77 protein-coding genes, 3 tRNA genes, 3 rRNA genes and 6 pseudogenes (2 of these 89 cut by a window edge) are annotated in these 115343 nt (G+C 59.5%); 45 read left to right on the forward strand and 44 right to left on the reverse strand.

What is annotated here, in order from left to right; all coding sequences use genetic code 11:
* Positions 1–79 carry the 3' portion of an aminoacyl-tRNA hydrolase gene (pth, locus tag ABDX87_RS09965; RefSeq protein WP_074753530.1) on the forward strand. The gene continues 506 nt to the left of window position 1, outside the view, so only the last 79 of its 585 coding nucleotides appear in the window; the start codon falls outside the window, past its left edge; the stop codon is at positions 77–79.
* Between the two features lie 21 nt (positions 80–100).
* On the forward strand, positions 101–1201 hold the full coding sequence (ychF, locus tag ABDX87_RS09970; RefSeq protein ID WP_346832714.1) for a redox-regulated ATPase YchF: 1101 nt from the start codon (positions 101–103) through the stop codon (positions 1199–1201).
* A 1425-nt stretch (positions 1202–2626) separates the two neighbouring features.
* Here the strand turns inward: ychF and ABDX87_RS09975 are convergent.
* Positions 2627–3331 (reverse strand): glutathione S-transferase family protein, encoded by a 705-nt coding sequence (locus tag ABDX87_RS09975; RefSeq protein WP_346832715.1) that lies wholly within the window; start codon positions 3329–3331, stop codon positions 2627–2629.
* 152 nt (positions 3332–3483) lie between these two features.
* On the opposite strand from ABDX87_RS09975, the gene ABDX87_RS09980 reads away from it, so the two are divergent.
* On the forward strand, positions 3484–4125 hold the full coding sequence (locus ABDX87_RS09980; protein WP_346832716.1) for a TetR/AcrR family transcriptional regulator: 642 nt from the start codon (positions 3484–3486) through the stop codon (positions 4123–4125).
* A complete protein-coding gene (locus ABDX87_RS09985; RefSeq protein WP_346832717.1) occupies positions 4122–4832 on the forward strand; it encodes a glutathione binding-like protein in 711 nt (236 codons plus the stop codon). The genes ABDX87_RS09980 and ABDX87_RS09985 overlap by 4 nt, the downstream gene beginning before the upstream one ends.
* Positions 4833–4897: 65 nt before the next feature.
* Here ABDX87_RS09985 and ABDX87_RS09990 read toward each other — a convergent pair whose 3' ends face one another.
* On the reverse strand, positions 4898–5554 hold the full coding sequence (locus tag ABDX87_RS09990) for a class I SAM-dependent methyltransferase (protein ID WP_346832718.1): 657 nt from the start codon (positions 5552–5554) through the stop codon (positions 4898–4900).
* Positions 5555–5671: 117 nt separating this feature from the next.
* A complete protein-coding gene (locus tag ABDX87_RS09995) occupies positions 5672–7729 on the reverse strand; it encodes a methyl-accepting chemotaxis protein (RefSeq protein WP_346832719.1) in 2058 nt (685 codons plus the stop codon).
* A 454-nt stretch (positions 7730–8183) separates the two neighbouring features.
* Here ABDX87_RS09995 and ABDX87_RS10000 point away from each other — a divergent pair.
* From ABDX87_RS10000 to ABDX87_RS10015, 4 genes are all read left to right on the forward strand, one after another.
* Positions 8184–8260 (forward strand) — tRNA-Met (locus tag ABDX87_RS10000).
* Between the two features lie 136 nt (positions 8261–8396).
* Positions 8397–8744, forward strand: coding sequence for a bacteriocin (locus ABDX87_RS10005; RefSeq protein WP_346832720.1), 348 nt, complete (start codon positions 8397–8399; stop codon positions 8742–8744).
* Between the two features lie 71 nt (positions 8745–8815).
* Positions 8816–9520 carry a hypothetical protein gene (locus ABDX87_RS10010; protein ID WP_346832721.1) on the forward strand — a complete coding sequence of 235 codons (705 nt, stop codon included), beginning with the start codon at positions 8816–8818 and terminating at the stop codon, positions 9518–9520.
* 349 nt (positions 9521–9869) lie between these two features.
* Entirely contained in the window at positions 9870–11450 is a 1581-nt protein-coding gene (locus ABDX87_RS10015; RefSeq protein WP_346832722.1) for an aldehyde dehydrogenase (NADP(+)), read from the forward strand.
* 132 nt (positions 11451–11582) lie between these two features.
* Here ABDX87_RS10015 and ABDX87_RS10020 read toward each other — a convergent pair whose 3' ends face one another.
* Positions 11583–12191, reverse strand: coding sequence for a flavin reductase family protein (locus ABDX87_RS10020; protein ID WP_346832723.1), 609 nt, complete (start codon positions 12189–12191; stop codon positions 11583–11585).
* A 318-nt stretch (positions 12192–12509) separates the two neighbouring features.
* Here ABDX87_RS10020 and aztA point away from each other — a divergent pair, with 318 nt between their 5' ends.
* Genes aztA through ABDX87_RS10035 form a run of 3 tightly spaced genes read left to right on the forward strand, consistent with a single transcriptional unit; the run spans position 12510 to position 15042 of the window.
* Positions 12510–13262: a zinc ABC transporter ATP-binding protein AztA gene (gene aztA, locus ABDX87_RS10025; protein ID WP_346832724.1), complete on the forward strand. Its 753-nt coding sequence runs from the start codon at positions 12510–12512 to the stop codon at positions 13260–13262.
* Positions 13259–14128, forward strand: a complete 870-nt coding sequence (locus ABDX87_RS10030) for a metal ABC transporter permease (RefSeq protein ID WP_074759293.1) — start codon at positions 13259–13261, stop codon at positions 14126–14128. The genes aztA and ABDX87_RS10030 overlap by 4 nt, the downstream gene beginning before the upstream one ends.
* Positions 14129–14154: 26 nt before the next feature.
* On the forward strand, positions 14155–15042 hold the full coding sequence (locus ABDX87_RS10035; protein ID WP_346832725.1) for a metal ABC transporter substrate-binding protein: 888 nt from the start codon (positions 14155–14157) through the stop codon (positions 15040–15042).
* Between the two features lie 175 nt (positions 15043–15217).
* Here the strand turns inward: ABDX87_RS10035 and mdeB are convergent, their stop codons facing one another.
* Positions 15218–17923: an alpha-ketoglutarate dehydrogenase gene (gene mdeB, locus ABDX87_RS10040; RefSeq protein WP_346832726.1), complete on the reverse strand. Its 2706-nt coding sequence runs from the start codon at positions 17921–17923 to the stop codon at positions 15218–15220.
* A 122-nt stretch (positions 17924–18045) separates the two neighbouring features.
* On the opposite strand from mdeB, the gene ABDX87_RS10045 reads away from it, so the two are divergent.
* Both ABDX87_RS10045 and ABDX87_RS10050 read left to right on the forward strand, forming a co-directional pair.
* The gene (locus ABDX87_RS10045) at positions 18046–18507 is read left to right on the forward strand and encodes an Lrp/AsnC family transcriptional regulator (RefSeq protein ID WP_346832727.1); all 462 of its coding nucleotides are present in this window, start codon (positions 18046–18048) and stop codon (positions 18505–18507) included.
* Positions 18508–18589: 82 nt separating this feature from the next.
* The gene (locus ABDX87_RS10050) at positions 18590–19240 is read left to right on the forward strand and encodes an HD domain-containing protein (RefSeq protein ID WP_346832728.1); all 651 of its coding nucleotides are present in this window, start codon (positions 18590–18592) and stop codon (positions 19238–19240) included.
* A gap of 29 nt (positions 19241–19269) precedes the next feature.
* On the opposite strand, the gene ABDX87_RS10055 is transcribed toward ABDX87_RS10050, so the two are convergent.
* Both ABDX87_RS10055 and ABDX87_RS10060 read right to left on the reverse strand, forming a co-directional pair.
* Positions 19270–19551: a BrnA antitoxin family protein gene (locus ABDX87_RS10055; RefSeq protein WP_346832729.1), complete on the reverse strand. Its 282-nt coding sequence runs from the start codon at positions 19549–19551 to the stop codon at positions 19270–19272.
* Positions 19511–19783 (reverse strand): BrnT family toxin, encoded by a 273-nt coding sequence (locus ABDX87_RS10060; protein ID WP_346832730.1) that lies wholly within the window; start codon positions 19781–19783, stop codon positions 19511–19513. The genes ABDX87_RS10055 and ABDX87_RS10060 overlap by 41 nt, the downstream gene beginning before the upstream one ends.
* 220 nt (positions 19784–20003) lie before the next feature.
* Here ABDX87_RS10060 and ABDX87_RS29180 point away from each other — a divergent pair.
* From ABDX87_RS29180 to ABDX87_RS10070, 3 genes and pseudogenes are all read left to right on the forward strand, one after another.
* Positions 20004–20786: pseudogene (locus ABDX87_RS29180) on the forward strand (MCP four helix bundle domain-containing protein); the annotation flags it as partial.
* Positions 20787–21104: 318 nt separating this feature from the next.
* Positions 21105–21692: pseudogene (locus tag ABDX87_RS29185) on the forward strand (methyl-accepting chemotaxis protein); the annotation flags it as partial.
* Between the two features lie 94 nt (positions 21693–21786).
* Positions 21787–22959: a hypothetical protein gene (locus ABDX87_RS10070; RefSeq protein WP_346832731.1), complete on the forward strand. Its 1173-nt coding sequence runs from the start codon at positions 21787–21789 to the stop codon at positions 22957–22959.
* A gap of 106 nt (positions 22960–23065) precedes the next feature.
* Here the strand turns inward: ABDX87_RS10070 and can are convergent, their stop codons facing one another.
* Positions 23066–23707, reverse strand: coding sequence for a carbonate dehydratase (gene can / locus ABDX87_RS10075; protein WP_346832732.1), 642 nt, complete (start codon positions 23705–23707; stop codon positions 23066–23068).
* A 149-nt stretch (positions 23708–23856) separates the two neighbouring features.
* On the opposite strand from can, the gene ABDX87_RS10080 reads away from it, so the two are divergent.
* Entirely contained in the window at positions 23857–24270 is a 414-nt protein-coding gene (locus tag ABDX87_RS10080) for a serine kinase/phosphatase (protein WP_346832733.1), read from the forward strand.
* A gap of 141 nt (positions 24271–24411) precedes the next feature.
* On the opposite strand, the gene rimI is transcribed toward ABDX87_RS10080, so the two are convergent.
* The 3 genes and pseudogenes from rimI to ABDX87_RS29190 form a co-directional block, all read right to left on the reverse strand.
* Positions 24412–24864, reverse strand: coding sequence for a ribosomal protein S18-alanine N-acetyltransferase (rimI, locus tag ABDX87_RS10085; RefSeq protein WP_074759276.1), 453 nt, complete (start codon positions 24862–24864; stop codon positions 24412–24414).
* A pseudogene (locus tag ABDX87_RS10090) lies at positions 24857–25468 on the reverse strand (energy transducer TonB); the annotation flags it as partial. The gene rimI and the pseudogene ABDX87_RS10090, both read right to left, overlap by 8 nt.
* A gap of 84 nt (positions 25469–25552) precedes the next feature.
* Positions 25553–25672, reverse strand: a pseudogene (locus ABDX87_RS29190) (energy transducer TonB); the annotation flags it as partial.
* A 144-nt stretch (positions 25673–25816) separates the two neighbouring features.
* Between ABDX87_RS29190 and mksB the strand changes: the two are divergent.
* Genes mksB through mksF form a run of 3 tightly spaced genes read left to right on the forward strand, consistent with a single transcriptional unit; the run spans position 25817 to position 30622 of the window.
* Positions 25817–27094 carry an Mks condensin complex protein MksB gene (gene mksB, locus ABDX87_RS10095; RefSeq protein WP_346832735.1) on the forward strand — a complete coding sequence of 426 codons (1278 nt, stop codon included), beginning with the start codon at positions 25817–25819 and terminating at the stop codon, positions 27092–27094.
* The gene (mksE, locus tag ABDX87_RS10100) at positions 27084–27791 is read left to right on the forward strand and encodes an Mks condensin complex protein MksE (protein WP_092406596.1); all 708 of its coding nucleotides are present in this window, start codon (positions 27084–27086) and stop codon (positions 27789–27791) included. The genes mksB and mksE overlap by 11 nt, the downstream gene beginning before the upstream one ends.
* Positions 27788–30622 carry an Mks condensin complex protein MksF gene (gene mksF, locus ABDX87_RS10105; RefSeq protein ID WP_346832736.1) on the forward strand — a complete coding sequence of 945 codons (2835 nt, stop codon included), beginning with the start codon at positions 27788–27790 and terminating at the stop codon, positions 30620–30622. The genes mksE and mksF overlap by 4 nt, the downstream gene beginning before the upstream one ends.
* Positions 30623–30900: 278 nt before the next feature.
* Here mksF and rrf read toward each other — a convergent pair.
* The 11 genes from rrf to ABDX87_RS10160 all read right to left on the reverse strand — a co-directional run bounded on the left by rrf (position 30901) and on the right by ABDX87_RS10160 (position 42580).
* Positions 30901–31016, reverse strand: a 5S ribosomal RNA gene (gene rrf, locus ABDX87_RS10110).
* A 151-nt stretch (positions 31017–31167) separates the two neighbouring features.
* Positions 31168–34060 (reverse strand): 23S ribosomal RNA (locus ABDX87_RS10115).
* 248 nt (positions 34061–34308) lie between these two features.
* A tRNA-Ala gene (locus tag ABDX87_RS10120) sits at positions 34309–34384 on the reverse strand.
* Between the two features lie 26 nt (positions 34385–34410).
* Positions 34411–34487: transfer RNA gene (locus tag ABDX87_RS10125), tRNA-Ile, on the reverse strand.
* A gap of 64 nt (positions 34488–34551) precedes the next feature.
* Positions 34552–36088 (reverse strand): 16S ribosomal RNA (locus ABDX87_RS10130).
* The 16S, 23S and 5S rRNA genes sit together here with 2 tRNA genes alongside, the layout of an rRNA operon.
* A 503-nt stretch (positions 36089–36591) precedes the next feature.
* The gene (msrQ, locus tag ABDX87_RS10135) at positions 36592–37212 is read right to left on the reverse strand and encodes a protein-methionine-sulfoxide reductase heme-binding subunit MsrQ (RefSeq protein ID WP_346832737.1); all 621 of its coding nucleotides are present in this window, start codon (positions 37210–37212) and stop codon (positions 36592–36594) included.
* Positions 37212–38225 (reverse strand): protein-methionine-sulfoxide reductase catalytic subunit MsrP, encoded by a 1014-nt coding sequence (gene msrP, locus ABDX87_RS10140; protein ID WP_346832738.1) that lies wholly within the window; start codon positions 38223–38225, stop codon positions 37212–37214. Before msrP ends, msrQ begins: the two co-directional genes overlap by 1 nt.
* Positions 38226–38296: 71 nt before the next feature.
* Positions 38297–39145, reverse strand: a complete 849-nt coding sequence (gene pssA, locus ABDX87_RS10145) for a CDP-diacylglycerol--serine O-phosphatidyltransferase (protein WP_346832739.1) — start codon at positions 39143–39145, stop codon at positions 38297–38299.
* Between the two features lie 153 nt (positions 39146–39298).
* Positions 39299–40315, reverse strand: coding sequence for a ketol-acid reductoisomerase (gene ilvC, locus ABDX87_RS10150; protein WP_346832740.1), 1017 nt, complete (start codon positions 40313–40315; stop codon positions 39299–39301).
* A 47-nt stretch (positions 40316–40362) separates the two neighbouring features.
* Positions 40363–40854, reverse strand: a complete 492-nt coding sequence (gene ilvN, locus ABDX87_RS10155; protein ID WP_062385123.1) for an acetolactate synthase small subunit — start codon at positions 40852–40854, stop codon at positions 40363–40365.
* A gap of 1 nt (position 40855) precedes the next feature.
* Positions 40856–42580, reverse strand: coding sequence for an acetolactate synthase 3 large subunit (locus ABDX87_RS10160; protein ID WP_346832741.1), 1725 nt, complete (start codon positions 42578–42580; stop codon positions 40856–40858).
* A 411-nt stretch (positions 42581–42991) separates the two neighbouring features.
* On the opposite strand from ABDX87_RS10160, the gene ABDX87_RS10165 reads away from it, so the two are divergent.
* Positions 42992–43420 (forward strand): DUF4124 domain-containing protein, encoded by a 429-nt coding sequence (locus ABDX87_RS10165; RefSeq protein ID WP_346832742.1) that lies wholly within the window; start codon positions 42992–42994, stop codon positions 43418–43420.
* Between the two features lie 3 nt (positions 43421–43423).
* Here ABDX87_RS10165 and ABDX87_RS10170 read toward each other — a convergent pair whose 3' ends face one another.
* The 3 genes from ABDX87_RS10170 to mrcB are packed head-to-tail and all read right to left on the reverse strand — an operon-like array spanning position 43424 to position 46842.
* Entirely contained in the window at positions 43424–43753 is a 330-nt protein-coding gene (locus ABDX87_RS10170) for a YqcC family protein (protein WP_346832743.1), read from the reverse strand.
* Positions 43746–44504: a tetratricopeptide repeat protein gene (locus ABDX87_RS10175; RefSeq protein ID WP_346832744.1), complete on the reverse strand. Its 759-nt coding sequence runs from the start codon at positions 44502–44504 to the stop codon at positions 43746–43748. Before ABDX87_RS10175 ends, ABDX87_RS10170 begins: the two co-directional genes overlap by 8 nt.
* Before the next feature lie 16 nt (positions 44505–44520).
* Positions 44521–46842, reverse strand: a complete 2322-nt coding sequence (gene mrcB / locus ABDX87_RS10180) for a penicillin-binding protein 1B (RefSeq protein ID WP_346832745.1) — start codon at positions 46840–46842, stop codon at positions 44521–44523.
* 134 nt (positions 46843–46976) lie between these two features.
* Here mrcB and ABDX87_RS10185 point away from each other — a divergent pair, with 134 nt between their 5' ends.
* The 3 genes from ABDX87_RS10185 to ABDX87_RS10195 all read left to right on the forward strand — a co-directional run bounded on the left by ABDX87_RS10185 (position 46977) and on the right by ABDX87_RS10195 (position 49509).
* Positions 46977–48512, forward strand: a complete 1536-nt coding sequence (locus ABDX87_RS10185) for a bifunctional aminoglycoside phosphotransferase/ATP-binding protein (RefSeq protein WP_346832746.1) — start codon at positions 46977–46979, stop codon at positions 48510–48512.
* Between the two features lie 100 nt (positions 48513–48612).
* Positions 48613–48957 carry a pentapeptide repeat-containing protein gene (locus ABDX87_RS10190; protein WP_346832748.1) on the forward strand — a complete coding sequence of 115 codons (345 nt, stop codon included), beginning with the start codon at positions 48613–48615 and terminating at the stop codon, positions 48955–48957.
* 249 nt (positions 48958–49206) lie between these two features.
* On the forward strand, positions 49207–49509 hold the full coding sequence (locus ABDX87_RS10195) for a TfoX/Sxy family protein (protein ID WP_346832749.1): 303 nt from the start codon (positions 49207–49209) through the stop codon (positions 49507–49509).
* Positions 49510–49687: 178 nt separating this feature from the next.
* On the opposite strand, the gene deoC is transcribed toward ABDX87_RS10195, so the two are convergent.
* The 5 genes from deoC to ABDX87_RS10220 all read right to left on the reverse strand — a co-directional run bounded on the left by deoC (position 49688) and on the right by ABDX87_RS10220 (position 54228).
* The gene (gene deoC, locus ABDX87_RS10200; RefSeq protein ID WP_346832750.1) at positions 49688–50449 is read right to left on the reverse strand and encodes a deoxyribose-phosphate aldolase; all 762 of its coding nucleotides are present in this window, start codon (positions 50447–50449) and stop codon (positions 49688–49690) included.
* Between the two features lie 146 nt (positions 50450–50595).
* Positions 50596–51468 (reverse strand): ChaN family lipoprotein, encoded by an 873-nt coding sequence (locus ABDX87_RS10205; protein ID WP_346833482.1) that lies wholly within the window; start codon positions 51466–51468, stop codon positions 50596–50598.
* Between the two features lie 59 nt (positions 51469–51527).
* The gene (locus ABDX87_RS10210; RefSeq protein ID WP_346832752.1) at positions 51528–52295 is read right to left on the reverse strand and encodes a heme ABC transporter ATP-binding protein; all 768 of its coding nucleotides are present in this window, start codon (positions 52293–52295) and stop codon (positions 51528–51530) included.
* The gene (locus ABDX87_RS10215; RefSeq protein WP_346833483.1) at positions 52295–53278 is read right to left on the reverse strand and encodes a FecCD family ABC transporter permease; all 984 of its coding nucleotides are present in this window, start codon (positions 53276–53278) and stop codon (positions 52295–52297) included. The genes ABDX87_RS10210 and ABDX87_RS10215 overlap by 1 nt, the downstream gene beginning before the upstream one ends.
* Positions 53279–53328: 50 nt before the next feature.
* Positions 53329–54228, reverse strand: a complete 900-nt coding sequence (locus ABDX87_RS10220; protein WP_346832753.1) for a heme/hemin ABC transporter substrate-binding protein — start codon at positions 54226–54228, stop codon at positions 53329–53331.
* Positions 54229–54398: 170 nt separating this feature from the next.
* Here ABDX87_RS10220 and ABDX87_RS10225 point away from each other — a divergent pair, with 170 nt between their 5' ends.
* Positions 54399–54728 carry a Rieske (2Fe-2S) protein gene (locus tag ABDX87_RS10225; RefSeq protein WP_346833484.1) on the forward strand — a complete coding sequence of 110 codons (330 nt, stop codon included), beginning with the start codon at positions 54399–54401 and terminating at the stop codon, positions 54726–54728.
* Here the strand turns inward: ABDX87_RS10225 and sfsA are convergent.
* Positions 54706–55449 carry a DNA/RNA nuclease SfsA gene (sfsA, locus tag ABDX87_RS10230; protein ID WP_346832754.1) on the reverse strand — a complete coding sequence of 248 codons (744 nt, stop codon included), beginning with the start codon at positions 55447–55449 and terminating at the stop codon, positions 54706–54708. The genes ABDX87_RS10225 and sfsA overlap by 23 nt on opposite strands.
* The gene (locus tag ABDX87_RS10235) at positions 55449–56621 is read right to left on the reverse strand and encodes a pyridoxal phosphate-dependent aminotransferase (RefSeq protein WP_346832755.1); all 1173 of its coding nucleotides are present in this window, start codon (positions 56619–56621) and stop codon (positions 55449–55451) included. Before ABDX87_RS10235 ends, sfsA begins: the two co-directional genes overlap by 1 nt.
* Positions 56622–56966: 345 nt before the next feature.
* On the opposite strand from ABDX87_RS10235, the gene dksA reads away from it, so the two are divergent.
* The 13 genes from dksA (at position 56967) to ABDX87_RS10300 (ending at position 74327) form a co-directional block, all read left to right on the forward strand.
* On the forward strand, positions 56967–57413 hold the full coding sequence (gene dksA / locus ABDX87_RS10240; protein WP_346832756.1) for an RNA polymerase-binding protein DksA: 447 nt from the start codon (positions 56967–56969) through the stop codon (positions 57411–57413).
* Between the two features lie 90 nt (positions 57414–57503).
* Positions 57504–58391, forward strand: a complete 888-nt coding sequence (gene gluQRS / locus ABDX87_RS10245; RefSeq protein WP_346832757.1) for a tRNA glutamyl-Q(34) synthetase GluQRS — start codon at positions 57504–57506, stop codon at positions 58389–58391.
* Positions 58392–58519: 128 nt separating this feature from the next.
* Positions 58520–58696 (forward strand): hypothetical protein, encoded by a 177-nt coding sequence (locus ABDX87_RS10250; RefSeq protein WP_002552060.1) that lies wholly within the window; start codon positions 58520–58522, stop codon positions 58694–58696.
* On the forward strand, positions 58680–61634 hold the full coding sequence (locus ABDX87_RS10255) for a sensor histidine kinase (RefSeq protein ID WP_346832759.1): 2955 nt from the start codon (positions 58680–58682) through the stop codon (positions 61632–61634). Before ABDX87_RS10250 ends, ABDX87_RS10255 begins: the two co-directional genes overlap by 17 nt.
* A gap of 22 nt (positions 61635–61656) precedes the next feature.
* The gene (locus tag ABDX87_RS10260; RefSeq protein WP_346832760.1) at positions 61657–63096 is read left to right on the forward strand and encodes a sigma-54-dependent transcriptional regulator; all 1440 of its coding nucleotides are present in this window, start codon (positions 61657–61659) and stop codon (positions 63094–63096) included.
* 766 nt (positions 63097–63862) lie between these two features.
* A complete protein-coding gene (locus ABDX87_RS10265; RefSeq protein ID WP_346832761.1) occupies positions 63863–65257 on the forward strand; it encodes a polynucleotide adenylyltransferase PcnB in 1395 nt (464 codons plus the stop codon).
* Between the two features lie 5 nt (positions 65258–65262).
* Positions 65263–65736 carry a 2-amino-4-hydroxy-6-hydroxymethyldihydropteridine diphosphokinase gene (folK, locus tag ABDX87_RS10270; RefSeq protein WP_346832762.1) on the forward strand — a complete coding sequence of 158 codons (474 nt, stop codon included), beginning with the start codon at positions 65263–65265 and terminating at the stop codon, positions 65734–65736.
* 361 nt (positions 65737–66097) lie between these two features.
* Positions 66098–66898, forward strand: coding sequence for a 3-methyl-2-oxobutanoate hydroxymethyltransferase (gene panB / locus ABDX87_RS10275; protein WP_346832763.1), 801 nt, complete (start codon positions 66098–66100; stop codon positions 66896–66898).
* Positions 66895–67746: a pantoate--beta-alanine ligase gene (gene panC, locus ABDX87_RS10280; protein WP_346832764.1), complete on the forward strand. Its 852-nt coding sequence runs from the start codon at positions 66895–66897 to the stop codon at positions 67744–67746. Before panB ends, panC begins: the two co-directional genes overlap by 4 nt.
* A gap of 283 nt (positions 67747–68029) precedes the next feature.
* A complete protein-coding gene (gene pgi / locus ABDX87_RS10285; RefSeq protein ID WP_346832765.1) occupies positions 68030–69694 on the forward strand; it encodes a glucose-6-phosphate isomerase in 1665 nt (554 codons plus the stop codon).
* A 273-nt stretch (positions 69695–69967) separates the two neighbouring features.
* On the forward strand, positions 69968–71905 hold the full coding sequence (gene acs, locus ABDX87_RS10290; protein WP_346832766.1) for an acetate--CoA ligase: 1938 nt from the start codon (positions 69968–69970) through the stop codon (positions 71903–71905).
* A gap of 9 nt (positions 71906–71914) precedes the next feature.
* Entirely contained in the window at positions 71915–72784 is an 870-nt protein-coding gene (locus ABDX87_RS10295) for an oxygenase MpaB family protein (RefSeq protein ID WP_346832767.1), read from the forward strand.
* 364 nt (positions 72785–73148) lie between these two features.
* Positions 73149–74327, forward strand: coding sequence for an acetyl-CoA C-acetyltransferase (locus ABDX87_RS10300; RefSeq protein WP_346832768.1), 1179 nt, complete (start codon positions 73149–73151; stop codon positions 74325–74327).
* Between the two features lie 333 nt (positions 74328–74660).
* Here ABDX87_RS10300 and mgtA read toward each other — a convergent pair whose 3' ends face one another.
* Entirely contained in the window at positions 74661–77402 is a 2742-nt protein-coding gene (gene mgtA / locus ABDX87_RS10305) for a magnesium-translocating P-type ATPase (protein ID WP_346833485.1), read from the reverse strand.
* A gap of 720 nt (positions 77403–78122) precedes the next feature.
* On the opposite strand from mgtA, the gene ABDX87_RS10310 reads away from it, so the two are divergent.
* The 3 genes from ABDX87_RS10310 to ABDX87_RS10320 all read left to right on the forward strand — a co-directional run bounded on the left by ABDX87_RS10310 (position 78123) and on the right by ABDX87_RS10320 (position 82533).
* Positions 78123–79139 carry a class I SAM-dependent rRNA methyltransferase gene (locus ABDX87_RS10310; RefSeq protein WP_346832770.1) on the forward strand — a complete coding sequence of 339 codons (1017 nt, stop codon included), beginning with the start codon at positions 78123–78125 and terminating at the stop codon, positions 79137–79139.
* A gap of 112 nt (positions 79140–79251) precedes the next feature.
* Complete coding sequence (locus tag ABDX87_RS10315) at positions 79252–82209, forward strand: DUF748 domain-containing protein (RefSeq protein ID WP_346832771.1); 2958 nt, start codon at positions 79252–79254, stop codon at positions 82207–82209.
* Positions 82210–82245: 36 nt separating this feature from the next.
* Positions 82246–82533: a DUF2845 domain-containing protein gene (locus ABDX87_RS10320; RefSeq protein ID WP_346833486.1), complete on the forward strand. Its 288-nt coding sequence runs from the start codon at positions 82246–82248 to the stop codon at positions 82531–82533.
* Positions 82534–82684: 151 nt separating this feature from the next.
* Here ABDX87_RS10320 and ABDX87_RS29195 read toward each other — a convergent pair.
* The 5 genes and pseudogenes from ABDX87_RS29195 to ABDX87_RS10340 all read right to left on the reverse strand — a co-directional run.
* Positions 82685–83200: pseudogene (locus tag ABDX87_RS29195) on the reverse strand (methyl-accepting chemotaxis protein); the annotation flags it as partial.
* Positions 83201–83590: 390 nt separating this feature from the next.
* Positions 83591–84364: pseudogene (locus tag ABDX87_RS29200) on the reverse strand (cache domain-containing protein); the annotation flags it as partial.
* 391 nt (positions 84365–84755) lie between these two features.
* The gene (locus ABDX87_RS10330; RefSeq protein WP_346832773.1) at positions 84756–86129 is read right to left on the reverse strand and encodes an HlyD family type I secretion periplasmic adaptor subunit; all 1374 of its coding nucleotides are present in this window, start codon (positions 86127–86129) and stop codon (positions 84756–84758) included.
* Positions 86119–88272: a type I secretion system permease/ATPase gene (locus tag ABDX87_RS10335; protein ID WP_346832774.1), complete on the reverse strand. Its 2154-nt coding sequence runs from the start codon at positions 88270–88272 to the stop codon at positions 86119–86121. Before ABDX87_RS10335 ends, ABDX87_RS10330 begins: the two co-directional genes overlap by 11 nt.
* Before the next feature lie 64 nt (positions 88273–88336).
* Positions 88337–89686 carry a TolC family outer membrane protein gene (locus ABDX87_RS10340; protein ID WP_346832775.1) on the reverse strand — a complete coding sequence of 450 codons (1350 nt, stop codon included), beginning with the start codon at positions 89684–89686 and terminating at the stop codon, positions 88337–88339.
* Positions 89687–90087: 401 nt separating this feature from the next.
* Between ABDX87_RS10340 and ABDX87_RS10345 the strand changes: the two genes are divergently transcribed.
* Positions 90088–105777 (forward strand): retention module-containing protein, encoded by a 15690-nt coding sequence (locus ABDX87_RS10345; RefSeq protein ID WP_346832777.1) that lies wholly within the window; start codon positions 90088–90090, stop codon positions 105775–105777.
* Positions 105778–105860: 83 nt separating this feature from the next.
* Entirely contained in the window at positions 105861–106199 is a 339-nt protein-coding gene (locus tag ABDX87_RS10350; RefSeq protein ID WP_346832778.1) for a tryptophan synthase subunit beta, read from the forward strand.
* Positions 106200–107041: 842 nt separating this feature from the next.
* On the opposite strand, the gene lapD is transcribed toward ABDX87_RS10350, so the two are convergent.
* Entirely contained in the window at positions 107042–108988 is a 1947-nt protein-coding gene (gene lapD, locus ABDX87_RS10355) for a cyclic di-GMP receptor LapD (protein WP_346832779.1), read from the reverse strand.
* A gap of 8 nt (positions 108989–108996) precedes the next feature.
* Positions 108997–109692, reverse strand: a complete 696-nt coding sequence (gene lapG, locus ABDX87_RS10360) for a cysteine protease LapG (RefSeq protein ID WP_431061225.1) — start codon at positions 109690–109692, stop codon at positions 108997–108999.
* Between the two features lie 233 nt (positions 109693–109925).
* Here lapG and rfbC point away from each other — a divergent pair, with 233 nt between their 5' ends.
* On the forward strand, positions 109926–110471 hold the full coding sequence (gene rfbC, locus ABDX87_RS10365; protein WP_346832781.1) for a dTDP-4-dehydrorhamnose 3,5-epimerase: 546 nt from the start codon (positions 109926–109928) through the stop codon (positions 110469–110471).
* A gap of 64 nt (positions 110472–110535) precedes the next feature.
* Here the strand turns inward: rfbC and rfbA are convergent, their stop codons facing one another.
* From rfbA to rfbB, 3 genes are read right to left on the reverse strand one after another with little or no spacing between them, the layout of a single operon-like run.
* Positions 110536–111429 carry a glucose-1-phosphate thymidylyltransferase RfbA gene (gene rfbA, locus ABDX87_RS10370; protein ID WP_346832782.1) on the reverse strand — a complete coding sequence of 298 codons (894 nt, stop codon included), beginning with the start codon at positions 111427–111429 and terminating at the stop codon, positions 110536–110538.
* Complete coding sequence (rfbD, locus tag ABDX87_RS10375) at positions 111426–112331, reverse strand: dTDP-4-dehydrorhamnose reductase (RefSeq protein ID WP_346832783.1); 906 nt, start codon at positions 112329–112331, stop codon at positions 111426–111428. The genes rfbA and rfbD overlap by 4 nt, the downstream gene beginning before the upstream one ends.
* Complete coding sequence (gene rfbB / locus ABDX87_RS10380) at positions 112328–113404, reverse strand: dTDP-glucose 4,6-dehydratase (RefSeq protein WP_346832784.1); 1077 nt, start codon at positions 113402–113404, stop codon at positions 112328–112330. Before rfbB ends, rfbD begins: the two co-directional genes overlap by 4 nt.
* A gap of 304 nt (positions 113405–113708) precedes the next feature.
* Here rfbB and ABDX87_RS10385 point away from each other — a divergent pair, with 304 nt between their 5' ends.
* Positions 113709–114869, forward strand: a complete 1161-nt coding sequence (locus ABDX87_RS10385; RefSeq protein WP_346832785.1) for a glycosyltransferase family 4 protein — start codon at positions 113709–113711, stop codon at positions 114867–114869.
* Positions 114870–114883: 14 nt separating this feature from the next.
* On the opposite strand, the gene ABDX87_RS10390 is transcribed toward ABDX87_RS10385, so the two are convergent.
* Positions 114884–115343, reverse strand: partial view of a TolC family outer membrane protein gene (locus ABDX87_RS10390; RefSeq protein ID WP_346832786.1) — the 3' portion only. Its footprint extends 932 nt past the window's final position; the window shows 460 of its 1392 coding nt (coding positions 933–1392); its start codon lies off the right edge, out of view; its stop codon occupies positions 114884–114886.

Here is a 115343-nt window from a genome sequence, read left to right on the forward strand (position 1 = left end):
TGCCCTCGGCGTGCTGCCGGATGTACTCGCTGGCGACTTCGCCAAGGCGATGCGCGTCCTGCACAGCCAGAAGGCCTGACATCACTCGAGGGGAAACACCATGGGATTCAACTGCGGCATCGTCGGCCTGCCCAACGTCGGCAAGTCCACCCTGTTCAACGCCCTGACCAAATCCGGTATCGCGGCGGAGAACTTTCCCTTCTGCACCATCGAACCGAACAGTGGCATCGTGCCGATGCCCGACCCTCGCCTCCAGGCGCTGGCCGACATCGTCAACCCGAAACGCATCCTGCCGACCACGATGGAGTTCGTTGACATCGCGGGCCTGGTTGCCGGCGCATCCAAAGGTGAAGGCCTGGGCAACAAGTTCCTGGCCAACATCCGCGAAACCGACGCCATCGCTCACGTGGTCCGCTGCTTCGAAGACGAGAACGTGATTCACGTCTCCAACAGCGTCGACCCGAAACGCGACATCGAGATCATCGACCTCGAGCTGATCTTCGCCGACCTCGACAGCTGCGAAAAACAGCTGCAGAAAGTGACGCGTAACGCCAAGGGCGGCGACAAGGACGCAGTGGTCCAGAAAGGCCTGCTGGAAAAACTCATCGCTCACTTCACCGAAGGCAAGCCTGCGCGCAGCCTGATGAAGACCATGGGCGCTGACGAGAAAGCCGTGATCAAAGGCTTTCACTTGCTGACCACCAAGCCGGTCATGTACATCGCCAACGTCGCTGAAGACGGTTTCGAGAACAACCCGCACCTGGACGTGGTTCGCGCAATCGCCGAAGAAGAAGGCGCCATGCTGGTGCCGGTCTGCAACAAGATCGAAGCCGAGATCGCCGAACTCGACGACGGCGAAGAGAAAGACATGTTCCTTGAAGCCCTAGGCCTCGAAGAGCCGGGCCTGAACCGCGTGATCCGCGCCGGTTACGAAATGCTTCACCTGCAGACCTACTTCACCGCCGGCGTCGAAGAAGTCCGCGCCTGGACCGTCCGCGTCGGTGCCACCGCACCTCAAGCCGCAGGCGTGATCCACACCGACTTCGAAAAAGGCTTCATCCGCGCCGAGTGCATCGCGTACAACGACTTCATTCAGTACAAGGGCGAAGCCGGTGCGAAAGAAGCAGGTAAATGGCGCCTGGAAGGTAAGGACTACATCGTCAAAGACGGCGACGTACTGCACTTCCGCTTCAACGTGTAATCCGAGGCGTCGTCGGGTTTTCCAGACAGCGCCTCGTGAAAAGCCCCTCCTCGGGTAATGCTGCTCACTTAAGCGGGTAGCATTACGATCCAGCGGACACCGGGCTATTGATATCTTCACCGCCTGGGCTGCTAAAGCTTTGGGCGGTGATCCAGAAACATCCCGCCTACCCCCGCCCTCAGCTCTGAAAGCCTCCTTCCGGTTACGGAAATGGATTGGCTGTCGCTATCACAAAACGCGTCTGCAACCCTCGACTTCAGGAGATGGCTTGCTGACGAATGCAGTGCTTCATTCAACATGGATGCAAATGAAAGACCGCAGCTGACGAATGCAGTGTTTCGTTCAATATGGATGCAACCGAAAGACCGCATTCGCGGCCGTCGTAACCTCCGACTGCTCCTACACGGGATTTCATCTGTCCTGCAGAATTGCATCGGGGCTAACGGCAAACCCACGATCGTTCATCACTGACCGCCCACAAAACGTGTCTGCAACCCGGACCTGTGGGAGTTAGCTTGCTGGCGAATGCAGTGTTTCATTCAACATGGATGCAACCGAAAGACCGCAGCTGACGAATGCAGTGTGATCCAATTGAAAGACCGCATTCGCGGCCGCCGTAACCTCCGACTGCTCCTACACGGGATTTCATCTGTCCTGCAGAATTGCAGCGGGGCTACCGGTAAACCCACATTGATTGTTCATCACTGACCGGTCACAAAACGTGTCTGCAACCCGGACCTGTGGGAGTTAGCTTGCTGACGAATGCAGTGTTTCATTCAACATGGATGCAACTGAAAAACCGCATTCGCGGCCGCCGTAACCTCCGACTGCTCCTACACGGGATTTCATCTGTCCTGCAGAATTGCAGCGGGGCTACCGGTAAACCCACATTGATTGTTCATCACTGACCGGTCACAAAACGTGTCTGCAACCCGGACCTGTGGGAGTTAGCTTGCTGACGAATGCAGTGTTTCGTTCAATATGGATGCAACCGAAAGACCGCATTCGCGGCCGTCGTAACCTCCGACTGCTCCTACACGGGATTTCATCTGTCCTGCAGAATTGCATCGGGGATAACGGCAAACCCACATTGTTTGTTCATCACTGACCGCCCACAAAACGTGGCTGCAACCCGCACCTGTGGGAGTTAGCTTGCTGACGAATGCAGTGTGTCGTTCGACATGGATGCAACTGAAAGACCGCATTCGCGGCCGTCGTAACCTCCGACTGCTCCTACACGGGATTTCATCTGTCCTGCAGAATTGCATCAGGGCTAACGGCAAACACACATTGATTGTGCCCACGTTCTGCGTGGTGACAATCATCAGAAGCGTCGTCTGGCTCTCTAGATAACGCATGTTAAAAAGCCCCGCTTCGGGGGCTTTTTATTGGGCGATCGCTTTTCAACCCGCGATCAGAAACCCATCAATCCGCCTTCGGATAATTCGAGGGAAACAACGCGCGCTTCGCCTGTTCATCCATGTCCTTCTTGAACGCGTGATCCTTGCCTACGTCTTTTGCGCGAGAAGCCGCTGGACGGGCGTTTACGTTCTGGAACCAGCGCTTGAGGTTTGGGTAGTCCGCCAGCGCGTCCTCGGCGCCTTTCATCACGCGAGGTGCGCGGATCAGCCAACCCCAGGTGGAAATGTCGGCGAGGGTGTATTCGTTTCCGACGATGTAGTCGCGCCCCGCCAGGTGCTGGTCAAGGACCTCATAGTGGCGCTCGATTTCGCGGCGATAGCGGTTCACCGCGTAATCGTTGCCTTCTGGCGCGGCGTATTGGAAATGCACCGCCTGCCCCGAAAAGGGCCCGAGACCCGAAGCAATGAAGAATAGCCAAGAGAGCAGTTCAGGCTTGTCTTCGGCCGCGCCCATGAACTGGCCGGTTTTCTCACCCAGGTACAGCAGGATGGCGCTGGAGTCGAACACCCGAACTTCCTTTCCACCAGGTCCTTCGGTGTCGACGATCGCTGGCACTTTCCCGTTGGGGTTGATCGCGCGGAACGCTGGCAAGTGCTGCTCGCCCTTGCTGGTGTCCACCGGGACCAATTCGTAGTCCAGGCCAGACTCTTCGAGAAACAGCGCGACCTTGGCCGGATTGGGTGTCGGGTGGAAGTAGAAACGGATCATGGCGTTCATCTCTTGTGGGTTGAGTCGTGATCGAAATGCTGAAAGCGCACAGCGTCCGAAAAGCACGGTTGCGTTTTAGAACGAATGATCTAGATTAGGCGAACTGTGGAACACGGCGCAACGGCAAGATGGGCGCCGAAGGGAAAATGACGATGGCAAGACCAAGAGAATTCGACGAAGCGAATGTGCTCGACGCCGCGATCCAGTGCTTCTGGAAGAAGGGTTTCGAGGCGACGTCCATGCGCGACCTCATCGATTGCATGGGGATCACCGGTGCCAGCCTGTACAACGCTTTTGGCGACAAGCGCGCTCTGTACTGCAAGGCACTGGCGCACTATCTGGAAAGCAGTTTTGGCGAGCGTGTCATGCGCCTTGAGAGCACCTTGGCGCCGCGTCAGGCCATCGAGATGTTTTTCGTGGAGATCATTGACCGCTCAATGAACGACACTCAACGCCGAGGCTGCATGATGGTGAATTCGGCGCTTGAAGCGGCGCCGCACGACCCGGATGCGCAAGCGATCGTGGATGACTTCCTCGCGCGGGCCGAGCACTTTTTTCTGCGCTGCGTAGAGGCCGGTCAATGTGACGGCACGATTTCCTGCTCACAACCTGCCGAAGACCTCTCACGTTTGCTGCTTGGCGTGCTGCTGGGCATTCGCGTACTCGCCCGCGCCAAACCGCAACGCGCCTTGCTGGAGAGCGTACTGCGCCCCGCACTCGCGCTGCTGGAGTGTGGCGGGCATCAAGGTAACTCCGCCCCCATTCACCCTCTCAGTGTGGAATCGCAACGATGATCGAGCTCTATTACTGGCCCACGCCCAATGGTCACAAGATCACCTTGTTTCTGGAAGAGGCCGGCCTGGACTATCGGATTCACCCTGTAGATATCAGCGCTGGCGACCAGTTTCAGCCCGCATTTCTGGCCTTCTCGCCGAACAACCGTATGCCCGCGATTATCGACACAGCGCCCGCCGACGGTGGAGAACCGATCACAGTTTTCGAGTCCGGCGCGATTCTGTTGTACCTGGCGGAAAAGACCGGCCAGTTTCTGCCCTCCGATGTGCGCGGCAAGAACACGGTGACCGAATGGCTGATGTGGCAAATGGGCGGACTTGGCCCGATGGCGGGTCAGAATCATCACTTTGGCGTGTACGCGCCGGAGAAAATCCCGTACGCGATCAACCGCTACGTGAACGAAACCAATCGCCTGTACGGCGTGCTGGACCGCAGGTTGCAAGGCCGTACTTTCGTCGCCGGAGAAGACTACTCGGTCGCTGATATGGCGATCTATCCCTGGGTTTACCCATGGCAGCGCCAGCAGCAAAACCTGGATGACTTTCCGAATCTGAAGCGCTGGTTCCATGCAGTACAAGCGCGCCCGGCGACGATTCGCGCCTACGCCAAGGGCGAAGCACTGTCACAGAACCGTGCGACGGTCACGGAGGAAGGCAAGAAAATACTGTTTGGCCAGACGTCAGCAAGCGGGCCAAAAAAAGGCTGAACACAGCCATGCCACTGTCAGCGCTCCTCCGCCAAAACGGCGAGCGCTGACAGATCGTATCGACGTCAGATGATCGGCTGAGCCGCGCGGAAAAGCAGCACGCGCCCTTCCCGCTTGAGCGTCACGTCCCGGAAATGCTGACGCAGATGCCCTTCGAAACCGAGCTGGGTGTCCTGACGATTTCCGAAGATGCCCTTCTTGTTGTAGACGTCCATCAGCTTGCGCCCAAAGCCGTTGTGACCCGCCTCGTCACCCAGAATCGTCGCCCCGAACAGTACGCCGCCCGGTTGCAGATTGTGCTTGAGGTTGCCGAAGATCGCCGCCTTGGCGTCCAGCGGACCTGGCAGACAGTGCAGCAGATAGAACAGTGAAATCGAATCGAAACGCTCGCCACCCGGAATAGGCGTCATGACATCGTGCTGGAGGGTGCGGGTGTTGGGCCGGGCGATTCTGCGCCTGGCCGCTTCAAGACTGCTGGGGTTGAGGTCAAGCAAGGTGACCTGAGTGTCCGCAGGCAACTGCGCTTTGGCCAGGTAGTAACCCGTGCCCACGCCGATATCCAGATGCCGGGCGCGAACGTTCGCGCGAAAGAACGGCAGAAGAACCTCATCGGTGGGGCAACGCCACGCATAGCGATTGGAAATGCCCAAGACCCACGCGTCATACAGGGCCAGCGTCAAAGGGGAATAAACCGCCGCACCCGCGGCACTGCTTTCGGTCATGGGAGACGCCTTGGAGACAAGAGAAACGGACGGAGAAGACGACGCCCGTTATACGTCGTCCCTCTTTCGGGTTTCAAGTCATTCCAAGGTATGAGCGCCGCCTCGCGACCTTGCGGTTCAGCCCAGCTGAAATCTCGACGTGTTATCGCTCAACGCCCGGCTGCCTCTGCTCAGCGTATCGGCCGCGTGGTTCACCGCCCGTGCGCCATCGAGCAACCGCCCCGCCGCCTGATCCACTTGCTGGATATTGCCGCTGACTTCGTCCGCTGTGGCGGCTTGCTCCTCCACCGCTGTGGCGATCTGCGCCAGCGTGTCCGTGACGATCTGCACGGCGCTGGCGATCTCCCCCAGACGTTCGCCAAGGCCGGTGACCGACTGTGCATCGGTGACCGCCTGACCACAGGCAGCTTCCATCAGCGTGACGGCCTGGCTCACGGTGGCGCGCAGGCTGTCGACCGTACCGGCGATCTGCGCGGTGGACGCCTGCGTGCGTTGCGACAGGCTGCGCACTTCATCGGCCACCACAGCAAACCCTCGTCCCTGCTCGCCCGCGCGTGCCGCTTCGATGGCGGCATTGAGCGCCAGCAGGTTGGTCTGCTCGGCGATGCCACGAATGGTGTCGACCACCGACTGAATCTGTTGCCCTTGCTCGCTGACTTTGCCCAGCGCGTTGGCCGTGTCGGTCAATCGTTGATTGAGCTGCTGGATACTGGCCGTGGTGCGCTGACTGTCCCGGCTGCTCTCTTCGGCAATCTGGCGCGTGTGCTGGGCGCTGCCGGACGCTTCTTCGCAGCTCTTCGCAACGCCAAGAGAGGTCGCCGCCAACTGGGTGGCGGCCGCTGCTATCTGACTGATCTGCTGCTGTTGATCTTCAACTTCATTGAGCGTGCTGCCGGACTGCGAATTGAGCGTCAGGACGGCTGAGCCGAGCTGCTGGGTTTCATGGTTGACCCCCAGCAGGCTGGTGCGCAATTGCACGACCGCAACGTTGAGGGCAGTGCTGATCGCCGCGAGCTCATCGCGGCCTTCCACCGCCACCTGGACACACAGATTGCCGTCACGCAGCGACTCGGCCAGCGTCGTGATGCCTTTGGCGCTGCGGTGAATCGAAGCCTGCAGGCACATGAAGAGGTAAAGCGCGGCCAGGGCCAGAATGCTGAACGTCGCGGCCACCGGGACAAACTGTTTGATCGCGCTGTCATGGTAGTAATCCAGGCGACTGTCCAGCGACGTGAGCGATTGATTGCGCAGCGCAGCCAATGCGTCAAGCATGCTGTCGACGCTGCGCTCGAACGCTGCCGTGTCCAGTTTGATCGCGCCGCCGAACACGCCCTCATCCAGGACTTTCAGCTCACCATCCAAGCGCTGAAGGCTGTCGTTGTAGCGGCCCGTCCAGATTTCCATGCCGGGGTACGACTTGGCTTGCAACGACGCGGCGGCTTTGACCAATTGATCGCGAGCATCGCCAATACGGCTGCGCAGGTCGCGCATCTGCAGACGACTCTGAAGGCTGAACTGACCTGACGCTACCGAGGACTGTCCCACGCTCGCCATACGCCCTACACGCTCGATCAGATCCGGCGCCTGCTGTGTGGAAACCTGCATCAGCAGATAGGTCTCGAGCCAGGGGTCAAGAATCAGCCCGGTGTCCATGGCGATCTGTTCGCGCAGGCTTTGCAAGGCGGTCAGCGCCGAGGTGAAACGGTCGTAGCCATCCGGCCACCAGCCAACGGTGCGCAACGCCTCGGAATCCATGCCTTTGACAGTGGCTTGAAGCGCCTGGAAACGCGCCATGATGTCGGCACTGGCGTTTTGCGCCTTGAGCTCATCGCCAAGCGCCGAAAGGGTCTGACCCAGTACCGGGTTGGCAGCGTCCAGCGCAGCCATGGCTGCCTTCGCCGCAGGCGTAGGATCGTGAAGAATGTCTGCCGCCTTCCAGCGAGCTGCGCGGTTGCGTTGGGCGGTCAGCTGGGCATCCAGCGCATCCAGCGCCAGCAACTGACGAACCCCGGACTGCTCATCGGAAATCACCGCCAGTTTGCTGCGGTAATCCTGTCCGATCATCCACAGGCTACCGGCCAGCGGCAGGATGAACAGGAAGAACAGCACCTGAAACTTGCGTGCAAATCCAAAACGTCCGAGCAGGCGGATTCCTGGCGACAGAAGACTTTGCATGTCCGACTACTCCTCACGGACAACCCGCCACCGCGACTCGTGACCACGGCAGATGTTGCCTCACATTGTTACCGGCAAAATGCCATGTCTTTGTTTTAAAAACGACAACCGCCCGTCTCCTGTGTCGAAAACGCGTGCAGTCATTATCGGATTGGCGAAGCAGGGCGCGACAGAACAAGCACCGCAGAGCGCACATACGGCAGGCTCAAGCAAGAAACGGACCGATAGCATGAAGCCATCTAAACGGGCACATGAACGAAGACGGTGCAGAGCGGGTGCACACAAGTGGGGCAAAACCACTCAGCACGCCCGGGAAAATTGTCACCTCGGTGACGGGCATCACCTTTTTGTCGGGGATTTCAGAGGGAAAATCCTAACCAATTGATCACACGCATAAATTTTTTATCGAGACGCTTGACACATCCTCGATCTGAGCGAATAATGCGCGCCACTTGGCTACATAGCTCAGTTGGTTAGAGCATAGCATTCATAATGCTGGGGTCCGGGGTTCAAGTCCCTGTGTAGCCACCAAGTACCTCAACAAAGCCCGCCTCGTGCGGGCTTTGTTGTTTCTGGCGTTCCGGTTATCGAAGCACTGACTGGCCGGGCGACCCGCTTCATCAACGACATCACTTCATAGCGCTGTCCCTTTTCTGAGGTCGAGTTCATGCGATTCACACTTCCTGCACTGGTTCTGGGTCTTCTGGTTTCTCAAGGCGCAATGGCGGGCAGCGGCACTAACGCCGCATTGGGTGGCGGCCTGGGCGGCGCGCTGGGTAACGTCGTCGGTCAACAAATGGGCGGCAGCAATGGCGCAGCTATCGGTGCCGGCCTGGCGGGCGCTGCCGGTGGTGCGGTTGCCGCCAAAAAAGGCCACAAGACTCGCGCAGCCGTAGGCGGCGGACTGGGCGGCGCAGCGGGCTCGGTGATCGGCAACAAGCTGGGCGGCAGCACGGGCAGCACCATCGGCGCGGGCCTGGGTGGCGCTGCGGGTGGTGCTCTGGGCGGTAAATAAATTACCCTCCGTCGCGAAGCGCCAGCGTGCGTTTCGCGATCAAACCCCGTTAATGAAGTAATGGATGTTCAATGTCTGATTCCCATACCGACGTAGCAGCGCCTGCGCTTTCTTCCAAGCAGGCCTACGAAGACGCCATCAATCTTTCGCAGCATGTGCCCCAGGCAAAAACCATCAGCGAAATGGTCCTCGATGCCTTCCAGAGCGCCAAAGAAAGCGATCAGATTCGTGAGCTTCGCGTTGCGATCCGTCAGGCCCATGACCGCTTCGACGATGACCAGGCCTACGAGCTGATGGGGCAACTCAAGCAGCTCAAGGATGCAGAAGCCGCCGACATGGCCGCGCTGGAAGACCTCAGTACGAAATTCCCGATCAGCCGGATTCTGTCCAGCTACAAGGACGACCCCAGCTTCCAGGAGCTGGTCTACAGCCTGGCGCTGAAGGTCCTGAACCAGACGCATCAGGCAGTCAGCAACCCGAGCGGCGGCAAGAGCAAAGCCGCACGTGTGAAGAAAGAAGCCGAGGTGTTCGTCATCAGCAAGGACGGCACCAGCGTCACCCTGCCCTTGCGCACCCCGCGCTCGAAAGCCAACGTCGACCGTGCAGCCTTCGAATTCCTCGGTTTCACCTTCGTGGGTGAAGGCGACGACGCCGAACTGCAAAGCGAAGTCTTTACCGACAAAGACGGCAACGAACAGCCTGCTACCCGTAAAAACATCGTCAGCGCGATCCAGCAGCAAATTGCGTTCGAAGGCTACAGCGCGGTTCAGCAGTAACGACCGACTGCATCTCTGTAGCCTGGTGGCTTGCCGGCGCTGGCGTGATCAAAACTGCCAAAACCGGCAAGTCAGGTGACTTCAGGGCACTCGCCCCTGTCCCGCGAGCACTTCGGCTATGCAGGGATTGATGTACGTCGCGCAATCCCTGATGTTCATCGAACGCGAATATTCTCTTCAACAATCGCGCAATAGGCTAATGTTTATGGCCTTTGTTACCGGTCACATGACTGGCCCTGAAACAGCACTGATCTGCTACAACAGGGCCATCGTCTTTGCGCTGAGTCAGCTACGCGTGCCACAGCGACAGGTCATACCCAGGCTCGTCTTGAATAAGAGGTGTTGAACAATGCAGATTCTTGGTGAAACGATCATCGGTCAACGTGCGGTTCGTGGTCAGGGAGGCGAGGTGTTCGCCCTCGCCGCCGCCACGGGAGAAGAACTGTCACCTACGTTTGGCACCAGCACGCCGGACGATGTGAACGCCGCGTGTGAACTGGCTGAAGCGTCGTTCGATCCCTACCGCCAACTGAGTGATGAACAACGGGCGACCTTCCTCGAAGCCATCGCCCAAGGTCTGCTGGACCTTGGCGATACGCTGACCGAGCGCGTTCACCTTGAAAGCGGCCTGCCAAAACCGCGCCTTGAAGGCGAACGGATGCGTACCGTCAACCAGCTCAAGCTGTTCGCCAGCCTGCTGCGAGACGGTCGTTGGCACGGTGCGGTGGTCGACACCGCTATGCCCGACCGCCAGCCACTGCCGCGCGCCGACCTGCGTCTGCGTCGCATCGGCCTGGGGCCGGTCGCCGTGTTTGGCGCCAGCAACTTTCCCCTGGCGTTTTCGGTGGCGGGCGGCGACACGGCTTCCGCGCTGGCTGCAGGTTGTCCGGTCATCGTCAAGGCGCACCCTGCGCACTTGGGCACTAGCGAACTGGTCGCTCGCGTCATTCAGAAAGCTGCACGGGATACCGGCATGCCCGAAGGTGTGTTTTCCATGCTGATCGACAAGGACATCTCCGTTGGCCAGGCCCTCGTCAGCCATCCGCTGATTTCAGCCGTCGGCTTCACGGGCTCACGCCGTGGCGGTCTTGCGCTGGTCGCGGCCGCTCAAGCGCGTCCGGTGCCGATTCCGGTCTATGCGGAGATGAGCAGCATCAACCCGGTGTTCCTACTGCCGGCCGCGCTGTCTGCGCGTGGCGAAAGCATCGCCAAGGGCTTCGTCGAATCGCTGATCCTGGGCGCGGGTCAGTTCTGCACCAACCCTGGCATCCTGCTGGCGCTGGAAAGCGATGCGCTGGAGACGTTCGTGTCCGCCGCTGCGACCGCTTTGGCTGACAAGACACCGACCACCATGCTGACGCCGAACATTCATGGCGCCTACTGCAATGGCCTCAACAACCTGCACAAGGCATCGGGTGTGACACTGGTGGCAGAAGGTCGCGAACCTGAGGGTTCATTCCAGGCGCGTCCCGCGTTTTTCCGCACCGACTCAGCGACCTTCCTCGCCAATCCAGCCCTGGAAGACGAAAACTTCGGGCCGAGCGCACTGCTGATCGTCTGCAAGGACACGGCCGACCTGCAAAAAGTGGCCGCGAAGTTCGACGGGCAACTGACCGTCACTCTGCATTTCGACGACGGCGATCAGACGATCGCTCAAGCGTTGATGCCGACACTGGAGCGCAAGGCCGGGCGAATTCTGTTCAATGACTTCCCGACGGGCGTCGAAGTGAGCTATTCGATGGTTCACGGCGGCCCGTTCCCGGCGACCTCCGACAGTCGCAGCACCTCAGTCGGCGCCACTGCCATTGACCGCTTCCTGCGGCCTGTCTGCTATCAAAGCGTTCCAGACTCGCTGCTGCCGCCAGCCCTTCAGCACGGCAACCCGTTGAAGACTTGGCGTCTGGTGAACGGTCAGTTGGTCAAAGACTGACCGACCTGCTGAACGGCCACTCACTGTAGCTCCCGTCGGGCACAGTGTTTACCTGTAGGCGTGGGCGTGCTCGCGTCTACAGGTGAATCAATTCACACAAATCGCCTCTTTGCCGGCATCCCGATGGGTTAATCAGTCGTCAACCCGCTCCAGAACCTTGCCGACAACCTCATCACCAATCACCAAGAAATGCCCGCCCGCCACGTGATGCAGCGTGCGCAATTCATCATGCCCCTCGAAATGCCAGTGCCCGTCGGAGAACACACGCTCGTCCGCCCAGGCCGCCACCACCTCGCCGATGAACAGGTCGTACTGAGCCTGGTTGTGCGGCTCCGGCATCAACCGGCACTCCAGCCACGCCGCGCAGCCTTCCAGCAGCGGAGCCTCGACGATCTCCCCGGTAAAGGTCTGCAGACCGTACGCCTTGAACTTGTCGAGGTCCTTTTCCCGAGAGATTTCCAGCCCCGACGTCGAGCCGACCGTTTCGACGACATCGAGTTGACTGATCGTTGGCACGTTAATCACGAAGGTCCCCGAGCCCTCCACCAGTTGCCGGGTCCATACCGACTTATCCATCACCACCGTGACTTTGGGTGGCTGAAAATCCAGCGGCATCGCCCACGCTGCCGCCATGATGTTGCGCTGGCCGTCATGCGCCGCGCTCACGAGAACGGTCGGACCGTGATTGAGCAAGCGATAGCATTTGGCGAGAGGGACAGAACGGCAATGAGCGGCGGTCATGGGGATGATCCTGAAGGGAGGGAATGAAACTGGACAGGAAATTACAGGTTTTGTCGCGATGGGAAAACGTCACCTCGCCCACATTCGCAAACTGTCGCATTCCTGAATCGCTCCAAAATACCCCTTTCCACTCGCCTGAAAATAGTGATGTAATACTATAACAAAACATTTCAGGCCTTTATCCGTGAAATCTGCTCCTCGACTTTCCCCGAATATCGCGACGTCCGCGCTCGCTCAGTCCGCAGGCAAGCGCGTGCTGATTTCACTGATCTTGCTTGCGCTGTTGTGGATCGGCATTGCGTGGGCGGTGGCGATTCCATGAGTGCGGCGATCGATCTGCACGACCTCACGGTCACGTACGAACGCCGTCCGGCGGTGCATCACGTCAGCGGGCGATTCGCTGCAGGTAGCCTCACGGCGATTGTCGGGCCCAACGGTGCGGGCAAGTCGACCTTGATCAAGGCGATTGCGGGCACCTTGAAACCTGCCATGGGACGCGTGGACCGTGGCAGTCTGGCGACTCGACACATCGGCTATCTGCCACAGGCCGCCGAGATTGATCGCAGCTTTCCGTTGAGCGTGGCGGACACCGTGATGATGGGCGCCTGGCGCAGCATCGGTGCGTTTCGTGGCGCCTCGCGCAAGCATGCCGAACAGGCACAGGAAGCGTTGAAAGCGGTCGGCCTGGAAGGCTTCGAAGAGCGCAGCATCAGCTCGTTGTCATCGGGGCAATTTCAACGGGTGTTGTTCGCCCGACTGTTGTTGCAGGACGCGTCGGTGATCCTGCTGGATGAGCCCTTTACGGCCATCGACGCCCGCACCACGCGCGACCTGCTCAAGCTGATCAGCACCTGGCACGGTCAAGGCCGTACCGTGATCGCGGTGCTTCACGACATTGAACAAGTCCGCCAGCATTTCCCCAGCACGTTGCTGCTGGCCCGCGAAACCATCGCGTGGGGCAACACCGCTGACATCCTCCATGCCGACAATTTGCGTCGCGCCAAGAACATGGCCGAGCACTGGAATCCTGACGCGCAAGTGTGTGCAGCCGATCAGGAGGAAATGCTGTGACGCTCTATAGCCTGCTGATTCAGCCCTTCGTCGATTTCGGTTTCATGCGCCGGGCGTTGGTGGCCTGTCTGGCACTGGGTATTGGCTCAGGTCCCGTCGGCGTTCTGTTGATGCTTCGGCGCATGAGTCTGGTGGGCGATGCCATGAGCCATGCGGTTCTGCCCGGCGCAGCGGTGGGCTTCCTGTTCGCCGGGTTGTCGCTGCCGGCGATGGGTTTTGGCGGATTGATTGCCGGGCTTGCCGTCGCGCTGTTGTCTGGCCTGGTGAGTCGTTTCACCACCCTGCGCGAGGACGCCAGTTTCGCCAGTTTCTACCTGACGTCGCTTGCAGCCGGCGTGTTGATCGTCTCGCTTCACGGTTCCAACGTGGACCTGCTGCACGTGCTGTTCGGCACCATTCTGGCCATCGATGATCAGGCCATCTTCATGGTCGGCGCCATTGCTTCGTTCACGCTGATCCTGCTCGCACTGATCTACCGCCCACTGATCCTGGAATGCTTCGATCCCGGTTTTCTGCGGGCAGTCGGCGGTCGCGGATCGCTGTATCACGTGCTGTTTCTGCTGCTCGTGGTGCTTAATCTCGTGGCGGGCTTCCAGGCACTTGGCACGCTGATGGCCGTCGGCATGATGATGCTGCCGGCGACCGTTGCGCGTTTCTGGTCGAGTTCGCTGACCGGCATGATCGTGATTTCCACCGTCGTCGCAACGCTGTCGGGCTTTATCGGCCTGATCGTTTCCTACCACGCCAGCGTGGCGTCGGGTCCTGCCATCGTCCTGACCGCCAGCGCCTTCTACTTGTTCTCACTGTTCTTTGGACGCAGCGGTTTTCTGCGCCGTCTGTTCCCGAGGGTTCACCTGTCCGGCTGATCGTTCTCTCATCGCAAGGAAATCACATGAAACGTTTGACGCTTCTGACCGCCGCACTGGCGTTGTCGGGCCTGGCTGACTTCGCCCAGGCAAAAAACCTGGAAACCGTCGCATCCTTCACGGTCATCGCCGACATGGTGCACAACGTGGGCGGCGATCACGTCCACGTCACCTCGCTGATCGGGCCCAATGGCGATCCACACGTCTATGAACCGACGCCCAACGACGCGCAGGCACTGAAGAAAGCTGACGTTGTGTTTGTCAGCGGTCTGCACCTGGAAGGCTGGCTGGATCGACTGATCACGGCGTCCGGGTACAAGGGCGAGCCGGTGGTGCTGTCCAACGGCATCATGACCCGCAGCATGGAAGAAGACGGCGAGAAGATCACCGACCCACATGCCTGGAACAGCGCAGTAAACGGCATCGTGTACGTCAGAAATATCATCAAGGCACTGCAGAAAGCCGACCCGGACAATGCGGCTGACTACAAGGCAAATGGCGACAAGTACATCGCGCAATTGCAGGACATGGACGCCTATGCGCGCGCGCAGATTAGCGCGATCCCGGTCGCGCAACGCAAGGTGCTGACCTCTCACGATGCCTTTGGCTATTTCGGTGATGCCTATGGCGTGACCTTCCTGTCGCCGCTGGGTTTTTCGACGGAAACCGAAGCGTCAGCCGCTGATGTCGGCAAGTTGATCACCCAGATCAAGCAGGAGCATGTCAGCGCTTACTTCTTCGAGAACTCCGGCGACCCGCGCCTGGTGCAGCAGATCGCCAAGGCCAGCGGCGCGCACCCGGGCGGTGAACTGTATGTGGAGTCGTTGTCACCCGCCGACGGTCCGGCTGCCACCTACGTGAAGATGTTTCGCTACAACGTGGACAAGATGACGGCGGCGATGAGAGGCCAGTAATGACCGGGATGATCGGTGCATCACTGAACCGAAATGATCATCCCTGTCTGTCACGGCGCAATCTTTGACGGTGGGAGCGAATTCATTCGCGAGGCGGCGGCGCAGCCGATAAAGCTGTGTCGGCCGAACTATGTTTCGCGAATGAATTCGCTCCCACAGGTTGTTCCGCGCAAAGTCAGCACGTCCAGGACGCTTCGCTGTCAGCCTCAATCCCATATTTCTCGATCACTTGAGCGGCGACATCCGCCGCCAATGTCCCCTCCTCCACCAACGCGGTCACCGCCGCGAGGACAATGTGATACCGGTCGACTTCGAAGAAACCCCGCAGCCGCGCACGGGTGTCGCTGCGGCCAAAACCATCGGTGCCCAATACCGTGTAATCACTCGTTACGTAAGACCCGATCAATTGCGGCAGCGCTCGCACATAGTCAGAAGCGGCAATCACAGGCGCGCCTTTGGGCAGACACTCGTCCAGATGGCTGACGCGCTTTTCGTCACGGGGATGCAGCCGGTTCCAGCGCTCGACGTCACGTGACGCTCGCGCCAGCTCGGTAAAGCTGGTGACGCTCCAGATTTCGCTGTCGATCTGCCACTCCTGCGCCAGCAATTCAGCGGCTGCAATCACCTCACGCAGAATCGTACCCGAGCCCATCAAGCGCACCTTGCCTCTGGCGTCGGCGGCCATCTGGTCACCGAAACGGTACATGCCGCGAATGATCGACGACTCAACCCCCTCCACAAGTGAAGGCTGAGCGTAGTTTTCGTTCATCAGCGTGACGTAGTAGAACTCATCGACATCGTGCTCCAGCATCTGGCGCATGCCGTGATCGAGGATGACCGCAAACTCGCTGGCGAACGCAGGGTCATAGGCACGGCAATTCGGCACGGTGGACGCCATCAGGTGACTGGAGCCGTCCTGATGCTGCAAGCCCTCACCGCCCAGCGTGGTTCGCCCTGCCGTGGCGCCCAGCAAGAATCCACGCGCGCGCTGATCGGCCGCGGCCCAGATCAGGTCGCCGACACGCTGAAAGCCGAACATCGAGTAGTAGATATAAAACGGCAGCATGCGCAGGCCATGCGCGGAGTAACTGGTGGCCGCCGCCACCCACGAACTGATCGCCCCGGCCTCACTGATGCCCTCTTCCAGAATCTGGCCGTTGGTGGCCTCGCGATAACTCAAAATCGACCCGATGTCCTCGGGTTCGTAACGCTGGCCGACGCTGGAATAAATCCCGATCTGCTTGAACAGATTCGCCATGCCGAATGTGCGCGCCTCGTCCGCCACGATGGGCACCACACGCGGGCCAAGCTGTTTGTCCTTGAGCAGGTTGCCGAGCATCCGCACGAAGGCCATGGTGGTCGACATCTCCTTGCCGTCCGCCTGGGTAGCGAAGCTGGCCCAAGATTCCCGCGCCGGCACTGCGAGGCCGGACGCGACGCTGCTGCGGCTTGGCATCGACCCGCCCAAGGCCTGACGACGCTGTTGCAGGTAACGCATTTCTGCGCTGTGGGCCTCGGGCTTGAGGAAGCTCAACTGCTCGGTCTGATCGTCGCTCAACGGCAAATTAAAGCGGTTGCGGAAGTTGATCAGCGCCTCGCGATCCAGTTTTTTCTGCTGGTGCGTCGTCATCTTGCCTTGTCCGGCTTCACCCATGCCGAAACCCTTTTTGGTCTGCGCAAGGATCACGGTAGGACGGCCTTTGTGCCGAGTGGCCGCGTCATACGCCGCAAAGATTTTCACCAAATCATGGCCGCCACGCTTGAGCCGATCGATCTGCTGATCAGTCAAGCCTTCGGCCAGTGCGCGCAGTGCCTCGTTCTGACCGAAGAAATGCTCGCGGTTGTACCCACCGTCCTTGGCCGCGAAGGTCTGGAACTGACCGTCAACGGTCTGCGACAGCGCGCGAACCAGCGACCCGTCGTGATCACGGGCAAACAAGGCGTCCCAGTCAGAACCCCAGACCAGCTTGATCACGTTCCAGCCCGCCCCGCTGAATAACGCCTCCAGCTCGTCAATGATCCGACCGTTGCCCCGCACCGGCCCGTCCAGGCGTTGCAGGTTGCAGTTGACCACCCACGTCAGATTGTCGAGCCCTTCACGGGCTGCCAGCGTCAGCGCCGACATGCTTTCCGGCTCATCCATCTCACCGTCGCCGAACACGCCCCAGACATGCCGGGTCGAGGTGTCCTGCAATCCGCGGTGCTGCAGATAGCGCATGAACCGCGCCTGATAAATCGAGCTGATGGGGCCAATGCCCATGGAGCCGGTCGGGAACTGCCAGAAGTCGGACATCAACCAAGGGTGTGGATAACTTGAGAGCCCGCGAGCACCCGACTTGAGTGCCCCGATCTCCTGCCGGTAATGCGCCAGATCCTCTTCACTCAAGCGCCCTTCGAGAAACGCCCGCGCATAGATACCCGGCGCCGAATGCGGCTGATAAAACACCAGATCGCCGCCATGGTGGTCGCCCTTGGCACGGAAGAAATGGTTGAAGCCCACTTCGAACAAATCCGCAGCGCTGGCGTAGCTGGCGATGTGTCCGCCCAGTTCGCCGTAAGCCTGGTTGGCGCGCACGACCATGGCCAGAGCGTTCCAGCGCATCAACGACGCCAGACGCTCCTCAATGGCCAGGTCCCCCGGAAACGCCGGTTGCTGAGCCACGCCAATCGTATTGATGTACGGCGTCCCAAGCGCAGGTTGCCAGCCGATTCTCGGATCACGCGCCAATTGCGCCAACCTGTCGAGAATCTCACGCGCGCGCTCAGCGCCGGCGTTATCCACAAGCGACATTAGCGCTTCCTGCCACTCGGTCATTTCCAACTGATCGTGATGGCTTCGCGCGGCCACGGCCGCGGGAACACTGGAATCGAAATGGCTCATAGACACCTCCGGTTAAGTACGGAAAAGTCTATGCTTCGGCGTGCAGATTTAATGACCGATCTACACGATCTTCGCCCCGTCTAACGGCATAAAACGCTCCAAAAAAGGCAGATTGAAGCACGATGAACTTCGACAGCATTGACCTGAAAATCCTCCGCGAGCTGCAACGAGACAGCAGTCTTTCGAACGTTGAGCTCGCCAAGCGCGTGCACCTTTCACCTTCACCGTGCCTGGCACGCGTCAAAGCGCTAGAAGTCTCCGGCTGCATTCGCGAATACGTAGCGCTGCTGGCGCCCGAACACCTCGGGCTGCGGCTGAACGTGTTCATTTCCATCAGCCTGAAGGAACAAAGCCGCGAAGCGCTGCAGAATTTCGAGCGACGGGTGTGCGAGTGCGAAGAAGTGATGGAGTGCTACCTGATGACCGGCGACGCCGACTATCTGCTGCGCGTGGTGATGGCGGACATGCAGGCGCTTGAACATTTCATCATCGAACGCCTGTCACCGATGCCGGAAGTGGAGAAGATCCGCTCCAGCCTTTCGCTTAAACAGGTGCGCTACAAGACTGCGCTGCCGTTGCGTTGACGAACCCAGGACGGGGATGATAGGTCAATGCTTGTATGCTGGCGCACCCGATAGCAGCCAGCATTGATGAAAAGGAACCTCGATGACCGCTCTCTCCTTCGCGCCGTTTCAAGACCTCGCAGACAAACTGATCCCCCACACCGTAGCCGAAAAAGTCGATGGCTCCCACGACGTCTCGCACCTGCACCGGGTCTGGAGCAACGTCTGCGCGATTCGCGACAAGGAAGGCGGTGATCATCAAGTGCTGCTGGCCGCAACCCTGCTGCATGACTGCGTCGCTGTGGAGAAGAACTCGCCTTTCCGCTCCAGTGCGTCACGCCTTGCGGCAGCAAAAGCCGCCGAATTGCTCGCGCAGATGGGCTGGGACGAAGAACGCACGCAAGCGGTCGCCCACGCTATTGAGTGCCACAGCTTTTCGGCGAATATCACGCCCAACTCTCTGGAGGCCAGAATCCTTCAGGACGCCGACCGTCTTGATGCGATCGGCATGGTCGGTGTCGCCCGGTTGTTCTATGTTTCCGGCCGCATGGGCAGCCAGCTCTACGACGCCCACGACCCACAGGCACGGCATCGCGAACTGGACGACAAGCGTTTCGCCGCCGATCACTTCAAGACCAAGATCTTCACCTTGGCTCAGGGCTTTCAGACGGCTACGGGCAAGCAGATGGCGCAAGTAAGGCATGAACGCGCACAGCGGTTTTTGGAAGAGTTCATGAGTGAGATAGGTGCCTGAGCTGCGACCTCACCCAGATGCGATATCGCTTACAGCGGTATCTCTGAAGGTTCATGCGTCTTCAGCCAGTCCAGCAGTGCAGCGTTCATTCGCGTTTGCCAGCCCGGGCCGGAGGCTTTGAATTGCTGAACCACTTCGTGCTCAAGGCGAATCGTGATGCGCTCCCGTACAACTGAAGACTTTGGCCGCCCTCGTTTGACCCGTTGTTCACCCTGATACTCGTCCGCTTGTTCAAAAAACGCGTCTGAAAGTTCGGGAGCGTCGTCCGAATCAACCCAGACGGAGCCGATAGAGGTTTTGTTCACGCTCATTGGCTTTCCTCATAGAAATAATGCGGCGAGCCGCGCCACGCGGTGTCCAGACCAAAACGACGAGACGCTCCATTAGCATCCCGACGGTGATAAAGCGGCGCTCACCATAGTCATGCCGCACATCCTCTGCCGTCAGATGCCTACCCACAAACACAGCATTTGCATCGGCAAAATCAAGACCACGCTCGAGCAGTGTTTTGTCGCGCTTTACGGTGTCGAAGATTATCTGCATCGAATTATTGTATGTACAGAAAATAATCGAACAACCCTATGAACACAGGTTCAGAAAGATCCTACAAACTTAGCTTAAAAGCCCTGAATAGAGCCGCGCGAGATTCCCTGACGCACCGTTCATCGGATCGCCCTCAAAACACAACAAATCTGAAACATTTCTTATTCGATGTCACAAAGACATCACGGAACGTCTCTATAACCGAGTCTCCGGGTATTCGATGGGATTGGTTGCTGTGAAAAGGTTTTTCCGTGGTTTAGTCCGTCCTTCTTCCAGGCCTGCTTTTCTGCGGCGCTTTCGGATTGCTCAGCGGTTGGTGCTGTGTTTTAGCGTGACGGCCCTGTTGCTGGTGGCGCTGGGTGTGTTTTGTCTGCTGCAGATGCAAAACATCCGGGACCAGGGTGAGGCGGTGGAAAGCGGTTCGCTGCCGAGTATTGCCATGGCGGATGCCATTGCCATCGACCTGATCAAGCTGCGCGGGGAAAGTGCGCGTCTGATCGCCAATGCTGATGATCCTGGCGCGGTGGTGACCAGCAAGATCAACATCGAGCAGTTGAAGAACGAGGTCGAGAAAAGCTTCAGCGATTACCTGGCCCATGCCACGGACAGCACCGAACGCGATTCCATCAAGGCACTGCAAGAGGCTTACGCGGCGTTCATGCCAGGGTTGCATGACGAGACAGCCTTGATCGAGCAGCGCAAGCTCGATGATGCGCGCATGCTGCTCAACACCACCTTGAGCATGCAGGGTGACTTGATGGACATGCAGGTTCAGTTGCTCCGTGAACTGAACAAGCAAAGCGCCGCCGCAGCCGTCGATGCAGGCGGCGCGCGTTTTCATCAGACCCGCATCATCGCGGTCAGCGCCATCGTTGTCGCGTTGGTGCTGACGCTGCTGCTGGCCTGGCGCCTGAGCGTGAGCATCATCCGCCCTCTGCGCCAATCTCTGCAGATCGCCAGCACCATTGCCGAAGGCGACCTGAGTCCGCAGCCGATTCCGGAAGGCAAGGACGAAACCGCGCAGCTGTTGAAGATGCTCGGCCAGATGCGCAGCAACCTTCATGGCACCATCGACCAGATTTACGCCGCCGCCAACCAGCTGAGTCAGTCGGTGCAGGAAATGGGCGCGATCGCCGACGCGAGCGCAAAAAACCTGCAACTGCAAAACGATGAAATCGAACAGGCGGCCGTGGCGGTCAACCAGATGAGCCAAGCGGCCGTAGAGGTCGCCGATAACGCCAGCAACACGTCGAACGAGTCCAAGGCCTCGAACGAAGCCGCCGCCGAAGGACGCTTGCGCCTGACAGGCACGATCGACTCGATCAAGGAGCTGACCGACAACGTCCTCGATTCTTCGCATCAGGCCGATGGCCTCGCCGAGCGCACCTTGAGCATCAGCAAGATCCTCGAAGTCATTCGCGCCATCGCCAATCAGACCAACCTCCTGGCACTGAACGCAGCGATCGAAGCTGCACGAGCGGGTGAAGCGGGTCGCGGCTTCGCCGTCGTGGCTGACGAGGTACGGTCACTGGCCCAACGCACCAGCGCCTCGACCACCGAGATCGAAAGCCTGATCAATGATGTTCAAAAAAGCACCCAAGAGACCGCCGAAAGCCTGCGCGTAACAGCATCCCAAGCCGGCCAGACGCTTGAGCAGGCGGCGGCCACCAGTCAGGCGTTAACGGTGATCATCAGCTCGACCTCGACCATCAGTGATCGCAACGTCCTGATCGCCAGTGCCGCCGAGCAGCAGGCAGCGGTCGCCAACGAAGTGGATCGCAACCTGAGCAGCATTCGTGATCTGTCGACCCAATCGGCATCGAGCGCCCAGCAAACGACCGTGGCCAGCAATGCCTTGGCCATGCTCGCCACCGACCTGAATACGATGGTGCAAAAGTTCGTGCTGTGACTCCGGGCAAAAATCCATTTCCAGTCATGCTCATGTGTTTCATTATTGAAACACCACCCGCGCACAACAAGACGGGTGCCGACGCCACAAGGACATGAGCATGACCGGAAAAGCCGCACTGGGTATCGCCATCGCCGCACTCACCTTCAGTCTCGCCGCGCAGGCAGACGTCAACGTGACGCTGGGGAGTAAGGAACGTGTCACCCGCTTATTCGCTTACCCCAATAACTGTAACGTCATCTGTTTCCGGAACTGGACGCTGGAGCAGACGGTCGAGCATTACCTGACTCAGAGCGTTCAGCGCGACGGTTATCCACAGGCCAAAGTAACGGTGCGTGAGGATAACAACCTGGTACAGGCAGACATCAGCGGCGTTCCCGACGGCTACGACAAGCCGCTGACAGCTCTGCTGGACTCCGGCGACCTTGCTTACACCGGGGCGACCAAACTCAATGCCGACGGCAAGTTTGCCTACAACTGGTACCTGTTCCTGCCACTGGGCATGGCGCTGGAGAACCGCAAGACCATCGAATTGCTGCACTTCCCGCCGGATTATTCGCTGACCCAGGCCCAGGACTATTTGCGCTCAGCCACGACTGACCGGTGGGCGGAACTGCTGACCGACAACGGCATTCCTGCCGATCAGACACCTGCGTTTCAAACCATCATCGACATCGCACCGATCGCCGCGCCCGCCAACGCTGGCAGCGACCTTGAAGGTGTTTACGGCTATTTCCAGGACTACCAGACCAGCATGGTCAAGCAGATGAGCCAGAAAGCTGCTGGCGCATCGCTGCCCATGGTTGCGTTTGGTGCACCCGTGCGTAACTGGATCAAGCAGCAGTACGGCGCGACCGTCGGGGTACTTGGGCTGGCGACCATCAGCCCGACACCCGGACAAACTGTCTCGGTTCTGGGCTCGAATCACCCGAGTTATATCTGGTATGCCGCGGACAAGAGTAACTATGGAGGCGACGAAACCAAGGCCGATGATGCTGGCTTGAAGGTGATGGGTCAGGATTTGAGTGCTGCGTGCTGGCAGGCTGGAATGGGCCAGAATCCGGGCACCGACTCGGCGGCGCTGTTGAAGCAATGCACAACCCGCTGGCAAGTCACCGACAAGGTCGAAACGTGCAAGCTGTTCTTCACCTCGATTCGCAAGATGACGGCAGATCAAGCGGCGGCGAAATGCCGTACTGGCAAAGTATCGCGGCAAATCAAGCAGCTGCAAAAGCCACTGCCGCAGATGAACCAAACGAAACGGTGACCCTTGGGAACGCGCCTGCCCGCGAGGACAACCTCTCGCGGGCGGGCGCGCTCCTTCATTTCGAGGAGGGTTGCATTCACGCCAGGTTTACACCCGGCCCGACCCATCACTCACCCAACGGACGCAACCGATACTGCGGCGGCAACTGTTCGAAACCGCTGATCGTCACGTCCAGGCTCTTCCAGCGACCATCCTTGATGCCATAGATGCAACCATGGATCGACAGTTTCTGCCCGCGATGCCAAGCGTTCTGCACAATGCTGGTGTGGCCGACGTTGGCCACTTGCTGAATCACGTTCAGCTCGCACAGGCGGTCGACTTGCTCTTCCTCGGTCGGCAGCTTGCTCAACAGTTCGCGGTTCTCGTAGTACAGATCACGAATCGTCCTCAGCCAGCCGTCGATCAGCCCGAACTGGCGATCCTGCATCGACGCGCGCACGCCGCCACAGCCGTAATGGCCGGTGACCAGAATATGTTTGACCTTAAGCACATCGACCGCGTACTGGATCACCGACAGGCAGTTCAGGTCAGTGTGCAGCACGACGTTGGCGACGTTACGGTGGACGAACAGATCGCCCGGCAGCATGCCCACGATTTCATTGGCGGGGACACGAGCGTCCGAACAACCGATCCAGAGGAATTCAGGCGTCTGCTGGCGGGCCAGCTTGGCGAAGAACTCTGGGTCTTCTTCCTTGATGGCAGCCGCCCAACGTTCGTTGTTGTCGATCAAGTCTTGTAGTTCGTTCATGCGTTGATGCCTCGGAAATGATGCTCAGCTATGACTGGGGCTCGGCGCTTCAGGTCACGCCGTTTTGCCACTACCGGTCAAGAACCGGAGGGAATCTTCACCGTGCGCTCCGGTCCACCCATTAAGACCGCACACAACGAGGATTTGCCATGAACGATTCACGCCGACCTTACGGTGCCACCCAGCCCGAACCGATCGATGACAACGAAGACCGCATGGGCTCGATGGAGGAGCTCAACTTCAACGACAGTAACGAACCCAGCGGACGTATTGGTGACATGATCCCCGAGGACGAGCTGGAAACCTATATTCCCGACGAACGTGTCCGGGAAGCAGGTATGACAGGCGCTTCGACCGACGATCACAATCCCACCGACGATGACATGAGCCCGGAAACCCTGATCGGGGAAGACGGCGCGCGTTCTCCACGGGAGAGAGGTGAAGGCGGACCGGCGGACTTTGATCTGAGTATCGTCGACGAAGACGAAATCGGCGCCGGTGGTGGCCTGGACGAAGAGGAAATGGCAATCCTGGATCCGCTGGATGGCAAACCGGGCGTGTGATGTTCAATCTAAAGGTATGACAACGTTTGTACCTGTGGGAGCGAATTCATTCGCGATACGTTCACGCATCCGATGCATCTCTATCGGATACACGAATTTTCGCGAACGAATTCGATTCCACAGTGTTGGTGCCAGGCGAAATCAGTCAACCAACGTACACGCCATGACCAATGCATCTTCACGCCCGCCAACCGCTGGATAATAGTCGCGGCGTCGCCCCACTTCGTTGAAGCCATAACGCTCATACAGCCGATAGGCCGACTGGTTACTGGCACGCAGTTCCAGAAAACACTCACGACCATTGAGTTCGTAGGCGCGCTTCATCAACTTGTCCAGCAACAGCAACCCCAGGCCACGGCCCTGGCTTTCAGGCTTGACGGTGATGTTGAGCAGATGAGCTTCGTCGATGATGACATTGATCACGCCATGGCCGACTTGCTGATTGCCTTCGAACATCAGCCAGATTTCGTAGGATTTGAGCCCATCGAGGAAGATGCCGCGCGTCCAGGGGTGGCTGAACGCTGCGTATTCAATCTTTAATACCGCATCCAGATCGGCTTCGGTCATGCGGCGAAACGTTACGGCATCACTCATTTACACTCTTCCAACGCCCCATCAGCTTACGCATGGCGCGCCAAACGTCGGCCTTGCGCTGAGGCTCGTCCATCAACAGTTCCAGACCCGGCAGCGCCCAGGCCGAACCCAGGCCTTCCACCTGGAATTCTAAATTGTAGGATTCGGCGTCAGCCTCACCGGCAAATCGTACCGCCGGCAGTCCGATCAACCACAAGCAAGTGCAAGGTTCTTCTTCGGTGCGGGCAGAGAGAAATCCCTGAACGAAGTCGCGTGCGGCTTCCGGCCCTTGATCCATTTGCCCGCGCACCAACAGCGGCCAACGCACCGGTTCACCGATGATCTGCGGACTGTCCGGCAGCCCGGCGGCGCGCAACATGTCCTTGAGCAGAAGGTAAGAAGGGTCGCGACTCTGGAAAGGCTCGCCGGTTGCCAGTTCGACCAGCAGCAGGCAATTGCCGGCGCGCAGCAATTGCAGCGCGAAGCGTGGCGGCGGCACGACAGGCGCCTTCACCACGGCTGGAGTAGCGTCTTCGTCTTTATCAGCCTTGGCAACGGTCGGCTTAACGGCGGCGGAAGGCCGGGGCACCTCGATTTTCGGCCGCTCGACCGAACGCGCAGCGGGCGCCGGGGTGCTGACAGCCGGCATCTGGCTTGTCTGCGAAACACCCGCCGAACGCACATCCTCAACGGCGTCGTCTTCGAATACCGGCAACGGCGCAAGCAGCTCCGGACGCGAAGGGGCGGCAAAGGGCAGTTCGGTGCGCGGCAACCAACTGACCACCTGCATGGCGGTCAGATAAGCGCGGCGGCGAGGCTCGTTGAGCAAGGGACAGCCACCTGTGGATAAAGTCAGGAGGAGGATTCTACAGACCTTCGACGAATCACGCCGCAGTTGATCGACTGAGGGTGAAAACCATCGGCTGCGATGCAGTACAATCGCCGCTTTTATTTGCCAACCAGCGGCCATCCGATGATCGAACCTAAGCGCGTCCTGCGCGCCCTTGCCGAACACTGGGCGCTTCTTGAGCCACTGTGCGAGCATTTCGACCAAGGCACCCTGAGCCTGAGCGAACTGCGTCTGCAACTGGCCGCCCAGCAACTGGAAAGTACGCCACAGGACATCACCAACCTGCTGGATGTGTGGATTCGCCTCGACATTCTGGTTCCCGTGGCCAAGAGCCCGAACCGTTTCGAGCTGAACGCGCAGATCCATGACTTTCTGTCGTATCTGCGCCGCGAGCACCGCTTGGGCCTGTGCCTGGAGATCGAAGCCTATTTGCGCCATCTGGAGCGATTGGCCGGTTATATCCAAGAGGCCTTTGAAGCGCGGGATGCCAACGACCTTGCCCGGCAACTGCGCCTGCTCGACATGCGCGTGCGCGATGTCCTGAAAAAGCTGGCGAACGACGAACAGGCGTTGGTCGCAGTGGCCGAGCGCGCCAAAACCAGCGACCGGCAGATTCCCCTGCGTCAGCGTTATGCAGAAGTCCTTGCGACATGGGACGAATATGTCGAACCGATGATTCAGCTGGTAAACGCCGACGGCGCATTCGAACAAGGCGTACGCAAGGTAGAGAACGTACTGCTGCGCATGCTCACCGATCAACAGCGACTCGGCCATCTGGTTGACGACGACATGCTGTTGCGCACCCACGCGCGCATCCTCGAAATGCAGACCAGCGCCCAACTGACCCTGCGTCACGCGCGTGAACTGCTGCTGCCGCTGCGTGAGGAAGCCCGTCGTCACAACGCCGTGACTCGGGGTGCCGCCCTTGCACTGTCGGCCATTCGCCGCAAAGGCATCGACGCGGTTCCGCAGGCGGCCATGGCCATGTTTACGCGCCCGCAGAGTACCTTCCTCGGCAGTGCCAATCAGGTCGAAGCCTACGTCTACGCCTTGGCGCGCTTTGAAGCCAAACCGGCACGCTTCCCCAAGGCCAGCGTCACCCGCAAAGGCGAACCGCCCCGTGCGCCGCGCACGGTCAAGGAAATGGTCGAGCGGTGCGAAGAAGCCCTGCCGATGCCGGACCTGATGGTCTGGCTGCTGGAGCAGGAGCCGACCGGCGCAACCGACGAATTGCTGTATTGGTTCTCGCGCCTGTCGCGGGAAAAACGCTTCAAGCGCGAGCGCCTCGAACGCCGCGAATACTTGACCCAGGAGCACCGCGTCAGCCTGCGCTCCTTCGCCCTGCTCTCGAGCAAAGACGCAACCCCAGAGAATTCCGAGGGCACCGCCCATGCATCTTGATCTATCCGAAATGTCCCAGCTCGCGCCGATCTTCCGCGAGCTGTTCAAGGGTTACCACATCAGCCGCCGCGACCCGGAGCTGTACGCCCAATTATCGAACGCCCAGGACCAGTACCGCACGCTGTTCAAGGCCCTCGGTTTCGAACTGGTCTGCGACACCCGCGGCTTCTATTATTTCGTCCCCGATCTGGCCGCCGCACAAGTCAACAAGACTGCGCAGCGCCTGGCGCTCTTCACCTTCATTCTCGTCGAGCACCTGGCTGACCAGGGCCGCGACCCTGTCGCCGTGCTGGACGGTGGCAGCCTGGGCCGCGATGAACTCCCGTCGCTGCTGGAGAAGTACCGCGACCTGTTTCTTCAGGCCGAGGTGCAGACCCAGGAAGAGCTGGAAGAGAAAATCATGCGCCGCATGACGCAGCTCGGCTTCGCTTCCGAAGAGGTGGGCATCTATCGCTTCCTGCCACCGATGCACCGCTTCCTTGATGTCTGCCTGTCGGTCCAGCAGGACCGGGATCTGGCCGCCAGTCTGCACAGCGATCTGCCCTTGCCGACGCCGGTGTTGATCGACGATGACAGCGACGAAAAACTGCTGCAGACCGACGATCCGCTGGATCTGGCCGAGTTTGAGGAAACCGAAGAATCCGAAGAGCAGGCCCTTGCCCGCGCGATCGCCGAAGAACAGGAGCTTGATGTATGAGCCAGGAACGCTACGGCATCCGCCGCTTTGCCCTGCTGAACACGGCCGGTTACAGCCTCGGGCTGTTTCCGCTGGAACACCCGCTGTCGGTCTATGGCGCGAACAACCTCGGTAAGAGTGCCTCGATCAACGCGCTGCAATTCCCGATTCTGGCACGCATGTCGGACATGAGCTTCGGCAAATACAGCCTTGATCAGTCGCGCCGCTTTTACTTCGCGACAGACACCAGCTACATCCTGGTCGAAGTCGCGCTGCCTCACGGCCCCCACGTGATCGGCGTGGTCGGTCGCGGCCCGGGCGGCGGTTTCGGTCACCAGTTCTTTGCCTATGCCGGCAAACTGGATCTGGCCCATTACCAGAAGAACGACACCTGCCTGCGCCAGAAAGAACTGTTCACCAACCTGGAAAGCCAAGGCCTGAAAGCCTACGAGCTTAAGCCTGATGAGCTGCGTCGCTTGCTGGTGGGCGGTCACACGTCGATCCCGCTGGACCTGACGCTGATCCCGCTGCGCTCGACCAGTGAGCAGAGCCTGAAGACATTCCGCGCACTGTTCATCAACTTGCTGCACATGCGGGAAATCACCGCAGCCAAACTCAAGCAGCTGTTCCTCGATGCGTTCGAACACAGCCTGCGCTCCGGCAGCGTCGACTACATTGCCGCGTGCGAAGAAGCCTTCCGCGATGTCCGTCGCATGGAGCAGGACTACAACGCTCTGGTTCTGGCAGGTCCGCTGGTTGAAGCGCTGGCCAACGGCGTGAAACAACGCGACATCTTGCGCGGCAAGCTGCATCGCCTCTCGCCACTGCTCGATTCGTTGCTCGGCACCTGGCAGGACTACTCCAACGCACGCAAGGAAGAGCTGGTCATTCAGGCCGAGCACTATCGCGGCGAGCAAGACGCGCTGCAAAACGATCAGCGTGGCGGCACTCAGGAACTGATGCGCCTGGAGCGTGAGATCAGCAACATCCAGCGCTGGATCGGCGAACTGGCTGTGCTGAAGAATCGTTTCGCGCTGGTCGACGACGTCAAAACGCTTGAACAGCAGTTGCTGGCTGCCAAAGACGCGCATGATGAACTGGCAGGTGCACTGGCTCAGTCTCGTCAGTTCAGTGCGGAAGATCTGGATGAGCGCCTGCGCGATCTGGAAAAACGCCTGAAGTCGGTGAAGCAGCAACTCGATCACGCTGACAACAACAGCTATGCCCGTCTTCGCGAAGAGTTTTCCCAACCCGATGTCGAACGCCTGATGCGCCTGTTCAACAGCGCACTGTTCAGCCTGCCGTTGGGTGAGCAAGGCATTGCGCTGGACGACGGCGAAGCGTGGGTCAAATCTCTGGAAGCGATTCTCGACGGCTTCAAAGGCGAGCGTTTCGAAGTGCCGGGGCTGTCGATCAACCTTTCGCACATCGAACCGCCCGCCTTGCAGGCACTGGCTGACCGCGCGGCCTTGCGCGATCAGAAAGAACGCCTGGAGAAAGAGCTCAAACAGCTGAAAACCCAGCAAGCGGTGGCGGCTGACCGCGCTGCGAGCAAGACTCAGACTGAAGCGCTGTATCAACAGGTGCTGGACGCTCAGAAGGCGCTGGAAGATTTCCGCCGTACCCAGACGTTGACGGCCGAGGAAGGCGAGAAGCTGGAGCAACTGGCGCAGATGGAAGCCGCGCAAGACGAACTCAAACGTTCCAGCGATGCTTTCACCGAGCGCGTCCAACAACTGTCGGCCAAGCTGCAATTGGTCGGCCGTCAGATTGGTGATCTCGAATCCAAACAACGCACGCTGGACGACGCCTTGCGTCGCCGTCAGCTATTGCCCACAGATCTGCCATTCGGCACTCCGTTCATGGAGCCCGTGGACGACTCGCTGGATAACTTGCTGCCATTGCTCAATGACTATCAGGACAGCTGGCAAGGTCTGCTGCGCTGCGACGGTCAGATTGAAGCGCTGTACGCGCAGGTACGCCTGAAAGGCGTCGCCAAGTTCGACAGCGAAGACGACATGGAGCGACGCCTGCAATTGTTGATCAACGCCTATGCGCACCGCACCGATGAAGCCCTGACGCTGGGCAAGGCTCGGCGTGCAGCCGTCACCGACATTGCACGTACGCTGCGGAACATCCGCAGTGACTATGACAGCCTTGAACACCAACTGGCATTGTTCAACCGCGAGATCAACCGTCGTCAGGTCTCCAACCTCGAAAGCTTCCGCATCGTGCTCGCGCCGAACAAAGAAGCGCTCAAGCACATCGATCAGATCATCCACAGCGCCGGTCAGTACGAAGAAGGCGAAACGCTGTCGGTGTTCGACCTGAGTCAGAGCGCAGAACAGGACAACAAGAACGAAGAGGCCAAGGAATACCTGGCGCGTCTCGTGGCCGCGAACCATAACCAACTGGGCCTGAAAGACCTGTTCGAGTTGGCGTTCGAAATCACCAAGGTGAACAGCCAGCCGGTTATCCACACCGACATCGACGGTGCGGCGTCCAACGGCACGACCATGACCATCAAGGCGCTAACCAACATGTACTTGTTGCTGCACTTGATGGACCGCGATCAGGCTGGTCGCGTTCGGCTGCCTTACTATCTGGATGAAGCGGCTGACATTGACGAAAGAAACCAGGCGGCGCTGCTGGAGACAAGCCTGCAATTGGGCTTCGTGCCAATCCTGGCGAGCGTGAAGCCTCAGGTGTCGGCACACGTAGCGATCGACCTTGAAGGCGGCAGTGGCCCTGCCGGGATCTACATCGATGAGGCGGACTGGAAGTACATTCGTCGTCGTGACGAAGTGACAACCGTCAAAGCCGTTGAAGTGGCTGAAGAAGCGGCGGAATAAGCTGAACTGAGTTGGACAGAAAGCCCCGCAGAGATGCGGGGCTTTTTTGTGGGTGTGTTTCAGCGATCAAGGGTGTTGCGTAAGGAGGCTTGAACATCTGGGAGCCGTTATCGCAAATGGGCTGATTACGCTTTGAGATGCGGGGACGAGGATCCAGAGCGTTGTGCACGCTTTGGTCGGAGTGAGCTAGCTCAGGATGAAACCGTAAGGGCTTCAAGCTTTTTCACGCGCAAAAACAAAACCCCATCTGCATTCGCAGATGGGGTTTTGGAATTTAATCTTGACGATGACCTACTCTCACATGGGGAAACCCCACACTACCATCGGCGATGCATCGTTTCACTGCTGAGTTCGGGATGGGATCAGGTGGTTCCAACGCTCTATGGTCGTCAAGAAATTCGTGTACTGACTCGTGACCGTATGGCCTCGCTTCAGCAAATCGGGTATGTGATCAGGTCTTGCCTGTCTTGCAAACTTTCGGTGCGTGTCGTCTTCACAGTCACCGCAATCTGTGCTCATCGAGTCGCAGATTGCTTGGGTGTTATATGGTCAAGCCTCACGGGCAATTAGTATTGGTTAGCTCAACGCCTCACAGCGCTTACACACCCAACCTATCAACGTCGTAGTCTTCGACGGCCCTTCAGGGAACTCAAGGTTCCAGTGAGATCTCATCTTGAGGCAAGTTTCCCGCTTAGATGCTTTCAGCGGTTATCTTTTCCGAACATAGCTACCCGGCAATGCCACTGGCGTGACAACCGGAACACCAGAGGTTCGTCCACTCCGGTCCTCTCGTACTAGGAGCAGCCCCTCTCAAATCTCAAACGTCCACGGCAGATAGGGACCGAACTGTCTCACGACGTTCTAAACCCAGCTCGCGTACCACTTTAAATGGCGAACAGCCATACCCTTGGGACCGGCTTCAGCCCCAGGATGTGATGAGCCGACATCGAGGTGCCAAACACCGCCGTCGATATGAACTCTTGGGCGGTATCAGCCTGTTATCCCCGGAGTACCTTTTATCCGTTGAGCGATGGCCCTTCCATACAGAACCACCGGATCACTAAGACCTACTTTCGTACCTGCTCGACGTGTCTGTCTCGCAGTCAAGCGCGCTTTTGCCTTTATACTCTACGACCGATTTCCGACCGGTCTGAGCGCACCTTCGTACTCCTCCGTTACTCTTTAGGAGGAGACCGCCCCAGTCAAACTACCCACCATACACTGTCCTCGATCCGGATAACGGACCTGAGTTAGAACCTCAAAGTTGCCAGGGTGGTATTTCAAGGATGGCTCCACGCGAACTGGCGTCCACGCTTCAAAGCCTCCCACCTATCCTACACAAGCAAATTCAAAGTCCAGTGCAAAGCTATAGTAAAGGTTCACGGGGTCTTTCCGTCTAGCCGCGGATACACTGCATCTTCACAGCGATTTCAATTTCACTGAGTCTCGGGTGGAGACAGCGCCGCCATCGTTACGCCATTCGTGCAGGTCGGAACTTACCCGACAAGGAATTTCGCTACCTTAGGACCGTTATAGTTACGGCCGCCGTTTACCGGGGCTTCGATCAAGAGCTTCGCGTTAGCTAACCCCATCAATTAACCTTCCGGCACCGGGCAGGCGTCACACCCTATACGTCCACTTTCGTGTTTGCAGAGTGCTGTGTTTTTAATAAACAGTCGCAGCGGCCTGGTATCTTCGACCGGCATGAGCTTACGGAGCAAGTCCTTCACCCTCACCGGCGCACCTTCTCCCGAAGTTACGGTGCCATTTTGCCTAGTTCCTTCACCCGAGTTCTCTCAAGCGCCTTGGTATTCTCTACCCAACCACCTGTGTCGGTTTGGGGTACGGTTCCTGGTTACCTGAAGCTTAGAAGCTTTTCTTGGAAGCATGGCATCAACCACTTCGTGTTCCAAAGAACACTCGTCATCAGCTCTCGGCCTTAAGATCCCGGATTTACCTAAGATCTCAGCCTACCACCTTAAACCTGGACAACCAACGCCAGGCTGGCCTAGCCTTCTCCGTCCCTCCATCGCAATAACCAGAAGTACAGGAATATTAACCTGTTTTCCATCGACTACGCTTTTCAGCCTCGCCTTAGGGACCGACTAACCCTGCGTCGATTAACGTTGCGCAGGAAACCTTGGTCTTTCGGCGTGGGTGTTTTTCACACCCATTGTCGTTACTCATGTCAGCATTCGCACTTCTGATACCTCCAGCAAGCTTCTCAACTCACCTTCACAGGCTTACAGAACGCTCCTCTACCGCATCATCAAAAGATGATACCCGTAGCTTCGGTGCATGGTTTGAGCCCCGTTACATCTTCCGCGCAGGCCGACTCGACTAGTGAGCTATTACGCTTTCTTTAAAGGGTGGCTGCTTCTAAGCCAACCTCCTAGCTGTCTAAGCCTTCCCACATCGTTTCCCACTTAACCATGACTTTGGGACCTTAGCTGACGGTCTGGGTTGTTTCCCTTTTCACGACGGACGTTAGCACCCGCCGTGTGTCTCCCATGCTCGGCACTTGTAGGTATTCGGAGTTTGCATCGGTTTGGTAAGTCGGGATGACCCCCTAGCCGAAACAGTGCTCTACCCCCTACAGTGATACATGAGGCGCTACCTAAATAGCTTTCGAGGAGAACCAGCTATCTCCGAGCTTGATTAGCCTTTCACTCCGATCCACAGGTCATCCGCTAACTTTTCAACGGTAGTCGGTTCGGTCCTCCAGTCAGTGTTACCTAACCTTCAACCTGCCCATGGATAGATCGCCCGGTTTCGGGTCTATTCCCAGCGACTAGACGCCCTATTAAGACTCGCTTTCGCTACGCCTCCCCTATTCGGTTAAGCTCGCCACTGAAAATAAGTCGCTGACCCATTATACAAAAGGTACGCAGTCACCCAACAAAGTGGGCTCCCACTGCTTGTACGCATACGGTTTCAGGATCTATTTCACTCCGCTCTCCGCGGTTCTTTTCGCCTTTCCCTCACGGTACTGGTTCACTATCGGTCAGTCAGTAGTATTTAGCCTTGGAGGATGGTCCCCCCATGTTCAGACAAGGTTTCTCGTGCCCCGTCCTACTCGATTTCATTGACAAGAGATTTTCGCGTACAGGGCTATCACCCACTATGGCCGCACTTTCCAGAGCGTTCCGCTAATCTCAAATCAACTTAAGGGCTGGTCCCCGTTCGCTCGCCACTACTAAGGGAATCTCGGTTGATTTCTTTTCCTCAGGGTACTTAGATGTTTCAGTTCCCCTGGTTCGCCTCTTACGCCTATGTATTCAGCGTAAGATAACTGTCTTATGACAGCTGGGTTCCCCCATTCAGACATCTCCGGATCACAGTCTGTTTGCCGACTCCCCGAAGCTTTTCGCAGGCTACCACGTCTTTCATCGCCTCTGACTGCCAAGGCATCCACCGTATGCGCTTCTTCACTTGACCATATAACCCCAAGCAATCTGGTTATACTGTGAAGACGACATTCGCCGAAAGTTTGCATTCACAAACTTTACCTTAGCCTGAATGAACACCAGTGAAAGTGCCATCCAGTCTATCTTTCTATCACATACCCAAATTTTTAAAGAACGATTCTGACAAAGATCAGAAATCAACATTCAGCCTTCAATCGAAGGAAATGCTCATTTCTAAGCTTTAGCGGACAACTGTCTGTACCCAACTACTACGGTAAATGGTGGAGCCAAGCGGGATCGAACCGCTGACCTCCTGCGTGCAAGGCAGGCGCTCTCCCAGCTGAGCTATGGCCCCGTATCGCTACAGGGTGCACCGGTAATTGGTGGGTCTGGGCAGATTCGAACTGCCGACCTCACCCTTATCAGGGGTGCGCTCTAACCAACTGAGCTACAGACCCAATCGTCTTCTTCAATGAATCAAGCAATTCGTGTGGGAACTTGCGAAGAAGCTGAGTCTTCGATTAAGGAGGTGATCCAGCCGCAGGTTCCCCTACGGCTACCTTGTTACGACTTCACCCCAGTCATGAATCACACCGTGGTAACCGTCCCCCCGAAGGTTAGACTAGCTACTTCTGGTGCAACCCACTCCCATGGTGTGACGGGCGGTGTGTACAAGGCCCGGGAACGTATTCACCGCGACATTCTGATTCGCGATTACTAGCGATTCCGACTTCACGCAGTCGAGTTGCAGACTGCGATCCGGACTACGATCGGTTTTGTGGGATTAGCTCCACCTCGCGGCTTGGCAACCCTCTGTACCGACCATTGTAGCACGTGTGTAGCCCAGGCCGTAAGGGCCATGATGACTTGACGTCATCCCCACCTTCCTCCGGTTTGTCACCGGCAGTCTCCTTAGAGTGCCCACCATAACGTGCTGGTAACTAAGGACAAGGGTTGCGCTCGTTACGGGACTTAACCCAACATCTCACGACACGAGCTGACGACAGCCATGCAGCACCTGTCTCAATGTTCCCGAAGGCACCAATCCATCTCTGGAAAGTTCATTGGATGTCAAGGCCTGGTAAGGTTCTTCGCGTTGCTTCGAATTAAACCACATGCTCCACCGCTTGTGCGGGCCCCCGTCAATTCATTTGAGTTTTAACCTTGCGGCCGTACTCCCCAGGCGGTCAACTTAATGCGTTAGCTGCGCCACTAAGAGTTCAAGACTCCCAACGGCTAGTTGACATCGTTTACGGCGTGGACTACCAGGGTATCTAATCCTGTTTGCTCCCCACGCTTTCGCACCTCAGTGTCAGTATGAGCCCAGGTGGTCGCCTTCGCCACTGGTGTTCCTTCCTATATCTACGCATTTCACCGCTACACAGGAAATTCCACCACCCTCTGCCCTACTCTAGCTTGCCAGTTTTGGATGCAGTTCCCAGGTTGAGCCCGGGGATTTCACATCCAACTTAACAAACCACCTACGCGCGCTTTACGCCCAGTAATTCCGATTAACGCTTGCACCCTCTGTATTACCGCGGCTGCTGGCACAGAGTTAGCCGGTGCTTATTCTGTCGGTAACGTCAAAACACTAACGTATTAGGTTAATGCCCTTCCTCCCAACTTAAAGTGCTTTACAATCCGAAGACCTTCTTCACACACGCGGCATGGCTGGATCAGGCTTTCGCCCATTGTCCAATATTCCCCACTGCTGCCTCCCGTAGGAGTCTGGACCGTGTCTCAGTTCCAGTGTGACTGATCATCCTCTCAGACCAGTTACGGATCGTCGCCTTGGTGAGCCATTACCTCACCAACTAGCTAATCCGACCTAGGCTCATCTGATAGCGTGAGGTCCGAAGATCCCCCACTTTCTCCCGTAGGACGTATGCGGTATTAGCGTCCCTTTCGAGACGTTGTCCCCCACTACCAGGCAGATTCCTAGGCATTACTCACCCGTCCGCCGCTGAATCAGGGAGCAAGCTCCCTTCATCCGCTCGACTTGCATGTGTTAGGCCTGCCGCCAGCGTTCAATCTGAGCCATGATCAAACTCTTCAGTTCAATACTGCAATCGGGTTTTGAGAAAACCCTATAAACTTGGCTCAGCAATCGTTGGTTAAACCATGATTTCTCGTGGAGTAACATGCGATGCTGATAATCAGTTGACTTCAGTCTTACAGCGCAAGCACCCACACGAATTGCTTGATTCAGTTGTTAAAGAGCGGTTGGTTAAGAGCTTTTCGTCTCAACCGAGGCGCGCATTCTACAGCGTCCTCTGTATCTGTCAAGCGGTTATTTTCAGAAGTTTTCAAAGTTTCCTTTGCAACTTCAACCACTTGCGCTTCGTTCGACTTGGCGTCTCACGTCAGCGGGAGGCGAATTCTACAGCGTTACAATCTGCTGTCAACTCCCTTTTTCACCGCTGTCGATTCAAGCATCTGAACCGAAGCCCTTCCTCGCTGCTTACTTCGTCCAACTCGTTGATTCTCAAGGAGTTTTCCGTTTCGTCTGCGCCGGAAGTGGGGCGAATTATAGAGACATTCAGAGGGGCGTCAAGCACTTATTTAAACTTTTGTTACAGCAGCTGCTCTTCTCCCCGTCCGACGCGGGATTCGCCGAGCAATTGCAGGGATTCTAAGTATCAACAGGAAAGCGCCAATGCCGGCATATATAGCCCACTCTTTTAGATCTGCCCTAACGATCCACAACATATGCAGCAATCCCAGCCCGAGGACGGCGTAGCTGAGCCGATGGAGTTTCTTCCACCGCGCACCCAAACGACGCTGGCTGTAACGATTGGACGTTAACGCCAGCGCCAGCAAACAGAGGAAACCCAGGCTCCCGACAATAATGTAAGGCCGCTTGACCAGCTCGACGCCGAGCTGCGCCCAGTCGAATCCCAGGATAAAGAACCCATACGCCAGCATGTGCACCACCACACAGGCAAAACACCACAGCCCCAACTGGCGGCGAACCGCGACCCAGCCCGGCCACCCACTCACTCGCTGCAAAGGCGTCATCGCCAAGGTGATCAACAGCAGCACGAGCGTGCCCAAGCCAAAACGATCCACCAGCACCTTTCCGGGATCGGGTCCCAAATCGAGAAGCCACGCCTGACGGAGCCACACGACAGGCGGGATGCAGATGGCAATGAAGACAGACAGACGCCAGAACGGATAACGCATCAATAGTTTTTCCGAAGATCCAAGCCTGTATAGAGAGAAGCCACCTGCTCGCCATATCCGTTGAACATTTCTGTCTGCCGAATATTGGGACTGAACAGCCCACTGGGAAGACGCCGCTCGTGGGCTTGCGTCCAGCGCGGGTGATCGACGGTAGGGTTTACATTGGCATAGAAGCCGTACTCATTCGCCGCGATGCTTTGCCACGTGGTTTTCGGCTGCTCGCTCACCAGGCTGATGCGCACAATCGATTTCACACTCTTGAAGCCGTATTTCCATGGAACGACCAAGCGCAACGGTGCACCGTTCTGGTTTGGCAGCTCACGTCCGTACATGCCCACCGCCAGAATCGCCAGTGGATTCATCGCTTCGTCCAGTCGCAGCCCTTCCACATAAGGCCAGTCGATCAACGCAAAACCGGATCGCTGACCCGGCATCGTCTTCGGGTCTTGCAGCGTTTCGAAGCGAATGTATTTTGCATTCGCCGTCGGCTCGACTTGCTTGAGCAGGGCGGAAATCGGAAAGCCCATCCAGGGGATTACCATCGACCAGGCCTCGACACAACGCAATCGGTAGATGCGCTCTTCCAATTGATAAGGCTTCATGAAGTCTTCAAGCGCATAGCGCCCAGGTTTGCCCACTTCCCCGTCGATCACCACACTCCAAGGCTCGGTCTTGAGTGAACCGGCGTTTTGCGCAGGGTCGCCCTTATCGGTGCCGAACTCGTAGAAGTTGTTGTAGTGGGTCGCGTCCTTGAACGGGGTAATGGCCTCGCCCTTGACCGTCATGGCCTGCCACTGGGTGGTTGAGAGCTTGTCTTTGAACCAGCTCGGGGCGGCACCCGGCTCGACATCGGCGTATTGCGACGCATCGCTGGCCACGGACCAGCGCGGCAACGCACCGACAGCAAGCCCGGCAAGCGAGCTTCCCAGCAGAGAGCGGCGAGAGAGATAGAAGGATTCTGGTGTGACATCCGACTCTTTGCAGTCAGAGGCCAAAGGGGATTTGATCAGCATGATGACTCCGCAGCGATGGAGAACTGAAGCATCTATAGCTGCGGAGTATGCGGGAAAGGAGGCGGTTCGAACTACTTGTGCCGACGCAAGCGCAACAGATACTGAATCGGACCGGATGCTGCGTAACCAAGGAAAATCAGCAGCAGAATGCGTGGCGGATCGCTGAATACGACAGCAAAGACCAACACCACTGCCAGAATCGCAACGAAAGGCACACGCCCTTTCAGATCCAACTCCTTGAAGCTGTTGTACTTGATGTTACTGACCATCAGCATGCCCGCCGCCGCGACCAGCAGAGCGACCAGAAAAGACAGTTTGGAGCCCTGGATGCCGTAGTCGCTGAATGCCCACACGGTTCCGGCCACGACGCCCGCTGCAGCCGGACTGGCCAGGCCAATGAAATAGCGCTTGTCGGCTTTGCCCACTTGCGTATTGAAACGCGCAAGGCGCAGTGCGGCGCCTGCGACATAGATAAAGGCGACCATCCAGCCGACTTTGCCCATGTCACCCAACGCCCAGCCGAATGCCAGCAGCGCCGGCGCCACACCGAAGGCAACCATGTCGGACAGCGAGTCGTACTCGGCGCCGAACGCACTTTGGGTATTGGTCATGCGCGCGACGCGACCATCCAGCCCGTCGAGGACCATGGCCACGAATATGGCGATGGCCGAAAACGCGAAGTATTTGCTCGCCCCCGCCAGATCACCCGCACTCATCGCGCTTTGAGCACTCATCGCGCTGATGATAGCGTAGAAACCCGCGAACAGGTTCGCCGTGGTAAAGAGGTTCGGCAGCAGATAAATGCCGCGATGTCTGACCTTGCGGCCTTCGGCGTCGTGACCCTCTTCTATATGTTCATCGATCGGTAGCAGGCTTTCGGCGTCAGAGGCCTTGTTCGGCTCTTCGGGACGTTCGCTCATGGACAATACCTTGCAGCTATGAAATTTCGACAGATGCTTGCGGCGACGTCGCGCCGGCAAACGATGCAGCTTTATACCAGATGAGCCCCCATAACGAAAAAACGCGACCCAGAGGTCGCGTTCTTCGTTAACCGGAACCCGATTTATACAATCTTAGTTCTTGGTCTGGTCCACGATTTTGTTCTTCGCGATCCAAGGCATCATCGAGCGCAGTTGCTCGCCGATGATTTCGATGCCGTGAGCCTTGTTGTTACGGCGCTTGGCGGTCATCGATGCGTAGTTGCTTGCGCCTTCAGCGATGAACATCTTCGCGTATTCGCCGTCCTGGATGCGCTTCAGAGCATTGCGCATGGCCTGACGGGATTCAGCGTTGATGACCTCAGGACCGGTCACGTACTCGCCGTATTCGGCGTTGTTGGAGATCGAGTAGTTCATGTTGGCGATACCGCCTTCGTACATGAGGTCAACGATAAGCTTCAGTTCGTGCAGGCACTCGAAGTAAGCCATTTCTGGCGCGTAGCCCGCTTCAACCAGGGTTTCGAAACCGGCTTTGACCAGCTCGACGGTACCGCCGCACAGTACGGCTTGTTCGCCGAACAGGTCAGTTTCGGTTTCGTCTTTGAACGTGGTTTCGATGATGCCGGTACGGCCGCCGCCAACGCCCGAGGCGTAGGACAGAGCAACGTTTTTGGCATTGCCGGAAGCGTCCTGGTAAACAGCGATCAGGTCAGGGATGCCGCCGCCTTTGACGAATTCGGTACGCACGGTGTGACCTGGCGCTTTTGGCGCGATCATGATCACGTCCAGGTCGGCACGTGGAACGACCTGGTTGTAGTGGATAGCGAAACCGTGGGAGAAGGCCAGGGTGGCGCCTTTCTTGATGTTCGGCTCGATTTCGTTCTTGTACAGCTGGGACTGGAATTCGTCCGGGGTCAGGATCATGACCAGGTCAGCAGCGGCAACGGCGGAAGCAACGTCAGTCACTTTCAGGCCGTGGGCTTCAGCCTTGGCGACAGTAGCCGAACCTTTACGCAGACCAACAGTGACATCAACGCCGGAGTCTTTCAGGTTGCACGCTTGAGCGTGGCCTTGGGAGCCGTAACCGATGATGGCCACTTTCTTGCCCTGGATGATCGAAAGGTCGCAGTCTTTGTCGTAATAAACTTTCATGAAATTCCCCTGTTATCTCGGCCGTTCAGGCCATTCGCAAAATTAAGTTAGATGCTCAGTACTTTGTCGCCGCGGGCGATGCCCGTTACGCCGCTGCGTACTGTTTCCAGGATGGCACTGGTGCCGATCGCCTGGATGAAGCTGTCCAGTTTGTCGCTCGTCCCTGCCAGCTGCACCGTGTAGACGCTGCTGGAAACATCAACGATCTGGCCGCGGAAGATGTCCGTGGTGCGCTTGATTTCCGCACGTTGGGCACCCGTAGCCTTGACCTTGATCAGCATCAGCTCGCGCTCGATATGGGCACTTTCCGACAGATCGACCAGCTTGACCACTTCAACCAGCTTGTTGAGGTTCTTGGTGATCTGCTCGATCACCTCATCGTGACCGACGGTGGTCAGCGTCAGACGCGACAGGGTCGGGTCCTCGGTCGGCGCCACGGTCAGGCTTTCGATGTTGTAGTTACGCTGCGAAAACAGGCCGACGACGCGAGACAAGGCACCCGGTTCGTTTTCCAGCAAAAGCGAAATGATGTGCCGCATATTAGGTACGCTCCGTCTTGCTCAGCCACATGTCGCGCATCGACCCGTCTCTGATCTGCATCGGATAGACGTGTTCGGCGACGTCGACCTGGATGTCGAGGAACACCAGGCGATCCTTCATGGCGAACGCTTCTTCCATTTTCGGCTTCAAGTCTTTCAGATCGGTGATCTTCATGCCGACGTGACCGTAGGCTTCGACCAGCTTCACGAAATCAGGCAGCGACTCCATGTAGGAGTGCGAGTGACGACCGCTGTAGCTCATGTCCTGCCACTGACGGACCATGCCAAGCACGCCATTGTTGAGCAGAATGATCTTAACCGGCAGGTTGTACTGTAGGCAGGTCGACAGCTCCTGAATGTTCATCTGGATACTGCCTTCACCCGTCACACAGGCAACATGTGCATCAGGGAAGCTCAGCGCTACGCCCATGGCCGCAGGAAGACCGAAGCCCATGGTGCCCAGACCACCGGAGTTGATCCAGCGGTTAGGCTTGTTGAAACGGTAGTACTGCGCGGCAAACATCTGATGCTGCCCCACGTCGGAGGTGACATAGGCATCGCCCTTGGTCACTTCGCACAGAGTTTCGATCACCGCCTGAGGCTTGATGACGCTGCCGTCACCGCGGTTGTACGGAAACAGGTCGCCGCCCGCACGCCATTCGTCAATCTGCTTCCACCAGGTCGCCACCGATTCCTTGTTAGGGGTCTCACCGATTTCCTTGAGTGTCGCAACCATTTCGGTCAGGACGCTTTCTACAGGACCTACGATGGGCACGTCAGCCTTGATGGTCTTGGAGATCGAAGCCGGGTCGATATCGATGTGAATGATCTTGGCGCCAGGACAGAAACGCGAGGCGCCGTTGATCACGCGATCGTCGAAACGCGCGCCGACAGCCAGAATAACGTCAGAATGGTGCATGGCCAGGTTGGCGGTGTAGCTGCCGTGCATGCCCAGCATGCCGACGAACTGGCGATCGGTCCCCGGATAGCAGCCCAGGCCCATCAAGGTATTGGTCACCGGAGCGTTCAGCATTTGCGAGAGCTCGGTCAGCGGTGCCGAACCGTTGCCCATCACCACGCCGCCACCGGCGTAGATGATCGGACGCTTGGCGGCCAGGAGCATCTCCACCGCCTTGCGAATCTGCCCCGAATGACCACGAACTGCCGGACTGTAGGAGCGCAACTTGGCTTTTTTCGGGAAGACGTATTCGAATTTCTCGGCCGGGTTGGTCATGTCTTTTGGAATGTCGACCACGACAGGACCAGGACGGCCGGACTGCGCCAGGTAGAACGCCTTCTTCAGGACTTCCGGAATTTCCGACGGATGCTTGATCATGAAGCTGTGCTTCACGATCGGACGGGAGATACCGATCATGTCGGTTTCCTGGAATGCGTCGGTCCCCACCATGTTGCTGGGTACCTGACCCGACAGGACAACCATCGGAATCGAGTCCATATAGGCGGTCGCGATACCGGTGATGGCGTTGGTCGCACCGGGACCTGAAGTCACCAGTACCACGCCAGCCTTGCCGGTGGCGCGCGCATAACCGTCAGCCATGTGGGTCGCAGCCTGTTCGTGACGAACGAGGATGTGGCTCACGGCCGGCTCTTTGAACAGCGCGTCGTAAATATGCAGGAGGGCACCGCCCGGGTACCCATAGATATGCTCAACGCCTTCGTCACGCAAAAAGCGGACGACCATTTCAGCGCCAGATAAAAGCTCCACGTTGTTCACCTCTAAAACGCCAGAATACCGTCCACACAAACGAGGAGACGGGTCTTAATAGGTTTACTGCAAAGCAGAGCATGAGCGACGGTGGTCGCCGACTACGTCAGCACTGACTGAGCAAGTATTGGGAGCGCCCCTAAGTGTTTCGGGGTCTTCCCACCCAGCGCGAGGTAACGCGTTGCGGGTGTTACAGGTCGGCGCGGGTGTGCGCCTCATGATCTACCGAGACGGTCTGCTTCTGGCAGTCCCTCTACAGCGAACTTTGGATTGTTCTGATTCGCCCCGCTCAAGTCAAGTCATCGATGCGCTTTCTTCACCCACGCTGATCGAAAAAGCACCGAATGAGGTCGCCATGGCGTGCTTGTGATAGGTTGCGTCAGCACCGCAAACGACGTTAAAGGAAGCAGTATGCGCTGGATGATTCTTGCCACCGCGCTGACGCTGGCAGTTGGGACTGCTACCGGTCAGGCGGCCCAGATCTATAAATGGGTCGATGCACAGGGGGTGACGCACTTCGACGCCCAGCCGCCTGCCGGACAGTCGGTTCAGGAAATCGACATACAAAAGCCGGTCGCGCCACCCACCGCTGCGCCGGCGACCCGCCCGGATGCCAATCAGGAACAGCAGGCCATCGACACTAAAGTGAAGAAGCAGGTCGCGGCCGACGCTGCCAAGCGCAAAGCGTATTGCGATCGCCAACGCACCAACCTTGCGCAGTTACAAAACAATCCGCGGGTGCGTGAAGAGGTCAACGGAGAATACAGACGCTTTACCGAAGAGGAGCGTCAGGCACGTATCGCCGAGGTCAAGAGGTCCATCGACGATACCTGCAACTGAGCGTCAAACCGACTCTGTGATCAGCCGATCGAACTGTGCCAGCAGTGCTTGCAGATTGCGGGTTTCCTGGACGCGGCTGGCGTAGACCATTTGCGCCATTTCCAGAATGCCCGATGCATTGGGCAATGCCAGATTCTGCTCAAGGATGATTTTCATCCGGGGCAGGAAGATCCATTGCAGCCACTGATCGAAGTCCAGCGTGTCGACGCAGAACGGCTCGCGGCTCGAGAGATCTTCGTCGCTGGGCGGGACCTCTTTCCACCAGCCCAGCGCGCGAAGTTCACGCTCGATCAACAGCAACTGATCGGCAATCTCCGGAAATCTTTTATCCATTGGCCTTCTGCCGTGCCAGCGCTGCACCGGCAGCGTCGCCCTGTTTCTCACGCGCTTGTGCAATCAGCCCCCACAGGCTCGCCTGCAAGCTGGCGCGGCCGTTGGCATAGGTCAGACCACGACGCGCCAGTTGCTCAGCCTGAGGCGCATCGCCCTGGGCCAGACGCACTTGCGCCAGTTTGTAGAGCACCTGAGGTTCGCGTGGCGCGACACGTTGAGCGCGTTCGAGGCTGGACGAAGCACCGTTGAGGTCGCCACTGCTCTGTTGTTGCTGCGCGGTGGTTAGCAGTGCCAGGACCGGACCGTCCAGTTGCTCGTCGGCTGACAGGCCGCCGCTGCTTGACGCCGACGGAATGCCGGTCGGCGCCGACGCAGGCATGTTGTAGGTGTTGCTGGTCGCGGCAGGTGGTGTGTAGCTGTTGTTGATCGGCGCCTGGTTGACCGGAGCGGTGTTGATCGGGGCAGTACTGATCGGCGCCGAGGTCGGCGGGACGAAGGTCGAGATCGGTGCGGCACTGGCGTTGGCGCCGCCCGGGACCATCACGGTGACACCCGAGTCTTCTTGAATCGATTGGGCCTGCGCCGGGCTCTGCACCGGCGCACGATAGGCGGTGTTACGGTTTGCCGAGACACGCTCGCTGTTGGACACGCGCGAGCCGGAGTCCACCACCGGAATGTTGCCGGGCGTCTGACTGGCGCAACCATTAAGCAAAGCCAGAGCCGTTAAAGCCGGAATCCACCACTTGTTCACTTCACATCCTCTTCGCTTAGTTCAACCAGCCTTTGACCCAGTCCATCACCGACTCGGCGGGCGCTGACGGCCCGCCACACGCTGGCCCGGGTTGCGGCTCACTGCCGCGAATATACGGCATCTGTACGGCGCCCGGGCAGCTGGCGTCGGTGCCTTGCCCGGTTGAAGCATTCACCCAGGCCTGAACCACGTTGTCCGGCATCGCCATGTCCAGCGGAAGCGGGTCGGCTTTCTTCATGAAGCTGGTCCAGACCTGCAACGCGCCCGTGGCGCCGGTAAACGGTGTCTTGCCGTTGTCGTCGCGGCCCATCCAGACCACTGCCAGCAAATCCTGACTGAAGCCTGCGAACCAGCTGTCACGAGAATCGTTCGTTGTCCCCGACTTGCCCGCCAGATTCAGCGTGCTTGGCAATACGTTGTACACCGACTTGCCGGTGCCTTCGCGCATCACGCGCTGCATGGCGTTCTGCAGCAGATAAATGGAGCCCGGGTCGAAACGCTGCTGAATCTGGAACGGATAACGCTTGAGCGGCTCGCCCTCAGCGGTCAGCACGCTCCGGATACCCCGCAGTGGCGTGTTGAAGCCGCCGCTGGCAATGGTCTGGTACATCGTCGCCACTTCAATCGGGCTCAAGGCGCCAGCCCCGAGCAGCATCGACGGGAACGTCGGCCAATCGCGGGTTACGCCCAGCTTGGTGAGGGTCTTGAAGACATTCGGCACGCCCAGATCGAGCCCCAGCTTGGCGCTGGACAAGTTGTAGGAGTGCGCCAGGCCCTGATACAGGAAGATGTTGCCGTGGGCCTTGTGATCGAAGTTCTGCGGCTTCCAGATCTGGCCATCCGCGCCCTTGACCTGGAACGGCTCGTCTGCGACCCAACTGGTGAGCGTGTATTGCTGAGGACGCTCCAGCGCGGTCAGGTAAATCGCCGGCTTTACCAGCGAGCCGATCGGACGCACGGCATCCAGCGCACGGTTGAATCCGGCAAATCCGGCCTGACGGCTGCCGATCAACGCCTGCACTTCGCCCGTTTCCGGATTGGTCACGACCATGGCCGTTTCCATTTCATCGGAACCCTTGCGACCCGCCATCTTCGCGAAACTCTCACGAACAGCGGCTTCCGACTTCATTTGCAGGATCGGGTCGAAGCTGGTGAAGATTCGCAGGCCTTCTTCGGTCAAGTCTTCGTCGCGATAGTCCTGACGCAGCTGACGTTTGACCAGGTCCAGGAAGTCCGGGAACGAGCTGTCGGCCAGCGAACCGGTCTTGGTCACGCCCAGCGGCATTTTCTTCGCTGCCGCCACGGCCTCAGGCGACGCAACACCTTGCTGCTCGAGCAGATCGAGCACCAGGTTACGGCGCTCCAGCGCCCGATCGGGATTGCGACGCGGGTTGTAGTAAGAAGGCCCCTTCACGAGACCGACCAACAGCGCCACCTGATGAAGCTTGAGCTCCGACAACGGCTGGCTGAAGAAATATTGACTCGCCAGCCCGAAACCGTGAACGGCGCGCTGGCCGTCCTGACCGACAAAGACTTCGTTGAGGTACGCCTCGAGGATTTCCTGCTTGCTGTAATGGATCTCCAACAGGATCGCCATCATGGCTTCGGTCAGTTTGCGTGTGATACTGCGCTCGTTGGTCAGGTAGAAGTTCTTGACCAGCTGCTGAGTCAGGGTAGAACCGCCCTGACGCATCTGTCCCGCCGAGGCGTTGACCCAGAAGGCCCGGGCAATCGACTTCGGCGACACGCCGAAGTGATGGTAAAAGTCTCGGTCTTCGACCGTGACCAGGGTATCGAGCAAATAAGGAGGTGCCTGATCGAGCTTGATCAGGATGCGGTCTTCGAGGTTTTTCGGGTAAAGACCGCCGATCATCAGCGGCTCAAGGCGTGCAACGGCGAGCTTGGAACCATTGGCGGCCGTCAGGTCGGCGACATAATCGCCCGAGAAGCGCACATGGATCTGCTGAGCGGGGTCCGCGCCTTCATAGAACTGAAAGCCGCGTGTATTCAGGTCGACGTTGTTGCCGTTCACCGCCGCCGCGCCCGGCCCGTTGGCAACGCTTTCACGCCGGTAGCCCAAGGCATCGAGCTCGATGAGGAAGTCATCACGGGACAGTTTCTGTCCGACGAACAGCTCCAATGGCCGCGCGTATACCTTGGCGGGAATCGTCCAGCGCTTGCCGGAGAATTTTTCCTGGACGATGGAGTCCAGGTACACCGCGAAGCAGGCAAGGATCACTATGCCCACGAGGCTGAGTTTCAAGGCCCAGCCCAACAGGCTGCGAAGGCGGCTGTTGGCGGGTTTGGGGGATTTTTTCGAAGTGCGGGATCGAGTCATGGCGGCGGATTATACGCACTTTCAAGATCATCGGCAGACCGCCCTCTCAGCGGTTTGCAGCAATGCACCAAGCGGCCATAATGGCCGCCTTTAGTCACCTTCTTTTTCGACTTATCACCTTTCAAGGATTGTCCGTGAGCCAGACACTGATAGCCGCTCTGCAAAACCCTGCCCTGTTCCCGCATCCGGTGGAGCAGTTTCAGGTCATTGAGACGCATATTTCCTGGGTGCTGCTCACAGGCCCCTTCGTCTACAAGATCAAGAAACCGATGAATTTCGGCTTCCTTGATTTCACCACCCTCTCCTCTCGCGAACACTTCTGCCAGCAGGAGCTCAAGCTGAATCAGCGCCTGACCGAGAATTTGTATCTGGAAGTGTTGCCGATCACCGGCAGCGCCGAAGCGCCTCAGTTGGGCGGCGACGGCGAGGCGATCGAATACGCGCTGAAAATGCGTCAGTTCCCACAGGACGGCCTGCTCAGCACCCTGCAAGCCAAAGGCGAACTGACCACTGCGCACATCGATGACATGGCGCGCCAGATTGCCGAGTTCCACGAAAAGGCGCCACGCGTACTGTCCGAAAACGAGCTGGGCTCGCCTGAAAGCGTGATGGCACCCGTCACCCAGAACTTCGAGCAGATTCTGCCGTTCCTCAGCGAAAAGGCCGATCTCATTCAGCTGGACGCCCTCGAAGCCTGGGCCAAGGCCAGCTACGAGCGCCTGAAGCCTCTGCTGAGTCAGCGCAAGGCCGAAGGCTTCATCCGCGAATGCCACGGCGATATCCACCTGGGCAACATCACGCTGATTGACGGCAAGGTCGTGATTTTCGACTGCATCGAATTCAACGAGCCGTTCCGTATGACCGACGTCTACGCCGACATCGGTTTCCTGGCAATGGACCTGGAGGACCGTGGCCTTAAGAGCCTGTCGCGCCGTCTGATCAGCCAATACCTGGAACATACCGGCGATTACGCGGGCCTGGAGTTGCTGAACTTCTATAAAGCCTACCGTGCGCTGGTTAGGGCCAAGGTGTCGCTGTTCAGCCTGTCGCCCGATGCTGACCACGTGCAACGCGCCACCACCCTGCGCCAGTACCGCAACTACGCCAACCTGGCGGAAAGCTACAGCGCCATCCCGTCCAATTTCCTGGCGATCACCCACGGCGTTTCCGCTGTCGGCAAGAGCCACGTGGCGATGCGTCTGGTGGAAGCGCTGGGCGCCATTCGTCTGCGTTCCGATGTCGAGCGCAAGCGCCTGTTTGGTGACAGCAAAGACCTGTATGCAGCCGAGGTCAGTACTGCCACGTACAAACACCTGAAAGAACTGGCTGCCGTGGTGTTGCACGCGGGGTTCCCGGTCGTGATCGACGCGACGTACCTCAAGCACGAGCAGCGTCTGGCAACGGCACATGTTGCGGAAGCGACCGGCGCACCGTTCCTGATTCTCGACTGCGCGGCGCCCAAGGCAGTCATCGAAGGCTGGCTCGCGCAGCGTCAGGCCCAGAACCAGGACCCGTCTGACGCCACCATGGAGGTCATCGAAGCCCAACTGGCGAATCGCGAGCCGCTGACCGCAGACGAAACCCTGCGCAGCCGTCACGTGGAAACCAATTTGAGCGGTGATCTGGACAAGCTCGTTAACGACATTCGTCAGTACCTGCCCGGTCTGTAATCAAAGAACGTTCACCAATCATCGAGTCGTGAAGGAAGTCCCTTCACGGCTCGTAGATAGTGGCATTATACTGGCGTCAGAATTCCAACAAGGTGACGCCATGAACCAGCCCAAGCAGCTCGACTCCCCGCTCTTTGCCTTACTGCGAAGAGATGACGTGAACGCCTTCAACCTTCAACGCCCGAAAAGCGGCCCGATCGATCTCTCCGGCGGTGACTTTCGCGGCCTCGACCTGCGTGAGCTGAATGCAGATGACATCGACTTCAGCGACGCTTATTTTCGGTCCGCCGATCTGCGCGGCGTCGATTTCCGGACGGCGTCCCTGGAAGGCGCAAGCATCGCCCACGCCCAGATCTCCGGAGCGTACTTCCCGCCAGAACTGAGCGCCGACGAGATTCTGATGTCGGTTAATTTCGGCACACGCCTGCGTTACCGCACACGCTAAGCCTGCACGGCTCTCGCTCCACGCGAGTGGCCGGTGTCCCCCGCCCTGCATGCTCGGACATGCCGGGCCTGCCCGTTTGTCGCCTTAACGACATCTTTCGCTACCGTCCGGCGCTTCGCTGGGGGTTTTACCGAGCGTTGGTCCTTCCCCCTCTAATGGCTATCTATACTCATTCCATGGCTTGAGCCCGCAGTTTGTCCAGGCCTGTAAGGTTCTTGAATACGGAGCAACACCTTGCACGGAGGCAACATGGAAGACGAACTGCAACAGATGAAGAATCTGGGCAAGACTTCGGCCCAGTGGCTGCACGCCGCCGGTATCCACAACGAAGCAGACCTGCGCCGACTGGGCGCCATACACGCTTATCGCGCTGTCAAAACCCGAGGTTTTCGCACCTCCAAGGTCTTGCTCTATGCCATCGAAGGCGCACTGCTCGACCAGCATTGGTGCGACCTGCCGCTTGAAGTGAAAGCGTCGCTGAACAAACAACTCACCGGACTCGACAAGGAAGCCGCGCGGCCTCACGCCATAGACGTTGAAAAAATAGTTTGAGATCGCCTGTTGACTTACAAATGAGAATCACTATGATTATCACATCCGGTCGCGAGACTGGCTGGTAACCTGAAAGGCTCCTTGGTTCGGACTCTCAGATTATCTCCTCATCAGGCTAATCACGGTTTTTGACCCGGCTTTTTGCCGGGTCTTTTTTTGCCCGCGATAAGCAGCTCACTCATGTCCCCATGCCCAGCTGCGTCAGCAAATCGTCCAGCAGGCTCGATCCGCCCAATCGCATTCGGTGCGCCTCCAGCCAGTAAGGCCCAAACCGGGCTTGCGCCATCTCGAGGTAGGTCCGCGCCTCACTGACCGTGCGCACATTTCCAGACGCCTTGAATCCGACCTGCGCGCCCAGTTCGGCAATCGCCTCGATCAGGATCCGCGCTGCCTGCGGTGTTGCGCTGACGATCTGTTTACCGGTGCTGGTCTTGAGAAAGGCGACACCCTCGCGAATTGCCATCCGGCACACATCGTGGATGATCTGCGGATCGCGCAACACACCGGTTTCAAGGGTGACCGTCAGCGTCACGCGCCGTCCGCAGCGCGCTTTGCAGGCCGCGATCATTTCGGCACCAACCTGTTTGTCGCCCCCCAAATGCGCGTGGAACGGGTAGACCAAATCTATTTCATCGACCCCCGCGAGCACAGCGGCCTGTGTCTCCGACGCCACGGCGGCAACGGAGCCGCCGCCATTGGGGAAGTTCACTGCGGCCACCACCTTGATCTCTCTGGCCTGGGCGTTGTCGAGCGTGCGCCGGGCCAGTCCTGCGAACCTGGGTAACACACAGACTGCCGCGACGTTTCCTACCGGTGTCTTGGCTTTCTCGCACAAGGCCACAATGCGCTCTGCCGTGTCATCAGCGTTCAGCGACGTCAACTCCAGCAACGCTACCGCCGTTTGTGCCCATGCTTCGTCGCTCTCGTTCATCCTGTTCATGCCGCTTGCCTCACCCTTCGCTTAAGAGGGTGCGACGATAATCCAGCGAGGGTGCGCGTGAACGACCACGCAGGCGGTCGAGAGCTCACCTACGCGACTATCAGAAACGTCTTAAGGATATTGCCTGCAACAAATCACTCTGGTTGTCAGGTAGGCGGGCGCATCTGCGCGCAATAGTCCTGATCGGGTAACGCAGCGGTGTACCAGACGTAATCTGCGCTGCCCGGCTCGACCTCGCTGCCGACCTGCGCCAACAACAGCACGACGGGACGATCCGGACTGTTGAGGTCCGCCATGTGCAACGGAACACCCAGATCCTTGCGAACGTGATAGCTGCCCGCAAACAACAAGGCAGGCGCCGGCGCCTCCATGACACGGTGCGCCATGCGCCGGTCTCGTTGCTGTTGAACGGCGAGCATTGCAGGAAGGGCATCCTCGGGCAGCATGCCGCAGTGAGATTGGCGGACCTGATCCAACAACTGCGTGCGCACAGTATCGCGGGTTGATTGAGCACCGCTCAGCGCGGGACGCTGGTGGTAAATCGCTCCGATCTCTTCTTTGCTCAGGTTGGCGGACAGCACCGGGTACGGCTGGGCCAATGCAAACCGCATCACCGGTCCGTAAAGCGCCCAGTCCCAGCCTTTTTCCCACCCTAGCGAGACGGGCAAGTCGGCAGGGTAGCGGCCGTTCCGTATACCGCGCTGTACTTCATCGACCCGTCCCTGCTGATCCGGCGTCAGCATTTCCAGCAACAGGCTGCCTTGTGGACGCTGATCGCTGAGCGCCTGCAATAACCACAACTGTAAGGCGTGGTGATCGGGGTTGTCATGCTGCTCGCCCACGAGCACACGCGGCGCCCCGGCCAGATGAGAGATCAGCTGTTGCGGCGTCAACGCCTGTCCGGTGCCGAGATCACGAATCATGCCCAGATCCCTATGCTCACGCCCCTCGGGGCTTTGCCAGGAAGGTAGGGGTGGCAACGTCGGCGGCGACTGGCAGGCGCTCGCCAATGACAACATCAGAAACAGCAGGTAACGACGCACGCGACCTCCTTGTTCAACAAACCTTCCAGAACGGTTTACCGCGCAATGATCAACGGATGCCCCCGTTCGGGGTGACGCTGAACCAGCACTTCCAGGCCAAACACGGCCTTGAGCGCCTCCGGGACCAGCACCGTGTCTGGCGTACCCAGTGCATAGGGGCGGCCCGACTCCAGCAACAACAGCCGGTCGCAGTAACGCGCCGCCAGATTGAGATCATGCAGAATGACCATCACCGCCCCGCCCCGGTGGGCAAAATCACGCACGGCCTGCAACGTGGTGTGTTGGTGCAGCGGGTCCAGCATCGAGGTCGGCTCGTCCAGCAACAACGTTTGCCCGCCCTCGCCCGGCCACAACTGAGCCAACACCCTGGCCAGGTGAACCCGCTGACGCTCGCCACCCGACAATGTGAGGTAGCTGCGATCGTGCAAATGCAGTGCATCGGCGGCTTCCAGTGCAGCCTGAACGATCTCGGCATCACGCTGCTGGCCGCTGTCATGAGGCAAACGCCCCATCGCGACCACTTCCTGCACCTTGAACGCGAAGCTCAACGTCGAACTTTGCGGAAGAACCGCCAGCCGGCGTGCCCTCTGCGGGCCTGTCCAGTGCGTCAGCAACTGCTCATCCAGCCAAAGCTGGCCCTGCGTCGTTTTCAACTCACCACACAATGCGCCTAGCAGGGTGCTCTTGCCAGCACCGTTCGGCCCGAGCACGCCCAGCATTTCGCCGGGGTTGACGGTCAGATCGATGTTTTCCAGCACGCATTTGCCGTCGCGATGAACGCTGACCCCTTCTGCCTTCATCATCAGGTGCGCCCTCGGACCAGCAGAAACAGGAAAAACGGCGCCCCTATAAAGGCGGTAACGATGCCGATCGGCAGTTCGGCCGGCGCCAGCACCAAGCGCGCAAACACGTCGGCAAACAACAACAGGCTCGCCCCGGCCAGTGCGGAAGCGGGCAACACGACCCGGTGATCAGGGCCTGCCGCCAACCGGATCAGGTGTGGCACGATCAACCCGACAAAGCCAATCAGCCCCGCAGCCGCCACCGCTGCACCGACGCCCAGCGCGATACACAGAATCAGCTCGCGCTTGAGTCGCTCCACTTCGATGCCCAGATGCCGGGCTTCGGACTCCCCGAGCAGCAGCGCATTCAGCGCACTGGCACGACGCGGGAGCCAGACAATCACCGCCGCACAGACCAGCAGCAGAGGCCAGAGCCTGGCGTAGCTGGCGCCGTTCAACGTGCCGAGGTTCCAGAACGTCAACGTACGCAGCGCCGCGTCGTCAGCCAGGTACGTGAACAGGCCGATGATCGAACCTGCCAGCGCCGTCATCGCCACACCCGCCAGCAGCATGATGCCCACGCTGGTCTGTCCATCGCGACGCCCGAGGCGATAAACGATGCCGGTCACGGTCAGGCCGCCCGCGAATGCACAGATCGATAACACATAAGGCTCAAGCGCAGGCGGCACCCCGCCCAAAGAAGCACCTGCCACGATGGCAATAGCTGCACCCAGCGCTGCACCGCTGGACACCCCGACCAGGCCGGGGTCAGCCAGCGGGTTGCGGAAAAGACCCTGCATCGCCACGCCGGACAATGCCAGCACTGCACCCACCGCCAACCCGAGCAGCGTACGGGGCATACGAATCTGGCCAAGAATCAGCTCGGCCTGCTGAAGGTTATCCCCTGACATCGGAACACCGAGCAGGCGCAGACCGGCGCGTAGCGTGTCGAGCAACGGCAGGCTCACCGGCCCCAATGCCAGCGACAGCCACACAGCCAGCACGCAAGCGAGGCTGAGCAGGGTGAACAACGTTCGCGGTTGCACAATCGCTCTCATTGAGCCGGCGACACCTTGGCGTTGAGCGGCGTATCCGCAGGATAGAAGGCTTTGGACAGGGTTTTCATCGTCTCCGGAAGACGCGGTCCCAGACCGCCGACCAGCAGCGTCGGGTCCACTTCGATCAGGCGGTGATTGCGTGCAGCCTGCGTCGAGGCCAGCAAAGGGTTTTCCCTGAGCAAGGCGTCTCGGGAAGAAGCCCCGTTCTGCGCCCGGTCGGTGAACACCAGCACGTCAGGATTCAAGCCGGTCATGGCCTCGGCGGAGAAAATCTTGTAGCCGGTATGAGTCGCCAGATTCCGGCCACCGGCCTGTTTTATCAGCCAGTCACCCACGGTCCCGACTCCGGCCACCATCGGGGCTGCCCCGGCATGGCTGACCAACAGGATGACGCCAGGTGCCGGTTGATGCTGTTGTGCCTGCGCAACCCAGGCGTGCTGAGCGTCCAGTTGCTTGGCGTATTGCTCGATGAGCTCGCGTGCCCGGCGTTCATCGCCCAGCAACGCGCCGAGCTTCTGCAAGTTGCCCTGCAACGCCGACATGTCCGCCCCGGCGGACAACACCTCCACGTTCACGCCTGCCGATCGCAGTTGTTCAAGGACAGGTGGCGGGCCCATTTCTTCAGTGCCCACGAGAATGTTCGGACGCAGGCTCAGGATGCCTTCAGACGACAACTGCCGCTGATAACCGACGCTGGGCAGCGACTTGATCGATTCGGGGTGCTGGCTGGTGGTGTCGATGCCGACCAGGTGAGATTCCCCACCCAACGCCACGACCCATTCCGTCAGCGCCCCGCCCGCACTGACCCAACGCTGCGGAGGTTGTGATTGCGCCGACGCCAGATGAGTGATTACAAGCCCGGCCAGAATCGCAGTCAGTTTGCTCAGGGAACGCATAGGGGGAGAGTCCTTAATAGAGAAGAACGCGCCTGTCACCCCTCAAGGATCAGGCCTGGCGTCACGCCGGATCGACGCGTCAATTGCAGAGCTGTCAGACTAGACGCTCATGACAACCGGGCAATTTGATAATTATTTGCATTTACGCGTCAAGCGCGAAGGAGACTCCGCTGAACTACCTGTGCAACGGGAACGAACTGCCCGAAGGAACAAGCCGTGGCTTCGATATCGATGGACTGCAGGTGCTGGCCGTACGCCGTGCCGGGCAGGTCCACGTCTACCAGAATCGATGCCCGCACCGTGGTGTGCCGCTGGAATGGCATCCGGACCAGTTCCTCGACAGCAGCGCCAGCCTGATCCAGTGCGCGACCCATGGCGCTTTGTTTCTGATCGAGAGTGGCGAATGCATCGCGGGGCCCTGCGAAGGCAAAACCCTGAACGTGATCGCGTGCGGCGAAGACGCGCAGGGCATCTGGATCAGCCCGCCAGCACGGGATTGAGTACATCCGTTTCCGTCAGATGAACCTCCAGACGACGGTCCACGCGCACTTCATTCGGCGTCAGTTGCACGCCATAAGCGAGGACTTGCACCCCGGCGGACACGGCCTCACGCAGCGCTTCGGCATAGGCAGCATCGATTTCTTCGGCGGGACGTACGCCCTCGATCCCGGTCAGATTGACGCAATAGAGCAGCACGGCGCGCACGCCTTCGCGCGCCAGAGCCGCCAGCTCACGCAAATGCTTCGCGCCGCGCTGGGTCACCGCGTCGGGAAACGCTGCCACGGCCGTATCGTCAAACCCCAACGTGACGCTTTTCACCTCCAGGTAGAGCGAACCCTCGGGGTAATCCAGACGGAAGTCCACCCGACTGTTCTCCTGCCCGTACGCCACTTCCCGCTTGAGCGCGGTAAAGCCGTTAAGCTCGGTGATGACGCCCGCCAACAGCGCCTCTTCCACCAGTTTGTTGGCGCGGCCGGTGTTCACGCAGGCAAAGCGCCCCTGAGGGGTCTCGCTGATCTCCCATGTGCCCGGCAACTTGCGCTTGGGGTCATTGGAGCGACTGAACCAGACGCGCCCGCCGGGCATCATGCAGTTGAACATTGAGCCGGTGTTGGGGCAGTGAATGGTCAGGCGTTCGCCGCTGGGGGTTTTGATATCGGCCAGGAAGCGTTTGTAACGCTGGATCAGGCGACCTTCTTCGAGTTCGGGAGAGAAACGCATCAGGCCTTCCAGCTCCGCAGTCCACGCTCGATCCGCTCTACAGCTTCCTGGAGTCGCGGCAGGCTCTGCGTATAGGCAAAACGCACATGATGGCCAGCCTGATAACGCCCGAAATCCAGGCCCGGCGTGAATGCGATGTGTTCGGTTTCCAGAAAATGCCGACAGAATGCGAAGGCATCGCCGCCGAAAGCGCTGATGTCTGCATAAAGATAGAAGGCGCCTTCGGGCTCGACGGCGATGTTGAAACCCAGCTCGCGCAGGGCTGGGAGCAGGAAATCCCTTCGCTTGCCGAATTCAGTGCGACGCTCTTCGAGAATGGCCAGTGTCTGCGGCTCGAAACACGCCAGTGCGGCACTTTGCGCCATGCTCGGTGCGCTGATGTAAAGGTTCTGCGCCAGCTTTTCCAGATCGCCGACCGCGTCTTGTGGCGCCACCAGCCACCCCAGGCGCCACCCGGTCATGCCGAAATACTTTGAAAAACTATTCAAAACAAACGCGTCATTGTCCACTTCCAGCACGCTGGCGGCATCGGTGCCATAGGTCAGGCCGTGATAAATCTCGTCCACCACCAGATGCCCGTTGCGCGCCTTGAGGGATGCGGACAGCGCGGCAAGCTCGTCACGGTGCAGCAACGTGCCCGTCGGGTTGGCGGGCGAGGCGACCAACGCACCGACGCTGTCCTGATTCCAGTGCTGCGCGACCAGATCCGGCGTCAACTGGTAACGAACCTCCGGCCCGACCGGCACCAGTTGCGCGGCGCCTTCCACCAGACGCAGAAAGTGACGATTACACGGATAACCCGGATCGGCCAGCAACCAGTGTTTACCGGGATCGACCAGCAGACTCGCCGCCAGCAGCAAGGCGCCCGAGCCACCCGGCGTGATCAGGATGCGGCCCGGATCCACGTTGACGCCGTAACGCTGGCCATAGAAGCCGGAAATGGCCTCGCGCAGCTCAGGCAAGCCCCGCGCGGCGGTGTAGCGGGTTTTGCCGGCCGCCAATGCAGCCTGCCCGGCCTTGATGATGGGTTCGGCCGTGGTGAAATCCGGCTCGCCGATCTCCAGGTGGATGACATCGTGCCCCGCCGCCTGCAATTCGTTGGCACGCGCCAGCAGCGCCATCACATGAAAGGGTTCGATGGCGCGACTGCGCGCACTGTAGGGCTGGGGCATTGGCCTTCCTTTATTGACTCGTGGCGGAAACAATTCACTGATTCTACCCAACCGCCTGCCCTGCTACAGGATTTATCCGGCGCCGTTTTGTGCCGACGATCCACAAATGAAGATGTTGTGGCGACAGGGGGCTAGACTGATGGCACTGCAAAATAATATAAAACCGGGCGCTTTGGCTGTGGTCATAGTTCATGGGCGCGTTGTAGAGCCATGCTCGACAACCGGGAGTAGCGCGCTCCGATTCGATCTGGTAAGTTCGCCCGCTTGCAGCCGCAGGGCCGGCAGGTGTCGGCGATGGATCATTACCCTGCGCAATGGCTTAGAAGAGTGAGAGGCGGTCCGTTCATGCCCACCGAAGAAAAGCAAAAGAGCAATTCAACAACGATCAGCGGTTTCACTCCCTACGTTGAAACGAAGGGTGAGGAATACATGGGCAAGCCCATGCGCGATCACTTCATCAAGATCCTGAACAAGTGGAAGCAGGATCTGATGCAGGAAGTCGACCGCACGGTTGATCACATGAAGGACGAAGCGGCCAACTTCCCTGACCCTGCTGACCGTGCGAGTCAGGAAGAAGAATTCGCTCTGGAACTGCGTGCTCGTGACCGTGAGCGCAAGTTGATCAAAAAGATCGACAAGACGCTGCAACTGATCGAAGACGAAGAGTACGGCTGGTGCGAATCCTGCGGCATCGAGATCGGCTTGCGCCGCCTGGAAGCCCGCCCGACTGCCGACCTGTGCATCGACTGCAAGACGCTGGCTGAAATCAAGGAAAAGCAGATCGGTAAATGATCATGCTTTTCAAATAAACAAAGGACGCTTCGGCGTCCTTTGTTGTTTTCGGCATTGTCCCCAAACCGATTTCCAGTACCATCACTGCCCATGAAATCCCCTTCTTATATAGGGCGCTTCGCGCCAACGCCCAGCGGCTACCTGCACTTTGGCTCTCTGGTTGCCGCACTGGCGTCCTATCTGGATGCGCGCGCGGTCGGGGGGAAGTGGCTGATGCGCATGGAAGACCTCGATCCGCCCCGTGAAGAACCCGGCGCGCAGACCGCGATCCTCAAGACGCTGGAAACCTACGGGTTTGAGTGGGACGGCGAGCTGGTCCGGCAAAGTGACCGCCACGAGGCCTATCAAGACATCATCAATCGCTGGTTCAGCTACGGACTGGCCTACGCCTGCACCTGTTCGCGCAAGCAACTCGAAGATTTCCAGGGGATTTACCCCGGCTTCTGTCGTAACGCAGGGCATTCGCCTGACAACGCGGCGATCCGTATCCGCGTGCCAGAGCTGGAATATCGTTTTGAAGACCGCGTGCAGGGTAAGTTTCGTCAGCACCTGGGCCGTGACGTCGGCGATTTCGTGATCAAGCGTCGTGACGGCTTTTACGCCTATCAACTGGCCGTGGTGCTGGACGATGGCTGGCAGGGCGTGACCGACATCGTGCGCGGCGCCGACCTGCTGGACTCCACACCGCGCCAGCTTTACCTCCAGGAATTGCTGGGGCTGCCGCAACCGCGCTATCTGCACGTCCCGCTGATCACCCAGCCTGACGGCCATAAACTGGGCAAGTCCTATCGCTCCCCGCCGTTACCGGCCGATCAGGCCACACCGCTACTGATGCGTGCGTTACGCGCACTGGGACAGCCGGTATCGGGCGAATTGTCCTTCGCGACGCCGCGTGAGGTGCTCGACTGGGGCATCGCCCACTGGAATGCCGATTTGATTCCACCGGTCGCCCATATCGAAGAAGCTCGAATAGACTGATCTAGAGCGGTTGCTCCAGACTGCACCACAAAGCTGGCCGAAACGTCGCTTGCAGCCTGATAGCCATCCGTTACCATGCCGCTCCGTCACAGGCTGTCGTGCCGGCGTCACTCAATCTGGGAGGCCAAATGTACATCTATCGATTGGTCCTGCTCCTGGTGGTAGGCATCTACCTCTTCTCCCCCGCCATCATGGATTGGTGGATCGACGCGACGGGCGCCTGGTACCGGCCCTACATGCTGTGGCTGATCCTGATCGTGGTGACCTTCATTTTGCAGAGCCAACGAGATGCCGATGAGCTTTAGCCTGACCCAGATGATCCTGGTCAGCACCGCCTACCTGCTGGTGCTGTTCAGCGTTGCCTGGATCAGCGAACGCGGCCTGATCCCGCGCTGGATCATTCGCCACCCGCTGACCTACACCCTGTCGCTGGGCGTGTATGCCAGCGCATGGGCGTTCTACGGTACCGTGGGCCTGGCGTACGAATACGGTTATGGCTTCCTGTCCAGTTACCTGGGCGTATCAGGCGCCTTTCTGCTCGCGCCGGTGCTGCTTTATCCGATTCTCAAGATCACCCGTACCTACCAGCTCTCGTCCCTGGCGGACTTGTTCGCCTTCCGCTTCCGCAGCACATGGGCGGGCGCACTGACGACGATTTTCATGCTGATCGGTGTGTTGCCGCTGCTGGCCCTGCAAATCCAGGCCGTTGCGGACTCCATGGCGATCCTGACCCGTGAGCCCGTGCGCAACTACGTGGCCTTTGCGTTTTGCGTGCTGATCACCCTGTTCACCATCTTCTTCGGCTCGCGACACATCGCCACCCGGGAAAAACACGAAGGCCTGGTGTTCGCCATCGCCTTCGAATCGGTGATCAAGCTGGTGGCCATCGGCGGCATCGGCCTCTACGCGCTGTACGGCGTATTCGACGGCCCGGCGAGCCTTGAGCAATGGCTCCTGCAAAACCAGAGCGCGCTGGCCGCACTGCACACGCCCCTGCAGGAAGGCCCTTGGCGAACGCTGCTGCTGGTGTTCTTCGCCTCGGCCATCGTGATGCCGCACATGTATCACATGACCTTTACCGAAAACCTCAATCCCCGTGCGTTGGTCAGCGCAAGTTGGGGGCTGCCCCTGTTTCTGCTGTTGATGAGTCTGGCCGTACCGCTGGTGCTATGGGCCGGGTTGAAACTGGGCGCGACCACCAGCCCGGAATACTTCACCCTCGGCATCGGCATTGCCGCCAATAACAAGCTGTTGGCGCTGCTGGGCTACGTCGGAGGGCTGTCGGCGGCGAGCGGCCTGATCATCGTGACTACGCTGGCCTTGTCGGGCATGGCGCTTAACCACTTGGTGCTACCGCTCTATCAGCCACCGGCCGAAGGCAATATCTATCGCTGGCTGAAGTGGACCCGCCGTGGGCTGATCGTCGCGATCATCATGGCCGGTTACGGGTTCTACCTGCTGCTCGGTGCCAAGCAGGATCTGGCCAACCTGGGCATCGTCGCCTTCGTCGCCACCTTGCAGTTCCTGCCCGGCGTGCTCTCGGTTCTGTACTGGCCCGCAGCGAACCGCCGCGGCTTCATGGCAGGTCTGATCGCGGGAATCGCGGTGTGGATGGTCAGCATGCTGTTCCCGCTGATTGGCAACTTCCAGGGCTTCTATATTCCGCTGTTGAACATGATCTACGTGCTGGATGACACCAGTTGGCACATGGCGGCGATTGCCTCGCTGGCCGCCAACGTCCTGGTGTTCACCCTGATTTCCCTGTTCAGCAACCCCAGCCCTGAAGAGGCCAGCGCCGCCGAGGCCTGCGCCGTGGATAACGTTCGCCGCCCTCAGCGTCGGGAGTTGCATGCCGTGTCCCCGCAGGAGTTCGCGACTCAACTGGCCAAACCGCTCGGCGCCAAAGCCGCGCAAAAGGAAGTCGAACAGGCGCTGCGCGATCTCTACCTGCCATTCGACGAGCGTCGCCCTTACGCGCTGCGCCGCCTGCGCGACCGTATCGAAGCCAACCTGTCCGGCCTGATGGGCCCCAGCGTCGCACAGGACATGGTCGAAACCTTTCTGCCGTACAAATCAGGCGGCGAGAACTACGTCACCGAAGACATTCACTTCATCGAAAGCCGGCTCGAGGATTACCACTCGCGCCTTACCGGCCTGGCCGCGGAGCTCGACGCCCTGCGCCGTTACCACCGCCAGACCCTGCAAGAGTTGCCGATGGGCGTCTGCTCGCTGGCCAAGGATCAAGAGATCCTCATGTGGAACAAGGCCATGGAGGAGCTCACCGGGATTGGCGCGCAGCGTGTCGTCGGCTCGCGCCTTGAAACCATCGCCGACCCGTGGCGACAGTTGCTGCTGGGCTTCATCAACGTGCCGGACGAGCACTTGCACAAGCAACGCCTGGCGCTGGACGGCCAGACCCGCTGGCTGAACCTGCACAAAGCCGCCATTGACGAACCACTGGCGCCCGGCAACAGTGGCTTGGTGATTCTGGTTGAAGACCTGACCGACACCCAGATGCTCGAAGACAAACTGGTCCACTCCGAGCGCCTGGCAAGCATTGGTCGCCTGGCGGCTGGCGTCGCCCATGAGATTGGCAACCCGATCACCGGCATCGCCTGCCTGGCACAGAACCTGCGCGAAGAGCGCGAAGACGATGGCGAACTCACCGAAATCAGCAGCCAGATCATCGAACAGACCAAGCGTGTCTCGCGCATCGTGCAGTCGCTGATGAGCTTCGCCCACGCCGGCGGCCATCAGCACTCGGACGAAGCCGTTTGTCTGGCCGAAGTGGCACAGGATGCCATCGGTCTGCTCGCGCTGAATCGCCGCAATTTCGAAGTGCAATTCTATAACCTGTGCAACCCGAGCCACTGGGTCGATGGCGACCCGCAGCGCCTGGCTCAGGTGCTGATCAACCTGCTTTCCAACGCCCGTGACGCCTCACCTGCGGGCAGCGCGGTGCGGGTGAAAAGCGAAGCCTCCGAACATACGGTCGATTTGATCGTCGAAGATGAAGGCACTGGAATTCCGAAAGCAATCATGGACCGCTTGTTCGAACCGTTCTTCACCACCAAGGATCCGGGGGAAGGGACAGGACTGGGGCTCGCACTGGTCTATTCCATCGTTGAAGAGCATTATGGACAAATCACCATCGACAGCCCGGCTGACCCCGAGCAACAACGCGGAACCCGTATTCGGGTGACATTACCGCGACATGTCGAAGCGACGTCCGCTGTGAACTGAGACCGTCGAGAGAATCGAATCAATGCCGCACATTTTGATCGTCGAAGACGAAACCATTATCCGCTCTGCCTTGCGTCGCCTGCTGGAACGTAATCAGTACCAAGTCAGTGAAGCCGGATCCGTGCAGGAAGCTCAGGAACGTTTCAGCATCCCCTCATTTGATCTGATCGTCAGCGACCTGCGCCTGCCTGGCGCACCGGGCACCGAGCTGATCAAGCTTGGTCAGGGCAAACCGGTGCTGATCATGACCAGCTACGCCAGCCTGCGCTCGGCCGTGGACTCGATGAAAATGGGCGCGGTGGATTACATCGCCAAGCCCTTCGACCACGACGAAATGCTGCAGGCCGTCTCGCGTATTCTGCGTGACCGGCAAACGGTGCAAAGCCTTCAGGCCGAGCGCGTGGCCAGTGGCAAAGCGTCCGCTTCGGACAAGCCGGGCGCCGACAACAGCAACGGCGAAATCGGCATCATTGGCTCGTGCCCGCCGATGCAGGACCTGTACAGCAAGATCCGCAAAGTCGCACCGACCGATTCCAACGTGCTGGTTCAGGGTGAGTCCGGGACCGGCAAGGAACTGGTGGCTCGCGCCCTGCACAACCTGTCGCGCCGCGCCAAGGCCCCGATGATTTCGGTGAACTGCGCGGCCATTCCGGAAACCCTGATCGAATCCGAACTGTTCGGCCACGAGAAAGGCGCGTTCACCGGTGCCAGCGCCGGACGCGCCGGTCTGGTGGAAGCGGCTGACGGCGGAACGCTGTTCCTCGACGAAATCGGCGAACTGCCACTTGAGGCGCAGGCACGTTTGCTGCGCGTGCTACAGGAAGGCGAAATTCGTCGTGTCGGCTCGGTGCAATCGCAGAAGGTCGACGTACGCCTCATCGCTGCGACCCACCGGGACCTCAAGAGCCTGGCCAAGGTCGGGCAATTCCGTGAAGACCTTTATTACCGTCTGCACGTCATCGCCCTGAAACTACCGGCACTGCGTGAACGTGGCGCCGACGTGAACGAAATCGCCAACGCGTTTCTGGCACGTCAAAGTGCCAAGGCCGGACGCAACGACCTGCGATTTGGCCCTGACGCCGAGCAGGCGATTCGTCACTACGCCTGGCCGGGTAACGTGCGAGAGCTCGAAAACGCGGTCGAGCGCGCTGTGATCCTGTGCGAAAGCCCGGAAATTTCGGCGGATCTGCTGGGCATCGACATCGAGCTGAGCGACCTGGACGTCGAAGAGTTCATCGGTCTGGCACCACAGACCGGTAATTCCGCCAGCTCCACGGCTCATGAGCCCACCGAAGACCTGTCACTGGAAGACTATTTCCAGCACTTCGTGCTTGAGCATCAAGATCACATGACCGAGACCGAGCTGGCACGCAAACTGGGCGTGAGCCGTAAGTGTCTGTGGGAACGCCGTCAGCGCCTGGGCATCCCTCGTCGCAAGACGGGCGTGGCCAGCGAAACCTGAGGAAACACCCCGCGCAGGGCTCTGGCACGCAGTGTTCTGGCCTTGTGAAAAAACTGTTACCTCAGTCAGCGAGACGTAACAAAAGCCGGGGCATACGGTAACGTAACCCCGGTTTTTTCTGGCCTTCGAAAAATAGCGTCATTTTGCCACACCCCCGTGTTTAAAGGGCTGCAGCGTTTTACACAATAGTTGGCACGCGTCCTGCTATATACATTCGTACAAGAACAACAAAAATCAGTCACCCGCAAAAACAACACAATAAAAACAAGACGTATCGACTCACGCATAACAAAAACAACACGGCGGAGGCGTAGCTAACTGATTCTTTTGGAGAGGCGTTGCATTTGGGACTTGTCCCGCAACCAGGCCGAGAACAACAAAAAACTACCCTAAGGTAGAGCCTGAACTGGTTGGATCGATTGATTACTGCAGCACAGCGACCAAAGCAATCCGTTTGCTCTTGACTCCCGATTGGGAGGTTTCACAGGCGAAAGCCGTGAATTGGGCGCTCAACAAAAATAAAAAGCCCAACAGACAATAAAAATAAGAGCACGCACTTTGGGGGAGCTTCGGCTCCCCCAGTAGCTTCCGGAATAAACGTCCGTCGCAAATCCCGATGCGAAAAAGCTTAAAGCCCCGCTCGGCCTGCCCCAAGACTGCCTTCGCGCAGCGTCCTACACCATCCCTCGACTAAATGCTAGAATCCCCGCCCATCATGCGGTCATTCTTCGTAATTGGCCGAATATTCCTTCAAACAGTGCATCCCATGCTGAAGAAGCTGTTCCAGTCATTCCGTTCTCCTCTGCGCAAACCGCAGCAACACGTGCGTACAACGCCTGAAGTGCTCAGCAGCAGCCAGCATTCGTTGCAGCGCAATCAATTCAGCCGCTACGCGGTGAGCATCGTCGAACGCCTGCAAAATGCCGGCTACCAGGCCTATCTGGTCGGCGGCTGCGTACGCGACATGATGTTGGGCATCACGCCGAAAGACTTCGACGTCGCCACCAGCGCCACGCCTGAGCAGGTCCGTGCCGAATTCCGTAACGCCCGCATCATCGGTCGTCGCTTCAAACTGGTTCACATCCATTTCGGTCGTGAAATCATCGAAGTGGCGACCTTCCGCGCCAACCACCCTCAGGACGACGAAGACGAAGACAGCAACCAGTCCTCGCGTAACGAAAGCGGGCGGATTCTGCGCGACAACGTCTACGGCACGCTGGAAGAAGACGCACAACGTCGCGACTTCACCATCAACGCCCTGTATTACGACCCGGTCACCGAACGCGTACTCGATTTCGCCAACGGCGTACACGACATCCGCAATCGTCTCATCCGGCTGATTGGCGATCCTCAGCAGCGCTATAAAGAAGACCCGGTGCGAATGCTGCGCGCTGTGCGTTTCGCCGCCAAGCTTGATTTCGGTATCGAGAAGCACAGTGCGACGCCGATTCGACCGCTGGCGCCGATGCTGCGTGATATTCCAGCGGCGCGCCTGTTCGAAGAAGTGCTCAAGCTGTTCCTCAATGGCTATGCCGAGCCAACGTTCGAGATGCTGGTTGACTTGGAACTGTTCGAACCTCTGTTCCCGGCGAGCTCCAAGGCGCTGGAGTACACCCCGACCTACACGCACACACTGATCAGCGAGGCCCTGGCCAACACCGACCTGCGCGTGAAGCAGAACAAGCCGGTCACGCCGGCGTTCCTGTTCGCCGCACTGCTGTGGCCTGCGCTGCCGGCGCGGGTGTTGCGTTTGCAGGAGCGTGGCATGCCGCCGATCCCGGCCATGCAGGAAGCCGCGCACGAGTTGATCACCGAGCAGTGCCAGCGCATCGCGATCCCGAAACGCTTCACCATGCCGATCCGCGAAATCTGGGACATGCAGGAACGCCTGCCACGTCGTTCAGGCAAGCGCGCCGATCTGCTGCTGGACAACCCGCGCTTCCGCGCCGGTTACGATTTCCTGCTGCTGCGTGAAACCGCCGGCGAAGAAACCGATGGCCTGGGTGAATGGTGGACGGAGTATCAGGACGCTAACGAATCGGGTCGTCGCGACATGATCCGTGACCTGGGCAGCAAGTCCGAAACCGGCCAGGGCCCGCGCAAGCGTCGTCGCAGCGGTGGCGGCAAGCGCAAGCGCGCTGGCGCGGACGCATCGGAATAACGAACATGGAACGTGTCTACATCGGCATGGGCAGCAATCTGGCCGCCCCCGCCGAACAATTGCGCGAAGCGCTCAAAGCGCTGGGGCAACTGCCACATACCCGACTGTCTGCCGTTTCTTCTTTTTACGTCAGCGACTCGTTGCTGCCCGGCCAGCCGCGTTACACCAATGCGGTCGCCGCGCTGGACACGGCGCTTGAGCCGTTGGCGTTGCTGGATGCGCTTCAAGCCATCGAAAACAGCCAAGGCCGTGAACGCCTGGAGCGTTGGGGACCTCGCACGCTGGATCTGGACATCGTGCTGTTTGGCGATCACCTGATCGATGAACCCCGCTTGAAAGTGCCGCATTACCACCTGCAGGCGCGGGCCTTCGTGCTCTATCCGTTGGCTGAGCTGGCGCCGGGAATCACCCTGGCCGATGGCCGCTCGCTGGATGACTTGCTCGCCGCATGCCCGTTCGAGGGGCTTGAGCGCCTCTAGCTGCAGCCCGCAGGGCGTAGCAGCTGGCCTTCTCACACTCGGCGTGTATAGCTTTTGCTACCGCTGCGCGCTAGATCGCGGGACAAGCCACGCTCCTACAGGTCGGCATTACGTTCAGCATGACTCTGACATAGGCCTAGCAGCCGTTACCCTCCGGTAACATCCCGATCAAACCGGTAACACCCGGAATTGACTTCCCGCCCCCTCCTCACGAAGATAAGCGTCCCGAAGCCGGACTACCGGTCTATAGGCGCCAAACAGGTCTTTGCAAACATCGCGAAACGACGATGTGCCTGCGTTTGCAGAATGAATCACGCGTTGCTCGCCGTCGTGTTCACAGCGCCTGAATGAGGACTTTTTCATGCCAGATATCACCGTTACGTCACTGCTGGGCCTGAAGCAGAAAGGTGAAAAAATCACCATGCTCACCTGCTACGACGCAACTTTCGCCCACACCGCCAGCCAGGCCGGCGTTGAAGTGTTGCTGGTCGGCGATTCGCTGGGGATGGTCCTGCAGGGGCACGACAGCACGCTGCCGGTCACCACGGCCGACATGGCTTATCACGTTGCCAGCGTCAAACGCGGCAATCAGGGCGCATTGATCCTCGCCGACCTGCCATTCATGTCCTGCGCCACCCTCGAACAGACCTTCGCCAACAGCGCGATGCTGATGCAGGCTGGCGCGCACATGGTCAAGGTCGAGGGCGCGGCATGGCTTGGGGAGTCCATTCGACTGCTGGCTGAGCGTGGTATCCCGGTGTGCGCACACATGGGGCTGACCCCTCAGGCGGTGAACGTGCTCGGCGGTTACAAGGTGCAGGGTCGTCAGGAAGCTCAGGCACGTCAGATGCGCGCCGACGCCATCACCCTGGAGCAGGCCGGTGCAGCCATGATTCTGCTGGAATGCGTGCCGAGCGAACTGGCGCAGGAAATCAGTCACGCCGTGAAGATTCCAGTGATCGGCATTGGCGCCGGCAGCGCCACCGACGGCCAGGTCCTGGTGCTGCATGACATGCTCGGCCTGTCGATCAGCGGCCGCGTGCCCAAGTTCGTGAAGAACTTCATGACCGGCCAGCCTGATATCCAGTCGGCCATCGCTGCGTATGTCAGCGCCGTCAAAGACGTCAGCTTTCCCGCTCCAGAACACGGATTCTCGGCATGAACACAGTAAAAACGGTGCGCGAACTGCGCGCCGCCGTCGCACGCGCCCGCAGCGAAGGCAAACGTATCGCGCTGGTACCCACCATGGGCAATTTGCACAGCGGCCACACCGCTTTAGTCACCAAGGCCGCTCAACGCGCCGATTTCGTGGTGGCAAGCATCTTCGTCAACCCGCTGCAGTTCGGCCCCACCGAAGACCTGGCCACCTACCCGCGCACGCTGGCAGCCGATCAGGAAAAACTTCTGCAAGCCGGTTGCCACCTGCTGTTCACGCCGACCGTTGAAGAGATGTACCCGCACGGCATGGCCGATCAGACCATCGTTCGCGTGCCCGTCGTGTCGGAAGGATTGTGCGGGGGCAGCCGTCCGGGTCACTTCGACGGTGTGTCCACCGTGGTCAGCAAGCTGTTCAACATGGTTCAGCCTGATATCGCGATTTTCGGCCAGAAAGACTTTCAGCAACTGGCCGTGGTCAGCGCGCTGGTGCGTGACCTGAACATGCCGATCCAGATCATCGGCGAGCCTACCGTTCGTGCCGCTGACGGCCTGGCGCTGTCGTCGCGCAACGGTTACCTGACCGAGGCCGAACGCGCCACGGCACCTGCGCTGTATCGCGTGATCAAGCACATCGGTGACGCCCTCCACAACGGCGAACAGAACCACGCGCAGCTGCTGGACGACGGCAAGAAAGCACTTGAAGCCGCAGGCTTTCGCCCCGACTACCTTGAGATTCGTCAGGCCGTGACCCTGCTTCCCGCCACCCCTGACGACCATGACCTGGTGGTGCTGGGCGCAGCGTTCCTGGGCAAGACCCGTTTGATCGACAATTTGCACCTGACCAAGGCGTGACAGGCCGCACAATGCAGTTATTCGCAACTATGCTCACTAGCCCGAGCACGCGCGTGCGCTAAAAGGGTTCGGGCAATGAACTTAGCCACACGAGCAATGCCATACCGGTACAGGTCGCCTGAGACAGGCGACACTACCTTGTGAGAAAAAGTACCGAGCAAAGGTAAAGCAAGGCGCAGACATCGGCGCGTCCGCAGGTTAGGCTTCGGCGAACGCATGCATTCGATCCCGCCCTGGCTTTTCAGTGTCCAAAGGCAGTTCAAGTACAAGGAAACCCGCAGCGATGGCGTACTACCGCACTCCTCATGACGTCACTACCCTGCCCGCCTGGCAGGCGCTCTCCGACCACCGCAAAGCCATGCAGAATTTCAGCATGCGCGAGGCGTTCAACGAAGACCCGCAGCGTTTCAACGAATTCACCCTCAGCAGCGCCGGGCTGTTTCTCGACTATTCGAAAAACCTGATCACCGCAGAAACCCGCCAGTTGCTGGTCAATCTGGCCAACGAAGTGGGCCTGAAAGACGCGATCAAGGCGCAATACGACGGCGAGCTGGTCAACGCCTCCGAAGGCCGTCCGGCACTGCACACCGCGCTGCGCCGTCCGGTTGGCGACAAGCTGCTGGTCAACGGCGTCAACGTGATGCCGGAAGTGCATAAGGTACTGAACCAGATCACCGATCTGGTCGGCCGTATCCACGACGGGCTGTGGCGCGGTTACACCGAGAAACCGATCACCGATGTGGTGAACATTGGCATCGGTGGCTCATTCCTCGGCCCTGAGCTGGTGTCCGAAGCGCTACTGTCCTACGCGCAAAAAGGCGTTCGCTGCCACTATCTGGCGAACATCGACGGCACCGAGCTGCACGAGCTCACCAGCAAGCTGCGCGCTGAAACCACGTTGTTCATTGTCTCCTCCAAGACCTTCAGCACGCTGGAAACCCTGAAGAACGCGACGGCGGCCCGGGCCTGGTACCTGGCTCAAGGTGGTTCCGAAGCCGAGCTGTATCGTCACTTCATTGCGGTATCGAGCAACAATGCCGCCGCTGTGGCGTTCGGTATTCGCGAAGAAAACATTTTCCCGATGTGGGACTGGGTGGGCGGTCGTTATTCACTGTGGTCGGCCATCGGCCTGCCAATCGCCCTGGCTGTCGGCATGTCCAACTTCAAAGAACTGCTGTCCGGTGCCTACACCATGGACCAGCATTTCCAGAACGCACCTTTCGAGCAGAACATGCCGGCGCTGCTGGGTCTGCTCGGCGTCTGGTACGGCAATTTCTGGGGCGCGCAGAGCCACGCGATCCTGCCGTACGACCACTACCTGCGCAACATCACCAAGCACTTGCAACAGCTGGACATGGAGTCCAACGGCAAGAGCGTTCGCCAGGACGGCGTGCCGGTCAAAACCGACACTGGCCCTGTGATCTGGGGTGGGGTGGGTTGCAACGGTCAGCACGCGTATCACCAGTTGCTGCACCAAGGCACCCAATTGATTCCGGCCGACTTCATCGTGCCGATCGTCAGCTTCAACCCGGTGTCCGACCACCATCAGTGGCTGTACGCCAACTGCCTGTCGCAGAGCCAGGCACTGATGCTGGGCAAGACTCGCGAAGAAGCCGAGGCCGAGTTGCGTGCCAAGGGCTTGTCGGAAGACGAAGTTCAGCGCGTTGCGCCACACAAGGTCGTGCCGGGTAACCGTCCGAGCAACACCATCGTCTGCGAGCGCATCAGCCCTCGTCGCCTGGGTGCACTCGTCGCCATGTACGAGCACAAAGTGTTCGTGCAAAGCGTGGTCTGGGGCACCAACGCCTTCGACCAGTGGGGCGTGGAACTGGGCAAGGAGCTCGGCAAAGGCGTCTACAGCCGCCTTGTCGGCTCTGAAGAAACCCCGGCCGAAGACGCTTCGACCCAAGGCTTGATCAATTACTTCCGCGGTCGTCACCGCGGCTGATCCTGCCTCAGGCAACACCCCGAAACCCGCTCCCTCGCAAGAGGCGGCGGGTTTTGTGCATTTGGTGTGTTTGAAATCACGCAAATCCACTGTGGGAGCGAATTCATTCGCGATGCGCCCATGTAGGCGATTAATACGTGCCGACCGTACCGGCCTCTCGCGAATGAATTCGCTCCCACGGTTTGGCTCAGGCTCGGTCCAACCGGCCTGAACCCTCAAAAGTCCAACTACTCTGATGTCTTGTTGCAACCACAAGAAAAAACAGGAGACGCCATGTTCAATCTCAGCGATTTCCCGCAGGCCGATGCCACGCGCAAAGCCGCTCAACTGAGCGCCGACGACTATCAGCGGCTTTATCGGCAATCCATTGAACAGCCCGATGAGTTCTGGGCCGAGCAGGCCAAAAAATTCCTAGACTGGTCCACACCCTGGGATCAGGTTCAGCAATCCGACCTCAAGACCGGCACTGCGACCTGGTTCAAGGGCGGCAAGCTGAACGTCAGTTACAACTGCATCGATCGCCATCTGGAGAAACGCGGCGATCAAGTGGCGATCCTCTGGGAAGGCGATAACCCTTCAGAGTCGGCCGAAATCACCTACAAGAAGCTGCACCATAACGTTGCCCGTCTGGCGAATGTGCTGAAAGCACGTGGGGTCAAGAAAGGCGACCGTGTGTGCATTTATATGCCAATGGTTCCGGAAGCGGCTTACGCGATGCTCGCGTGTACGCGGATCGGCGCGGTGCATTCGGTGGTGTTCGGCGGGTTTTCGCCTGACGCGTTGCGCGACCGGATCCTCGATGCCGATTGCCGGACCGTGATCACCGCCGACGAAGGCGTACGCGGCGGCAAGTACGTGCCACTCAAACAGAACGTCGATAAAGCGCTGCAAAGCTGCCCAGACGTCAGCACCGTGCTGGTGATCAAACGCACCGAAGGTGCCGTTGACTGGGTCGAAGGCCGGGATATCTGGTACCACGAGGCACTGCACGGCGTTAGCGATGACTGCCCGCCAGAACCGATGGACGCCGAAGACCCGCTGTTCATCCTTTACACCTCTGGCAGCACCGGGAAACCCAAAGGCGTGTTGCACACCACTGGCGGCTATCTGTTGCAGGCGGCGATGACGCACAAATACGTGTTCGATTACCGCGATGGCGAAATCTACTGGTGCACCGCCGACGTCGGCTGGGTCACCGGTCACAGCTACATCGTCTATGGCCCACTGGCCAACGGCGCCACCACGCTGATTTTCGAAGGCGTGCCGAACTATCCAGACACGTCGCGCTTCTGGCAGGTCATCGACAAGCACGGTGTGAACATTTTCTACACCGCCCCCACCGCCCTGCGCGCCCTGATGCGTGAAGGCCCAAAACCGCTGGAAAGCACCCGTCGGGAATCCCTGCGCGTACTCGGCACCGTGGGTGAGCCGATTAACCCCGAAGCGTGGGAATGGTACTTCCACAAGGTCGGCAAAGAGCGTTGCCCCATCGTCGACACCTGGTGGCAGACGGAAACCGGCGGCATCATGCTCACCCCGCTGGTGAGTACCACGCCGCTGAAACCGGGTTGCGCCACCCAGCCGATGTTCGGGGTACAACCGGTCTTGCTGGACGACAAGGGCAAAGAGCTCGAAGGCGCAACAACCGGGTTGTTGGCCATCAAGGCCAGTTGGCCGGGTCAGATCCGGGGCGTGTACGGCGATCAGAAACGCATGGTCGAGACGTATTTCAAACCCTATCCCGGTTATTACTTTACCGGCGACGGTGCGCGCCGCGATCAGGACGGGCATTACTGGATCACCGGCCGCGTGGACGACGTCATCAATGTATCGGGCCACCGCATCGGCACTGCCGAGGTCGAGAGCGCGCTGGTGCTGCACGACAGCGTGGCCGAGGCAGCCGTCGTCGGTTATCCCCATGACGTGAAGGGCATGGGGATTTATGCGTTCGTCACGACCATGGCCGGGATTGAGCCCGACGAAGCGTTGCGCAAGGAGCTGCTGGCATTGGTCAGTAAGGAAATTGGCAGTTTCGCCAAGCCGGAGTTGATTCAGTGGGCGCCGGCCTTGCCGAAAACCCGTTCGGGTAAGATCATGCGGCGCATCCTGCGCAAGATCGCCTGCAATGAACTGGACAGCCTCGGGGATATTTCGACCCTGGCGGATTCGAGTGTGGTGGAGGGTTTGATCGAGAAGCGGCTTAACACCTGACGGGGCCCCATGGAATTCATCCGCACACGCATCGAAACCCAGGTCATGAGTATGACCGGTCTGGCCCTGGGTCAGCTCGACATGGAGAACCCCAAGGGCGATCCCGGGCTGTTCGGGCCGCAAGCGGTGTGTTGGCAGGTGCACGGCGATTTTCCCAGCATGTTGATCGGCGGCATCTGCGCCTTGATGCTGCAGATGCTCCACCCGCGCGTCTTGGCGGGTGTGTGGGATCATTCCAACTTTCGCGATGACATGCTCGGTCGACTGCGGCGGACCGGGCAGTTCATCTCGGGCACGACCTTCGGTTCCACCCACGATGCCAACTGGCTGATCGACAAGGTGCGCAACATTCATTCGCAGATCAGCGGCACCACCTTGGATGGCAGCGTGTATGCCGCGGATGATCCGGAGCTGCTGACGTGGGTGCATGTAGCGGAGGTCAGCAGCTTCATGGCTGCGCACCTGCGCTACCTGAACCCGGCGCTGTCCCTTGAGGATCAGGATCGGTATTACGCCGAAACCGCGCTGGTTGCCGAGCGCCTCGGCGCGCAACAGGTGCCACGATCGGCGCAGGAGATCGCCCGTTACCTGGACACCATGCGCCCGCAATTGCTGTGCGATGACCGCACACGCGAAGTGCTGCGGATTTTGCAGGGTGCGCCTGCACCGAGTCGTATGGCCAAGCCGATGGGCAACCTGATGAGGCGGGCCGGGATCGACTTGCTGCCCGTCTGGGCCAGCGGCCTGCTTGATATCCAGATGAGCAATTTCAAGCGCAAAATGATCCGTGCCGGCGTGAACCGCACGGCGCCCGTTCTGCGCTGGGCCGTGCGCAATGCCTCAGTTCATCGGGCCAGACGGCGGATGGGTGTGATGTGAATGCTGCCACCGCCTCTTTCCTGTAGGAGCGAGGCTCGTCCCGCGATCTGGCGCGCAGCGACAGTAAAATCAGCACCCCGTTTGTATCAGGTGAACCGCACTCGCCGGATGTGCTGCCGGTTCCCGGCAGATCGTCCGGATGCGGCCCAGACATAAGCCACGCTCCTACAGATTTTGCAGGGGCCCGGGGATGGGCGTCGAAACTCAAGTCAGCCCCGCACGAAGCAAAACGACAGAGGGCTTAAATTACCCCCGTCATTCATGCCACCATGTGCGCCCTTGATTCCGCTGTCCCGGACCGTTTTCCTCTTCAGCTTTTAGTCCGGTCCCGGCGGCCAAACCCACAACAGTGAGGATTCGTACCATGCAAGACGTCGTTATCGTTGCCGCTACCCGCACCGCGGTCGGCAGTTTCCAGGGTTCGCTGGCGAACATTCCTGCCGTTGACCTGGGCGCGGCGGTCATTCGTCAGCTTTTGGCACAAACCGGCCTGGACCCTGCGCAAGTCGACGAAGTGATCATGGGCCAGGTGCTCACGGCGGGCGCAGGTCAAAACCCTGCACGCCAGGCGTCGATCAAGGCGGGGCTGCCGTTTGCCGTGCCTGCGATGACCCTGAACAAGGTCTGCGGCTCGGGCTTGAAAGCCTTGCACCTCGGCACCCAGGCCATTCGTTGTGGCGACGCCGATGTGATCATCGCGGGCGGTCAGGAAAGCATGAGCCTGGCGAACTATGTCATGCCGGGCGCACGCACCGGTCTGCGCATGGGTCACGCGACCCTGGTCGACACCATGATCAGCGACGGTCTGTGGGATGCCTTCAACGATTACCACATGGGCATCACCGCCGAGAACCTGTCGGAAAAGTACGGCATCAGCCGTGAAGCACAGGACGCGTTCGCAGCCTCGTCGCAACAGAAAGCCGCTGCTGCCATCGAAGCCGGGCGCTTTGTCGACGAAATCACCCCGATCCTGATTCCTCAGCGCAAGGGCGACCCGGTCTCCTTCGCCACCGACGAGCAGCCGCGGGCGGGCACTACCGCCGAGTCGCTGGGCAAACTCAAGCCAGCCTTCAAGAAAGACGGCACCGTGACGGCGGGTAATGCTTCGTCGCTGAACGACGGCGCAGCGGCCGTGATCCTGATGAGTGCTAAAAAGGCCGAAGAACTGGGCTTGCCGGTCCTGGCGCGCATTGCCGCGTACGCCAACGCCGGTGTCGACCCGGCAATCATGGGCATCGGCCCGGTCAGTGCCACCCGCCGCTGCCTGGACAAGGCTGGCTGGTCGCTGGACGAGCTGGACCTGATCGAAGCCAACGAAGCGTTCGCCGCGCAATCGCTGTCGGTGGGTAAAGAGCTGGGCTGGGACATGGAAAAGGTCAACGTTAACGGCGGCGCCATCGCCATCGGCCACCCGATCGGTGCATCAGGCTGCCGCGTGCTGGTGACCCTGCTGCATGAAATGATCAAACGCGATGCGAAGAAAGGTTTGGCGACCTTGTGCATCGGTGGCGGTCAAGGCGTGGCGCTGGCGTTGGCCCGCTAACACAGCATACAAAGCCCGCTTCTGCCCGGACGGCGTAGGAGCGTGGCTTGTCCCGCGATCTGCCGGGCACCGGCAGCAAAATCAGGCGTATTCGTTGTGTCAGGTACACCGAAGTAACCGAGTTTGCTGCCGCTTCGCGCCAGATCGCGGGACAAGCCACGCTCCTACGGCCGCCGGCTAGAATCAAAAGCAATCTGTCGCCGTCCGTTTGATCGTTCCCACGCTCCGCGTGGGAATGCAGCCCCGGACGCTCCGCGTCCCCGCGCGTGTGACGCGGAGCGTCAAGAAATGCGTGCCCACGGGGGGCGTGGGCACGACCACACCGCTCAAAAATCACTGCCAACCAAACCGCTTCACGTAAAACCCTTTCACCGCCTGCGTCAGCCCCACATACGCCAGCAGAATCAGCGGCAGGATGACGAAGTACAGCGGTGGCAGCGCCTGCAGTTTGAAGTAGTGCGCCAGCGGCCCCATCGGCAGGAAGACCCCAACGGCCATGATCACCCCGGTCATCACCATCAACGGCATTGCCGCGCGGCTTTGCAGGAACGGGATTTTCGGTGTGCGGATCATGTGCACGATCAGCGTCTGCGTCAGCAGCCCCACCAAAAACCAGCCTGACTGAAACAAGGTCTGATGCTCTGGCGAGTTGGCGCCGAACACGTACCACATCACCGCAAACGTCGTGATGTCGAAGATCGAGCTGATCGGCCCGAAGAACATCATGAAACGCCCGACGTCCGCAGGCTGCCAACGCTGGGGTTTCTTCAGCAATTCCTCGTCGACGTTATCGAACGGAATGGCGATCTGCGAAATGTCGTACAGCAGGTTCTGCACCAACAGATGCATCGGTAGCATCGGCAGGAACGGAATAAACGCGCTCGCCACCAGCACGGAGAACACATTGCCGAAGTTCGAACTGGCCGTCATCTTGATGTACTTGAGCATGTTGGCGAAGGTCCGACGCCCTTCCAGCACACCCTCCTCCAGCACCATCAGGCTCTTTTCCAGCAGGATGATGTCCGCCGCTTCCTTGGCGATGTCCACGGCGCTGTCCACGGAAATCCCGATATCGGCAGTCCGCAACGCTGGCGCATCGTTGATCCCGTCTCCCATGAACCCGACCACATGCCCGTTGGCTTTGAGCAGCCGAACGATGCGTTCTTTATGTGACGGGGTCAGCTTGGCAAACACATTGGTGGTCTCCACCGCCACCGCCAGCTCGGCATCACTCATGCGCTCGACGTCGCCACCGAGCAGCAGACCTTGGCGTTCCAGCCCTACTTCACGGCAGATCTTGGCGGTGACACGCTCGTTGTCCCCGGTCAGCACTTTTACCGCGACGCCATGATCGGCCAGGGCCTTGAGTGCAGGCGCGGTGCTTTCTTTGGGCGGGTCGAGAAACGCGACATACCCGATCAGCGTCAGGTCGCTTTCATCGGCCAAGCCATACGCGTCGCGACCTTGCTCCATGGAACGGGCGGCCACCGCCACCACGCGCAGCCCTTCGTCGTTGAATTCAGCCGTCACCTCCATGATGCGCTTGAGCAATTCTGGAGTCAGCGCTTCGTCCACTTCGCCGTGACGCACGCGCTTGCACACGGCCAGAACCTCCTCCAGCGCGCCTTTGCAGATCAGCAGATGCGCCTGCCCTTGCTCCTGCACCACCACGGACATGCGCCGCCGAGTGAAATCAAAGGGCACTTCATCGACCTTGCTGAAGTGGGTTCCGACCCGCAGTTCACGGTGGATTTCCACGTGTTCCAGCACGGCGACATCCAGCAGATTTTTCAAGCCGGTCTGGTAGTAACTGTTGAGATAAGCCATTTCCAGCACGTCGTCGGACTCATCGCCCCAGACGTCGACATGCCGCGCCAGGAAAATCTTGTCCTGGGTCAGGGTGCCGGTCTTGTCGGTGCACAGCACGTCCATGGCGCCGAAGTTCTGGATCGCGTCCAGGCGTTTGACGATGACTTTTTTGCGCGACAGAAACACTGCCCCCTTGGCCAACGTCGAGGTGACGATCATCGGTAGCATTTCCGGGGTCAGCCCGACCGCGATGGAGAGCGCGAACAGCAACGCTTCCATCCAGTCGCCCTTGGTGAAACCGTTGATGAACAGCACCAGCGGCGCCATGACGAACATGAAGCGAATGAGCAACCAGCTGACTTTGTTGACCCCGGCCTGAAAGGACGTTGGCGCGCGGTCGGTGGCGCTGACCCGTTGAGCCAGCGCGCCGAAATAGGTGTGGTTGCCGGTCGCCAGAATCACCCCGGTCGCCGATCCCGACACCACGTTGGTGCCCATGAACAGGATGTTTTCCAGGTCCAGCGGGTTGCCGGTGTCGCCCTCCTGCCGACGCGCGAATTTTTCCACCGGCATCGATTCCCCGGTCATCGCAGCCTGACTGACAAACAGATCCTTGGCGCTGAGCACGCGGCAATCGGCCGGGATCATGTCGCCAGCGGACAGCACGATCAGGTCGCCCGGCACCAATTGCTTGATGGGCAATTCGATGCGTTGTTTGCCGCCGCCGTTGACCTGCGCGTCATCCTGCGAAACGTCCGCGCGGCGCATCACGGTCGCGGTGTTGCTGACCATGGCTTTCAGCGCATCGGCCGCCTGATTGGAGCGGGTTTCCTGCCAGAAACGCAGCAGCGTCGAGAGCACCACCATCGAGAAAATCACGGTGGCGGCTTTCATGTCCTCGGTCAGCCACGAGATGAAGGCGAGCAAGGTCAGCAGCAGGTTGAAGGGGTTTTTGTAGCAGTGCCACAGGTGCACCCACCACGGCAGCGGTTGTTCGTGCTCGACTTCGTTCAGGCCGTGCTGCTCGCGCAACGCCAAGGCTTCGGTTTCAGTGAGACCTTCGCCATGACTGCCCAAACGCGTCAGCAGTTCGGTGGCGTCGCTGGTAGCACCTTGGGTCAGGGTTTGGGCCAGGGTTGGCGGGACTTCGCGGCTGACGGTGGCGTCGGTCACGCTCTCGAGCATCGCCAGCCGGCGAAAGTGCCGGCCAAAATGGCGGGTGCGCAGAAAGCCTGCGAAAAACTCTCTGAGGAGGGCGAGCTTCAGGGTGGTGTACTTCATGGCTGTGTCCCCTGGACTGAAGGGCTTACGACTAAAAGGCCCAGGCAGGTACGGCCGACCGCACGTGAATCCTCGCAAGGAAAGACACGCAAGGTGTGGCCCGCGACCCTGAAGGCCGCGCGGGTGTAACGTCAGGAATGGGACAGGGCGCTCCATCTGCAGCCGCCCGGCTTGCAGACGGTGGCGATCTCAAGGACGCCCCCGCCGGCAAGCAGGACTGCTACGGGAGTAAAAGCACTGCCGTTTCTCGCGATTGTCGGCGAGCGAACGGCAGCAAAATGACTGCGCGTTAACTCGCCGAGAATGGGCCGGTCATCGAAACCGGCTGACGTCTGTCACTCGAACAAGTACCCACTGTGGGTCTCCGCATTGGTTGAAAACGGGCGAAGAATACGCCCGGCTTTCAGGAGTGTAAACGGCCATTACACGCCCGCCAGGACTATCGCGCGGGGCTTCAGGAAAGGTTCAGGAAAGCTTAAAAACACCCGTTGTAGGAGCGTGGCTTGTCCCGCGATCGGCCGCGAAGCGGTCGTATATCAGACGCGCCTTACGTACCTGATACAACTGGCGCGCATGGTTTTACTGCTGCTGCGCAGCAGATCGCGGGACAAGCCACGCTCCTACAGTTGCTCGGGCGTCAGTCACACCCGCACAAGTCAAACTGCTAAACTCGCACGCCCTTATTCCCGCACCAAGGCGCCGTGCATGTCTTCGTTGAATCAGGCGCTCAGCGTCGCCCTCGATAACCGTCAATCCCTGCTCGCTGAGCTGCATGCCCAAGGCACCGACTGTTATCGCCTGTTCCACGGCAGCCAGGAAGGCGCGAGTGGTTTGACCATCGACCGTTATGGCCCGCAGTTGCTGGTGCAAAGCTTTCACAACAGCCTCGATCGCGAGGCGCTGTTGGCGCTGCACACCGCCATCAACGCGCGTCTGGGTCTGGAGCTGATGCTGGTCTACAACGATCGCTCGCAAGGCAATTCGCGGATCGACCGTAGCGATGCCGTTTACAAGGCAGACGATGCGGCGCTGGAGGATCTGGTCGGGCACGAATGGGGTTTGAACTATCGCGTCCGTGGCCGTCATACAGGCCAGGATCCCCTGCTGTTTCTTGACCTGCGCAACGCCCGGGGCTGGGTGAAGGATCACGCTAAAGGCAAAAGCGTGCTCAACCTGTTCGCCTACACCTGCGGTGTCGGCCTGAGCGCTGCTGCCGGTGGCGCCAGCGAGGTCTGCAATCTGGACTTCGCCGAGGGCAATCTGGCGGTGGGTCGCGAGAACGGGCTGCTCAACCCGCAGTTAGCGCCAATGCAGTTCATTCAGTCCGATTACTTTCCGGCGATCCGCCAGCTCGCGGGGCTGCCGATCGCTTCGCGTCGCGGACAGAAGCTGCCATCGTACGCGCGACTGGATCAACGCCAGTTCGACCTGGTGCTGCTCGATCCACCGGCGTGGGCGAAGAGTGCCTTCGGCACCGTGGATTTGCTGCGCGACTACCAGAGCCTGCTGAAACCGGCGTTGCTGACCACCGCTGAAGACGGCGTGCTGATCTGCTGCAACAACCTCGCAAAAGTGAACATGGATGAGTGGCGCGACCAGGTGTTGCGATGTGCGAGCAAGATTGGCCGTCCCGTGCGTGACTGCCAGACCCTTGCACCCGGCGCCGACTTTCCGTCGATGGACCAGCAGCCACCGCTCAAGACATTGATCTTGCAGCTCTGATCACTTACTGACTGCAAGGAAATTTCCCACAGGGTTTGCGGACGACGCCTTCGGAACCAGATTGACGTGCCATACTCAAAGGCACCTCAGATCGAGAGAGTTGGCGACCTACATGCCCAAAGGATTGAAACGCGCCATCGGCGCCTTGCTGGCCGTCTTCGCAGTTTATAGCCTGCTGGGGTTTCTGATCCTGCCAGGCATTGCGTTACGGGTGATCAATCAACAGCTGGCGAACTACGCCACGGTCCCGGCAAAGCTGGACCGTCTTGAGCTCAATCCCTACAGCTTGAAAGTAACGCTCTGGGGCTTGAACATCGGCGCGCCGGGCAAGGAACAGATTGGTTTCGAGCGCCTGTTCGCCGACCTGCAGATTGACAGCCTGTGGACCAAAGCCCTGCACCTGCAGGCAGTTGAACTGGACAAGCCTAAGGTCGAGCTGCTGTTTTCCAAAGATGGCACCCTCAATCTGGCGGGTCTGTTCAAGCTGCCGCCCGGCGAACCGGCCAAGCCTGACGAAGCACCGAGCAAGCCATTTCCGCTGCGCGTGGATGAGATCAAACTGGCGGGCGGCAATGTGCATTTTCAGGACTTGCGCCCCAGCGAGCCCATCGAATTTCTGTACGACGAACTGAATTTCGAACTGAAAAACCTCAGCACCCTGCCCGAAGACAACGCCGACATGACGCTTGTGGCCGCTGGACCTGAGGGTGGCCAGATCGACTGGGTTGGCCGCATCAGCCTGGTGCCGATCACGTCCGAAGGCACACTCAAAATCACCGACGGCAAGATGAAAGTCTGGTGGCCCTATGTGCGCGACGCTCTGCCACTGGTGCTCAAGGACGGCGTGCTCAACTTCAATACCCATTACACACTCAGCCTGGCCAAGGAAACCGAGATGCGGCTGGACAACACGTCCCTCAGCGTCGCGCCCTTCGCCATCGACGCGCCTGACGGCCGACCCTTGGTGCGCCTGAAGAACCTGGAAGTGAGCGATACCTCGATCGATCTGGCGAAACAGCTGGTCACCGTAGGGAAAATCCGCAGTCAGGGTCTGGAAACGTGGGCGGCGCGAGAGGCTGACGGCCAGCTTGACTGGCAGAAACTGTTCGCCGCGCAGCCGTCCAAGGCCCAGGAAAAGAAAGCCGAGGCGGCTAAAAAGGAGCCCGCTACCGCCACCAGCGCCGAGACCACAGCGAAAACAGAAGCCGCAGCGCCGAGCAAACCCTGGCAGGTATTGCTGCGTGATACCCAGCTGCGCGATTACCGCATCCATCTGGCGGACAAAGTGCCGAAGGAACCCGTGGCGATCGACGTCGGTCCGCTGAATCTGGACCTGACCCATTTCGACAGCCTCAACCAATCGCCCTTCAACATCAAGCTGGACACCGGCCTGGGCAAGCAAGGCAAGCTGACGGCCGAGGGTGAGGTGAACCTGGCGCCGGTTCGCGCCAAACTCAACGTGACCACGCGCGACATCGACCTGCGTGTCGCGCAATCCTATGTCACGCCGTTCATTCGGCTGGAAGTGCGCAGCGGCATGCTCAACACCGATCTGGCGGTAGACCTGAAAAGCACCGAGCCGCTGGCGCTGGGTATCACCGGCAAAGCACAGGTGGATCAGTTGCACACGCTGGACACCCTCAAATCGCGGGACTTCGTGAAGTGGGAGCGCGTCAACGTCGAGGGTCTGAACTTCCAGCTTGGCGACAGCCTGAGCATTGCCTCGATCAATCTCGAACAGCCGTACGCACGCTTCGTGATCGCCGACGACCGCACCACCAACATCGACGATTTGCTGATACCGCAGCCTGCTGACAGCAAGCCTGCAGCCGCCAAAACCAAGTCAACCGCCAGCGCCGAAAAACCGATGGGTATTCATATCGGCGAGGTGAACATCAACAACGGTTCGGCCAATTTCGCCGACTTCAGCCTCACGCCCAATTTCGCGACGGCCGTGCAGCAGCTCAACGGGAAAATCGGCACGCTGGACAACCGTCAGGACAAGCCAGCGCCCGTGGACATCAAGGGCAAGGTCGACCGCTATGCGCCTGTCACGATCAAAGGTGCGCTCAATCCGTTCAACCCCCTCGCCAGTCTGGACATCGCGACCAGTTTCAAGCGTGTCGAGCTGACCACGTTGACGCCCTACTCCGGCAAGTTCGCGGGTTATCGCATTCGCAAAGGCCGACTGAACCTGGACCTGCATTACCTGATCACCAAGGGTCAGCTCAAAGCCGAGAACAAGGTGGTGGTCGAGCAACTGCAACTGGGTGAAAAGGTCGACAGCCCGGATGCCGTGAACCTGCCGCTGAAACTGGCGATTGCCTTGCTCAAGGACGTCGACGGCAAGATTTCCATCGAGTTGCCGGTCACCGGTGATTTGAACAACCCGCAGTTCAGTGTGATGCCGATCGTCTGGCAGACCCTGCGCAATCTGGTGGTGAAAGCCGCTGCCGCACCGTTCAAATTCATCGGCGGTCTGATCAGCGGAGGCGGTTCAGAAGACCTGGGCACTGTGTCGTTCGCTGCAGGTTCGGACGAGTTGAACAGCGACGCCCAGGCCTCACTGGACAAACTGGCTGCAGCGCTGAAAGCACGCCCGGCGCTGCGTCTCGAGATCGAAGGCACCAGCGCCGAAGCCAGTGACGGCCCGCTGATCGCCCAACAGCGTCTTGAGCGCGAATACCAGAGCACCTATTACAAGATCCTTCAGCGCCGAGGCGACAAGGTGCCGGCGCAAGCCGCCGACCTGAAAGTGCCGGACGATGAAAAGCCGCCAATGCTCGAAGGCATCTACCGCACGCGCCTGAAGGGTCAACCGCCGGCCGAGTGGGTTGATCTGGGCAAGGAAGAGCGGCAGAACAAGATGCGCGAGGCAGTACTCAAATCCTGGAGCTCGAGCGCACTGTTGCTGCGTCAGCTTGGCCAGGCCCGTGCCGGCAGCATCAAGGACTATTTGGTGGACAAGGGACAATTGGCGGACGAGCGGGTCTACTTCGTTGACGCCAGTCTCGGTCAACCCGAAAAAGACGGTCGCGTCGTCAGCCCCCTGCATCTGGACAGTGAGTAACGACTTTTGAAGAGTGTGTTAGCGAAGACCGTGCTGATGCTCGGTCTGACAGCAACGGCGGCCTTCGCTCAGGCGGCGACCGACACCTTGAGGTGTGGCAGTCAGCTGATCAGCGTCGGCGACCGGATGTTCGAAGTGCAACAGAAATGCGGCCAGCCCGTCAGCCAGGACATTGTCGGCTACAAGGAAACGGTCAACCATTTCCGTCAGGTCGATCAGGTGCAGGTCCAGGAATGGATCTACGGCCCGAACAACGGCATGTATCAGTATTTGCGGTTCGAAGGCGGCCGATTGGTGCGGATCGACAGCAAGCGAGGGCGGTAAGCCTCCACGGGACTTCGAACATCACTACCGTCCGTGTGGGAGTGAGCTTGCTCACGAAAGCTGAGTTCCATCCGATGAAGATGTTGCGGATGGACCGGCGTCTTCGCGGGCAAGCGCGTTCCTACAAGAGCTGGCAGCGCCCAAACACGCTTTAAATCCTGAACTGCTTCACCAGCCCACCCAATCGATCACCCAGCTCCGTCAGGCTGCGTGCCGTTTGCGCGCCGCTTTGTGCGTCGTCGGCCACGCTGTCCACGGCCTGGGCAATCTGGGTCATGCTGCGGCTGATTTCCTCGGCGACAGCGGTCTGTTCTTCCGATGCGCTGGCGATCTGCGCGTTCATGTCGTTGATGGTCTCGATCAACTGACTGATCGCATCGAGCGACGTCCCTGCCTCGTTCGCCAAGTCACCGGTGGTCTTGCCGGTGTCGCTGGAACGGCTCATCGCAACCGTGGCTTCCTGGGCGCCGCGTTGCAGCGAGGTGATCATTTCGTGGATTTCCTGGGTGCTTTGCTGAGTACGGCTGGCCAAGGCGCGAACTTCATCGGCGACCACCGCGAACCCACGCCCCGCGTCCCCTGCCCGCGCCGCCTCAATGGCAGCGTTGAGCGCCAGCAGGTTGGTCTGTTCGGCCACCGAGCGAATCACATCCACCACGGTCGCGATGGACTGCACGTCCTGGCGCAGGTGATCCAGCGAGGAACTGCTTTCGCCGATTTCGCCGATCAACGCATGAATACTGTCGATGCTCTTGTTCACGACGGACTTGGCGTCCGAGCCGACGTCGCTGGTCTTGCGTGCTGCCTGGGAAGCCCCTTGCGCACTGATGGACACCTGATGCGCCGCTGAAGACATCTCATGAATGGCCGTCGCGACCTGATCGGTCTCCTGACGCTGACGCCCCATCGCTTCTTCCGACCGTTGTGCCTGCGAGGACATATCGTTCACCAACCCGTTGAGCTGGCCGGTCATTTCGGCGATCTGTCGGACCAGCCCGTGAATTTTCTCGACGAACTGGTTGAACGACTTGGCCAATGCGCCCAGTTCGTCGTTGCTGGTTTCCGGCAGGCGTCGGGTCAGGTCGCCATCACCCGCGGCGATGTCGTCCAGGTTCTGCTTGATCACCAGCACCGGCTTGACCAGCCCGTTGCCAATCAGCACACCCAACAGCGCCACCACCGCCAGGAACACCGCCACGATTGCCACGATCAACGCGGCCGAAGAGCCGATCCGGCTTTGCGTCGATGCCTCGATGGCGGCCACCTGATTGTCGATGTCGTCGAGGTTAGCCTGCGTTCCGAACGCCAGGTCCCACTTCTGCAGGTAGCTGGTGTAGCCCAGTTTCGGAATCGGCTTGTCGCTGCCCGGCGTCGGCCAGTCGTAGCGGAAGAAATGCGTCCCGTCTTTGGCCTTGTCCACCAGGCCACGAATCACGTACACGCCGTTGGCATCTTTGGCTTCGGAGAAGTTCTTGCCGATGTCCAGGTCCTTGTCCGACCAGAACACCCGCACGTACTGCGAGTTGTAGCCAAAAAAGTAACTGGCCTTGTCATATTGCAGGCTCTTGAGCACCTTGAGCGCCCGATCACGGGCTTCCATGTCGCCCGGCGCAGAGGCATCGTAGATCGGTTTGATCGCAGCTTCGCCAATCTGCTGATAATTCTTGAGCGACAGCTTGCGCTCCTCCAGCAGCAGCGCGCGGGTCTGCTCGACTTCCTGAGCGGCCAGTTTCTGCAGCACGACCCACGTGATGCAACTGATCACCGCGGCCAGCAAGAGGCTCGGAATGATGGCGAGGAGAATGACCTTACGGCGTAGGTTCAACGTCACGACGATTTCCTTTGTATGCAGGAAGTATCATTTTTGATGATAAAAAATGACCAGTAGCTCTTGTGGTTAATGGCCGCGTTGACGACAGGTTCAACTCACCGTATCGCTGTTTTGCCCCGGATCTTTAGGGGAAAACACAATAAATTACGACCGAAATATGTCACAAGGCTACTATCCCTAAGGATGATCGACAGCCGAGAGGGAAGCGTGATGGGTATGTGTTTGGATAAGGGTGCTGGCGGGGTAATACGAGGTGCTTTTCATGCTGGCCGCAGGCCGTAGAAGCAAGCTTGCTCGCGAAGTCCCGGCATCAGTCACTGAATGTGTGTCTGATTGACCGGCCTCTTCACGAGCAAGCTCGTTCCCACAGGATCACATGGCGTACAGGCGATCAACGCTCGTGCAATGCCTCGGCGCGAGCCTTCAGGACCGGCTTGAGCAGGTAGCTGAGGATGCTTTTCTTGCCGGTGATGATGTCCACCGAAGCGACCATGCCGGGAATGATCAGCAACGGATGCTCATCGGTCCCCAGGTGGCTGCGGTCGGTGCGCAGCTTGATCACGTAGAACGTGTTTTTCTTCTCTTCGTCCTGAATGGTGTCGGCACCAATCTGTTCCAGCTTGCCTTTGAGGCCACCATAAATGGTGTAGTCATAGGCCGTGAACTTGATCATCGCTTCCTGACCTGGATGCAGGAACGCAATGTCCTGCGGGCGGATGCGCGCTTCGACCAACAAGGTGTCGTCCAACGGCACGATTTCGGCGATGTCGCTGCCCGGCTGAATAACGCCACCCACGGTATTGACCAGCATTTGCTTGACGATACCGCGCACCGGCGAGGTGACCATGGTCCGGTTGACCCGGTCTTCCAGGCCTTTGGCCGTCGACTGCGCCTTGGAAAGGTTGGTGCGTGCCTCGTTGAGCTGGGTCAGCGCGTCGCTGCGAAACTTGCCGCGCGTCTCGTCGATCTTGCGCTGCACTTCGGCAATCGCGGCCTGAGCGCGGGGAATCGCCAGCGTGGTGCCGTCCAGTTGACCGCGGGTCTCCACTTCCGAACGCTTCAAACGCAGGATATCCACAGGTGATACCGCGCCCTGTGCCACCAACGGTTCGGACATGCCGATCTCCTGGCGCAGAAGGTTCAGGCTGTTGCGGTATTGCTCCTGTTTGGAGCCAAACTCGCGCAGCTCCTGCTGGCGCTGGATCAGTTGCTGTTGCAGGCCACCAACCTCGTCAACCAGTTGCTGACGACGACTCTTGTACAAGGACTCTTCGTTGGCAGCCTGATTGGCGGCGGTTTTGCGCGCCTCGGCACTGATGTTCAGCGGACGGTCATCGACCTCCGCACTCAGACGCTCGACGCGCAACTCCATCGCCACGCGATCGGCCTCGGTTTCACCGACGTTGGAGGCAAAACGGGTGTCGTCCAGACGAATCAGCGGCGCGCCTGCGTCAACGATCTCGCCATCCCGCGCGTAGATCTGAGCGACGATACCGCCTTCAAGGTTCTGGATCTTCTGGATCTTGGTTGAAGGGATCGCCTTGCCTTCGCCCTTGGTCACTTCGTCGATCACGGCAAAGTTGGCCCACAGCACCAGGAAGGTGAAAAACAGAATGACCGCCCAGATGGTCAGCCGGACGATACGCGGGGCGTCATCGACCAGGGCCTTTTTGACTTCAGGCATCGGCTGCCCGTCGAGGGACTGCGAACCTCTGAAATAGCCGAACAGCCCACCGCCGGAATTTGGACCCGATTTAAGCAACACTGATCTGCCCCTTCTTCAACGCTTCCATCACGGCGGCTTTCGGGCCGTCGGCGAGAATCTGGCCACGGTCGATGACCAATAGGCGGTCGACCAGCGTGAGCAGCGAGGCTCGGTGTGTCACAAGAATCACGGTCTTTTTCTCGATAACGGCTTGCAGACGCTGCTTCAAGCGCTCCTCACCGGTGTTGTCCATGGCGCTGGTCGGTTCGTCCAGCAACAAAATCGGCGGGTTCAGCAACAGGGCCCTGGCCAGAGCAACGTTCTGACGCTGCCCGCCAGACAGGTTCTGTCCACGCTCGCCGACTTGCAGCTCATACCCTTGCGGGTGCAGGCGGGCAAACTCATGCACGCCCGCCAGCTCACCGGCTTGCAGCACCATCTCATCGTCCACGTAACGCGCACCGGAAATCAGGTTGTCGCGCAGCGTGCCCGACAGCAACTGGATGTCCTGAGGGACGTAACCGATGTTGTGGCGCAGTTCGCTGACGTCGATCTGGCGAATGTCGACGCCGTCGACCAACAGCGAGCCCTCGTCCGGCTGATACAGGCCGACCAACAGCTTGGCCAGCGAGCTTTTGCCCGAGCCGCTGCGGCCGATGATGCCGATCCGCTCGCCCGGACGAACCACCAGGTTGATGTTCTTCAACGCCAGGGTCTGCTGATTCGGGTAGGTGAAGTCGACGTTGCGGAATTCCATCGCGCCCTGCAGCACCTGACGGCTCAACGGGCGCTCTTCGAAGTTGCGCTCTTGTGGCAACTCCATCATCTGGTCCACCGACACCATGGTCACTTTGGCCTGCTGATAACGCGTCAGCAGACCCGACAACTGCGCCAATGGGCCCAGCGCGCGGCCACTGAGCATGTAGCACGCCACCAAGCCGCCCATGCTCAGGTTGCCGTCGATGATCATGTACACACCGAAGCAGATCATCGCCACGCCCGCCAGTTGCTGGATGAGCAAGGTGATGTTCATCGCCAGACCGGACAGGATCTTGACCCGCAACTCCAGGCGACTAAGGGTGCCAATGGTCTGTTCCCACTGGTACTGACGCTCGCTTTCAGCGTTGTTGACCTTGACCGCGTCCAGGCCGGACAGGGTTTCGATCAGACTCGACTGACGCTCGGCGCCCAGTGCCATGGTGCGTTCCAGTGTGGCGGTCAAAGGCTTTTGCAGCAGGTGGCCGATGCCCAGCGCGAGCGGGAACGCCACAATCGGAATCCACACCAGATGCCCGCCGAGCAGCGCGATCACCAGGAGGATGATCAAGGTGAACGGCAGGTCGATCAGGCTGGTCAGGGTCAGCGACGTCAAAAAGTCGCGCATGCCCTGGAATTCATGAATGTTCTGGGCGTAGCTGCCGACGCGCGCCGGACGGAATTTCATCGCCATGCCGACGATGCGCTCGAACAGCGTGGCGGAAATGATCAGGTCGGTTTTCTTGCCCGCCAGGTCCAGGCACAGGCTGCGCAGGCCTTTAAGCAAGAGGTCGAACAGGTAGGCGCCGCAGATACCGGCCGCCAATACCCACAACGTCGCGGTCGCCTGATTCGGCACCACGCGGTCGTAGACGTTCATGACAAACAGAGGCGCCGCCAGAGCGATCAGGTTGATCACCAGGCTTGCAGCGATCGCGTCGGCGTAGAGCCAGCGCGACAGCTTGAGGGTGTCTTTGAACCAGGACCTCGCTCGAGGAATGAGCGAGCCTTGGGTCACGTCAAACTTGTGTTGCGGTTGGGCGAAGAACACCTTGCCGCTGTAATCCTGAGCCAGCGCTTCACGCTCGACCCGGACTTCGCCGCCGTCGCTTTCGCTGATCAGCAGCCGCGCCGCATCGCCTTCCCAACCCAACAGCACCGCGCAACGCCCTTCCTTCAAGAGGAGCATCGCGGGCAAGGCAATGGCGGGAATCTGTTCGAGCCTGCGCACCAGCAGACGTCCTTGCAAACCGGCCCGAGCCGCTGCGCGGGGCAGCAGATCAGGGCTCAGGCGCTGGTCCGGCAACGGCAAGCCGGTGCTCAGCATCGCCCGGCTCGCCGGTTTGTGGTGCAAGGCGCAGAGTGTCAGCAGGCCATCCAGCAACGGATCATCATGCTGGCTGCGTGGGTCATGACCTAGTTGGGCAGAAGGTAATTCCAAATCCACGCTGACACTCTCTTTAGCTCTAACAGTTAAAAGAACCTGGCTCCTGACACACGCGCGTCAAGAATCAGTTCATGCCCGGCAGTTTGACTGTCGGTTTCACATCGTTCTGCACAACCGATGCCAGCGGAGCCACGACGCCCTGGCTTTTCAGCAAGGTGCCGATGTCTGCTTGAATGCGGTATTGGGTGTACGTTTTCAGGCTCTGCAGTTGCACCAGACGCTGTTGCGCGGTGAACAACTCGTTCTCGCTGTCGAGAAGGTCGAGCAGAGTACGCTCTCCGAGGCTGAATTGCTGCTGATACGACGTACGGACGCTGGTTGCCCGATCAACGTATTGCTGAGCGATCGGCACTTGCTGGGAAGCGTTGTTATAGGCGTTCCAGGCCAGGCCCAGTTCTTCGTTCAACTGACGCAGTGCGTTGTTGCGGATGTCCAGTGCCTGCGAAGCCAGGTAAGACTTGGACGTCAGGTCAGCTTTGTTGCTGCCGCCGGCATACAGGTTGAACTGCATGCGCACCATTGCTTCCCAACCATTGTTGTGGCCTTCGTCGCCGCCGACGTTGTTGTCGGCATTGCGGCCCAGGTCCAGGTCAAAGCGCGGGGAGAAGGTCGACTTGGCAGCGCTGTATTGTTTCTCGGCAGCGGCGATGTCCGCTTCAGCCGAACGCAGCACCGGGCTGTTGTCGAGCATCTGGCGGCGCGCTTCCTGCAGATCGGCTGGCATCAGCGCGAACGGCGCTGGCTTTTCCAGCTGATCCGGCACGATACCCACGGCGCTCAGATAGTTGGTCTGGGCGTCAGCCAGGTTGGTCTGTTCGGTGATCAGGTTGTTCTGGGCCTGTGCCAAACGGGCGTCGGCCTGATCCATATCCGCCATTCGTCCGACACCACGACTGGTGCGCAACTTGATCTGATCGTAGATACGTTCGTGACTTTTAAGGTTTTCTTGCGCCAGGCGAACCATCTCGCGCTGTGTAAGAACATCGATATAGACCTGCGCAACTGTCAGCGCAGTGCGCTCGGAAGTATTCAACAAAGAATACGCCCGAGAATTGGCGGTGGCTTGTTGACGCCCAACTTCGTTACTTGTTGCGAACCCATCAAAGAGCATTTGACGAAGACGTATGGCAGACTCGCCGCGGTTCATGGTCTTCCAGTCGTTATTGCCACTTTCCGCACGCGTGGACGGGGTGTCAGATCCCGCACGGCCGTACCCCGCTGTCACGTCGACACGCGGCAGGTAACCACCCTTCGCCGCACGAACCGCGTAGTCCTGCGCGATACGGGCGTTCACGCCTGCCTGCACCTCAGGGTGTTCTTGCATGGCCTTCTGCATGGCTTCTGGCAGGGTTTGTGCCTGCACGAAGCCGACTGTCAGAACAAAGGGTACAGCAGTGAGAAATTGCACACGCATGTTGGTTCTTCCCGAGAACGTACTTGTTCGAAAACGCAGTATTAATAACTGCATTGCAAGAGAGGCTTGTGTAGGAGATCGGCGGCGTCAGGCTGTTCTGAAGGGTCTCTGGGAGCGAACAACAGAAATACACGATCTCAGAAAATATCAATGTGACATTACGGGGGCGATTGTTTAGGATGTCGCCCAATAGGTCAATAGTTTGGCAGAAAGTTAATGAGTATCCGCTAAAAAGGATGCAAATAAATTGACGTCAAATAATTAACAACAACTAAATCAAATACTTAGTTGTTTGACGTCAACGTTTTGAACACTTTACGTAGTCCAATATGAAGCAGCCCACCCTGGGCAGGCCGACATGATGGATACCAACTGATCGGTAATCTCGGAGAGTCACCCCCATGAGCAGTGTTGTTGCCATCGTCAAAAGCATTGTTGGCCAAGTAGTCGCAGTCTCCCCGGAAGGGATTCGTCGTGTGCTGATCGAGGGTGACCGGCTGTTGGCCGGCGAGCAGGTGCTGACCGGGCCGGAAGGTTCGGTAACCCTGCAATTGCCTGACGGTCGTCAATTGGACATGGGCCGTGACAGTCAGTGGAGCTCAGACGCCCCGACGTCCACCACCAACCTGGCGGAAGCCACCGAGCAGGCCGCGCCGTCGGTTGCCGAACTGCAACAAGCCATCGCTGCGGGCGCCGACCCGACCAAAGACCTGGAAGCCACCGCTGCCGGCCAGACCACGGGCTCAACCGATGGCGGCAACGCAGGCGGCGGTCACAGCGTGGTGATGCTGACCGAGACGGCAGGTGTGGTGAACCCGAACATCGGCTTCAACACCAATGGCCTGGGCAACAACGCAGCCGCCGCTACCGAACAGGACGCCGGTGTTCCGCAGCGCGCCTCGACGCTGAGCCTGAGCGCGACCTCGACGCTGACCGAAGCCGGCGGCGCGCTGGTGTACACCGCATCCGTCACGCAGGCACCGCTCAGCGACCTGACCATTACCCTGTCCAACGGCTCGACCATCGTCATTCAGGCGGGCCAGACCTCCGGCAGCGTGACCGTGCAGATCCCGAACGGCAACACGCCGTATCTGGACGCCCACGACATCACCACAACCATTACCGGCACCACCGGTGGTTCAGGCCTGGTGCTGACCACCAACCCGGCGCCTGCCGTCACGACGATCACTGACACTGTCGACACCACCACCATCAGCCTGACCGCAGGTGCCGCGACCTCCGCCGAGGGCACGTCGATCACCTACACCGCCACGCTGACCAACCCGGCGCAGACGCCGGTCACCGTGACGTTGTCCGATGGTTCGACCATCACCATCAAAGCCGGTGAGTCCTCCGGTTCTGTCGTGGTTCCGGCTCCGGCCAACGACGTCTACAACACCAACACCACCGTCAGCACCACGATCACCGGCGCTACAGGCGGCAACTTTGAAAACCTGGCGACCAACCCGACGCCGGCTGTGGTGCAGATCACCGACACCCCGGACACCACCACCGTCAGCCTGACTGCAGGTGCTGCGACTTCCGCCGAAGGCACGTCGATCACCTACACCGCCACACTGACCAATCCGGCACAGACGCCGGTCACCGTGACCTTGTCCGACGGCTCGACCATCACCATAAAAGCCGGTGAGTCCTCCGGTTCTGTCGTGGTTTCGGCTCCGGCCAACGACGTCTACAACACCAACACCACCGTCAGCACCACGATCACCGGCGCTACAGGCGGCAACTTTGAAAACCTGGCGACCAACCCGACGCCGGCTGTGGTGCAGATCACCGACACCCCGGACACCACCACCGTCAGCCTGACTGCAGGTGCTGCGACTTCCGCCGAAGGCACGTCGATCACCTACACCGCCACACTGACCAATCCGGCACAGACGCCGGTCACCGTGACCCTGTCCGACGGTTCGACCATCACCATCAAAGCCGGTGAATCGTCTGGCTCGGTGGTTGTTCCGGCTCCGGCCAACGACGTCTACAACACCAACACCACCGTCAGCACCACGATCACCGGTGCCACAGGCGGCAACTTTGAAAACCTGGCGACCAACCCGACGCCAGCCGTGGTGCAGATCACCGACACCATCGACACCACTGTTGCGAGCATCACCGGCAGCACACAAGTCACTGAAGGCGAGTCCGCGACTTACACCATCAGCCTGAGCAACCCGGCGCAAACCGAAGTCACCGTCAACCTGACGTACAGCGGCACCGCGGCCGACGGCAGCGACTACACCAAAGTCGTCAGCGTGAAGATTCCGGCCGGCGCCAGCAGCGTCACGTTCGATCTGGCAACGCTCAACGACACGATCCCGGAAGGCGTTGAAAACGTTAAGGTCTCGATCGGCGAGATCACCGGCGGCAACTTTGAAAACGTCGTGGTCAGCGGCACCAACGGCAGCGTCACCACCACCATCATCGACAACGATGCGCTGCCCGTGGTTGACCTGAACGGTTCCGGAAATGGCGTTAACAGCGAAACGACGTTTACCGAAGGCACCCAGGCCGGCGTACCGATCGCAGCCGACATCAAAGTCAGCGACGTCGACAGCCCTGACCTGCAAGGCGCCAAGGTCACGCTGACCAATCCCCAGGATGCTGACAGCCTGGTCGTCGGCAACCCGAACCCGAACATCACGGTCACCACGACTACCGTTAACGGCCAGATCGTACTCACCCTGACCGGCACCGCGACCGCTGCCGAATACGAAGCCGTGATCAAATCGATCACCTTCCACAACGACAGCAACAACCCGAGCGTGGCTGACCGCAACATCACGGTCACCGTCAACGACGGCCAGAACGACTCCGTGCCGGTGAACAGCACCGTTCACGTGGTGGCGGTCAACGACGCGCCGACCGTCACCTTCGAAAACGCGACCTACGTCGAAAACGGCGAAGCTCAATCGCTGGTCAACAACCTGCAGATCAAGGACGTCGACGGCGACACCCTGAGCGGCGCGAAGATCACCCTGACTGGCATTCAGGCAGAAGACCTGATCGTTTCCCAGTACTACAAAGGTGGCAACGAAGGCACCACCGACCTGGGCATCAGCTACAAGCTGAGCAATGGCCCGGACGGCAGCATCATCATCACCCTGAGCGGCAATGCCTCGGTCGCCGACTACACCAAGCTGATCAACTCGATCACCTACGCCAACAACAGTGACGACCCATCGGCCACGCCACGCGGCGTGAAAATCGAAGTCACTGATGTCGACGCGCACGGCACCAACAACCAGTCTGGCAGCCACACGGGCGAAATCGACGTCACGCCGGTCAACGACGCACCGACCGTGGCTGCTGCTTCGGGCAACGGCGACGAAGACGGCATGATCAAAATCGTGCTCGGCGGCGCCGACGTTGACGGCACGATTGACCATTTCAACCTCGTCGACATGGCGGCGCACGGCAAGTTCTACGCCGACGCGGCCGGCACTCAAGAGCTGACCAGCGCCAGCGACATCGCGGCCGCCAACAACAGCGCCACCATCTACTTCAAGCCGGACAAAGACTGGAGCGGCAGCACCGACTTCACCTACACCGCCGTCGACAACCAGAATCTGGGCGCGGCCAAGCCAGCCGCCGGCACCATCACCGTTGCGCCGGTGACCGACATGCCTGACCTGGTGCTGGTCGGCGACAAGACCGTTGCCTCGCTCAACGTCAACGGCCACACAACCGGCTCGATTGGCGACATCTCGGGCGGCGCATGGCACACCGACAACAGTGGTGACGTCGTTGAAATCAGCCAGCCGGGCACCTATGGCGTCGCGGGCAACGCGCAAAACACCGCCGTTATCGAGCTTGAGCGCAACCCGGGCGACCCGAGCAACCTGTACACCAACATCGACGCCAAGGCGGGTGCGACCTACACGATTTCGGTCGATTACTCCGTGCGCGCAGGTGCAGAAAGCAACTCCCTGATCAATGTGTACTGGGGCGGCACGCTGGTCGGCACGCTGAACAACTCCGTCACCGGCATCAAAACGTACACCTTCGACGTTCCGGTGACAGCAGACGGCAATGCCAAACTGGAATTCAAGGCCGGTGACAGCAACTCCGTCGGCGGCGTGATCAACAACATCAGCGTCACCGAGCACCTGAATACCGGGCTTGAAGACAACGCCATTCTGCTGTCGACCATCAAAGCCAACACCACCGACGTTGACGGCTCGGAAACCCTGACCCTGAGCCTGAAAGGCCTGCCGGCAGGTTCGACCCTGACCGACGGCGTTCACACGTTCACTGCCAGCGCCGGCAACACCTCGACCGACATCACGGGCTGGAACCTGAGCGCGCTCAAATTCACGCCGCCGTCCAACCTGAGCGGCGACATCCAACTGACCGTGACCGCCACGGCACAGGACGGCGCGGCTGCGCCGGTCAGCAAAGACCTGAACTTCAACGTGCATGTCATCGCCGTGGCAGACGCGCCAACGGTCACCACCAGTGCAGCACTCGGCGCTGAGGATTCGCAGATTCATCTGAACGTCGGCACGGCCCTGGTCGACACCGACGGCTCCGAGTCGTTGAGCCTGTTGACTGTGTCCAACATTCCGCTGGGCGCCACGTTGACCGATGGCGTCAACAGCTACACGTCCATCAAGACCGGCGACGGTGCAGTCATCATCGATGGCTGGGATCTGAGCAAACTGACGATCACGCCGCCGAAGGATTTCAACGGCCAGTTCACCCTGCAGGTCAGCGTCACCTCGACCGAAACCACCGGACAGTCGGCCACCACTACCAAGCCGTTGACCGTCACCGTTACCCCGGTCAACGACGCACCGGTTCTGGACCTGAACACCGCCGACGGCGCAGACCAGACCGGCTACGCCCTGACCTACGTCGAAAACGGCAAACCGCTGAGCATCGCCGGTAATGTGTCGATCACCGACGTGGACAACGCCACGCTCAAAGGCGCCACCGTTACCCTGACCAATGCCCAAGCCGGCGACGTTTTGGCCATCAGCAGCCAGTTCGGCATCAAAGCCACTGTCAGCGGCATCGTGGACGGCAAGATCACCATCACCCTGAGCGGTGAGGCGAGCAAGGCGTCTTACGAGAAGATCATTCAGTCGATCACCTACAAGAACACCAGCGACAACCCAAGCACCGCTGACCGCACCCTCAACGTGCAGGTCAACGATGGCCAGTCCGAGCACAACCTGTCCAACGTCGCGACCAGCACCATCAGCGTGACCGCCGTCAACGACGCTCCGGTTGTCGACCTGAACGGTCCGTTCCTGCCGGGTAACAACACCGTCACCCTGCCGTACGTCGAGAACGCAGCGCCGGTCAAACTGATGCCGCTGCTGACCCTGAGCGACCCGGACAGCCCGAACCTGCAAAGCGCCACCGTGACCATCAAGGACGCGCAGGCGGGCGACAAACTGGTGTTCGACACCACCAACAGCAAGATCACCATCACCTCGGAAACCGTCAACGGTCAGTTGGTCTACACCCTTAAAGGTGCGGCAAGCCAGGCTGAATACGCGGCCGTGCTGAAATCCGTGGCCTTCGTCAGCGAAGGCGAAGACCCGGTCGGCGGCTCCCGTTCGATCAGCGTTCAGGTCAACGACGGCCAGGACAGCTCCAACGTCGCCACCGCCAACGTCACCGTAATTCCGGTGAACGACGCACCGACACTGGATCTGGATGCGAACGCTCCGGGCACCGGTTTCACCACCGCCTACACCGAAAACGCGCCAGGCGTCAGCATTGCCGGCAGCAACGTGAAGATCGGCGACGTCGACAACACCACCATGAAAGGCGCGGTCATCACCCTGACCAACGCCAAGGCCGGCGACGTGCTGTCGGCGCTGGATCAGTTCGGCATCCACGCCACCGTGCTGGACACCCGTGCCCTGAACGGCAAGATCACCGTGATCCTGAGCGGCTCCGCTGACCTGGCTTCGTACCAGAAGATGATCCAGTCGATCACCTACAGCAGCACCAGCGAAAATCCGGACACCACACCGCGCAAGATCACCATCAGCGTCAACGATGGCGAGGTCTTGAACAGCCAGTCGAACACCACGACCACCACGATCAACGTGACGGCCGTCAACGACAAGCCGGTGGTCGTCGTCGGCGACAACACCTACGTGGAAAACCACGACGCGGTGTCCATCGCCAATGGCCTGGTGATCAAAGACGTGGACAACTCCACGTTGAGCAAAGCGGTCATCACCCTGACCCACATGTCGCCTGAGGACCTGATCGGTTCCGGCCACGACCTGGGCGGCGGCAAGACCGACCTGGGCATCGACTACAGCGTGTCCGGTCCGGACGCCAACGGCACCCTGACCATCACCCTGACCGGTAACGCCAGCGTCGCCAACTATCAGGCATTGATCCAGTCGATCCAGTTCGTCGCGTCCGGCAACAACCCGACGCCGGGCGACCGCGGGGTGCAGATCAGCGTCACCGACACCGGCCTCAAGGGCGACAACGTCGGCACCGAGACCTCGGTTCTGGTGGACGGCAAGATCACCGTTGTGGCGGTTAACGATGCGCCTGAAGTCAGCTTCAGCAGCGTTTCGTACACCGAAAACGGCGCACCGATCCAACTGGTCAAAGACCTGCAGATCACTGACGTCGACAGCGGCCAGTTGAGCGGTGTGAAGATCACCCTGACCGGTGTGCAGGCTGAAGACCTGATCGTTTCCACGTACTACAAAGGCGGCACCGAGGGTGTCACCGATCTGGGCATCGCTTACAAACTGAGCACCGATGCGAAGGGCAACGTCATCATCGAGCTGAGCGGCAAATCGTCGATCGCCAACTACGAAACCCTGATCAATTCGCTGACCTACCAGAACAACAGCGACAACCCGAGCACCGCGCCACGCGGCGTGACCATCGCCGTGACCGATGCCGATGCCCATGGCACCGACAACCAGACCGTGACCGTGGGTCATGCTGATCAGGTCACTGTGATTGCCGTCAACGACGCACCGGTTCTGGACCTCAACGGCCCGGCCGGCGGCACCGCCAGCACCACGTCGTTCACCGAGAACGGCAGCGCGCTGAAAGTCATGCCGTACATGGTCATCAACGACCCTGACAGCCCGACGCTGAAAGGCGCGACCGTCAGCTTCACCAACCCGCAGGACGGCGACAGCCTGTACTTCGCCAGCACCAACGCGAAGATCACCGTCACCTCGGCCACCGTCGACGGCAAGCTGGTGTTCACCCTGACCGGCGAAGCCACTCAGGCCGAATACAACGACCTGCTGAAGTCGCTGCGCTTCATCAACAACAGTGACAACCCGTCGAGCGATAACCGTGTGATCAACGTCACCGTCAATGACGGTGTGGTCGACTCCGCGCCTGCGCAAGCGGTGATCAAAGTCGTTCCGGTCAACGATGCACCGGTTCTGGACCTGGACAGCAGCCCGGCAGCGACCGGCACCGGTTACAGCGTCGGCTACACCGAGAACGGCGATGCGATCAGCATTTCCAGCGCCAACGTCGGTATCAGCGATCCGGACAACACCACGCTCAAAGGCGCGACCATCACCCTGACCAACGCTCAGGCCGGTGACGTGCTGGCAGCTGCCGACAAATTCGGTATCCACGCCGTGGTCAGCGATACCCGCACCACCGACGGCAAGATCACCGTCACCCTGACCGGCGAAGCTTCGCTGGATCAGTACAAGGCGATGATCGAATCGGTCACGTACAAGAACACCAGCGACGATCCGAGCACCATCGACCGCACCATCACCGTTCAGGTGAATGACGGTTCGGCTCAGCACAACCTGTCGAACGTGGCGACCAGCACCATCAAGGTCACCGCCGTCAACGACGCCCCGGTTCTGGACCTCAACGGCCCGGCCGGCGGCAGCGCCAGCACCACGACGTTCACCGAAAACGGCACCGCGCTGAAAGTCATGCCTTACATGACCATCACCGACCCGGACAGCCCGACGCTCAAAGGCGCCACGCTCACCTTCACCAACCCACAAGACGGCGACAGCCTGTACTTCGCCAGCACCAACGCGAAGATCACCGTCACTTCGACCCTGGTCGATGGCAAGCAGGTGTTCACCCTGACCGGCGAAGCCACTCAGGCTGAATACAACGACCTGCTGAAATCGCTGCGCTTCATCAACAACAGCGACAATCCGTCGGGTGATAACCGGATCATCAACGTAACCGTCAACGACGGCGTCGTTGACTCCGCGCCTGCGCAAGCGGTGATCAAAGTCATCCCGGTTGACGACGCACCGGTCATCCACGCGCCGACCGACACTCAGAGCATCGCGGAAGACACCGTGCTGACGTTCTCGTCGGCCAACGGCAACGCCATCACCGTGACCGACGCCGATGCGGGCAGCAGTCAGCTGCGCATCTACGTCAAGGTCACCGGCGGTACGCTGGTACTGGCCAACGGCGACAGCAGTGCCCTGCACAACGGCGCCGTGTCGCTGACCGGCACGCTGAAAGAAATCAACGCAGCACTGGAAGGCGCCAAGTTCACGCCGATTCAGGACTCGAACAACACCACCGGCACCGCTGGCTTGTCGATTTCGGTCAACGACCTGGGCAACACCGGTACGTTGCCGACAGGCAGCACCGGCCTGACCGACAGCACAACGATCAACATCGACGTCACGCCAGTGAACGACGCACCGGTCGCTGCTGCAAGCACTGGCACGGGTGTTGAAGACACGACGACCACGGGGCAACTTCAGGCCTCGGACATCGACGATAACGACGTGCTGTCGTACACCGTCAAAGATGCCGACAAACCAGCAGGTTTCAGCGTCGATGCTTCGGGCAAATGGACACTCGACGCCAGCAACCCGGCTTATCAACACTTGGACGCCGGTCAAACAACGACGCTGGAAGTGCCATTCACTGTCACCGACAAAGCAGGCCTGACCAGCACCTCGACCCTGACCATCACCGTCACCGGTACCAACGACGCGCCTGTCGCTGCTGCAAGCATCGGCACGGGCGTTGAAGACACGACGACCACGGGGCAACTTCAGGCCTCGGACATCGACGACAACGACGTGCTGTCGTACACCGTCAAAGACGCCGACAAACCTGCCGGTTTCAGCGTCGATGCGTCGGGCAACTGGACACTCGACGCCAGCAACCCGGCTTATCAACACTTGGGCGCCGGTCAGACGGCAACGCTGGAAGTGCCGTTCACCGTCATGGACAAAGCAGGCCTGACCAGCACCTCGACGCTGACCATCACCGTCACGGGTACCAACGACGCGCCAGTTGCCGCCGCCACTACCGGCCTGGCCGTTGAAGACTCGACGGCCAACGGCCAACTGAAGGCAACCGACATCGATGACAACGACGTGCTGTCGTACACCGTCAAAGATGCCGACAAACCAGCCGGTTTCAGCGTCGATGCTTCGGGGAACTGGACGCTGGATGCCAGCAACCCGGCTTATCAGCACCTGGGCGCCGGTCAAACCACGACGCTGGAAGTGCCGTTCACTGTCACTGACAAAGCGGGCCTGACCAGCACATCGACGCTGACCATCACCGTCACCGGCACTAACGACGCGCCGGTCGCTGCTGCAAGCACCGGCACGGGCGTTGAAGACACCACAACCACTGGCCAGCTTCAGGCTTCGGACGCCGATAATGGCGATGTCCTGACCTATACCGTCAACGATGCCGACAAACCGGCGGGCTTCAGCGTTGACGCTTCAGGCAAGTGGGCCCTGGACGCCAGCAATGCTGCGTATCAGCACTTGGCCGAAGGCGAATCGACCACAACCACCGTACCGTTTACCGTCACCGACAAAGCCGGTCTGAGCAGCACCTCGAACCTGAGCATCGTCGTTACAGGTACCAACGATGCCCCGGTTGCTCAAGCGGCCACCGCCTCGGCTGTCGAAGCGCAGCACATCACCAGCGGCATCAATAACAGCGCAGCAGTCGATGGTTCGGCACTGGTTGCCACCTTCACCACCACCTCGGCCAACCAGACGATTTCCTTCGACTGGAATTTCACCGCCAAGGATTACTCGCCTTACAACGACTTCGCCTTCGTTCAGATCAACGGCCAGCAAGTCGCAGTGTTGTCCAATGTCTCAGCGGTAGGCGACTACGGGACTTCGGGCACGCACACCTACACGTACACGTTCTCGACCCCTGGCACCTATCAGATCGTCGTCGGCGTGGCTAACGTTTCGGACAGCGCGAACGATTCGGTCCTCACCGTTGGCAACCTGACCGGCGTCACCCCCGATACGCTGGTCGCCAACGGCACCGTCGTGGAGAACAACGGAAAGTGGACACTGACCGCAGAGGGTGCGACCGCGCAGCAAATCAGCGACTTGATCAACAAGCCGCTGCTGGTCACCGGCCAGCTGGTCGCCACCGATGTCGATGACGGCTCGCACCTGACCTATGGCTTGAAGTCAGGCACCGCAGCCGTTGCCGGTTTCAACCTCAAATCCGATGGCAGCTGGACTTTCGACAGCAGCAACGATGCGTATGACAGTCTGGCGGCGGGTGAAATCAAAACCATCACCATCCCGTACACAGCCACCGATGAGCATGGCGCAAAAGGCGACAGCACACTGACCATTACCCTCACCGGCACGAATGACGCGCCGATTGCCATCGCCAGCATTGGCACGGGCGTCGAGGACACCGTCACGACAGGTCAGCTGACAGCCACCGACGTCGACCACAATGACGCTCTGACCTACAGCGTCAAAGACGCCGACAAGCCAGCCGGTTTTAGCGTTGATGCCTTGGGCAAGTGGACACTGGACGCCAGCAACCCGGCCTATCAACACCTGGGCGCCGGTCAGACGGCCACGCTGGAAGTGCCATTCACTGTCACCGACAAAGCGGGCCTGACCAGCACGTCGACCCTGACCATTACCGTCACGGGTACCAACGATGCGCCTGTGGCCACGGTCAGCACCGGTACTGGCACTGAAGACGCCACCACCACCGGCCAACTGCTGGCCTCCGACGTTGACGACAACGATGTGCTGTCGTACACCGTCAACGATGCCGACAAGCCAGCGGGCTTCACTGTTGATGCGTCCGGCAAATGGACGCTGGATGCCAGCAATCCGGCTTATCAGCACTTGGGTGCCGGCGATACAACCACGCTCAACGTGCCGTTTACCGTCACTGACAAGGCCGGTCTGACCAGCACGTCGACCCTGACCATCACCGTCACGGGCACCAACGATGCGCCTGTGGCCAGCGTAAGCACGGGTACTGGCACTGAAGACACCACGACAACAGGCCAACTGCAGGCTTCGGACGTCGACGACAACGATGTGTTGTCCTACACCGTCAAAGATGCCGACAAGCCAGCAGGTTTCAGCGTCGATGCCACGGGCAAGTGGACACTGGACGCCAGCGATCCGGCTTATCAACACCTGGGTGCTGGTCAGACGGCAACGCTGGAAGTGCCTTTTACCGTCACCGACAAAGCAGGCCTGACCAGCACGTCGACCCTGACCATCACCGTCACCGGTACCAACGACGCGCCGGTTGCAGCAGCCACCACCGGTCTTGCCGTTGAAGACTCGACAGCAACTGGTCAGCTGAAAGCAACCGACATCGACGACAACGACGTGCTGTCGTACACCGTCAAAGATGCTGACAAGCCAGCAGGCTTCAGCGTCGATGCCTCGGGCAAGTGGACGCTGGATGCCAGCGACCCGGCTTATCAGCACCTGGCAGCTGGCGAAACAACGACCATCACCGTGCCGTTCACCGTCACTGACAAAGCGGGCCTGACCAGCACCTCGAACCTGACCATCACCGTCACCGGCACCAACGACGCGCCTGTCGCGGGCAACGACGTGGGCAGTCCTGTCGTGGGCACGCTGCAAGGTAACTACTACGGCTACAAAGAAGGCACCGACGGCGGCAACCTCGGCACCATCAAACAGGCCCTGGATTTCATCGCCTCGCACAAAGCCGATGCCACCTTCGACGCCAAAACCCTCAACTACGGCGGCAGCGGGTTCAGCAACAACCTGGGCCAGTCGGGCAACCTGGGCACGTTCCTGGGTGGTGACAAGGCTTCGCTGACCTACACCAACGGCACCAACTCGCAGACCACCACCTCCGACGCCATCGTCGAGCTGGCGGGCAAGGTCTCGATGGCCGCGGGCACCTACTCGCTGAAAGTGACGGCGGACGACGGCTACATCGTGCTCATCGACGGCAAGCAAGTGCTCGCCGTTGACGCCAACCAGTCTTCGGCCAGCAAAACCGCCAGCTTCTCGGTCACCGGCGACGGCCCGCACGACATCCAGATTGTTTATTGGGATCAGGGCGGCTACGCCCAACTGAAAGTGGAAGTCGCGGCTGTTAATGCGAACGGCAGCGTCGGTCCTTACAGCGTGCTGGGCACCAGCAACGCCATTGCGCTGGGCCACGACACCCTGACCACCCTCGAAGACCAGCCACTGGTCATCAAGGCCGCGACCCTGTTGGCCAACGACAGCGATGTCGACGGCGACAAGCTGACCATCAACACCTTGCAAGGCAAGTCGACACTGACCACGCCTGCGGATGTGTTCGACAGCGCCAACCACAAGGTCGGCACCGTGGTCATGGACGCCAACGGCAACGTGGTCTTCACCCCGGCCAAAGACGTCAACGGTCTGGTGACCTTCAGCTACACCGTGACCGACGGCCACGCCAACTCCAACACTGCGACCGTCACCGTTAACGTGACACCGGTCAACGATGCGCCTGTGGCTGGCAACAATGCCCAGAGCGTCGCGGAAGATGCGACAGCACCGAACAATGCCGGTCAACTGGTGGCAACGGACGTCGATACTGGCGATACGCTCACCTACGCCCTCACCGGGACAACATCGACCGCCAGCGGCGCCATCACCGGCAACGCACCAACGGGCTTCGTGCTCGACCCGGCCACAGGCAAGTGGGCTATCGACACCAGCAGCGATGTCTATCAGAAACTGGGTGTAGGTCAGTCGATCACCTTCGACGTGGCATTCAATGCCACCGACAAGGCAGGCGTCGTCAGCAACACCGGGCATCTAACCTTGACCGTCACGGGCACCAACGATGCACCGGTGGCGTCCGCGACCAGCAAAGCCGTAACCGAAGACACCGTGGCGACCGGTCAACTGCAAGCCAGCGATGTCGACAGCAACGACGCCTTGACCTTCACGGTCAAGGACGCCGACAAGCCGGCCGGTTTCACCGTCGACGCTTCCGGCAAATGGACCCTGGACGCCAGCAACGCGGCCTATCAGCACCTGGCTGCAGGCGAGACTGCCACCCTGACTGTGCCGTTTACCGTCACTGACAAGGCCGGTCTGAACAGCACCTCGAACCTGACCATCACGGTCACCGGCACCAACGATGCGCCGACCGTCAACGCGGCCTCGGCCGCCGGCAACGAAGACACGTTGATCACCGTCAACCTGTCCGGCGCCGATGTGGATGGCACCGTTAATCACTTCAGCCTGACGCCTTCGGCGGCCATGCACGGCAGCTTCTTCACCGATGCCGCCGGCCTGCACGCGGCGGACCTGAGCAACATCGCGGCCACCAGCAACACGGCAACCCTGTACTTCAAGCCGGATGCAGACTGGAGCGGCAGCACCTCGTTCACCTACACCTCGGTCGATGACAAAGGCCTGGCGAGCGCGGGCAGCGCAACGGGCACCATCAAAGTGGCACCGGTGGCCGATGCCCCAACCGTCACGCTGACCGGCAGCCAGGTGAATTCGACCGGGCTGGTCAAGGACGTGTGGGTCGGTACGCTGACCGGCATGGGCACGAACGGTAACGGCGCAGACCCAGCGACCATTCTCAAAGGGTTTAACACCACGACCACCGCGACCACGCACACCTCCGCCAACGCTGCTGCGGAATCCGATGTGACGCAAGGCACTGGCACCAAGCTGTCCGGCCTGATCTATCTGGAAGCCGGTCACACCTACAACTTCACCGGTTCTGCGGACGACAGCCTGTTGATCACCCTCGGTGGTAATCAGGTTGCCAGCGCTACCTGGGGCGCGGGTGCGGCAGTGACCAACGTCGGTTCGGGCTTCACGCCAACGGCGTCCGGTTACTACACGCTGGATATCTACCACTACAACCAGTCGGGCCCGGGCAGCTACAGCATCGGCCTGAGCGACAAGAACAACAGCACCAACGCGGTTACAACCGTCGCGCTGGACAGCGCCCACACCCCGATCTACGCAACGGTCGACGACCTGAAAGCGTCGGGTCTGAACGGTGTCACGCTGCACGAAAACGGTACTGGCACAGGCGAGGGTTACTACACCGCCTACGAGCTGAACCACGGCACCGAAAACAACCCGATCAAACTGAGCGGCATCACGGCGCAGTTTGGCGACAGCACCGACGGTTCTGAAACTCACACCGTGACCGTCACCGGCGCCCCTGCGGGTTCCGTTCTGACAGACGCGGCAGGCCACAGCGTGACCATCGTCGGCACCAACACGCCGGCAGATATCAGCGCGCTTGACCTGACCAGCCTGGTCATCAAGACGCCTGAATACTACAAGGGCGATTTCACGCTGCATGTCACGGCGACGGCGACCGAGGCGATCCTCACCGGCAATCCAGCGGCGGTTCAGACGGCGTCTGCCAGCAAGGACATTCTGGTTACGGTCGACGCGGGTGCCTACAAATCCACTGAGGGCACCGCAGGCAACAGCGTTGTCACCGGCACTGCCGCCAACGACGTGGTCGTGGCCGATGTGACGGCGATGAAGCTGGTCGCCGGTCAGAACTACGACATCGCGTTCATGGTCGACACGTCGGGCAGTATGTCCGGCAGCCTCAACACCATGATTGCGCAGATGAAATTGGTGTTCTCAACGCTCTCAGCCGCCGCTCAAGGCAAGGACTCGGGCACGGTCAAGATCTACCTGACCAACTTCGACACCAGCGCTCACACCGGCATCACGGTTGACCTGACTCACGGTGGGCAGGCAGCGCTCGATACGCTGAACAAGTACCTGACCAACCTGCAGGCTTCTGGCAACACCAACTATGAGTCGGTGTTCAACCAGACCAGCGCGTGGTTCTCAAGCTCCGCCGCCAGCAACCCGGGCGCGCAGATGCTGACGTACTTCATCACCGACGGTGAGCCGACCTATCACGACAACGCCAATGGCAATGCCGTGAGCGGTGCGGCGCCAACCGAAACCATGGCGGCCTACAACGACCTGGCCACCAAAACGGCGATTGAAGCGATTGGTATCAAGACCACCACTTCGCTGGATCAGTACGACACCAATGGCCACTCGCAGACCGTTATCGACGTCAGCAAGCTCAAGGACGCGATCCTGAGCAACGAGACGCTGGTAGGTCCAGGCGCTGACACCGTGAACGGCGGTGACGGCAACGACATCCTGTTCGGCGACATGATCAACTACGGCACGCTGGAAGGCACCGCTGCGCTGAAGGCATTCGCCGCCGCAACGTTGAACGTCAACGTCTCGACCATCGATGACAAAGCGCTGCATCAGTTTGTCAGCACCCACGTTGATGACGTCGCCCACCTGGCCAATGCGTCGAACACGTATGAAGCCAAGTACACCCTGCTGCAGGATGGCAACGACTCGCTGCTGGGCGGCAATGGCGATGACATCCTGTTCGGTCAGGGCGGCAACGACATCCTCAACGGCGGTAATGGCAATGACTTGCTGATCGGTGGTAAAGGCAACGACACCCTCATCGGTGGCGCTGGCGCCGATACCTTCGCCTGGAAAGCAGGCGACACCAACAGCGGCGGCTTTGACGTGATCAAGGACTTCAACTCGAAAGAAGGCGACAAGCTCGACCTGAGTGACCTGCTGCAAGGCGAGAATGGTAACAACGTGACGGATCTGACCAAGTACCTGCAGATCACCAACGATGGCAAGGACACCACCATTCAGGTCAGCAGCACGGGCCAGTTTGCAACCAACCCCTCGGCTACAGCGGCAGCCAGCACCGCCGATGTACATATCAAGGTGGAAGGCGTGCAGTGGAACAACTCCATGATCAACTCGCTGGTTAACGGTGCTGATCCGACCATCAAGGTCGATCATCACTGATAGCTGAGTCGCCAGAGCTGATGTACTGTGCTGGCAGCCGTCACCGACGGCTGCCAGCCTTTGCATTCATTGAGGAATGAGCCATGTTTTACGTTCAGCGCGATGCAGGTGGAGTGCTTGTTCGGGTAGAGGCGACGTCGTTTGCCGAAGCGACCGGGCAACTACCCGCCGACGATCATGAGATCCAGGCCTGGTATGCCAACGAGGTGGTGGAAAAGAGTCTGAATCAGCTGAAGTTGAGCGACATGGAGATGATCCGTGTACTCGACGACTTGATTCAGGTGCTGACCAGCAAAGGCATTCTCAACGTCACCGACCTGCCTGCCGCCGCGCAGGCAAAGTTGATGGACCGTAATCAGGCCCGTGAAACACTGGGCGGCCTGAGCGACCTGATCAACGACGATGAAACGCGGCTGATTTAAGCCTGATATAGCCCCTCACCCTGTAGGAGCGCGCTTGCCCGCGATCTGCCGGGAACCGGCAGCAAATCCTGTGAATGCGGTATGCCTGATACAACGCAGGGTCTGGACTTTGATCGTTCCAACGCTCCGCTTGGGAATGCCTGGCAGGATGCTCTGCCTCCACAATGACGCGGAGCGTCAATCGCTGCGTTACCACGCGGAGCGTGGGAACGATCAAACGACAGATACCGAACCCTGTAGGAGCGTGGCTCGTCCCGCGATCTGCCGGGAACCGGCAGCAAATCCTGTGAATGCGATATGCCTGATACAACGCAGGGTCTGGACTTTGATCGTTCCAACGCTCCGCCTGGGAATGCCTGGCAGGATGCTCTGCGTCCACAATGACGCGGAGCGTCAATGCTGCGTTACCACGCGGAGCGTGGGAACGATCAAAAGCCTGATATAGCCCCTCACCCTGTAGGAGCGCGCTTGCCCGCGATCTGCCGGGAACCGGCAACAAATCCTGTGAATGCGGTATGCCTGATACAACGCAGGGTCTGAACTTTGATCGTTCCAACGCTCCGCGTGGGAATGCCTGGCAGGACGCTCTGCGTCCCCAATGACGCGGAGCGTCAATCGCTGCGTTACCACGCGGAGCGTGGGAACGATCAACATTCAGGCTTCTGCCCGGAGGGCGTAGGAGTCCAGCTTGCTGACGATCTGCCGGGAACCGGCAGTCAATCCAGAGAACGCGGTCTGTCTGACACTACGAAGGTGCATGGTTTTGCTACCGCTGCGCAGCAGATCGCTGGCAAGCCAAGCTCCCACGGCCTGAGGCCAGAATCAAAAACCGGCAGAACGAATCACTTCCACGGCGCCGGCTCGCCGATCAACTGCCCCTGCACTCCTTCAATCCCCATCTCCGCAATCACCTGGCGTTCGCCCTCGGTTTCCACACGTTCGGCGATCAGCGGCAGGTCGATGCTGTGCGCCGCGCGCTGCACCGCTTCGATGAACAGACGCTTGTGGCTCTCTTCGTCGATGGCGCGGATGTAGCTGCCGTCGATCTTCAAATAAGCCAGGCCCAGATGCGCCAGGTTGCCGATCATGCTGAAACGCCCGCCGAACCGTTGCAGCGCCAGCGTAAAGCCAGCTTCTTGCAAACGACGAGTCAACTTTTCCAGCACCGCCTGCTCAGGCAACTGTTCCTCACCGATTTCGAAGGTCAAACGACCCGCCAGTTTCGGATGCTGACGCAGGGCATCGAACACCTGACTCAACGCTCCCGCATCGTTCAGCGTTGCCGCGGAAAGGTTGAACGCCAGCGATTCGTCATGGGTATGAAGGTGCGCCAGCACCAGTTTGAGCATCAGCAAATCCAGCCGGCTCGACCAGCCGAAGCGCTCGACCCAGCGCAGGAAGCGCCCCGCCGCAATGGCCTCGCCCTGCTCGTTGACCAGTCGCGACAGCACCTTGTAGTGCAGCACCCGGCCGGTATTGCCTGTTTCGACCACCGGCTGGAAGAACAGCTCGAAGCCGCCGGTGGTCAGCGCTTGATCCAGCACCCGACGCCAGGTGTGTTCATCGTCACCGGTGCTCTTGACCGCGCCATCCTCGACGCAACTCCAGGTTTGTTCGCCCTGTGTTTCGGCCTGGGAAAGCGCCTGATCCGCGAGGCCCAGCAAGCTCAGCGGGGCGTCACCCGGGGCATAAGGCGCCAAGCCCATGTGAGCCACTGGAGAAACATCGCAAGCGCCCGTTTCGCCCAATGCACGCAGCGCCTGTTCCAGATCGCGCGCCAGCTCGAGCGCTTCATCCCGATCCATTCCCGGCGCCAGCACCGCGAACTCACCGCCCCGTGAGCGACTGATGAGATTTCGGGTTTCAGGGTATTTATCGCAGTGCTTGAGCAGCAGTTGCGCGACCGCGATCAACAACGCATCGGTGCGCTTGCCGCCCAGACGCAGGTTCAGCCCCGCCAGGTCCTGCACACGCAACAGCAAGAGGTAACCGGATCGCTCCTCTTCCTGATGACTCACGTGCGCCTTGAGCTGCATGTCGAAATAACGGCGGTTGGACAAACCGGTCAGGCTGTCGTGGTACGACTCACGACGCAGCTTCTCGCTGCGCTCCGTGCTTTCCTGAAACAACGCCTTCAGCTTCTCGACCATCTGGTTCATCGCCTGAACGACCCGACGCAGCTCCGGCGTGCGTGGCAGATCGGTGATGGTAGTGAACTCCCGGCGACCGATGGCATGAGACTGCGCCACCATGTCATCCAGCGGACGCAACCGACGCTTGAGCAGCAAAGCGCCCAGCACCGCACTCACTACGCCACACGCCAGCAACCAGCCCAGACTGCCCAGCGCGCTCTGCCACAACTTCGCCAGCGCGAACATCGGATGGCTCACCACCTCGACCCGCGCGGTCTGCTGCCAGCCCTTGCTGACAATCGCCTCACCGCCCGCCGGCTCCAGGCCGATCGCGTTGATGAACCACTGCGGCACGCCCTGATTGTCCGGCGTCGCACTGCGCTCCACGATCACCGCATCCGTGGCCAGATCCACCACACGAATGCTGGCGTAATAACCGCTGTCGAAAATCGACGTGACCATCAGCTCGACCATTGCCGGGTCGTCGATATTGGCGGTCAGCGACAACGCCAGCGACGTCGCTGCATCCTGGGCATGAGAGCGCAACTGGTTCACGTACTGCGCACGCGAGCTTTCCAGACTGACAACAAAGCTGCCCGCAAACGCGACCACCAGAAACAGACAGATAGCGATCAACAGCTGTTTGAACAGAGACATCAGTACTCCTAATTCGCAGGCTCGGCCGGGAAGCCTTCGGCGTTCATTTTCTTCAGCACGTCCAGCCACCGGGACAGACGCTTGGTATCGCCCACTTTTTTATTGCCTTGCGCGCCCGGCAGCCACAGACCTTCAGCGTTGAAGGCATAGACCGGCAACAGATCCTGTCGCTCGCTGGCGGGTTTGATTTCATTGATAAGGCTGTCGAGGACCAACGGCATCGCGTTCGGGCTCGAATAATAGGTCAGCACCATGTGCGCCCGGTTCAGGCGCAGCGCCTTGACGTACGTGATCAGCAGCTTGTCGCTGGGAACGCCCAGACGGCGCAGGCTGAAATATTTGGCGATGGCGTAGTCTTCACAGTCGCCTGCGCCCTTGATCAGCGATTCGATCGGCGTCGCCCAATAATCGACCTCGTGCCACAGGTCGATGTCTTCTTCATAGCGCATCTGCTTGTTGAAGAACTGGTTAACCACCGTCAGCTTGTCCAGCTCGCTGATCTGCTTCTCGGTCGAAAGCAGATTCTGCCACGCATCAATCCGCTGCTTCCCCGCCCCCAACGGCCCATACAGCGCCTCGGCCCGACGACTGATCAGGGAAAAGTCCCAATCGGCATTCAGATAGCTCGCACACGCCGTGCACGTCAGTGCAAGCGCCAGAAGCAACCAAAACCCAGGGCGCTTATGAGCTGAACGTACTGCCAATTCGTCTAGTCCATCAGGCAAACGGATAACCGGAAAGCGATGGTGACGGGTTGGGCGGGGAAAGACAATGGCGTGATGAGATCATAAGACCGTCGACCGGCCGTGAGGGCTGACGCGTACAGCATTCACCGTTAAAGTACGGCCCCGGTTCCGCTTGAATCCGGCGCGCCGACGTTTAACGGCACAGATTTTTTTCCGACAGCGCTCTTCTTTAATTTCAGAGATAACCCGACATGCAGGCAACTCCCCTCGCCATCCCGGACGTGATTGTGTTTGAACCCCGAGTCTTCGGCGACGACCGTGGATTTTTCTTCGAGAGCTTCAATCACAAGGTCTTTGAAGAAGTGGTCGGGCGGCCCGTACGGTTTCTTCAAGACAACCACTCCCGCTCTGCGAAAGGCGTGCTGCGCGGATTGCATTACCAGATCAAGCAACCGCAAGGAAAACTGGTGCGCGTCACTAGCGGAGAGGTGTTCGACGTCGCCGTCGATCTGCGTAAAAGCTCAGCGACTTTCGGCCAATGGGTAGGTCTGGTTCTCAGTGCAGAGAACAAAAAACAGCTGTGGATTCCTGAAGGCTTCGCTCACGGATTCGTGGTGCTGTCGGAACATGCGGAATTTCTGTACAAGACCACCGACTACTGGGCACCAGAGCACGAACGGAGCCTGGCATGGAACGACGTCTCCGTCGGCATCGACTGGCCAGTGGACCAGCAGCCTGTGCTATCGGCAAAGGACCAAAAAGCCGTCCGCTTCGAAGTCGCCGAAACATTCGACTGAAACGCAAAGGGGATCGGCAATTCGACGCCGATCCCCCTCTTGCTGCGGCAATGACGCTTGGGCGTTACCCGTGCTGTGCAGGCTTCAGCAGCCCCAGCAAATACTGACCGTAGCCGGTCTTCTTGAGCTTTTCAGCTTGGGAAGCCACTTGATCCGCGGTGATCCAGCCATTGGTGTAGGCGATTTCCTCCAGACACGCGACTTTCCAGCCTTGGCGCTGCTCGATGGTGTGCACGAAGTGGCTCGCCTCAAGCAAGGACTCGTGGGTGCCCGTGTCGAGCCAGGCAAATCCACGGCCCAGCATTTCCACATTCAGTGTTTGCTGCTGGAGGTAAGCACGGTTGACGTCTGTGATTTCAAGCTCGCCCCGCTCGGACGGCTTGATGCTCTTCGCGATTTCGACGACCTGGTTGTCGTAGAAGTACAGACCCGTGACCGCGTAGCTGGACTTGGGCTGTGCCGGTTTTTCTTCAATGCTCAGCGCGCGCCCGCTTTCATCGAACTCCACCACGCCGAAACGCTCGGGATCGGAGACGTGATAGCCGAACACCGTCGCGCCGGACGCTTGCTGGCTGGCGGAGCGCAATTTGTCCGAGAAGTGCTGGCCGTAAAAAATGTTATCCCCGAGGATCAGACAGCAGGGGTCATTGCCGATGAACGATTCGCCGATGATGAATGCCTGAGCCAGACCGTCCGGGCTGGGTTGCTCAGCGTACGTCAGCTCGATGCCGTACTGACTGCCGTCGCCCAGGAGTTTGCGGAAAGACGGCAGATCCTCTGGCGTCGAAATAATCAGAATCTCGCGCATCCCCGCCAGCATGAGCACCGACAAAGGATAAAAAATCATCGGTTTGTCATAGATGGGCAGCATTTGTTTGGAGACACCCAGAGTGATCGGGTGCAGACGCGTTCCCGAGCCGCCCGCCAGAATGATTCCCTTACGGTTAGTCGTATTCATTTGTTCAAAGCTTCCATGAGCATTCGGGTTACACCACGTTGCCAATCCGGCAAGTGCAGAGAAAAGGAATCGCGAAGCTTTTCCGTGTTGAGCCGTGAGTTCAGCGGACGGCTTGCCGGTGTCGGGTATTCGGTGGTTGCGATCGGGTTGACGGCTTCCACCGCGAGCAACTCGCCATGGGCGCGGGCAAAGTCGATGACAAATTTCGCGTACGCGTGCCACGAGGTTTCCCCCATTGGCGCCAGATGATAAATGCCACCGAGCCCGGGTTTGACCACGGCCTGTTGAAGGGCTGCCACCGCTACATCGGCCAGAAGTTCAGCGCCAGTCGGTGCGCCGATCTGATCGGCAATGACGTTCAGTGATGGCCGATCTTTTGCCAATCGCAGCATGGTCTTGGCGAAATTGTTTCCGCGCGCCGCATAGACCCAGCTGGTGCGGAAGATCAGGTGCTTGCAGCCTGAGGCTTCAATCATCCGCTCGCCTTCCAGCTTCGTGGTGCCGTAGTAGTTGACCGGGGCGACGGTGTCGGTTTCTTTCCAAGGCGTCGTGCCACTGCCGTCGAACACGTAATCGGTGGAGTAATGCACCAGCCATGCGCCCAGACGCACGGCCTCCTCAGCCATCACCTGACACGCCAACGCGTTGACCGTTCGAGCGAGGTCGCGCTCACTCTCGGCCTTGTCGACGGCCGTGTAAGCGGCTGCGTTGACGATGACATCCGGACCGACGCTGCGGATCGTTTCGCGCAGTCCGGCGAGATCGGACAGGTCACCGGCAAGGCTTCCATAAGCGGTTGCCACGGGATGGCGATCAAGCGCTACGACTTCTCCCAGCACGCTCAAAGCACGTTGCAGCTCCCAACCCACCTGACCGTTTTTTCCGAGCAGGAGAATCTTCATGCGTTGTCAGTGCGCGCGGCGTAGTTCTTGTCGATCCACTGCTGATAGCTGCCGCTTTTGACATGCGCGACCCACTCGGGATTGTCGAGGTACCACTGCACGGTTTTCCGGATGGCCGACTCGAACGTTTCTTCCGGCGCCCAGCCCAGCTCGCGCTGGATCTTGCTGGCATCAATCGCATAGCGCAGATCGTGACCAGGGCGATCCGTCACGTAAGTGAGCAAATCAGCATGAGGACGATAGGGAGAATCAGGACGCAGTTCATCCAGCAACGCGCAGACCGTGCGGACCACTTCGATGTTCTGCTTCTCATTGTGGCCGCCGATGTTATAGGTCTCCCCCACCTCACCCTCGGTCACGACTCTGTACAGCGCCCGCGCATGGTCTTCTACATACAGCCAGTCGCGCACCTGATCGCCTTTTCCGTAAATCGGCAGAGGTTTGCCTTCCAGCGCATTGAGAATGACCAGCGGAATCAGCTTCTCTGGAAAGTGGAAAGGACCGTAGTTGTTCGAGCAGTTGGTCACGACGGTCGGGAGGCCATAGGTACGGGCCCAGGCCCGAACAAGATGGTCCGAACTCGCCTTGCTCGCCGAGTACGGTGAGCTTGGCTGGTAAGGCGTCGTTTCCGTGAACAGGTCTTCCGGCCCTTCCAGATCGCCATACACTTCGTCAGTGGAGATGTGATGGAAACGGAACGCCGCTTTGCGCTCTTCGTCCAGGGACACCCAGTAACTGCGGGTGGCCTCCAACAGCACATAAGTCCCGATAATATTCGTCTGAATGAAGTCGGAAGGACCGCTGATGGAGCGATCGACGTGAGACTCGGCCGCCAGGTGCATCACCGCATCAGGCTGATGCTCGCGAAACACCCGGTCGAGCGCTTCGCGGTTACAGATGTCCACATGCTCGAAGGCATATCGCTCGTCCTGATCAATCGTTTCTAACGACTCGAGGTTTCCCGCGTACGTCAGCTTGTCGACATTGACGACAGCATTCGGGGTACTGGAAATGATGTGACGCACGACTGCCGAGCCGATAAAGCCAGCGCCGCCGGTTACTAAAATCTTCACGCGAATTATCTACCTTGATCTGCCAGCAGCGCTCTTTATAGAGGCCGCTTTCATTTGCGTCAGGCCGGACATGCAGCTTCCAACATTGAATGAGGCGGCGCCAGACAACATGGCCAGAGGCCGCCAACCCGGGAAGAGCATACAAGCTCTGCAAAACCGATCAAAGATGAATCTCAGCGAAGCGACGTAATGGCCGCCACATTATTTGATCGACGGGTAACAACTGAATAAATGCTCACGAATCCGACTCATGATAGGCTCGCGCCCTTATTTGACGATGCACCCGGTTAGATTGAGAACACGTATGGATATTGGCTTGAGCTGCACAGTCTGGGCGGGATGCGAACGCGCCGGGCATCTGGACGGGATTGGGGTTTACACCCGCTCTCTCTGGCAAGCGATGGAAAACCTCAAGCAAAGCGAAGCGAAGGACATCACCGTCAAGCCCTATGCGTTTGGTAGAAATTTGCCTCAGTTGGCGTGCGGAACTCCAAAAACGTTGTCGGAGCAGTTTCGCGTTCAAGTGCTGTTAAGCGGTGTGCTTAATCGTCCGCTGCCCAACTCAGCCGACATTCGGCGCGATGTCCGTATCTTTCATGCCACTGACCACCAGATACCGAACATTGCCGGTGTTCCGGTTGTAGCGACAGTGATGGACGCCATTCCCTTGATTCATCCGGAGTGGATCAGGCAAAACCTCAAAAGCCTGAAAAGCTGGCTCTTCGCCAAGAGTGTTCAAAAGGCTGATCACCTGATAACGATCTCCGAATACAGCAAGCTGGACCTGATGGAGTATCTGGGCGTCGCGCCTCAAAACATCAGCGTGACCCCACTGGGCGTTGACCCTGTCTACTTCGAACGGGTCCCGCTCGATACGCGCGACGCGGTGTTGAGGAAATACAACCTGGATCCGGGATTCTTTCTGTTTGTCGGAACTCTGCAACCGCGCAAGAACCTTCCGACGGTGTTGAAGGCATTCAACGCGCTGCCGGATGCCGTTCGCAAGGCGCATCCTCTAATTATCGTGGGCCGCGATGGATGGGCGAACGAAGACCTGCTGCCTGAGCTCAGACGACTGGAAGACAGAGGTGAGGGTCGCTGGCTCAAGTATCTGCACCAGTCCGAAGTGTTCGCACTGCTGCAAAGTGCCGGCGCGCTGGTGTTCGCTTCACTGTATGAGGGCTTCGGCCTGCCGGTGGTCGAAGCATTCGCCGCGCAGTGTCCAGTGATTGCATCTAACACGACCTCGGTGCCAGAGGTCGCGGGCGACGCTGCGTGGAGTGTTGACCCCAGGAATGTCGACAACATCAGAGCGGCAATGCTGAGCGTGCTGGAGGATGCCGCATTAAGGTCTGAACGAATCCAGCTGGGCTTGCAACGGGCGCGAGAGTACACATGGCAAGCGTGCGCACGTCAGACACTGGCGGTTTACCGGGACGTGCTCACCCGTTACGAAGGCAGGTGAGCAGTAACATCGAGCTATTTGGCGCTTGAAACCTTCAGGTCTTTGAGCGCCTCCGAGTCATCCCCGCCCAGCCACACATTCACACTGGAGACGCTCTCAGCAGACAACTTGCCTGCCCAACGATTCAGGATGAAAAGGTTGGTGATGAAATCGTACTGTGACTTGAGCAGATCGCCGCGGGCCTTGAACTCGTTCTGCACCGCTGTCAGCACATCAACGGCGTTGACCACGCCATAGGTGAACGCCTTCTGCGCCGCAATGCTGGATTGCTTGGCCGAGGACAGCGCGTTCTGCCCGGCGCGAATCTTGTCGACGGCCGACTGAGCGGTCAGATACGCATTGGTGGTTTCTTTCACCACCTGCCTGCGCACACCTTCCAGGTCCTGCTCGGCTGCGTACTGATCCTCGTACAACCCACGCACCCGCGCAGAAGTCGATCCACCGCTGTAGATCGGCACCTTGAGGCCGATGGTC

The sequence above is a fragment of the Pseudomonas abietaniphila genome, assembly GCF_039697315.1.
Lineage (GTDB): Bacteria > Pseudomonadota > Gammaproteobacteria > Pseudomonadales > Pseudomonadaceae > Aquipseudomonas > Aquipseudomonas abietaniphila_B.

What these genes read in the sequence shown, in the direction of transcription:
- ychF (WP_346832714.1), top strand. Translation starts at nt 101, where the DNA reads ATGGGATTCAACTGCGGCATCGTCGGCCTGCCCAACGTCGGCAAGTCC.
- ABDX87_RS09975 (WP_346832715.1), bottom strand. Translation starts at nt 3,331, where the DNA reads ATGATCCGTTTCTACTTCCACCCGACACCCAATCCGGCCAAGGTCGCG.
- ABDX87_RS09980 (WP_346832716.1), top strand. Translation starts at nt 3,484, where the DNA reads ATGGCAAGACCAAGAGAATTCGACGAAGCGAATGTGCTCGACGCCGCG.
- ABDX87_RS09985 (WP_346832717.1), top strand. Translation starts at nt 4,122, where the DNA reads ATGATCGAGCTCTATTACTGGCCCACGCCCAATGGTCACAAGATCACC.
- ABDX87_RS09990 (WP_346832718.1), bottom strand. Translation starts at nt 5,554, where the DNA reads ATGACCGAAAGCAGTGCCGCGGGTGCGGCGGTTTATTCCCCTTTGACG.
- ABDX87_RS09995 (WP_346832719.1), bottom strand. Translation starts at nt 7,729, where the DNA reads ATGCAAAGTCTTCTGTCGCCAGGAATCCGCCTGCTCGGACGTTTTGGA.
- ABDX87_RS10005 (WP_346832720.1), top strand. Translation starts at nt 8,397, where the DNA reads ATGCGATTCACACTTCCTGCACTGGTTCTGGGTCTTCTGGTTTCTCAA.
- ABDX87_RS10010 (WP_346832721.1), top strand. Translation starts at nt 8,816, where the DNA reads ATGTCTGATTCCCATACCGACGTAGCAGCGCCTGCGCTTTCTTCCAAG.
- ABDX87_RS10015 (WP_346832722.1), top strand. Translation starts at nt 9,870, where the DNA reads ATGCAGATTCTTGGTGAAACGATCATCGGTCAACGTGCGGTTCGTGGT.
- ABDX87_RS10020 (WP_346832723.1), bottom strand. Translation starts at nt 12,191, where the DNA reads ATGACCGCCGCTCATTGCCGTTCTGTCCCTCTCGCCAAATGCTATCGC.
- aztA (WP_346832724.1), top strand. Translation starts at nt 12,510, where the DNA reads ATGAGTGCGGCGATCGATCTGCACGACCTCACGGTCACGTACGAACGC.
- ABDX87_RS10035 (WP_346832725.1), top strand. Translation starts at nt 14,155, where the DNA reads ATGAAACGTTTGACGCTTCTGACCGCCGCACTGGCGTTGTCGGGCCTG.
- mdeB (WP_346832726.1), bottom strand. Translation starts at nt 17,923, where the DNA reads ATGAGCCATTTCGATTCCAGTGTTCCCGCGGCCGTGGCCGCGCGAAGC.
- ABDX87_RS10045 (WP_346832727.1), top strand. Translation starts at nt 18,046, where the DNA reads ATGAACTTCGACAGCATTGACCTGAAAATCCTCCGCGAGCTGCAACGA.
- ABDX87_RS10050 (WP_346832728.1), top strand. Translation starts at nt 18,590, where the DNA reads ATGACCGCTCTCTCCTTCGCGCCGTTTCAAGACCTCGCAGACAAACTG.
- ABDX87_RS10055 (WP_346832729.1), bottom strand. Translation starts at nt 19,551, where the DNA reads ATGAGCGTGAACAAAACCTCTATCGGCTCCGTCTGGGTTGATTCGGAC.
- ABDX87_RS10060 (WP_346832730.1), bottom strand. Translation starts at nt 19,783, where the DNA reads ATGCAGATAATCTTCGACACCGTAAAGCGCGACAAAACACTGCTCGAG.
- ABDX87_RS10070 (WP_346832731.1), top strand. Translation starts at nt 21,787, where the DNA reads ATGAGCATGACCGGAAAAGCCGCACTGGGTATCGCCATCGCCGCACTC.
- can (WP_346832732.1), bottom strand. Translation starts at nt 23,707, where the DNA reads ATGAACGAACTACAAGACTTGATCGACAACAACGAACGTTGGGCGGCT.
- ABDX87_RS10080 (WP_346832733.1), top strand. Translation starts at nt 23,857, where the DNA reads ATGAACGATTCACGCCGACCTTACGGTGCCACCCAGCCCGAACCGATC.
- rimI (WP_074759276.1), bottom strand. Translation starts at nt 24,864, where the DNA reads ATGAGTGATGCCGTAACGTTTCGCCGCATGACCGAAGCCGATCTGGAT.
- mksB (WP_346832735.1), top strand. Translation starts at nt 25,817, where the DNA reads ATGATCGAACCTAAGCGCGTCCTGCGCGCCCTTGCCGAACACTGGGCG.
- mksE (WP_092406596.1), top strand. Translation starts at nt 27,084, where the DNA reads ATGCATCTTGATCTATCCGAAATGTCCCAGCTCGCGCCGATCTTCCGC.
- mksF (WP_346832736.1), top strand. Translation starts at nt 27,788, where the DNA reads ATGAGCCAGGAACGCTACGGCATCCGCCGCTTTGCCCTGCTGAACACG.
- msrQ (WP_346832737.1), bottom strand. Translation starts at nt 37,212, where the DNA reads ATGCGTTATCCGTTCTGGCGTCTGTCTGTCTTCATTGCCATCTGCATC.
- msrP (WP_346832738.1), bottom strand. Translation starts at nt 38,225, where the DNA reads ATGCTGATCAAATCCCCTTTGGCCTCTGACTGCAAAGAGTCGGATGTC.
- pssA (WP_346832739.1), bottom strand. Translation starts at nt 39,145, where the DNA reads ATGAGCGAACGTCCCGAAGAGCCGAACAAGGCCTCTGACGCCGAAAGC.
- ilvC (WP_346832740.1), bottom strand. Translation starts at nt 40,315, where the DNA reads ATGAAAGTTTATTACGACAAAGACTGCGACCTTTCGATCATCCAGGGC.
- ilvN (WP_062385123.1), bottom strand. Translation starts at nt 40,854, where the DNA reads ATGCGGCACATCATTTCGCTTTTGCTGGAAAACGAACCGGGTGCCTTG.
- ABDX87_RS10165 (WP_346832742.1), top strand. Translation starts at nt 42,992, where the DNA reads ATGCGCTGGATGATTCTTGCCACCGCGCTGACGCTGGCAGTTGGGACT.
- ABDX87_RS10170 (WP_346832743.1), bottom strand. Translation starts at nt 43,753, where the DNA reads ATGGATAAAAGATTTCCGGAGATTGCCGATCAGTTGCTGTTGATCGAG.
- mrcB (WP_346832745.1), bottom strand. Translation starts at nt 46,842, where the DNA reads ATGACTCGATCCCGCACTTCGAAAAAATCCCCCAAACCCGCCAACAGC.
- ABDX87_RS10190 (WP_346832748.1), top strand. Translation starts at nt 48,613, where the DNA reads ATGAACCAGCCCAAGCAGCTCGACTCCCCGCTCTTTGCCTTACTGCGA.
- ABDX87_RS10195 (WP_346832749.1), top strand. Translation starts at nt 49,207, where the DNA reads ATGGAAGACGAACTGCAACAGATGAAGAATCTGGGCAAGACTTCGGCC.
- deoC (WP_346832750.1), bottom strand. Translation starts at nt 50,449, where the DNA reads ATGAACAGGATGAACGAGAGCGACGAAGCATGGGCACAAACGGCGGTA.
- ABDX87_RS10205 (WP_346833482.1), bottom strand. Translation starts at nt 51,468, where the DNA reads ATGTTGTCATTGGCGAGCGCCTGCCAGTCGCCGCCGACGTTGCCACCC.
- ABDX87_RS10210 (WP_346832752.1), bottom strand. Translation starts at nt 52,295, where the DNA reads ATGATGAAGGCAGAAGGGGTCAGCGTTCATCGCGACGGCAAATGCGTG.
- ABDX87_RS10220 (WP_346832753.1), bottom strand. Translation starts at nt 54,228, where the DNA reads ATGCGTTCCCTGAGCAAACTGACTGCGATTCTGGCCGGGCTTGTAATC.
- sfsA (WP_346832754.1), bottom strand. Translation starts at nt 55,449, where the DNA reads ATGCGTTTCTCTCCCGAACTCGAAGAAGGTCGCCTGATCCAGCGTTAC.
- ABDX87_RS10235 (WP_346832755.1), bottom strand. Translation starts at nt 56,621, where the DNA reads ATGCCCCAGCCCTACAGTGCGCGCAGTCGCGCCATCGAACCCTTTCAT.
- dksA (WP_346832756.1), top strand. Translation starts at nt 56,967, where the DNA reads ATGCCCACCGAAGAAAAGCAAAAGAGCAATTCAACAACGATCAGCGGT.
- gluQRS (WP_346832757.1), top strand. Translation starts at nt 57,504, where the DNA reads ATGAAATCCCCTTCTTATATAGGGCGCTTCGCGCCAACGCCCAGCGGC.
- ABDX87_RS10250 (WP_002552060.1), top strand. Translation starts at nt 58,520, where the DNA reads ATGTACATCTATCGATTGGTCCTGCTCCTGGTGGTAGGCATCTACCTC.
- ABDX87_RS10255 (WP_346832759.1), top strand. Translation starts at nt 58,680, where the DNA reads ATGCCGATGAGCTTTAGCCTGACCCAGATGATCCTGGTCAGCACCGCC.
- ABDX87_RS10260 (WP_346832760.1), top strand. Translation starts at nt 61,657, where the DNA reads ATGCCGCACATTTTGATCGTCGAAGACGAAACCATTATCCGCTCTGCC.
- ABDX87_RS10265 (WP_346832761.1), top strand. Translation starts at nt 63,863, where the DNA reads ATGCTGAAGAAGCTGTTCCAGTCATTCCGTTCTCCTCTGCGCAAACCG.
- folK (WP_346832762.1), top strand. Translation starts at nt 65,263, where the DNA reads ATGGAACGTGTCTACATCGGCATGGGCAGCAATCTGGCCGCCCCCGCC.
- panB (WP_346832763.1), top strand. Translation starts at nt 66,098, where the DNA reads ATGCCAGATATCACCGTTACGTCACTGCTGGGCCTGAAGCAGAAAGGT.
- panC (WP_346832764.1), top strand. Translation starts at nt 66,895, where the DNA reads ATGAACACAGTAAAAACGGTGCGCGAACTGCGCGCCGCCGTCGCACGC.
- pgi (WP_346832765.1), top strand. Translation starts at nt 68,030, where the DNA reads ATGGCGTACTACCGCACTCCTCATGACGTCACTACCCTGCCCGCCTGG.
- acs (WP_346832766.1), top strand. Translation starts at nt 69,968, where the DNA reads ATGTTCAATCTCAGCGATTTCCCGCAGGCCGATGCCACGCGCAAAGCC.
- ABDX87_RS10295 (WP_346832767.1), top strand. Translation starts at nt 71,915, where the DNA reads ATGGAATTCATCCGCACACGCATCGAAACCCAGGTCATGAGTATGACC.
- ABDX87_RS10300 (WP_346832768.1), top strand. Translation starts at nt 73,149, where the DNA reads ATGCAAGACGTCGTTATCGTTGCCGCTACCCGCACCGCGGTCGGCAGT.
- ABDX87_RS10310 (WP_346832770.1), top strand. Translation starts at nt 78,123, where the DNA reads ATGTCTTCGTTGAATCAGGCGCTCAGCGTCGCCCTCGATAACCGTCAA.
- ABDX87_RS10315 (WP_346832771.1), top strand. Translation starts at nt 79,252, where the DNA reads ATGCCCAAAGGATTGAAACGCGCCATCGGCGCCTTGCTGGCCGTCTTC.
- ABDX87_RS10320 (WP_346833486.1), top strand. Translation starts at nt 82,246, where the DNA reads ATGCTCGGTCTGACAGCAACGGCGGCCTTCGCTCAGGCGGCGACCGAC.
- ABDX87_RS10340 (WP_346832775.1), bottom strand. Translation starts at nt 89,686, where the DNA reads ATGCGTGTGCAATTTCTCACTGCTGTACCCTTTGTTCTGACAGTCGGC.
- ABDX87_RS10345 (WP_346832777.1), top strand. Translation starts at nt 90,088, where the DNA reads ATGAGCAGTGTTGTTGCCATCGTCAAAAGCATTGTTGGCCAAGTAGTC.
- ABDX87_RS10350 (WP_346832778.1), top strand. Translation starts at nt 105,861, where the DNA reads ATGTTTTACGTTCAGCGCGATGCAGGTGGAGTGCTTGTTCGGGTAGAG.
- lapD (WP_346832779.1), bottom strand. Translation starts at nt 108,988, where the DNA reads ATGTCTCTGTTCAAACAGCTGTTGATCGCTATCTGTCTGTTTCTGGTG.
- rfbC (WP_346832781.1), top strand. Translation starts at nt 109,926, where the DNA reads ATGCAGGCAACTCCCCTCGCCATCCCGGACGTGATTGTGTTTGAACCC.
- rfbA (WP_346832782.1), bottom strand. Translation starts at nt 111,429, where the DNA reads ATGAATACGACTAACCGTAAGGGAATCATTCTGGCGGGCGGCTCGGGA.
- rfbD (WP_346832783.1), bottom strand. Translation starts at nt 112,331, where the DNA reads ATGAAGATTCTCCTGCTCGGAAAAAACGGTCAGGTGGGTTGGGAGCTG.
- ABDX87_RS10385 (WP_346832785.1), top strand. Translation starts at nt 113,709, where the DNA reads ATGGATATTGGCTTGAGCTGCACAGTCTGGGCGGGATGCGAACGCGCC.